The organism is Staphylococcus sp. McC-251-APC-3A2 (assembly GCF_009695665.1).
Classification (GTDB): Bacteria; Bacillota; Bacilli; order Staphylococcales; family Staphylococcaceae; genus Staphylococcus; species Staphylococcus cohnii.
Genome location: NZ_VUNO01000002.1, coordinates 115344 through 230686, shown reverse-complemented (window position 1 = coordinate 230686; position 115343 = coordinate 115344). Strand labels below are relative to the sequence as shown.

Sequence of the window (115343 nt, the reverse complement as noted above, 5' to 3'; positions counted from 1 at the left end):
CTGATTTTAAAGATATGAGTCAAAAACAAATGACAGCAGAAATTCAGCATCAAGCATTGCTAAGTGGATATCATGGTGCTTTTTGGTTTGCAGTCATCATATCTATTATCAGTTTAGTAAGTGTATTTATGTTGAAAAGCAAAAAACAACTTAAATTAGAGGAAGAAAATGCTAAATAATTAAAATTGAACATCATGTTAAGTCATGCGAAATTTTCTTGTAAAAGATATTAATATTATGATACTTTGATATCAATATAATAATAATGAATGGAGCGTATGTATTATAGAACACTCGATGCATTTAAATAACGAACCTTTTCAATTAATGAAAAACGAAGTAAAGACTATTGAAGTTAGATTGAATGATGAAAAAAGACAAGAAATTAAAAGTGGCGATTATATTGTATTCAAAAATATAAAGACTGAAGAAACATTAAAAGTGCAAGTTAAGGAAATTGTAGTGTTTTCATCGTTTCAGTCACTGATGAATCAATATACTAATGAAGAAATTGGCGCGAAAACAGACGATCAACTTTCTCAAAAATTAGCAGCTATATATCAAATTTATTCACAAACTGATGAACTTAATTACGGTGCATTAGCAATCAAAGTGGCACTAATATGTTGAAAATGAAATTAATTGATTTATAGTTAGGATAAAGTTGTAGCATTGATGAAAATTTAATTTGCATACGGTAAATATGACACTTTCGTTAAATTCATTTATTAATGAATTTTTCGGAAGTGTTTTTATATAAATATAAAAATAATGTTATAGTTCTAGTACATCAAAGATTTTCGTTGTAAGATAAGAGTTATGGTTGAATAATATTAGATATGATAAGTAATATTAGGAGTGTAAATATGAAAAAATTAATGATGATGGTGTTCATTTCTATAATCATTATAGCTGGGTGTAGTAGTGGGAAATATGCTGATGAGATTGACAAAGCAGTGAATCAACAGAAAAAACAACAAAAGCTCTTAGCTGATAAGCAAAAGGGTGATGTGGAATCTAATTTTGATAAAAAGAATGCGAATATCTATGTTTATGACAAAGGCAAATATGTGACTATTGCTTATAAACCATTAAAAGATGATGATGAAGTTCATTTTTATACATATAAAATAACTGATGATAAGGCACATTACTTAAAAAACTTTAATTCAAAATCATATTCACATGCCCATGATGCGGATTATAAAGAAGAAAATATGAACCTAGAAGAATAAAACAAGATAAGAAGGTGTGTTTTTAACAAATGAAGAAACGTTGGATAAGTTTGTTATTAATGGCAGTATTAATTTTTGTTTCCGCTTGTTCGAATGACAATCAAAATGTACATCAAGATGACAAATATGGAAAAGATGGCAAGATTAAAATTATTGAATACGGTGATTTTAAGTGCCCATATTGTAAAAAAGTAGAAGAAAATATTATGCCTAAATTAAAAAAAGAATATATTGATACGAAAAAAGTAGATTATCAGTTTGTTAATATGGCATTTTTAGGAAAGGATTCGATTATAGGTTCAAGGGCAGGTCATGCAGTAAAACAATATGCCCCTAAACAATATTTAAATTTCCAAAAATTAATGTTTAAGCAACAGCCGAAATCAGAGGAAAATTGGATCACCGAACAACTCGTTGATCAACAAATAAACCAATTGGAAATTTCAAATGATAAAAAAGAAAAGATAAAAACAAGCTATAAAACTAAAGAAAGTAAATCGTGGAAAGCAGCCGAACAAGATCATAAACAATATAAAGAAAACCATATTGAAACAGCGCCCACAGTTTTTATAGCAGGAAAAAAAGTAGAAGATCCATATAAATATAAGAATTATAAAAAAATACTTGAAGAAAGTTAACTTTCAAGGCATAGAGACAAAGTATAATATCATAAGCTCGTCACTGAATTTCTGAAAAAAACAGTGACGGGCTTTTTTAGTTAATAAAAAAAGGATATCTTAACTCCTTAAATCGAAATAATTACGAAAAAACTGAAATAAGTATTGCGTATTTCAAAAAGTACGGTTATAATTTTAAATCGTAATCATTACTATTTAAGGAGGAGTAAGAATGAAAAAATCAATATACATACTGTCATTTGTCATTGTATTAGCGTTAATCGTTATTGGTTGTAGTGCTACAAAGTCAAACGAATCAAAAGGTAACGACAAGATAAAAATTAATACGACTGTATTTCCATTAAAATCGTTTGCCAATCAAATAGGCGGAAAGTATGTTTCAGTTAAATCTATTTATCCTAGTGGTGCAGATTTACATACATATGAACCAACACAAAAAGATATAATGAATGCGAGTAAAGCAGATATGTTCCTGTATACAGGTGACGATTTAGATCCTATTGCTAAAAAAGTGGCAGCAACAATTAAAAAGGATAATAAAAAGGTATCATTAGGAGATGAAATTGATAAAAGCGAATTATTAACTGATCAGCACGACGAAGAACATGAGGAACATGAACATCATCATGGACATCATCACGGAGGTTATGACCCTCATGTATGGTTAGACCCTAAATTTAACCAAGTATTTGCAAAAGAGATTAAAGATAAATTAATAAAGCAAGATCCTAAACACAAATCTTATTATGAAAAGAATTATAAAAAATTGAAAGAAGATTTGATGTCAATAGATCAAAAAATGAAAAACATTACTGAAGATAAGCAAGGCAATACCGTATATATATCACATGAATCTATTGGTTATCTTTCAGAAAGATATGGATTTGTCCAAAAAGGTATACAAAATATGAATGCTGAAGATCCGTCCCAAAAAGCATTAGCAAAAATTGTGAAAGAAATTAATGATTCAGGGGCCAAATTCATTTTGTATGAAGCAAATGTTTCTAATAAAGTCACTGATACGATTCGTAAAGAAACAAAAGCAAAACCGTTGAAGTTTAATAATATGGAGTCGTTATCAAAAGAACAAGCACAAGATAAAACATTGACATATCAATCCCTAATGGAAAAAAATATAAAACATCTTGATATGGCATTAAATGACAATATTAAAACAGATGATGAAAAAACGCATAACAAGCATGAAAAGGCAATCGCTGATGGCTATTTTAAAGATAATCAAGTGAAAGATAGAAAATTAACTGATTATCAAGGACATTGGCAATCAGTTTATCCATTTTTAAAAGATGGTACTTTAGATGACGTCATGAAACACAAAGCAAACGAAGATAATCAAATGACTGAAAAAGAATATAAAGATTATTATCAAAAAGGATATCAGACAAATATTAGTAATATTAATATTACACAGGATACGATTACTTTTAAAAAGGATGACAAAACATTAAAAGGTCAATACAAATACGATGGTAAAGATATCTTGAAATATGAAAAAGGTAATAGAGGCGTCAGATATTCATTTAAATTAGTAGGTGGAAATAAAGAGTTACCAAAATATGTACAATTTAGCGATCATAATATAGCGCCTAAAAAAGCAGAACATTTCCATATATTTATGGGAGATAATAAACAAAAAGTATTGAAAGAATTAGATCATTGGCCAACATATTATCCAAAAGATTTAACTAAAGAACAAATAAAAAAAGAAATGTTGGCACATTAAAAGTTGAATCCATGTATTGTTTTAAATGATATAAATATTTTACATCGAAATGAGTAAAATTTTGTTTTACGGGAATATTTTTCATAGAAACACAAATATGAGCTTTTTCATTGATATATAAAATATACCTGATATAATAAATGTATCAATAGAAAGTTACAAATTTGGAGGTATGAATTTTTATGACAAAGTTTAATTTTGATCCAGCACATTCAGTAGTAGAATTTTCAGTTAAACACCTAGTGATTTCAAATATAAGAGGTAGATTTAATGACTTCGAAGCATCACTTGAAGGTGATTTAAATGATTTAAGCACAATTAAAGGTGGATTAACAATCAAAGCAGATTCAATTGACACTCGAGTTGGTGATCGTGATAACCACTTAAGAAGTGCTGATTTCTTAGATGTTGAAAACTATCCTGAAATTAAATTTGATGTAACAAAAGTAGATGGAAAATCAGTTACTGGTAATTTAACAATTAAAGATGTAACAGAAGAAGAAACTTTTGAATTATCATATGAAGGTCAAAGTAAGAACCCATTAAATGGTGCTACAACAGCAGGTTTCATTGCTAATGGTACAATTAACCGTGAAAAATATGGTGTTACGTTTAACCAACCACTTGAAACTGGTGGCGTAATGATTGGTAAGGATATAAACTTCCAAGTAAGCCTTGAATTTGCGTTAGAAGATTAATAATAAAAGCTATAAAAAAGGTCCAAGACATATAATTGTCTTGGGCCTTTTTCTAGTTATATAAAATTTAAAATATTTTTATGTGGGTATATAGTATTAAAAAGGGGGATTACAGTGGCAACAATGTTACCCAAAATAGGTCGTCCAGCAACGAATGCATTAGCATCGATTGGCATAAATTCTTTAGAACAATTATCAAAATATGAACGAACTACGATACTAGATACTCATGGCGTAGGACCTAAAGCGATAGGTATATTAGAGAATGCGTTGACAGAAGCAGGTCTATCATTTAAAAATGAAACAGCTTCAGAATTTCCATTTGAAATGGTTGGAGATTTAGGGTGTGATAATGCGCCCAAACGACGAATCATGTTAGATTTTCTAATAGGATCTGCATTAGCTGATAAAAACAAGTTATCACAAACAGTTGTGTCAAATTTTAAATGGCAAGTGCCCGGTGCTTTTGAATTGAACAGTTTAGATGAATTTTATAATGAAATTGAAGCACATAAAGTAGACATTAAAAGAATAGAAGTGACGCATAATTTAACACATGGAAAGTTTGGTGCAATGCATGGCACTCAGTTAAATAGTGATGGCACAGAAGTTTACTTCGCGGATTTTATTGAGTTTGAAAGCAATCGTAAAAATGCCAAAATTAAAACAGTTACATCTTATGTAATTATAAATGATGAATAAAAAGGAGCGTTTTAAGTGAGTATAGAAGTGAATGAAAACAAAATTATATTTAAAAGAGATTTTGAAGCAACTGTAGAAGAAATATTTAAAGCATATACTGAACAATCTTTATTTGAAAAATGGTTCCACCCTCAAGGCGCAACAACTGAAGTGTTCGAATTTAATATTGTGACTGGAGGTCAAGCGTTTTTTGCAATATATACTGACCAAGGTACGAGTTATACATTAACAAAGTATAATGAAGTAAAAGCACCTTATTTGATTGATTATAACGATTACTTTACTGATAAAGAAGGTAATATTGATAAAAATATGGCAAGTATGCGTAATGTGATTCAATTAGAACAAATAGATGAAGCCTCAACGCGTATTATTTCTACTGCGGAACTGCCAGATCCTAAATCAGCACAACAACTACTTGATATGGGTGTAGAAGCGGGTATGAATAGCACATTTGATAATTTAGAAACGCTTTTAAAGAACAAAAAGTCATAGATATGTAATAATTGAAACACTTGCACACTTTAGCTTTTAGTTATAATAAAAGTGAAGAGAGGTGAGTGTATTGAATAAACGCTATATTAAAGTATTAAGTTTATATACGATAAGTACGCTTGTACCAGCTATGATCTTAAATGAAAAATGTTTGAGTAGCAGTATATTTAAATGGTTATTACGTACTTTAACGGGCTATGGTATTTTTGCATATGGCCTACACATTTTAACAAAATTCAAAAAACAACAGTGAGCAGTGCGCTTAAGCTATCAGAATCGATGTTCAAATAAAAGCGTTAATCCACTATGAACTGCGCCTAAATATTTGGAGTAAAATAAAGACACTTTCGTTGAATTCATTTTAAAAAGAATTTATACGAAAGTGTTTTTTTATGTAAAATAGACGTATAACCTATTAAATTTGAATAAAAAACAATATAATTAATCTATAATTTTGTGATCCAAACATTTTAAAGGGAAGGGTGTCGATGTTGATAGAGAATAATAAAGCCATAAAAGATACATATATGTCAGATGAAACAATTAAAAACATTAATAATCAAGTTCAAATGAAGGATGTCATGTTTAACCAAACACCCGGACGTTATGCATTAAAATCAATCATGTCTGGATTTTTATTAGCCATTGTGACTGTTTTTATGCTTGCAATAAAAACACAATTTGTTGGTGCAAATGAAGGACTAATTAACTTATTAGGTGCCATTTCATTCAGTTTGGCCTTGGTATTGATCGTATTGACACATTCAGAATTATTAACGAGTAATTTTATGTATTTGACAGTTGGATGGTACTATAAGCTAATTGGCATGAATAAGGCTTTGATCATCATGTTAGTATGTTTCTTTTTTAATATTATTGGAGGATTTATTTTATTTGGTTTAATGAAATTTACTCCTATAATGACAACGGAAATGGTGACCAGTTTAACAACGCTTGTAAATGGTAAGACCATAGATTCGACATGGTATGCAGTATTAGTAAAAGCCATTTTCTGTAATTTTTTTATAAACATTGGTATTTACGTATCAATTCAATTTAAAGATGGTTTATCTAAAGCTTTTTTCATTGCATGTGGTGTTATTGTCTTTGTATTTATGGGCTATGAACACGTAGTATTTAATGCAGGTTTATATGCTGGTATGGTCTTTTATAATTTTGATGCTGTCGTGTGGGTGCATGTATTAAAAAATATTGTCTTTGCTTTTATAGGTAACTATATTGGTGGAGGTATATTTGTAGGATTAGTTTATGCTTATTTAAACGGCAAACGTGATAGTTTGCGAAACTAATATTAAGATAAAGTAAAAGACAATTCGGTTTCTACTATGAAATCAAATTGTCTTTTATTTTTATATATAAAACAAAAAAATTGACTCATTTATCAAGAAACCATATTGTATTACTGTAAATTAATCTTTTAAATTTAATCAAATAATGCTATAAAAGATACGCTGAGGAGTGACAAAATGTCTGATTATAATATTAGAATCGCTGAAATAGATGATGCTGAAGCATTGCAAAAATTAATGTATGAAGCCTTTACACCTTTAAGAGAATTAGGTATTGATTGGCCATCCGTCAACGCTAGTGTTGAAATGGTCGAAAAGAATTTACAAACTGGTACGACTTTTGTCTTGGAAAATAACGCAGAAATCATTTCGACAATAACTGTACGTTATCCATGGGAGACGCAACGACGCATTTCTATTTACCCATTTGTATGGTGGTTTGCTACGAAACCATCATATGATGGACAAGGATTGGGTGGCAAGTTATTAAAATATGTTGAAGAAACATATCTTAGAGACACACTTAAGGTACCTGCCGTTACGCTAGGTACATCTGCGCGTAAGCATCCATGGCTATTAGATATATACAAAAGAAGAGGTTATGAAGTATACGCAGAACATGAAAGTAACGATGGTGATTTAGGTGTTATTATGAGAAAAGTATTAATTCCAGAACGTTTTGATGAAGAAGTATTAGGACAACCACCATTTTAATTGATTATATATAAAATAGGGAATTCCTTTAGGTTATATCTAAGGGAATTCCCTATTTTTATACTTTTATGTGAAAATATTCACAAAAACTAATGGAAATATATTACAATGCAAGGGTAAAGGGAGGGCGTCATTATGGGAGAAAATGTTCTCGTTGTACATGGTATGAGACGAGGTGTTCAGAATAAAGCTTTGAAATATTTTATATCTCAACTTTTTAAAAATAGTAATATCAACTATCAAATCGCATTTTTAGAAAGTGATACGAACGATTTCTATAACGTGATTTCGACTTTAGTAAAGCAAGGTAAATTTGAATTTAATATTGTACCGTTATTATTATTTTCAGCAAAACATTATTTAAAAGATATCCCAGAAATCTTACAGCATATTAAAGAAATGTTTCCACATATGAGATACCGTATTACACCACCACTAAGTACGCATCCTCATTTAATTAACATTATTGACGAAAAAATTAATGCGGCAATGTTCAATAGACCATCAATAAATAAAGTGATTTTTATTGCACATGGTAGTGAAAACTATGAACAACCTATTGTTCAACTTAAGCAACTAATTCAGCAATGTAATATTGTAAATAAATCAATTGATATGTTGACGCTATATGGTGAATATAATTATCAAAAAATATTGCCTAAGATATTAGAAGAAACACAGAACATATTGATTGTTCCTATCTTTTTATATGATGGTTATTTAGTTAATAAAATGAAAAGTAAAATTTCAAAAATGCGTATGGCGAATCATATTGAATATACTGAATCATTAAATTTTCATCCAATATTAGAAATGATAATCAAGGATCAAATTACACAATTGGAGGTGTATCGCAATGTATCCAGTCCAACTTAATTTAGCGAATAAACATCTTGTAATTATAGGTGGAGGTAAGGTTGCCTATCGAAAATTCCAACAGTTAAAGACTGAATCAATAGCTTCATTAACTATCGTAAGTCAGACATTTTTCCAGAGTTTTTTCAAGCCAAACAATCAAATTTGAAATTAATAACAAAATGTTATGACCGAAATGATATTGAAAAGGCAGATATTATTATTATTGCTACGAATGACCCACATGTTAATAACCAAATAAAAAAGGATTCACGACCAACACAGCTTGTTAATCACACAGGAGATAAAACACAATCAGATTTTTATAATATGCCTGAAATTCAATATAAAAATATAAATATTTTATTCAGGTCAGATGGCAATGATTATAACAAAGTTAAAAAAATATCTCATGCAGTGGAAAATTTTTTGATAGAGGTATATAAGGAGGATTATCATGTCTAAAAAAAGGTTAGTTATGATTGGAAATGGAATGGCAGGTCTACGAACGATAGAAGAAATATTAGAAAGAGATACTGAACGTTATGAATTTACGATTATCGGTAAGGAACCTTATCCTAATTACAATAGAATTATGCTTTCGAATATTTTACAGAAAAAAATGACTGTTGATGAAACGATTATGAATAGTTATGAATGGTATGAGTCATATGGTATTAAGCTTATTGTAAATGATCCTGTCGTATCAGTGAATCGTGAGAACAATGAAATTGTAACAGAAAAAGGAAAGCATCTTAACTATGATATTTGTATTTTTGCAACAGGTTCAAGTGCATTTGTGTTACCAATACCGGGAGCTCAATTTAATAGTGTAATAGGTTGGAGAACAATAGAAGATACTGAACGCATGATTGAGATTGCACAGACTAAAAAACATGCCATCGTTATAGGTGGTGGATTATTAGGTTTAGAATGTGCACGTGGACTGATGGATCAAGGTATGGACGTAACTGTAATTCACCTTGCAAAATGGTTGATGGAAATGCAGTTAGATAAAAAAGCTGGTGAATTGCTTAAAGCAGATTTAGAAAAACAAGGTATGCACTTTAGGATGCAAGCACGTACTGAAGAAATCTTAGGTGAACAAGATGTAACAGGCATCAAATTGTCAGACGGTTCGATTTTAAAAGCAGACTTAGTGGTTATGGCTGTAGGTATTCGTCCATACACGCAAGTGGCACAAGCATCTGGACTTGAAGTCAATAAGGGGATCGTTGTAAATGATTTTATGCAGACAAGTGATAAGCATGTTTATGCAGTAGGAGAATGTGCTGAACATAAAGGGAAAACTTATGGGTTAGTAGCACCATTGTATGAACAAGGCAAAGTACTTGCAGATTATTTAACTGATAATCCTACTGAAGGATACCAAGGTTCTACTACATTTACGTCATTAAAAGTTTCGGGATGCGATTTATATAGTGCTGGTCTGATACATGAGAGTGATGAAGTAAAAGGTGTCGCAATCTTTGATAGCATGCATAAACATTATAAAAAAGTATTTCTTAAAGAAGGTCATATCGTTGGTGCGGTGTTATATGGGGATATAGAAGAAGGTTCTAGATTTTTTAATATGATGAAGAAAAAAGAAACCATACAAGACTACACGATCGCATCATTGCTGCACAAAGGTGGAGAATCAAGTGGTTTTGATGTCGCAGAAATGGCTGATGACGAAACTATTTGTGGCTGTAATGGTGTAAATAAAGGCACTATTGTTGAAGCGATAAAGCAAAATGGTTTAACGCGTATTGACGAAGTGACACAACTAACAAAAGCTGGTAATTCTTGTGGGAAATGTAAGGGACAAATAGGGCAAATCCTTGAACATACACTGGGTGATGATTTTATTGCAGCTAAACCTACAGGCATATGTGCATGTACAGATTTAACACGAGATCAAATTGTAACGCAAATTAGAGCGAAATCACTTAAAACTTCTAAAGAAGTTCGTCATGTTCTAAACTTTAAGGATAAAAATGGTTGTCCTAAATGTCGTCCTGCCATTAATTATTATCTTAATATGATTTATCCGTTCGAACATATTGATGAAATTGAATCAAGATTTGCGAATGAACGTTATCATGCTAATATCCAAAATGATGGCACCTTCTCTGTCATTCCTCAAATGAGAGGTGGCGTAACTGATGCAGAGCAACTTATAAAACTAGGTGAAGTAGCTAAAAAATATAACGTACCCCTAGTCAAAGTGACTGGTTCACAACGTATTGGACTTTATGGCATTGAGAAAGAATTATTGCCACAAATCTGGTCAGAATTGGGTATGCGTTCAGCATCAGCATATGGTAAAAAGACTCGATCCGTGAAGAGTTGTGTTGGTAAAGCTTTTTGTAGATTTGGAACACAAAATACGACAAGATTAGGAATCCGTTTAGAAGAAACATTTGAATATATTGATACACCACACAAGTTTAAGATGGGAGTTTCAGGATGTCCTAGAAGCTGTGTCGAATCAGGTGTTAAAGATTTTGGTGTTATTGGAGTAGAAAATGGATATCAAATTTATATTGGTGGTAACGGCGGTACAGAAGTTACAATTGGACAATATTTAACAACTGTAGAAACTGAAGCGGAAGTATTAAAACTTTGTGGCGCATTGATGCAATATTATAGAGAAACAGGTAACTATGCAGAACGTACTGCACCATGGTTAAATCGATTAGGATTTGAACATGTGAGTAGTATTTTGTTAGATAAAGCAAAACAAGATGTACTTTATGCACGAATTTTAGAAGCTAAATGCGCAGTGGAAAAAGAGCCATGGTCTGAGATTGTAAATAGTAAAAAAGAACAAAAAATATTTGAAGTGGAGAAGGTGTAAAATATGAGCGCTAAAAATAGGATTAAAGTAACGTCAATAGACACACTTACACCATTAGTCGGTAAAAAAATTAAATTACACAATAAAGAAATTGGTATTTTTTTAACGGAAGAAGGTAGTATTCATGCCATTCAAAATCGATGTCCTCACAAAGATGGTCCACTTTCAGAAGGGACAATGAGTGGTGATTATGTTTTTTGTCCATTACATGATCAAAAAATAGACTTGAATAGTGGTTTAGTACAAGCGCCAGATGAAGGTTGCGTTGAGGTGTTCAGAACAGAGGTACAGGATGGGGATGTGTATGTATGGGTTTGAATAAGGTTGGAAAAGTATACCTTATCGGTGCGGGTCCCGGCAATCCGGAATTATTAACGAGAAAAGCTGAACGTTTAATTCGAAAAGCAGATGTTATATTATATGATCGCCTTGTGAATCCATTTATCATTCAGATGGTTAGTCCAGGTGTAGAAATAATTGATGTTGGAAAAAAACCTTACCATAAACATATTCAACAAGAGGAAATCAATAAATTGCTTGTTGATGCAGCTTATTCACATCACTGCGTTGTACGGTTGAAGGGCGGAGATCCAGCTATTTTTGGAAGAACACATGAAGAAGTCTCAGCGCTAAATAAACAGAACATTGAGTGCGAAATCGTACCAGGTATTACTTCTGCTAGTGCAGCTGTTGCAAGCATGAAACAAGGGCTTACCGCTCGTCAGATTGCGACACATGTTACTTATACGACAGGACATTTTTGTAAAATGCATACTGATAAAGTAGAATTGGACAAATTATTATCAGGAGGCACATTAGCCATTTATATGGGTATTAGAAATTTAAAAACGATTATGCATGAAATATATCAACAAACCAAGAAAGATTATCCAGTTGTAGTGATATATAATGTATCTACTTATAAAGAGAAATTAATCCAAGGTACAGTAACTACGATTGACCAATTGATTGAAACGCAAAGTTGTTCGTTTATGCCAGGTGTCGTTTTGGTAGGAGATTTAATGGCTGAATTACCTTGTGTAACTAGTTTAAGTCAGGCTCAAACTAAAAGCTATTTGATTACTGGTGAACATCAATCAGCTTTAGAAAAGGCATTATCGCTCTATAGTGAAGGTCATTTTTGTTTGATTGATGTTATAGATACATCTATGTATCATAAAACACAGATTGAATTTATGAACGATATTAAAGGACAATATTTATTTGATGAACATATTAAATTAATGTAATAATTTAATTTGCTGTACTAGAAAGTTTTTTCTTAATATGATTCAGAATCATTGATATCTTGACTATATAATGAGACTCGAACCATGATTTTAAGCAGCACGCCAATACCTTTAAAATTTTAATATTTTTATAAATAAAAGAACTAATCCGTTAAATATTTTTAATGGATTAGTTCTTTTTTGTATTAACAAAGATCTACCATAAACTGTGGGATATTACATATTTAAAATGAATTTTAGAAATAATTAGGGCTTTTTGATATTCAATTAGGTAAATCCCTAATATATAGAAAGTTTTAATAAACGTACAATTTAAGTAAGAAATGAAAAGTAATTACGACAAAGATGTTCATAGAATATATTTCTTATTTGTAATGATGTTGAGAGGATGTATAAAATGAAGAAATTTGGTATGAAATTTTTTAAACCAACTGAAAAATTCAATGGTAATTGGTCAGTGCTTGAAAGTAAAAGTAGAGAATGGGAAAAGATGTATCGCGAACGTTGGAGTCATGACAAAGTAGTGAGAACAACACATGGTGTTAACTGTACAGGGTCTTGTTCATGGAAAGTGTTTGTTAAAAATGGAGTGATTACTTGGGAAAATCAACAAATTGATTATCCAAGTTGTGGCCCAGATATGCCTGAATTTGAGCCGAGAGGTTGTCCGCGTGGTGCGTCATTTTCTTGGTATGAATACAGTCCCTTGAGAATTCGATATCCATATATTCGTGGTAAGTTATGGGAACTATGGATAGATGCATTAGAAAAACATGATGACAATACTGTTGCAGCATGGGCATCTATAGTAGAAGACGAAGAAAAAGCTAAGATATACAAACAGGCTCGAGGAAAGGGTGGGCTTGTAAGAACGAACTGGAAAGATGTTTCCAAACTAATTTCGGCTCAAATTATATATACGATTAAAAAATTTGGTCCCGATAGAATAGCAGGATTCACACCAATTCCTGCTATGTCTATGCTGAGTTATGCTTCTGGTGCCCGTTTCATTAGCTTATTGGGAGGAGAAATGCTCAGTTTCTATGATTGGTACGCAGATTTACCACCAGCATCTCCGCAGATTTGGGGAGAACAAACAGACGTACCAGAATCAAGTGATTGGTATAATGCTTCATACATTATGATGTGGGGATCTAACGTGCCATTAACTAGAACACCAGATGCTCATTTTATGACAGAAGTACGTTATAAAGGTACGAAAGTCATTTCTGTTGCGCCTGATTATGCAGAAAATGTAAAGTTTGCAGATCATTGGTTGGCACCACATCCTGGGACAGATGCAGCAGTTGCGCAAGCAATGACACATGTGATTTTGCAAGAATATTATGTGAATCAGCCTAACGCTTATTTTATCAACTATTCTAAACAATATACAGATATGCCATTCATCATTATGTTAGATGAGGATGCTAATGGTTTGAAAGCAGGTCGCTTTTTAAGAGCAGAAGATTTAGGGGTAGATACACCAAATGGTGACTGGAAACCTGTTATTTTCGATAAAATACAACAACATTTAACCGTCCCTAATGGGACAATGGGTCAACGCTGGGAAGAAGGTAAACAATGGAATCTTAAACTAGAAGATGAACAAGGATTTAAAGTTGATCCAGCGCTAAGCCTTGCAGAAGATGAATATGAAATCAAACAAATTCAATTTCCTTATTTCAATAATGAAGGGAATGGCGTTTTTGAAAGACCTATTGCTGCTAAGAAAATTGAATTAGCTAACGGTGAACAAAAATATGTTGCGACTGTGTATGATTTGATGACGAGTCAATATGGTATACGACGTTTTGAACATAAATTAGAAGCACAAGGATACAACGATGCGTCCTCGTATTATACACCTGCTTGGCAAGAAAAAGTGACAAGTGTGAATGCCAATGTGGTGGTACAAGTTGCCAGAGAATTTGCACAGAATGCTATCGATACACAAGGTAAATCAATGATTATTATGGGTGCAGGCATAAATCATTGGTTTAATTCAGATACGATATATCGCGCTATTTTGAATCTTGTATTACTCTGCGGATGCCAAGGTGTTAATGGTGGTGGTTGGGCGCACTACGTAGGTCAAGAGAAATGTAGACCAATTGAAGGATGGAATACCATAGCTTTTGCTAAAGATTGGCAAGGACCACCACGCTTACAAAATGGTACAAGCTGGTTTTATTTTGCTACGGATCAATGGAAATATGAAGAATCAAACGTAGATAGTATTAAGTCACCTTTAGCAGAAAATATCAAGCATCAACATCCTGCAGATTATAACGTATTAGCAGCCAAATTAGGTTGGCTACCATCTTATCCACAATTTGATAAAAATAGTTTGTTATTTGGAGAAGAAGCTAAAGATGATGGCGCATTTAATAACGATGAAATTCTAAAACGAGCAATAGCATCTGTAAAATCAAGAGAAACTAAATTTGCAATTGAAGACCCAGACGCTAAGGAGAATCATCCAAAAACTTTGTTTTTATGGCGCTCTAATTTAATTTCAAGCTCAGCAAAAGGGCAAGAATATTTTATGAAACATTTACTAGGTGCTAAATCTGGTTTGATGGCCGAAGCAAATGAAGATACAAAACCAGAAGAAATCAAATGGAGAGATGATACAGAAGGCAAACTAGATTTACTCGTATCATTGGATTTCAGAATGACTTCTACTCCGTTATATTCGGATATTATCTTGCCTGCAGCAACTTGGTATGAAAAACACGATTTATCTTCGACAGATATGCATCCTTTTGTACATCCGTTTAATCCAGCCATTGATCCTTTATGGGAGTCTCGTTCAGATTGGGATATCTTTAAAACGTTAAGTAAAACCTTATCCGAAACTGCTAAAACACATTTAAACGGCCTCTATAAAGATATTGTAACCACACCGCTAGCACATGATACTTCACAAGAAATCTCTAATGTGAATGGTCAAGTGAAAGATTGGACTAAAAATGAAATAGAGGCAATTCCCGGAAAGACTATGCCAGGATTTGCTGTGGTTGATAGGGATTATACAAAAATCTACGACAAGTTTGTTACGGTAGGACCTTTATTAGAAAAAGCTAAGATAGGTGCACATGGTGTGAGCTATACTGTGGCAGAGCAATATGAAGAACTTAAAAGCATGGTAGGTACGTGGCATGATGAAGATGAACATTCAATTAGAAATGAGCTTCCTAGAATAGATACCGCAAGACGTGCTGCAGATGTCGTATTAAGTCTATCTTCAGCTACAAATGGTAAATTATCACAAAAATCTTATGCAGATTTGGAACGACAAACAGGAATGAAACTTAAAGATATTTCTAGTGAACGTGCATCTGAAAAAATAACATTTTTAAATATTATCGCACAACCGAGGGAAGTTATTCCAACAGCAGTTTTTCCTGGTTCTAATAAAAATGGTCAAAGGTATTCTCCGTTTACTACGAATATAGAACGTTTAGTGCCTTTTAGAACACTAACTGGGAGACAAAGTTATTATATTGATCATGAAATTTTTCAGCAATTTGGTGAAAATCTACCAGTTTATAAGCCGACTTTACCGCCGATGGTTTTTGGTTCACGTGATAAGAAAGTGCAGTTAGACGAAAGTACGCTTGTCTTACGGTACTTAACGCCACACGGTAAATGGAATATCCACTCTACTTATCAAGATAATCAACATATGTTGACATTATTCAGAGGTGGTCCGACGGTATGGATTTCATCTGAGGATGCAGCAGCACATGATATTCAAGATAATGAATGGCTAGAAGTTTATAACCGTAATGGTGTAGTTACAGCTAGAGCTGTAGTATCACATCGTATGCCTAGGGGAACGATGTTTATGTATCATGCTCAGGATAAGCACATTGAGACACCTGGATCTCAACTGACAGACACACGTGGTGGTTCTCATAATGCACCTACACGCATTCATTTGAAACCAACACAACTTGTTGGAGGTTATGCTCAGATCAGTTATCACTTTAATTATTATGGACCAATAGGAAATCAAAGAGATGTTTATGTCGCAGTGAGAAAACTGAAGGAGGTTGACTGGCTTGAAGATTAAAGCACAAGTTGCAATGGTATTGAATTTAGATAAATGTATAGGATGTCATACGTGTAGTGTGACTTGTAAAAGTACCTGGACAAACCGTCCAGGTGCAGAATATATGTGGTTTAATAATGTTGAAACAAAACCAGGCATTGGTTATCCAAAAAGATGGGAGGACCAAGAACATTACAAAGGTGGCTGGTTTTTAAACAAAAAAGGTAAATTAGAACTAAAGTCTGGTAGTAAATGGTCAAAAATTGCTCTTGGTAAAATTTTCTATAATCCAGATATGCCTGTAATTAAAGATTATTATGAACCATGGACGTATAATTATGAACACTTAACTCAGGCTAAAGCAGGAAATCATTTACCAGTAGCAAAAGCACATTCCATTATTTCTGGTGATAAATTAGATTTAAAGTGGGGGCCAAATTGGGAAGATGATTTGGCAGGTGGTCATGTTACAGGGCCTGAAGACCCAAATATTCAACGTATTGAAGAGGACATTAAGTTTAAATTCGATCAAACTTTTATGATGTATTTACCAAGATTATGTGAGCATTGTTTGAATCCAAGCTGTGTTGCTTCGTGTCCCTCTGGAGCGATGTATAAACGAGACGAAGATGGCATTGTGTTAGTTGACCAAGAAGCGTGCAGAGGTTGGAGGTACTGCATGACAGGTTGTCCATACAAAAAAGTATATTTTAATTGGAAGACAAATAAAGCAGAGAAATGTACTTTTTGTTTCCCAAGAATTGAAGCGGGATTACCGACAGTATGTTCAGAAACATGTACTGGACGTATGAGATATTTGGGTGTTCTGTTATATGACGCGGATAGAGTTGAAGAAGCTGCTACAGCTGAAAACGAACAAGATTTATATGAAAAACAGTTAGATTTATTTTTAAATCCATATGATGAAAGTGTCATTGAACAAGCACAAAAAGATGGTGTTTCTATGGAATGGATAGAAGCAGCTCAAAATTCACCTATATATAAATTAGCCATTGAATATAAACTTGCATTTCCGTTACATCCAGAATATCGTACAATGCCTATGGTATGGTATTGCCCACCTCTGAGTCCAATCATGAGTTATTTCGAAGGTAAAACCGCTATAGATGCTAATAGAAATCCAGATATGATATTCCCTGCAATAGAAGAAATGCGTTTGCCAATACAGTATTTAGCTAGCTTATTTACTGCTGGAAAGACAGAACCGGTCAAAGCAGCATTGCAAAAAATGGCTATGATGCGAAGTTATATGAGGGCTCAAGTGACAAATAAACCTTTTGATGAAGATAAATTAGCGAGATTGGGTCTGACTGAACGTCAAACAAAAGATATGTATCGTTTATTAGCAATTGCAAAACATGAAGACAGATTTGTTATTCCAACTTCGCATAAGGAAGCGTATATGGATACGTATCGTGCACAAGGTAGTCAAGGCTACGGTGGAGAGTATTTTGGTGCAAATTGTGAAGGATGTGGAGTTCCAGTAGGAACGACCTCTGAAAAGTCAGGGCAAGCAATATACAATGATAATTTCTATGGAGGGATATTCCGTGATTAACATAGAACAGTTTAAATCATTTCAAGAAACACTGGGATATTTTGCGCAACAATTGGAATTCCCAAAAAAGATGACTTTGCATCCTAATACTTTTGAAAGCATCATTCATAATCAACACCCAGCTTATAAGGATCTTATGACATATCGTCAGCAGGTACATGAGTATACATTTTTAGAATTTCAACAATTATATTCTAATACATTTGATTTTAATAAAAATGCCCCCTTGTATATGACTTATAACAAATTTGATACACAAAAAGAACGAGGACAATTATTAGCGAAATTGAAAGTTTTATATGAAATGTTTGGACTTAAAATGGCAGACAATGAACTATCTGATTTTTTACCATTGATGCTAGAGTTTTTATATGTTGCACAATGGCAAAATGATCCAAGAGCAAAAGGAAACATTGAATTTGTCATCATGATTATTGAAGACGGTACTTATGCTATGGCAAATCATTTAGCAGAACGAAATAGTCCTTATTATTATTTAATTAAAGCGTTAAGAGAAACATTAAAAGTATGTATTGAGCCAACAAATGAGGTGAAAGCGAATGTTTAACCAATTTTTATGGGTCATATTCCCTTATTTATGTGTTGTTATATTTTTCCTAGGACATATTGCGAGATTTAAATTTGATAAATTTTCATGGACTGCAAAATCAAGTGAATTCATAGAGAAAAAAAGATTACAATGGGGAAGTTTAATGTTTCACCTGGGAATTATTCCAGTAGCAATGGGACATTTTGTTGGTTTAGTCATACCTGCTTCTTGGTTACGAACGTTTGGTGTTAATGACCACTTATATCACATTGGTGCAGTGTATATTGGTAGCATATTTGGTATAATAACATTGATAGGTATGCTGTTGTTAACCACACGACGCATTACACAGAAAAACATTAGAAAACTAAGCTCAGCCTCAGATATTATTGTTAATTTTTTATTGTTAATCATTGTTTGCATGGGGTGTTATGCGACTTTAGTGACCAATGCAGTAACACCAGATTTTGATTATCGGACATCAATATCTATTTGGTTTAGAGATTTATTTGTCTTTTCACCTGATGCAACATTAATGGCTAATGTACCTATAACATTTAAAATTCACGTGTTGTTAGGCTTTACCATTATGGCATTGTGGCCATTTACGCGACTGGTTCACGTGTGGAGCGTACCGTTAACATATGTGAGTAGAAGTTATATCATTTATCGTAAACATAAGGTGTGAAAGGAGGTCATGCATTGGGTTCATTGCCTTTAAATAAAAAAATTGATTATCAAGCAGCTTTAAATTTAATACGTACAAGAGAAGGTTTTGACTTTGCAGGTTTAGCATTTTATGAGCAAGAAAATCAAGTATCACCGATTAAATGGCATTATGTTTCTGGCAATTTAAATAATAGATATAAGTTAATAGTCTTAAGAAAAGGTAAAGGACTCGCGGGCAATGTTATGAAAACGGGTAAACGCATGATCATTGAAGATGTAAATCAAATTTTATTACCCTCAGAAAAACATAAATATCCTATTGTTTTAACTGAATTACTAACTGCCATGGTGGCTATACCTTTGTGGTATAACAGACAAGTTTACGGTGTTTTGTTATTAGGTCAGAGGGATGGAAATCCATTACCTTTAGCACATGGTGACATTTCGATAGCTGATGTTTTAGGAATTTTTAAAGAAGAAGATTAGGTGATGATCGTGCAAGTAAATCAAATGGAAGATATGACTGAATTATTATTGCAGTATTTCAATAATACAAGAGAAAAAATAGTGTTTGTTGATAATAAGGGGAAAGTTATTGCTAAGAATCAAGCTGCAAAAGATATCATTTCCAATGATGAGGACTATCGAGATATGACTAATGTGATTTGTAATCGATGTGATGGATATACTAATGAGTTTGATTTACAATCTTGCAAAAATTGTTTTCTTGAAGCAGAAGAAGTTGGTAATACAAGCTTTCAAGTATTTATGAAAACCAATAGAGGTACGATTGAACCATTTACTGCAACGTATCAAACGATTGATTCGGTAAATGATATCAAAGTATTTACATTGCAAAATGTATCTCCACAAATTGAACGTCATGATAAGATGTATCAACGTAAAATGATGCAAAAAACAATTTCTGCTCAAGAAAATGAAAGGAAACGTATTTCAAGAGAGCTACATGATAGCGTTGTTCAAGAAATGCTGAATATTGATGTTGAGTTAAGGTTGTTAAAGTATCAGCAAGAAATACAAGATTTAGTTGCTGATTCGAAACACATAGAAGGACTTATGTCCAAACTCATTGATGATATACGTAACCTTTCTGTTGAATTGAGGCCTTCATCTTTGGATGATTTAGGATTAGATGCAGCGTTCAAAACATATTTCAAACAAGTTGAATCTAATTACGGCATGGAGATTATTTATCATTCAAGTCTAGATGCACAACGGTTTGACAATGAAATAGAAACGGTTGTTTATCGAGTAGTACAAGAAGCATTATTTAATGCAATTAAGTATGCCAATGTGGACAAAGTTGAAATTGACTTACATTATAATCGTAATAGGTTAATAGCTGAAGTCGTTGATAGAGGTACAGGATTTATTAAAACTGATCAGCCACAAGGTACTGGATTAGGTATTTATGGTATGTATGAACGCGCAGAATTAGTAAATGCTGAAGTAAATGTCGATAGTCAAATTGGAAGAGGTACGATAGTGACTTTAGAAGTTCCAATTTAAGGGAGTAAGGAGAATAAATTTTGAGAATAGTTATTGCGGATGATCATGCTGTTGTCAGAACAGGATTTTCTATGATTCTAAATTACCAAGATGATATGGAAGTTGTCGGTACAGCTGCTAATGGCTTAGAAGCTTATCAAAAAGTAATGGAACATAAACCTGATGTATTAATTATGGATTTGAGTATGCCTCCAGGAGAGTCAGGACTGATTGCTACTAGTAAAATAGCAGAAAGTTTTCCTGAAACAAAAATCTTAATATTAACAATGTACGATGACGAAGAGTACTTATTTCATGTATTAAAAAATGGCGCAAAAGGTTATATCTTGAAAAACGCGCCAGATGAACAACTCATTTTAGCAATAAGAACTGTATATCAGGGTGAAACATATGTAGATATGAAATTAACGACTTCTTTAGTGAATGAATTTATTAGTAATAGTTCCAAAGACGAAACGGCTACATCAGACCCTTTTAAAATTTTATCTAAAAGAGAAATAGAAATATTGCCTTTAATTGCAAAAGGTTATGGTAATAAAGAGATAGCAGAAAAATTATTTGTATCTGTAAAAACAGTAGAAGCACATAAAACACATATTATGCAAAAATTAGACTTAAAATCAAAACCGGAATTAGTAGAATATGCGATGAAGAAAAAACTTGTGGACTTTTAATCGAGTTACTTCTGACAACAAATAATATGGTAATGTCATAATCTATTAATAAGTCTATGCAAATTTTTACGATATAATGTATTGTTAAATAACAGATAACTGAGGATAAGATATAAATTTCATGCTCAAGATAAAGGACTAATCCATTTGCATATGGATTAGTCCTTTTTATATTAAAATGTAGTGAATTTGAGCGTGTATACTTGTTTGGGATATGAGTTACATTGTCTGAGCTTGTAGCCCATCTATCATATTATTCCCAAGGCATCCACACGTTATTAAATCGTTGCAAATCATGTGTTCAGTATAAAAGAATAATTGATATAGAACAGTATTTTAATGATGAAGTAAAAGTTACTTTGCTCCTCATTTGCATGCCATCTTAGGCATGAATCAAGATGATTGAAAATTCATTTCCGCTTTAAGCTCCTCACATAGTCTCTATATTTTACACAAATTAAAATTTAAATTGAATTTATTATTGAAAAAAGAATAGGGGAAATTTTAGAGAACTTAAGGGATAATCCTTATGTTTATTATTTCACAAAGATTTTACAATAACTATATAGCCAGTATTCTACAAATATTAATATTCCAAAAATTCGTATATTACACCGGTTTTACCTTTCATAATTTAGTCCTTAATACTTCATAATAAATAATATTATTGTAGGCGCTTGTAGAATACTAGGCTTAATTATAAAAAATTAAATGTAGGTGAATGTAATGAACAAAGCTAGAGGTGGATTTCAATTAACTTTACAATCTTTAAGTTTAGTTGTGGGTTTTATGGCGTGGAGCATTATTGCACCGCTAATCCCTTTTATATCTCAAGATATTAATATAACAGGAAATCAGCTTTCAATTATATTAGCCATACCTGTAATATTAGGTTCTGTTTTAAGAGTGCCTTTTGGCTATTTAACGAACATAATAGGCGCTAAATGGGTGTTTTTCTGTAGTTTTATCATTTTATTATTTCCAATTTATTTTTTGAGTCAGGCTCAAGGGACAGGGATGCTCATGGCATCAGGATTCTTTTTAGGCGTTGGAGGTGCTGTGTTTTCTGTTGGTGTAACATCAATCCCTAAATATTTTCCTAAAGAACGCGTTGGTTTAGCAAATGGTATTTATGGCATGGGTAATATCGGAACTGCAATTTCTTCTTTTTTAGCGCCCCCAATCGCATCAATTATTGGATGGCAAACGACGGTCAGAAGTTATTTAGTAGTGATTGCTTTATTTGCTATTTTTATGTTCTTTTTTGGTGATCCGAAAGAGAAAAAAGTAAAAGTGCCTTTAGTTGAACAATCTAAGCGTTTATTTAAAGATTTGAAATTATATTATTTATCACTTTGGTATTTCATTACTTTTGGTGCATTTGTAGCATTTGGTTTGTTTTTGCCGAATTATTTAGTGCAACAATTTGGTATTAGTGAAGTAGATGCAGGTATACGTTCAGGTGTATTCATTGCACTTGCAACATTTTTGAGACCTCTAGGTGGTATATTAGGCGATAAATTTAATGCGGTGATGTTATTAATGATAGATTTTACATTGATGATTGTTGGCGCAATTATTTTAGGATGTTCAAATCATATTTTACTATTTACGATAGGTTGTTTATTAATTAGTGTTTGCGCTGGTTTGGGGAATGGACTTATTTTTAAACTTGTGCCTTTCTATTTTAGTAAAGAGGCAGGGACTGCAAATGGTATTGTTTCTATGATGGGCGGATTGGGTGGATTCTTTCCACCGATTGTTATTTCATATGTCACAATGTTATCAGGTAGCAGTCACTTAGCATTTTTATTATTAGCGTTATTTGGGATCATAGCATTAGTAACAATGGGGCAAATGTTAAAAAAAAGTAAGTTAAAACTATAAATTTCACAAAAAAATTAAGTGTTACTTCAGACTGTCGACAAAATCTCCGACTTTGTTGGCAGCTTTTTATACACGCTTTCCGCGGGCACTGCCTTAGCCTGTAGTCTTCGGCTAGTGCTATTCCCGCAGGAGTCGGCATAAATCACTGCCAATATTATAATATATGTAAATTAAGCAGTGGTCGTGATTATTCTGATGAATAAATCAATTGATAAAAGAGATCAATATGAAATGATTTCTATCTCTGAATTAGTCCTTAATAATCATTGATTACGTAAAGTCGATGCGATATTAGATTTAAATTTTGTATATGAACTTGTCGAAGACAAATATTTGAAAAAACTATATAAATAAAAAATAGATAAACCCTTCGCAAATTAATGCGAAAGGTTTATCTACTTTCTGAAGCAACATTTCAAAAATGAAGTGTTGTTTTTCAAATTGATTGTTAATCAATTTGAATGTTAGAAGAGGAAGACTCTTTTTTCTCTTTTTTAGGCAAAGTGACATTTAACATGCCATTTTCATAAGCTGCTTTAATGCCGTTTTCATCGACATTATCAAATTGATATTGACGTTTTACATCACTAAAGCTACGTTCTTGATGGATAATGCGTCCATTTTCATCTTCTTTATTATTTTCAAATGATTGTTTACCTTCTATTGTTAAAATATTATCTTCAAACTGCAGATTAATATTTTCTTTTTCCATGCCTGGTAACTCTGCTTCCACAATGTAAGCATCTTCTAATTCTTTAACATCTGTTTTAATACTATTAGCACCTGGAAATTGATCAAAAAATTGACGTCCGAAATCTTTAAATAAATTACTAGGATTTACATCGAAAAATGAATTATCGAATGGTTTCATATTGAATGCCATAAAGCATCTCTCCTTATATTATGATTTGTTTTGTTACGATTTAATCAATATTAATTTGTTTTTTTGTATGATGAATAGGTAAAGTAACATTTAATATACCATGGTTCAGCGTAGCTTTAATATTTGATTCGTCTACGTTTTTGAATATAAATTGTCTATTTTGATTGTTAGAATTGCGCTCTTTAATCAAGTAATTATCTTGGTTTTGAGTTATTGTAGAAGTATTTTTAACACTGATCGTCAATGTCTTTTCATCAAATTGAATGTCTATATCGTCTTTACTGTAACCTGGTAGTTCAGCAATGACTTGATATGCATCACTTGATTCATATACATCTACTTTAAAATCATGATGCTCAGTTAATAAATTTTCTAGTATATCTGTAGAAAGATTTTGTGTATTTTGCATCATTTTTCACCTCTCCTTTAACCTTATATTTATATTATAATATATTAGTCAAAGAAAGTCAAAGTCAAACTATAGTATTTAACACTTTATGTGTACAGTTCTACCAAAAGCTGATGATAAAAGGATAATTATTACTTTTATCACAATTACTATAAATAAAATAAAAAAATAGAGGCAAGTTTAAGTTTAAATTAGCATAAATAAATTACACACTTTAAACGTAGCTTTACCTCTTAATATATTAAATTTCTTTAGTGAAATGTTTATTTACAAAATTTTGTAGTGTTTCTTTTAAGTGAATGGCTTCATCGATATCCATATCAAATTCACTAAATACTTTTTTGGACACATGGGATAATGAATCCTGAACTTTTGCACCTTGTTCTGTAAGCGCAATTTGTAAATTACGTTCATCATCAATTTCACGTGTTCTACTAACATAACCTTTTTTTTCTAATTTTTTAAGTAAAGGTGTTAGTGTCCCGGAATCAAGATAAACACGTTGTCCAAGTGTTTTAATGTTTATCTTTTCATTTTTTTTAATGGCGAGCATAACGATATAACCAGTGTATGTTAGGTCATGCTCTTTTAAATATGAAGTATATTTTTTTATAATTTCTTTTGAAGAAACGTAAAATAGAAAGCACAGTTGTTCTTCTAAGTAACTTACTTTGTCCTCCATTTAATCACCCCTTTTGAAATTTAACCTTATTATGAACAAAGTACATTGTCAAGGAACTGTTGTGTCCATATTCATAATATTTTTATAATATATATCATTGTGAATAAGTGGAAATTTAAGAACATTTTGTTACAAAAGGTATTAATACTTTATAATTTATTTGTTATCGTTCATAATACTAATATTATGAATTTTAATAAGTAGTCTAGAAATTTAAGAGTATGAGGATTAACAATAGAGTATTTATTATGATTGTTTTTACTTAAAAGGAGATAAATAATGAAGACGTTTTTGAAAATACTGGGACTATTAATCATTTCGTTAATTTTGGCCGTAGCTTTTTTCTTTGGTTTAAGAACATATCAAGGTCACAAAAATTTAGAATTAGTTGATAATTACATGGATGAAAACCATTTAACTGAGAAAATTAAAACAGAGAAAACATTATATAGTGCTAAAAAAGGGTTATATTATAAAGAAATTAAGTTTAAAGATGATTCGGAACATACTTATGTTGTGCAACCAATTAGTACATATAAAGGTATATTAGTGCAAGGTTTTGATCCAGAAACTAAGAAAAATGTAAAAGATGCAAAACATAACGCTTTTAAAGAGAAATATAAACCTAAAGATTAAATAACTCATTATTTAGTGATGTTATCATTTTATAAACTAAAGCAAATCAATATCATGTTGGCTGATTCCGTATATACATATGGCATCAGCCATTTTTGTATTAAATATATTTTAATGTATGTGCTTTTAACATATGCTTTACTATATTAAAACTCAAAAACAATAGCATAGTGTCTTACTTATTATCACATCTGAATTAATGACAGTGTAATATAATAATTCATACACAATTGAAGTAAAATGAATATAAAAATTAATAGCGATTGTTGATGTTACTCAAATATAAAATTAGTTAAAAGAGTAGTGATTTTATATCCTATTACAACATTATATCAGGCTTGTAGTAAGGTTTAATAACGCCATATCATAGTCTTTAACTGCAATTTTGTGTATTTGTCAAAATAATTATGTTACTTATATATATATATAATGAGTAAAAATAAAAATTAAGTGTAATAACAACTCTTTTTGCTGAAAAAATTTATATCTATATAAAAATTATTTTGATATAATTAAGCAATGTCAGAAGAAGGGGAGAAACATCATGGCAATTATAAGAAGAATCAGTTTACCAATGCAAGTTATTATCGCGTTGGTATTAGGTGTTATCGTAGGTCTATTACTTTATGGACACGACGAAATTGCAAATTACATTAAGCCTTTTGGCGATGTCTTCTTGAATTTAATAAAAATGATTGTAATTCCAGTTGTTTTTTGTTCACTAGCATTATCTATATCAAATGTAGGTGAATCTAAAACAGTGGGGCGTTACGGTTTTAAAACAATTTTATATTTTGAAATTATAACAACAATAGCTATAGGACTAGGCATACTTTTTGCAAATATATTTAAACCAGGGAAAGGTTTAGATCCAGATAAATTACCCAAAGGTGATATTTCAACATATGAATCATCAGCAAAAGCTGCTGAATCATCTACATATGGAAATCACTTTATCGATACAATTGTAAACATAGTGCCTCAAAATCTTTTTGAGGCATTGACTTCAGGTGAATTACTACCAATCATATTCTTTGCAGTATTCTTTGGTGTTGCTTTATCAGCAATTGGCAAAAAAGCAGAACCTGTGAAAGCTGTTTTAAGTGGTTCATTAGAAGCTGTATTTTGGATGATTAATAAAATATTGAAATTAGCACCTATTGGTGTATTCGCATTTATTTGTACGACAATTATGACTTTTGGTGCTTCAGCATTAATACCGTTATTAAAATTACTATTAGTAGTTATCGGCGCAATGATATTCTTTATTATCGTGGTATTAGGTATTGTAGCAAGATTATGTGGAATTAGTATTTTTTCTATTATTAAAATATTGAAAAATGAACTCGTATTAGCATTTTCAACGTCAAGTTCAGAATCCGTGCTACCAATAATAATGAAAAAAATGGAAAACTTTGGTTCTCCAAAGGACATTACATCATTTGTAGTACCTATTGGATATACATTTAACCTCGATGGATCTGCATTATATCAATCAATAGCTGCTTTATTCGTTGCACAGATGTATGGCATCGATATGTCAATTGGGCAACAAATTATGTTAATGGTTACTTTAATGGTTGCTTCAAAAGGTATGGCAGGTGTACCAGGGGTATCAATTGTAGTACTTATTACAACATTGACAACAATGGGATTACCGGCTGAAGGTTTAGCACTGATTATCGGTGTGGATAGACTATTAGACATGGTACGAACTTGTGTGAATGTATTAGGTAACGCATTATCTACCATTGTTATCGCAAAATGGGAAAATGCGTATGACAAAGAGAAAGGTCAAGCATACCTGAAATCTATATAAACTAAATTGAAATTCTGACATTTTTGCACTGAATAGAAAATAAATCTATTCAGTGCTTTTTTATAAATAATGTTAGATTAGGGTAATAATATAAGACGAAAAAAAGCCCCACAAGCATTTCCTATAAAAGCTTGTGGGACTGAATTTTTATTCGAAGTTACTTATTTTACATACCTTTCATGTCCATATCATGAATCTTCATCATTAGACCATGAGGAATGTCATCGTGATCAACGACTTCCATTTTACTATAAGTGTCTTCACCTTCAGATTTAATTAGTTTTACAAAATCACCCTTTTTAGGGTTGAAACCTGATTTAGAAGGTATTTTGACATTTTCTTCTACTTTATGGTCTTTTTCACTGACTACTTTTTCAGCAGTTGTACTATTCTTCATGTAGCCGAAGTATGTCTCTTTTTGGCCGCCTGAAACCATCATAATAACTAAGATAATAGCTACGATAACCATTACGGCACTAATAACAATTGCAAACATTTTATTTTTCAAAATTAGATTCTCCTTTATATACCCTTTTATTCAGTTATATCTGAAATTTTAGCATAATGCAATTGAAGTATAAGCGATGACAAAACTTTTAAATTAAATTGTGCTAATATGTACTTATTTTTTAAATAACGTGGATGAGCTACATGATTATTTACATGCGGGTGATAAACGAATGTATTTTACTTCATCACGGTCAATATCAAATTCTATAGGTGTGTGAGGATAGGTAGTATGTCGTAATTCTGACTTTGGCATATTTGATCGTTCAATATTTTTTAAAAGCGTTTGTTCAATAAAAATATTATTAAATATAGGTGGTAATGCATAATCTATAAAACCATGTTCTCTATTTAACGTGCGTATAAATAAAATTAATTTTGAAGTAATTGTTTGTTGTTTTAATGTAAACTTTCGCTTGTTTGACATTGTATGTGTATTGGAATTGAATAAAAGTAAATGTGTGCATTGTTTTTCTTTTGCAATTAAATAATTGGGTTGTATTAGTATTGTTTTTCCATAAAATGGCTTTAAGAATTGGAATATATAAACAATGGGTTCATATATTCCATGTTGGTTCATTAACGCAACATCGGATATACTTTTGTCCATTAGTTCATAGCCAACAGCAGAACCATTTTTAATCAATTGTATTGTATGTTGCAAAATTTCTGTTATTCCTAAAGGTGCTTTTTGATTATATTGAGTGAAGTGATTTTTAGTAAGTTTTGAATATACACATTTATTGGGTTGTAGCTTAGAGAGTGTGATGAATTTATTATAATAATCACTATAACTTGATACGTTATTGAATTGATGGCTATGCTTTAACAACATTGCGCGTAATTCATTACGTTCTACATCAATAAAATTAAAGTCGAAATTAAATCTATGTAAAAGCGTAAAAGTGTGTTTAAGACTTTGAGTTTGGGTTAATACCCCCTCAACGTTGATTGCTAATTTGATATTTATATTTAAACTTCTAGCTTTGATGTATAAGCGGTTAATATCATTTAACTTTAAGTATTCTGAATCAAAGAGAATCATAAAGTTATACATATTATCATGAGTATAATATTTAGGTTTGAATATTATAAATTGAGAAATAACCTGTTCTATTTGTTCATATTCTTGCTTGGATTTAATTCTAATAACCACACCCATACAGTTTGAAAAAATTGCGTCGATAAAATTGACAATACCATTTAAATTAAGTGAAGTTGATGCTAGATTACTCACATTATTTATAAGTAAATAGCAGTTTGTAAGATCACTAAAATTAAGTTTTTGGTTTAAATTTGTTTGAATAATATCCATAAGGTTATCAATATGAATAAAGATGGTAGGTTGTTTTGCCAAGTCATTGTACTCTAAGTGATCTAAATTGATAATTTCATTATCAATCGTTTGAGTATGGTTGTTTAAGTGAGTTTTGAAATAGTGTGAGTATCCAGTTATATCAGTAGTTAATAACGTAATTGGCTTGTTCTGCATTATATTAAGTTTCTTTCTATACGCAAGCGGTGTTAAACAGAGATATGACTTAAATTGATGCGTATAATTAGCATAATGATTGAAACCCATATTTTCAGAAATAAGATAAATTGTGTTGTTACTATTAATAAGTTCATCAAGTGAAAGCGCAATTTTTAAACTTGTAATATAATGTTTAAAACTAATACCTAAATATTTTTTAAATAAAATTGATATGTATGAACTAGATATATAAAAAATTGAAGAAATTTCTTTGGACATGATATGTTGTGTAATGTGAGTTTGGATATATTCTGATATTTTATTTAAAAGTTCATTTTCACAATGAATTGTTGGTATATATACATGTTCAGATATTTTTTTAGCTTCATGCTCTAAGGTAGAAATAAGCTCAGTTAATTGAGGTAATTCTGTTGAATTTATGGTGTTTAACTTTTCAATCATGCTTAAAATTATTTGCTTTAAATACGCCTGAGCGTTCAATGCTTTTGCATCATAGTAACAATTAAAAAATAATTGGTTAAGCGGGATGATTTGTTGTATTGGTATTTTTAGTTCAACAAGTTGTTCTGCGTGAGTGATACAAAATAGATCACTGTGATTGATGATAGCGATATTGTTTTCAATCGAAGTTTGTTTACCATTGATATTGATATTCAATTTACTATTTAAAGAAAATAATAGTATGACTTGGTTGATACAACGTTGAGTATCTGTAGTTAAAAAATCGTGGATACATAATGTGGCATGTTCCATTCTATCTAGCAACTCCTGATAACGTATTGTTATATTGACTAAATTACATTATATAATAAATAGTTGTGAATATTAATATATTAAATATAACTATTTTCTTATTTTAAGCCCTAATTCAACTAAGAAAATTAAATTGTGCACATCATTAAATTTAAAGCAGATAAATTAAACGAACTTCTGACACAAAAATTTAAGTATTAAAGAAGGGAATTTATGAAACATATATACTCTAATTATTACAAAATAGACGATAAAATCACTGAACTAAAAAAGGATATTTTAGGTGTCGTTCTACACGATGATGCCGAAAATTATACAGCCCAAAATTATATTACATGGTTAAATAATCGAATTAAAAAAAATGAATTAGAAAAAGGATGGGCGAGCGTCTACATTGATCAAGACACTTGCTACTGGTTTCACCCGACACAATATACTGAATGGCACTGTGGAAATACATTCGCCAATACGCATTATATTGGTATCGAAAGATGTCAGTCTAAAATAAATGGCGTCTTAACGGATAGTGCATTTATGAAGGTGGAAGAAGTTAGTTTCTGGTTAGCTGCTGCAATTTTAAAGAAATATCAATTACCTGTTAATAGAGAAACAGTGAGAATTCATAAAGAATTTTATGATACTGAGTGTCCAGCTAGATCATGGTTAATTCATTTGCAACAAGCCTCAAACACTTTGTCAAACGTAAATAGGTTAAAAGATTATTTTATCTATAAAATAAAATATTATTATGATGATATTACTAAAGAAGATATGAAGTCTATAGGTTAGTGTCATTAGCAAATTAAAGTAAGTTAGTATTCATTTTTAGATGTCGTTAAAACAATTTGAAAAAACAAAGGACGCTACCATATCAAATGGTAGCCTCCTTTGTTTTAAGCATAATGATCATGCATTCTCATTTTTAATATATGGTGACTTGCGTGTATGTGTACGTCTTATTTCAAAACTTTTGCTTTCTCCATAGAAATGCGCCCACAAATGAAACGATAACTAATGAAATACCGATTACAATAACCCAAGAGATATAACTATGTTCATCAATAGGTAGTGGTACATTCATACCAAAAAAACTGAATACTAAAGTTGGCAATGTTAAAAAGACGGTAAATAGCGTCAATGTTTTCATTGTATTATTCATTTCATTTGAAAGTAGTGATGCATAAGAAGTAGTAATACTTTCTAATATGTCAGTATATAATCTTGTGGTTTCTAGTGCTTGATTATTTTCTATGACTAAGTCTTCCAGTAAATCTTCATCCTCTTCAAAACGTTTGATTGCAGGCAATCTAAAGAGTTTTTTTACTATCGTTTCATTACCTTTTAAAGCAGCTAAGAAATAAACTAAGCTCTTTTCAACTTCCATTAAATTATATAGTTGCTTGTTTGTCACATTATTTTTTAAATCACGTTCTATACGTAACCTCGTCTTATTTAATAACCTAAGGTTTCTATTATAATGATTTGCAATCGTTAATAATATATTAAGCGCAAATCGGCTATGAAAATGTAAATTTAGATTTTGATGGCTAAATTTTTCAAGAAACTCATTTTCAACATTACATACAGTAAATATTTTCTTATTACCAATTATTATACCTAAAGGAATTGTTATAAATGAGAGTACATTAAGATTTGTATCATTAACAACTGGCAGGTCAAGGATTATAAGGGAATAGCCCGTTTCTTCATCGTATTCAACACGAGAACTTTCCTCAGTATCTAGAGGGTCTCTAATAAAATCTTCAGGTAAATGGTATAAATCTATTAAATGTTCTATTTCTTCCCAATTTGGGTCTACAACATTGATCCATGAAGCATCATCATCTAATGTTGATGCTATTATTTCATGTGTTTGAGTATGTTTATAAGCAGTGATCACAATACAAATCTTCCCTTCATTAAATTCTTAATTATATTAGCGAAGATTAGAGCGGTTGACAAGTATCTTTCTGCATTAATTTTAATATATGCTAAAGGTAGAAATTTGTGTAATTTATAAATAGCATATTTTAAATCAGCGTAGATATAGGATTTGGAAAGGTTTGCATATTTCAGTGAAATATGATTACAGAAATGTTGAGAAAATCCTTTGCAATTTTAATGATAAATTAACATTAACTTAACAAAAATCAGTTATAATTCACATAGTTTACAAATATTTTAAAGAGGTGTAACGATGGATTCTTCTGTAATGGAGATAATTTTTACCTTTATCGGTGGATTAGGTATTTTTCTATATGGTATTAAACAAATGGGTGACGGTTTGCAAGCCGCAGCTGGTGATAGATTAAGAAGCATTTTAAATACTTTTACAAGTAACCCTTTAATGGGTGTCTTGGCTGGTATGATTGTAACGATATTAATTCAAAGTAGCTCAGGCACAACAGTAATTACTATAGGACTTGTTAGTGCAGGGTTTATGACTATGCGCCAAGCAATTGGAGTAGTTATGGGAGCGAATATTGGTACTACAGTTACTGCATTTATTATAGGTATTGATATCGGTGAATATTCGCTACCAATTTTAGCAATTGGTGCATTTTTAATTTTCTTTATTCAAAAACGTAAAGTGAAAAATGTTGGTATGATTTTATTTGGTTTTGGTGCATTGTTCTATGGTTTAGAATTAATGAGTGGTGCGGTTAAACCTTTAGCAAACTTAGATTCGTTCAAGCAAATTATGTTAGATATGTCTTCTAACCCAATATATGGTGTGTTAGCAGGAACATTATTAACAGTTATTATACAAAGTTCAAGTGCTACAATTGGTATTTTACAAGGATTCTTTGCTAATGATTTAATTAGTTTACATGGTGCACTTCCTGTACTTTTAGGTGATAATATTGGTACGACAATCACTGCGGTGCTGGCCAGTCTAGCAGGTTCATTGGCTGCCAAACGTGTTGCAGCTGTCCATGTACTATTCAATGTGATAGGTGCTATTATTTTCTTAATAATTATGCCGCTCTATCAACTAGTTATTGAATGGATGCAAGGGGTTATGAATTTAAAACCTGAAATGGTTATTGCATTTGCCCATGGTACGTTTAATGTGACGAACACAATCATACAATTACCGTTTATTTTCGTCTTAGCATGGATTGTGACGAAGTTAGTACCAGGTGAAGATTTGAATGAAAAATATAAACCAAGAATGTTAGATAAAAATTTAATAAACAGAGCACCTAATATTGCGTTACAAGAAGCACAAGATGAAATCCAAAATATAGGGCGTATGACATTTGATATGTTCAGACATGCTAAGCATTATGACGATAAAACAGAAAAAGATATACTTCAAAAATATGCAGCTGTCGAAAGTATGTATGACAATGTAAGGCAATATTTAACAAAAATCTCAGAGAAGAAGATATCCAAACAAGATGCAGAAAGAATGTCTGTGTTATTCGATGTTAATCGAACTTTTATTAAAGTAGCAAGTTTAACAGAAGCGTATTTATTAGATTTAAAGAAAAAAGAAACAGAATCAATTCAGATATCTGCAAAAGCAGAACAAAGTATTGAAAGGCTATATAACCATGTCGATGCGTCACTTGAAAAAACAATTGACATGTTTAACGTATATGACAGAGTTAAAAAAGATGAAATCGTTCGCTTGAGTAATGATTCGTATGCATTAGAACATGATTTAAGAAAAAAACACATCAAGCGTTTAAGTTCGGGAGAATGTTCTTTAGAAGGCGGCTTACTTTATTTAGATATGATTGCTATCTTAGAACGTATTGGTTACCATTCTAGAAATATTTCAGAATCTATGATTGATATAGACAATATTGAAAATGAAGATGATGAAGTGGAACATACTTTAGGTTGGTCGTATTAAAATATGATTGTAACCACAATTTATGCAAAAATTAATATTATTTAATTAGGCATGTCATAACAAGAATCACTTTTATGACGAGTCTTTCAAATTAGAGCAGGATAATATCACTTTACTAAAGAGTGATATTATCCTGCTCTTTTTTATTAAATAAGAGGTATTTAGATAGCACTTTTCAGTACGATTGATAAATGATTTGTCAAAAGTTTGGAATACAATGGCATATCAAAATGAACACATTTTTAATCCTTAGTAAATCGATAAGGATACTTGACAAAATGATAGAGTGAGCCTAAGATTGTAACTAATATAATTTTCAGAAATCGATTGGGGGATTGTTTATGACATCTATTAGCATACTTGATCAAAGTCCAATAGATCACAATGAAACAGTTAGTGAAGGGATAAATAGAACTGTTGAACTAGCGCAATTAGCAGAAGGCCTGAATTATACAAGATATTTTGTTGCAGAGCATCATAATATACAAGAGGTCGTTGGTACGAGCCCTGAAATATTAGTTACACATTTATTAAACCAAACAAGTCGAATAAATGTTGGTTCTGGTGGGGTTATGTTACAGCATTATAGTCCATTCAAAGTGATTGAACAGTTTCATTTTATGAGCCAAATTGCTCCGGGAAGAGTAGATTTAGGTATAGGCAAAGCACCTGGTGGTTTTCCTTTAGCGACACAAGCTTTGCAAGAAGATATTAAAAATGCACCTATGTCTTTCAATGATAAATTTCATCTTTTAAATCAATTTAATAATGAAAACTTTCCTGAAGAAAATCCGTATTCAAATTTAAAAACAACGATTCGTAATAAAGAGATTGAGAAACCGCATGTTTTTCTTTTGGGAGGAAGTGAACGGTCAGCACGCTTTGCAGCAGAAGAAAAAGTCGGTTTTATTTATGCATATTTTTTGAATTCTAATAATGATCTTTTACACAAAGCAATTCGTACATATAAAGCATTTTATCCTGAAGGGAAAATAATTATAGCCTTAGCTGCTGTTGTATCGAATAGTGAAGCAGAAAGCGCGTTAATTGAAGAGGGACGCACAAATTATGTTTTGCACTTTGATGACGGTCAAAAATTAACGGTGTCAAGCGAACATCAAATAGATGATTTTAAAAAGCAAAGTTCAAGAACCTTTGAAATTGAAGAACAACAAATAGAAGTATTTAATGGTACAGCTGAGTCCATAAAACAACAAATTCATGAATTAGATATAGATGATCAAGTTGATGAATTTATGTTTCATATGCCAGTACAAAACCACTCATTAAGATTAAAAACAGTAGAGCAACTAGCACGTGTATATGAGAAAACGAATTTGAAAGCAGGGGTAAAATGACAAATAAAAAAATAGATTTTGGAATTATGTTGAATGGTCCTGGTAGCCATATGCATGCCTGGAAATCAAATGACGTCCCAAGTGATGCAAGTACAAATTTTGATTTTCAACTTGATATTGCTCGTAAAGCAGAAAAAGCTGGCTTTAGTTTCGTTTTTGTAGCAGACGGATTATATATCAATGAAAAATCAATACCACATTTTTTAGATAGACATGAACCATTAACATTTTTAGCAGCACTTGCGCCAATAACACGTCAAATTGGATTAGTAGGTACGATTTCAACTTCATATAGTGAGCCGTTCACAGTGGCCAGACAACTTTCAACCATTGATAAAATCAGTAAAGGCCGTGCAGGTTGGAATGTAGTAACTTCACCTTTAGCTGGAAGTGCTGACAATTATAGCAAAGGAGACCATCCAGAACATGATATTCGATATGATATTGCTGAAGAACATATCCAGGTAGTACAAGGCTTATGGGATTCATATGAAGATGATGCATTTACATTTGATGTTGAGTCAGGCGAATATGTGGATAAAAGTAAGATGCATACATTAGATTACAAAGGTCAATATTTCCAAGTCAAAGGTCCTTTGAATGCAAGTCGTTCTGAACAAGGTCAACCTGTTATATTTCAAGCTGGAGCTTCTCCTAAGGGACAAGCTTATGCAGCTAAATATGCTGATGCTGTCTTTACACTAGGTGAGTCACTTGAGATTGCGAAAAGTAATTATGACAGTATTAAAAACCAAGCCCAAGCATTTGAGCGTGACCCTGATCATGTTAAAGTTTACCCAATGTTAGCACCAGTCATTGGCAAAGATAAAGACGAAGTAGAAAGACGACTAAATGAGCTTAAATCACTAGCGACAATTGAGGAAGCTTTAGATTACTTAGGAAGATATTATGATCATCATGACTTTAGTCAATATGAGTTAGATGCACCATTTCCAGAATTAGGTGATGTAGGGAAAAATAGTTTTCGTGCTACGACTGATGCGATTGCTGAGCGAGCAAAATCACAAAATTTAACGTTAAGAGAAGTTGCTCTAGAAGAAACAGTAAGACAGTCACCATTTACAGGTACTTATGAAGAAGTAGCAGCATTGATAATTGAATGGTTTGAACAAGGTGCAGCAGATGGCTTTATCTTTGGTCCACATGTTTATGGTGAAATATATGATGAATTTTTAAATGAAGTGTTACCAATATTAGAGTCAAAAGGTTATTATTCAAAATCTTATGAAGGTAGTACATTACGTGATCATCTTGGTATTCCTTTTAAAGAAAATAGATATAGTCGAACAAAAGTAGAGCATAACTAATTTAATTGAATTTTAAGGAGTGAAATAGAATGTCTGAATATAGTGCAACTTCACATCATTCGCAAGTAGATGTTGAACAAGAGCAAATAAAAGAAAAAAGAAAATTCCAATTACCACACGTGTTATTAATGATGTTGATGATGATGATGTTTGCATGTTTATTGACATATATCATTCCGGCTGGCGAATTTGATACTACAAAAAGTGGTGAGATTGTACAAGGAACTTATCATGCTATTTCACAAAATCCAGTTAATCCGTTTTATGCGATTACCTTAATATTAAATGGCGGTATACAATCTGCTCAAACTGTAACTTTACTGTTGTTTGTTGGTGGGGCAATTGGTGGTATGTTGCAATTGGACTCAGTGACGAAGTTAACAAATTATATGATATATAGATTTGAACATGCAGGTGCTTTACCTCTTATTATTGGATTATTTTCTTTAATGGCATTTATAGGATTTTTTGTAGGTGGCGATCAGATGATTGTCTTTGTCACGCTCGGTGTAATTTTAGCGAATAGGTTAAAATTAGATCCAATTATTGCCCTTGGTATGACCTTCCTACCTTTGTATATGGCCTTTTCAGTTTCTCCTTCAGGTATGGCTAAAATTGGTCAAATCGTTTATCCGGAGGTCACTTTATATTCTGGATACGGCGGTAGAGCAATTATGTACATAGTGTTTTTATTGGTCACTTTATTATATGTTATCTGGTATGCGAGAAGGGTTATTAAATCACCCAATAAAAGTTTAATGAACACAACATCTTGGCAACAAAATGATACACAAACAACAACTGCAGAAATTGATTTAAAAGATAGAACAATTAATTGGAGAGATTTGGTTGTAGTAGGATTAGTGATTTTTACACCCATAGTATTAGCGATAGGCAATGGTATGTTAAGTTGGACTGAGAAATATGGCAATGGTGTATTTATAACTGTTTTTGGTATTAGTTTTGTGCTTGCTTATCTAGTCAAAAGTAAACGATCTAGTGAAATGGTGGATGGATTTTTAGCAGGAGCAAAACCAATGTTAGTTGTAGCTTTTGCCATTATCATGGCAAATACTATCAGTGTCATACTTGAAAAGGGTAAAATTTTAAGTACGATTGTCAATGGATTGACGACACAACTTGATGGCTCTTCATCAGGTGTCGTTTCAATATTAATATTTTTAGTAGCAACAGTATTTAACTTTTTAGTACCATCGGGTTCAGGTTTAATGAGTGTGATGATTCCAATTTTACAACCTGTTACACATACGCTTGGTGTGAATGATCAAATACTGTTAACTTCACTATCTTTTGGTGGGGGATTAGGCAATTTAATCACACCAACTTTAGGTGCGACAGTTGGTGCGATTGCTATTGCAAAAGCTAATTTTAGTTCTTGGTTTAAGTTTATGGCGCCATTATTTTTAATCTGGATTATCGTAGGTTCAATTGTGTTGTATATCTTCACTACTGTTGGATGGACAGGTGGTATATAAAATGATTGGATAAGTATTTTAAGTAAAAAATAAGCTGTACCAATTAGGTGAGTAATGTTTTTCCTAATTGGTACAGCTTTTTATTTTGTGAAATTTTGCTATTAAACAACAGTTAATTTAAATGGTGCGTGTTGTAACCATTTTTTATTGGGTGCTTCATCTGTTATAACTTCAGAAATGTCAGTGATTTTAGCGAATGATAAAGTAGATGAGATATCAAACTTACTGTGATCTATCAAAGCAATTACTTTTTCACTTTCTTGAACCATCTGCTTTTTGAGTTGAACTTCAGGTAATGAAAAATCAGTTAAACCATTTTCTAAGGTAAAACCATTTGCAGATAAAAAGAAATAATCAATATGGTACATTTCTAAAATTTGTGAATCAATGTTTCCGGTAATTGCGTTTGAATCTTGAGAAACAAACCCTCCAACTACGAGCACTGTTAAGTTAGGATTTTCTTTTAAAAGTACTGCATTTTCCAACCCATTTGTAATAATAGTAAGTTCCATGGTAGTTTCAGATATTAATTTTGCAAGTTCATACGTTGTTGAACTTGCGTCTATGAGTATGCATTGTTGTGGTTCTATTTTATTTAGTGCAAACTCACTTATCTTATGTTTTTCACGATGTTTTTGTGTTAAGCGGTAAGAAAAGTTTAACTTTGAAGTCATCGTATCATTTACTTTTGCACCGCCATGTGTGCGTGTAACCTTATTTTCACTTTCTAAAAGTCTTAAATCACTTCGAACTGTTGCTTCTGTCACGCTTAAGTAATCTGAAAGCTGTTTTACAGTAGCTCTTTTATGTGACTTTATATAAGTATATATGTGCTCTCGTCGTTCATCTGCATACATTTTCATATGATTCGCAACCTCCTTATGCTCATGATTTAGTTTAACACATTTTTTTATAAAAATAACAAAACAAAAGAAAAACGAAAATAAACGAAAAAATATTTGAAAGAAATGAAAATATATATTAGAATTGTATTTATAAATGAAAGCGTTTTCTAATAAAAGAAGGGGTTGTTGAAAATGACAAATAAAAATTATCCAGACAAAATGAATGCCGTTGTAGCATATGCGCCAGGGGATTATAAATATGAAACAGTAGATACACCGATAATTGAGAATTCAAAAGAAATTATTGTAAAAGTTGAAGCATGTGGCATTTGTGCAGGAGATATTAAAGCATATGGTGGCGCACCAAGTTTTTGGGGCGATGAAACACAACCTTCTTATATTAAAGCACCGATGATACCTGGACATGAGTTTATTGCACGTATTGTTGAAAAAGGCGAAGATGTGACTGATTTTGAAATAGGTGATCGTGTTATTTCCGAACAGATTGTACCTTGTTGGGAATGTAGATTTTGTAAGCGTGGCGAGTATTGGATGTGTGAAAAACACGACTTATATGGTTTCCAAAATAATGTAAATGGCGGTATGGCTGAATACATGAAATTCACTAAGGAAGCAATAAATTATAAAGTTCCTGAAGACTTACCGATAGAAAAAGCAATTCTTATTGAACCATATGCTTGTAGTTTACATGCAGTACAACGTGCAAACATCAAATTAGGGGATTTCGTTGTATTATCAGGTGCTGGAACATTGGGTCTAGGTATGATAGGAGCAGCTAAAAAATCAGGAGCTGAAACTCTGGTTGTACTAGATATGAAAGATGACCGTTTAGAATTAGCGAAACAATTTGGTGCAGACATTGTGATGAATCCAGCTAAAGTTGATGTGGTAAAAGAAATCAAAGATATGACGGAAGGTTATGGTTGTGATACTTATATTGAAGCGACAGGTCATCCTAAATCTGTTGAACAAGGTTTAAGTGCCATTAGGAAGTTAGGTAGATTTGTAGAGTTTTCTGTATTTGGCGATCCAGTAACTGTTGACTGGAGCATCATTTCTGATCGTAAAGAACTAGATTTAATGGGAAGTCACTTAGGACCTTATTGTTATCCTCTTGTGATAAATGGTATACAGAATGGCGACTACCCTACTGATGGTGTAGTGACCCATCAATTACCACTTCAAGAATTTGAAGAAGGATTCGAATTAATGAAAAAAGGCGATAAATCACTGAAAATTGTACTTGTACCTTAAAACAGCGAAATGATAGATAAGCATAGACAGTTAAAAGGAGAGACTATAAATGAAAAAGATGATTAATAATCCTGATAATGTCATAGATGAACTAATGGCTGGATATTTAATTGCTTATCCCGAATATATTAAACGTTCAAACTTACATCAAAGAGCACTAATTGGTAAAAAACGCCACCCCAATCGTAAAGTGAGTGTCTTAATTGGTGGAGGGTCAGGACATGAGCCGGCTTTTATCGGCTATGTTGGCCAAGGTATGGCTGATGGTGTGGCAATAGGTAATATATTTGCTTCACCTTCACCAATTCCTATACAAGCTGTTACCAGAGAAATTCATGATAGTCATGGCGTGTTATATATTTATGGAAACTACGCAGGAGATTTAATGAATTTTGAGATGGCCAGCGAAATGACAGAAGTTGAAGATGATATTGAAACTGCAGTTGTTATAGGAAACGATGATGTCGCTTCAGCGAAGGAAATTGAAGAGAGACGTGGTATAGCAGGTGAATTACTGGTTTATAAAGCAGCTGGAGCTGCTGCAGATTTTGGATATGATTTAGAGGAAGTCCGTCGTATTGCGCAACTGGCTAATGATCACACACGCTCTATGGGTATTGGATTAAGCCCTTGTTATTTACCTCAAACAGGCAAACCAAGTTTTGATCTTGAAGATAATGAGATGGAAATTGGATTAGGACATCATGGTGAACCAGGTATAGAAAAAACAACGATACGTACAGCACAAGAAACCGTCCAAGTGATTATGAAAAATATTTTGAAAGAGGGACTTTATCAACCAGACGACGAAGTAGTTGTCCTAGTAAATGGTTTAGGTGCGACTTCACAAATGGAGTTATATATTATCAATAAAGAAGTTGATGCTATATTAAGTGAAAACAATATTAAGACATATAAATCATATGTGGGTAATTTTATTACATCAATGGAAATGGGTGGTTTCTCAGTGACGTTGATGAAATTGGACGAGACATTAAAGTCATGCATAGATCATCCTGTCGATTGTCCAAACTTTAAGGAAGTCTAGGGGGAATTTATTATGACATTAACAAGTGAAACATATAAATCATTCATCCTAGCGTTAGCTGAGTTGTTTGAAGAACAAAAGGATAACCTATGTGAATTAGATAGAAAAATTGGTGATGGCGATCATGGTGTGACGATGAATATTGGTTATCAAGCTGTAAAAGATACAATTCACAACGAATTACAGGCACAAAATGATATTGCAAAAATTAGTGTTGCTGTGGGTAAAAGTTTTTTAGATGCTGTAGGTTCATCTGTTGGCCCTTTATATGCTTCAGGTTATTTAAAGGCAGCAGTTGCAGTAAAAAATAAAACTGAACTGAATGATACAGACTTATACCAATTTTGGATTGCATTCAGTAAAGGAATTAAGGCTAGAGGTAAAGCTGAAATAGGTGATAAAACGATGATTGATACACTTGAACCATTTTATCTATCATTAGAATCATCTAAATCTCAAAATATTAATTTCAAGGAAGCATTTGCGCTTGCACTTCTAGAAGCTAAGAAAGGTATGGAAAGCACAAAGGATATTGTTTCTAATAAGGGTCGTTCCAAAAGGCTAGGCTATCGTTCGCAAGGCCATGTAGATCCTGGTGCGATGTCAGCGTATCTGATGTTAAATACATTTAAATCATATGTATAAGCTAAGTGATAAATATATAAGGAGGAGTGAGTTAGCATGAAAATAGCAATAGGTGCAGATCATAATGGTTACAATTTAAAAGAGGTAGTGAAAGCTCATATAGAAAAACTCGGTCATGAAGTAGAAGATTTTGGTTGTCATCATTGTGCAGAAACGGATTATCCAGATGTTGCTGCTGAAGTTGGTAAAAGTATTCAACAAGGGGATAATGAACGTGGCGTTCTTATTTGTGGAACTGGCATCGGCGTGGCAATAACTGCCAACAAATTAAAAGGAATTCGTGCTGCTTTGGCGCATGACTATTATTCTGCAGAGCGTGCCCAGTTAAGTAACAATGCACAAATACTTACAATGGGTGCACAAATAATCGGTATAGAAGTTGCTAAAAAGAATGTTGAAGCTTACTTGAATGTAAGTTGGGAAGGCGGCTCTCAACGAAAAGTAGATAAAATTGTACAAGTTGAGCAAGATGAATTTCAATGAGTTATACTCTAGTGTAATTCATTGGTTTCTTGGTAAGAATATGAGATTTAAAGCCCGTTCATAAAACAAAGGACTAGTCCGTATCAGACAGACGGATTAGTCCTTTGTTATTTTAATAACGATACATTATAAATATTTTTAATAATGGAATATAAACTAATATTTTGTTTTTAATTAATTAAAACAATAATATTTAAATTGCAATTATTTGTCCAAAAAATGACAAAATCAAATTTATATTGTGAATGTATATTTCATTTAATATTATTGATAATATAAACTTTTTGAAAAGGGGGATGAAAGTGCAATTAACATTTAAAATCCATAAGTTTTCTTATGTTATATTTATAATTTCGTTGATAATTGGGGTTGTTATCTTTTCTCAGCAAGTATCAGCACATGCAACTTTAGAAAAAGTCACACCAACGCAAAACAGTGTAGTTGATAACGCACCAAATGAAATAACATTACAATTTAATGAACCAGTCCATGCAAAATATTCAAGTATACAAATCTATGATGATAATGGTTCTGAAATTACAGAAGTAAAGCCAAGTACAACAGGGTCTTCACAAACATTGACGTTTCCAATTGAAAATTTAAATAAAGGAACACATAGCATTCATTGGCATACAATGTCTGCAGATGGCCATGAAATCAATGATAGTTTTGAATTTTCAGTTGGAAATCAAACAGCAAATGGCATCGACACAGCACCACCGTTTTATGAAAAAGCAGACTTTTGGTTTGGAGTTACGCGCTTTATATTAGAAGGACTATTGATTACACTTACAGGCTTATATTTAGTTAACGCCTTAGCTAAAAGACAAAGATTACCTCATTTAAATTTAAAAACGTATACACTGCCAACCGTTTTAATATTGGTTATGACTTCCATTATCACAGTATTAATTTATATGATGACTTTATCTTCTGATATTGTGTCAGATGTGTTAAGTCTGCAAAAAACCACCTTATTGCAAACGCCATTCATATTAACGGTGGTTGCAGTAATCATATTACTATTACTTTTCACTTTGAAAAATATGGCAACAAGTTGGTACATATTTATCCCTAGTCTAATATTAATTACACTTAGTATGTCAGGACATGCTTGGTCTCAGTCTATACCAATATGGTCGATTTTCATCAGAGTAATACACATTGTAGGTATATCATTTTGGTTAGGTGCACTGATTTATTTGACCATTATGGTATTGGGTAAAAAACAATTTGAAGTAAATCAAATGAGACCTTTTTTATTAAAAGTAAATATTAGCGCTGTCATGTTAATTGTCATATCAGGTGTCCTGATGTCAATAGATCAAACGAATGTCTTGTCACTATGGCAAAACATTCAGACATGGAGCGTATTATTACTTGTTAAGGTTCTGCTAACAATTGTGATGATGGCGCTAGGATTTTATCAAACAACTAGAGCGCTTGGTAAGCATCGTCAGACAAATAGATATGCATTAATCATAGAACTAAGTATAGGTGTCTTACTTATATTAGCAGGTGTAATGATGAGTCAATTAAATATTCCAGGATAGGAGCTTAAAAGATGAAAAAACAATTTATTTTAGCCCTCGTAGTTTGTTTTACTGTTTTAGTATTTTCAAAAAGTGCAGATGCCCATGTGACAATGAACCCTGATACGAGTGAACCAGGTTCTTATGAAAAATACGATGTAAGAGTTCCAGTAGAAAAAGAAGCAAATACAACAAAAATAGGGTTAAAGGTACCCTAGGGTGTAAACGTTGTAGGTGTAGCACCTCAGGAAACATTTGACCATAAATTAACTAAAGATGATGATGGTAATATTACAAAAATAACTTGGATAGCTAAAGAAAAAGGTATTGGACCTAATGAATTCGTTGATTTGCCTATACAAGTAGCAAATCCAGATAAAGAAGGCGAATTTAAGTGGGATGCTTATCAAACTTATGATGATGGAGAAACCGTTAAATGGGATGGAAATGAGGACGCGGAAAAACCTTCACCAGTAACTAAAGTATCAAAAAAAGCTGATGTTGATTCTGAAAACAGTCAATCTGGTAATGATTCTATCGCTTTATGGGTTGTGTCTATCGTAGCTATTATTTTAGCGCTAATAGCAATTTTTAAAAAATCTCGTAAAGAAAGATAAAGTATAAGTGATTGAGCTAGTAATCAGATTTTGATTACTAGCTTTTTTGAAGTTTGATGAATTGTCACTGTAATTTAAGAAGATTTATTTTATAATGTTTTTAAGGAGGATTTTGAATGCGCAGAATATTATACGCTTTTTTAATTTATACAATCTTAGGATTGCTTAGTGGTTTTTATTATCGTGAATTAACACTTGCCTATGACTTTACAGGTGATACACAATTGGTTGTAGTACATACGCATACGTTAATATTAGGAATGTTTATGCATCTCATTTTATTACCGGTAACGAAGGTATTTAATTTGAGTAGTTACTATTTATTTAATTGGTTCTTTATTGTGTATAATATAGGTGTATTATTGACGATTGGCATGATGTTTACAAAAGGGACATACCAAGTTATTGGACTTAAAGTTCCAGAATCATTTGCCGGCTATGCTGGTATTGGACATACAGTAATTACAGCTGGTTTTATTTTATTATTCTTCTTGCTTAAAAACGCCATTGTCAAAAAAACAGAAAAATAATTTGTATAAATAAATTTTTCTAAATAAATATAATTATATATAGCAGACGATCGTTATGAATTTGATCGTCTTTTTTTATATCATTTTACATATAAAGTAATTATTTATTAAAAAGTTTCCTTTTTAATTGATAAGCATTATCAATAATAGGATAATAGGTATTAAGAAGTAGTACATGTAGGAGGATTATTATGGATGATGTAATCATTATCGGTGGTGGACCAGCCGGTTTGTTCGCGAGCTTTTATTCTGGATTAAGAGGAATGAATGTAAGAATTATTGATATTCAAGATAAGCTAGGAGGTAAAATGCACGTTTATCCCGAAAAGATTATTTGGGATATCGGGGGATTGGCACCGAAGCCTTGTTATGAAATTATTCAAGATACTGTTAGTCAAGGTTTACATTTTAATCCTAAAGTAAATTTAGAGGAACGCGTTATAGATATTAGAAAAATGGCTGAACGCCATTTTGAAGTAGAGACCAATAAAGGAAATGTATATGAATCAAAATCTGTCATCATCGCCATTGGTGGTGGTATCATTAATCCAAAACAACTTGATATCAAGGGAGCAGAAAGATATCAATTAACAAATTTACATTATGTAGTTCAGTCCTTAAAACATTTTAAAGACAAAGATGTGTTGATTTCAGGTGCAGGTAATTCTGCGCTAGACTGGGCGAATGATTTAAGTGGTCATGCTAATAGTGTGACATTAATTTATCGAAAAGCGGATATCAAAGGTTATGAAGCAATGAAAGATATATTAAATAAACTTGCAGTGGAAAAGTTAGCCAATACACATATTTATCAATTAATAGGTGACGAAACCCAGTCACGTATAGAACAAGTAATATTGGAAAACATTGAAACAGGAGAACAAGAGGTACGATCTTTCGACGAAGTTATTGTCAGTCATGGATTTGATAGAGAAAATACATTATTAGAACAGTCTACAACTCAAGTTGATATGCATAGTGAATATAATATTAAAGGATTTGGTAACACGGCAACGAGTATTGAAGGTTTATATGCTTGTGGTGATATTATTTATCATGAAGCAAAAGCACATTTAATCGCGAGTGCTTTTAGTGATGCAGCAAACGCAGCTAATCTAGCTAAACTTTATGTTGAACCTGAAGCGGATCCTGAAGGTTATGTATCTAGTCATAATGATGCATTTAAAGAGTCTAATAAAGTAGTGATGAAAAAATATTTATAAACACATTTATATGATCATGCTATAATTGATTGCTTTGTAGTTTGGGGGATGACACAACATGGTTAAAGTAAAATATGAGGCACCAACGGTACAAGATTATAGAAATATGAGGAAAAAAGCTGGATTGAGTGAAAAATCACAAAGGGCAGCAGAAAAAGGGATATCAAATGCATGCTTTGACGTCACAATATATGATGACGACTTATTAATAGCGATGGGAAGAGTAATTGGTGATGGAGGTACTGCTTTTCAAATTATTGACATAGCAGTAGAACCACGTTATCAAGGTCAGGGTTATGGTAAACAGGTAATGACAGATATTATGAAATATATCTCATCTGTTGCAGAAGATGGTACTTATGTGAGTTTAATGGCAGATTATCCGGCAGATAAATTGTATGAACAATTCGGATTTACGACTACGGAACCTCATTCTTGTGGTATGTATATCAAATACTAAATATTTTAAAAATATTAAGATGCAAAGAAGTGGCATGGAGATAGAAATTTCTGAAAGCACACGTCAATTTCTATATCATCATCACAGTAACTGACGTGTTTTTATTTTATATTAAATGTTTTCATTTTTTAGCGATAATCATACGCGTTAGCACTCAGAGGAATGACACGAGTAGAACCATATCCCAAGGAAGCATGCATGGTTAATTTGCAAGATACAAAAAGCGCTAATCCAAGATGGATTAGCACAGAACGTAGACAAACCCTTCGTATTAATTTGCGAAGGGTTTGTCTATTGTTTATTTGTATAGCTTTTTTCTTGTGTTAAACTTTATTTTTTTGTTTCAATGCCCAATGCTTCTTGGGAGTGAAAAGTATCTACTTTTCACAATTGATTTGATTGTTTGTCACATTGACTTGAGACAAAATAGTCTCTGAATTAATAATATTTTTAGTGTGATATTGGCAGTTATTTGGGTCGAATCCTGCGGGAAGCGCACTAGCCAAAGACTACAGGCTAAGGCAGTGCCCACGGAAAGCGTGCACAAAAAACTGCCAACAAAGTCGGAGACTTTGTCGACAGTCTGAGCTAATCCAAGATGGATTAGCACTCTTATTTTGAGAATGAGTTTTTAATATCTAAAAGCCTCATTTTAGTTGTGATTTAGAAATATAGTGTTTATTTTGACTCTTTAACATTGACATCTGTTGCATTTGTTCTAGAACGCAAATCAGCTTCAATTTCTTCTAAACTGCGTCCACGTGTTTCTGGTAAGTATTTAATGACAAAGATTAAAGCGAAGACACCAACAGCTGCGAAGATCAAGAATACTTGTTCTACTGATAAAACATCAGTCAAAATAGGGAATAATTGCGCAACTAGTAAACTACCAATCGATAGTACTAAAGCAGCGATTCCTGTTGCAGCACCACGTGCACGCATTGGGAATAATTCTGGTAACATAACCCAAAGTACTGGTCCCCAAGTGAATCCAAAGAATATGATGAAAAGTGTTAGACAAGCGACCATAATCCAAGCAGAAGATTGAATACCGATTGTCCAAACTAATATTGCCATGATTAATAGTGATGCCACCATACCAATATTACCAATTACTAATAATCGCTTACGATCTATTTTATCAATAATCATAATCGCTACAATCGTAATAAGGACGTTTACAGTACCAATACCAACCGTACCTAATATAGAAGTTGCATCACCAAGACCAGCTTTACTAAATATCGTTGGTGCATAATAAATAATAGCGTTAATACCTATAATTTGTTGTAATAAAGCAAATACACTACCAATGATAAGTGTTGGTCGTAACCAAGGTGATTTTAAAACATTCCAAGTGCTTTCAGAAATAGCATTTATTTCTTTCATATCGGCAATTTCTTTATCGATTTCGCTTTCTTTAAACGTTAATTTCATAACATCACGAGCAGCTTTTTCACTTTTATGTTCAAGTAGCCATCTAGGGCTTTCAGGCATAAATGCCACACCGATTAAAAGAATGAGTGAAGGTAATACTGCTAGACCGAGCATCCATCTCCATCCTTCGATTGGTGTAAAAGCATAGTTAATTAAATATGAAGATAAAATACCAATTGTAATCATTAATTGGTTTAATGAACTTAACGAACCACGTTGTTCGGTAGGTGCCATTTCAGATAAATATACTGGTACGATTGCTGTTGAACCACCGACAGCTAATCCGATAACAAGTCTACCGATTACTAATACTGGCATTGATGGTGCCAAGGCTAAAATTAATGCACCGACAATATAAATAATAGCAATAATAAATACAACGCGTCTACGACCTAACCTATCAGACATAGGTCCACTCGCACCGGAGCCAAATATAGCGCCGACTAACATAGACGCAACGACAAGACCTTCAGTAAAACTATTTAACGGTATATCATCTTTTATAAATAATAGTGCACCTGATATAACTCCCATGTCATAACCATAGAGTAATCCTCCCAATGCACCAAGGAAAAAGATGAGCTTTTTATTCACTTTGATTCCCATATAAACCCTCCTGATAATATTCAATAATAATAAGTATACGCTTTCATATTTTAATTGTAAATGTTAAAGTATAATAAATTTATCTATTGATATATAGTTATATGAATTATAATATTTTTGTAGTTTAAATAAAAATGTATAGTTATATAAGTTGATATCAAATAAAACTCCGCACATCCATTTTTGCTTGATGTGCGGAGTTTATAGAATCATCTTATGAGTCAAATTCGATAACAATTCTACCAGAATTATTATGTTGAATCACTTCATTTATGCTTTTTTTAATATCTTTAAATTTTATATTATGTTTTATATCATGTAATTGGTATGGTTTTAAATCTTTAGATAGACGACGCCAAATGTGTTTTCGTTGTCTCATTTCTGTATATACCGAGTCAATACCTATAACGTTTACGCCTCTTAATATGAAAGGAAAGACTGAACTGTCGAATGTAGCGCCTCCTGTCATGCCGATGAGTGCAACACTACCATTATAATTAAGTTGTTTAATAACTTGTGAAAAACTGTCGCCACCAACTGGATCGATAACAGCTTGCCATGTGCGTTTACCTAGAGGTTTATTATCTTCTTTGGTAATTCTAGATATAACATCTTTTGCACCTATCGTTTTGAGTGCTTCAGTAGCTTCGGTTTTACCTGTACTAGCGATTACATCGTATCCAATTCCATTTAACATCATTATCGCTAATGTTCCTACACCACCTGTTGCACCTCTCACAAGTACTTGATCTTTTTCTACTGATAGCCCATTATGTTCTAATCTTTCAATTGCTAAACCAGCTGTGTAACCTGCTGTCCCATATATCATAGCTTCTTCAAGTGTGAGATCTTTAGGTAAAGGTACAATCCATTCTTCTTTTACGCGCACATATTCACTAAAACCTCCGAAATGGTCTGTCCCTAAACCGTAACCAGTAACGATGACCTCATCTCCTGGCTCAAAAGCATGTGTGTCAGAGTGAGCCACAACACCTGCCAAATCTATGCCAGGCACCATCGGATAACTGCTAACAATTTTTGAATTGTCCAATGTAGCTAGTGCATCTTTATAATTAATTCCAGAATATTTTGTTTTAATCAATACTTCACCTTCTGGAAGCTCATCTATTGTCATATCTTTAAATTCGCTTGTTACTTTGCCGTCTTGTTCATTGACCACAAAAGCTTTAAATGTTTTAGCCATTGCCTTATGGCACTCCCTTATGTATATATTTATGAACAATTAAAAAACTAGAACTACTTTATCATGTTATTGTTAATTTCACAATAAGCGTAAAAGTACTGATTTAAAAGTAAGCGTTTTAATTTTAGGGGACTTGAATTTTATGTCATAACGCTATACTTTAAGTTGTCAAATAAATATATTAAGTCGTATAGTAACATATTTAACATTTTAGTATACTAATTGACAAGATGATAAAAAGGGGCGATGAAGTATGACTGATAATATTGAATTAGTAAAAGAATCGGAAGTACACCAATTAAGAGAAATTAGTATTGCGACATTCAAACATACATTTAGAGATGGTGGATATACAGAGGAAGATTTTGAAACCTATTTTAAACAGGCATATAATGTGGAAACGTTACAAGAAGAGTTGCGTAATAAACATTCATTCACATATTTTTATCTCAGTAATAATGAAATTGTAGGTTATTTTAAATTAAATATAGATGAAGCACAAACTGAAGCAATGGGGGAAGACTACTTAGAAATACAAAGAATATACTTTTTACCTCAATCGCAAGGTGGAGGTAAAGGGAAAAAAGTTTTTGATTTTGCAATTAAGAAAGCACGCGAGTTGTACAAGACAAAAATTTGGTTAGGCGTATGGGAATATAATGAAAAAGCATTAAATTTCTATAAAAATCAAGGATTGCGTATAACAGGTTCTCATGAATTTTATACTGGTAACGTGGTAGATACAGATTTAATTATGGAAAAAAACATATAGTAGCTTTTGAAAAAGTCATTTTTTCTTTAATCTAATCAATTATTTTGAATCGCTGTTTGTCTATTATAAAAGCTAATTATTTAATTAAAGTTCTAAAGTTTTAAGTTTTTGTAAAAATTATATTTATTTCAAAAAAAGTTTTGATAAAAGGTGTTTATTTTAATAATAATAGTGAATAACATAATAATTCTCATTCATCCTAATTGCTAAATACATTACATAACTTTTAATTAGGCAATGAGAAAGACACAACTAAGGAGGCTTATTATATGAAAAAGTTATTAGCAGGTTTTCTTACACTTACATTAGCGCTTGCTGCTTGTTCTAATGGTAGTGATGACAATGGTGGTAATAAAGATGATAGCTCGAAAGACAAACAGTCTTCCGATGACAAATCAAAAGACTCAAAAGATTCTAAGAGTGATGACAAAAAAGACAATGATAGTTCCGATGAAAATTCGGATAGCAAATCAGACAGCAACTCAGATAGTGATGCTGATAAAAATGGTTCTGACTCTAGTTCTAGCTCTGACTCTAATTCTGACTCTAGTTCTAGCTCTGATGACAGTAGCAATTCTGGAAATAGTGACAATGCCAATGATAGTTCGACTAATGGTTCCAATGAAAGTGCTAACAATAGCGGTACTTCAAATAATGGTGATAATTCAAGCAATACGAGTAACAATGATAGTACAGCAAGTAATGCAAATAGTAATGCAGACCAAGCTTCTAATAGTGCAAGCAGTTCGAATGAGGGTAACACAAATAACAGTGGAACTTCTCAATATGTGGCACCTTATCAAGGTCAAAATGCAGTACCTGTTGCACAAAACATTACTTCAGGTAGTACTGACCCACAAACAGCTTTACAGTCATTGCCTAATTTCCAAAATTCATTAGATAATGCAACTGCAGAAGTTAATGCGTTAAATGGCCAATCTAATCCTTATAATGATTACGCTATTGAAGGTAGTGAAGGCAATTATAGCTATATTTTTAGTTTCCAAAATCAAGCACAACCGGGTAGTTATTCAATTGTAACAGTTGACCAACAAGGTACTGTTAGAGTAGTTGACCCAGCATATCAACAATAAAGAATCATAAAATAGTGCAAGTTTTATACTTAATATGATAAAGAGGCAAGTAGATGAAATGAATTTGAAAAAAATTGATTTCTAACTTTCTTCTTTTTATTTTTGCTTAACTTTGCAGTATATACTCATGTTACTATTGTTATCACTTAAAACACATTTTATATTTAAAAAAACTCCAAAGTTAACATTGGAATATGAAAACTTTGAAGTTTAAAGTCGGCAACAAATCGTTGATTGTATTTTTGATTATTAAGTTTATGTGTTGGAATTAATAGACTTTTGAATAATATGGGAAATCGTTTCAAAAGCATGATTGTCTTTGTTTATAAATGGATTATCGTGTATATCTTTCATTTGATGACTGATTAAATCATTTAAAAGTGCTTTTGAATCACTATATCGAACTGTAGAAAGAGAATGCATAACATCTTCATAAACACCACGTTCGCAAACATATTTTTCGTGATCAGGCGTATATTGGCAGACAGTTTTATCAATCGTGAGTGCATCAAAAATAATTGAAGAATAGTCTGTCAATACTGTATCTGATACTAACAACAAATCTTGAATTTCTATATGTGAAGGTGCAATGATAGCATTTTCAGGCATATAGTTAGATTGATCGTTGACATGTCCTTTAAAGATAACGTTATATTTATTTAATAAACCATCACTAATTGGTAATAAATCGGTTGTTTCATTTGCTGCTTTCCATGTAGGAACGTAAAGTAATGTTTGTTTTTGAGGGTCTAGCTTTAATTCTTTCTTAATGAATGAGATATAAGGTTGATCAGATTGTTTATCTAATAAATATCTAATTCTTGGATAACCACAATTTAATAAATGAGTATGTTGTTGTGGAAATGCAGATTTAAAATGTTCCATAATGGCTCCGGAATCACTGATGAAATAGTCTTGTTGTAACCATTTATTATATTTGCGTGCGCGATAATTATAAATATTGAGATTTTCATTTGGTTCATGACTATCTAAAAATAGTTTTTTTATAGGTGTGCCATGCCACAGTTGTATAATTGTACCATTTGGTTTGATATCGTCGGGGATATCGTTTTCTAAAATGACCACACTTGCTGTTTCGATAAGACTTTTTGCTTTCGCATCATTTGGATCAATAAAATTAGGTCCATTTACATCATTAGTTATAAAAAATATAGGTAATTTAGAAAAATATTTTGCAAAATGATTAAATAAATAGCGAGAATTACCTCGGAACCCATAATCAAAACCTAAAAAGACAATATGATTTTTAACTTTCGATTTATCTTTTTTGTAAATATAACTGATTTCATCATGTTTTTTTTCGTAATGATGTTGAATTAAATTATAAAGCCAATGTGGAAGTTTGAATTTAGTATTTTTAAGCACTTTATCTGTAAATCGAATATCATCATTATTAGGTGCTAATGTTTCACTATTTTTAAATGGTAACGTGTGTTTATGTTCAAAGGCTAATTTGTTTAAATTAAATTTAGTAGTGTTTAATGGCGTGAACGCTTGAATGCAATTCCAAACAGCATCACTAGTTGTATACGTATGTTTGAAATTAAAAACAACATGGCTATCTGTAGCAACATCATCTTGTAAAAGTGATAATAATGCTAAATCAAATATATTATTAACTGTATATTTGTTTATTATTTTTTGAGCAGTTTCTATATGAAAAATAATATTTGGAAAATGATTTAGATTATCCATCCAATCATTAAAAGTGATTTCTGATTTACCGAAATATCGGCAATCATTTAAATATTGCTGATTGATTGTATAATCTGCAACGATAGTGACGGGTCTTAGTGTAACTGCCTCTAACATTGATTGATAAATCTCACTATTTTGATCTATATATACAAAATGAGAATATCCTTCCGCTGTAGCTTTCTCAAGATGCTGAGCTAAAAGGTCCCACGTTGAAAATTCTATTTGCTTTATCATTTATAATCCCTCTATTTAAATATTATTATCCCTATTTTATCATTTAATATGTCATAGATAAAAGAAACATTGATATTCATATCATTACTGACGTACAGCGCCTGAATTGATATATATTCAATTGGAGTTTATTAGAAAATTAAAAAACTTTAATTTTGGGCTATTAATTTTTTGAAAATTATTGTATTATACTTAAAGTAGATGTTATAATTTATGTGAAATAATTCACAAATAAAAGGATGATTAATTATTTTAAGTATAGGAAGTGAGTATATATGTTTGTAGAAAGTATTAACCCCTTTAACAATGTATTATTATCCAGTATTGTGGCTGCTATCCCTATCATTTTATTTTTATTATGTTTAACCATTTTTAAAATGAAAGGGATATACGCTTCAATTACGACATTAGTCGTTACGTTGATACTTGCCATAACGATATTCAAATTGCCTATGAATATCGCTACAGGTGCATCAATTGAAGGATTTTTCCAAGGTGTAATTCCAATTGGTTATATTGTAATTATGGCAGTTTTGTTATATAAAGTTACAAATGAAACTGGGCAATTTGATAAGATTCAAGATAGTATTGCGAGTGTATCTCAAGACCATCGTATCCAATTATTGCTCATAGGTTTTGCATTTAATGGATTTTTAGAAGGTGCAGCAGGTTTTGGTGTACCGATTGCGATATGTGCTTTATTATTAACTCAGTTGGGCTTTAAGCCTTTAGAAGCTGCAATGTTATGTTTAATTGCCAACGCTTCAGCTGGTGCTTTTGGAGCTATTGGTTTACCTGTCACTGTAATTGATACACTTGGTTTGCCAGGTGATGTTACAGGTTTTGCGGTTTCTCAAATGTCGGCTTTAACTTTATCGGTTATGAATATGTTTATACCATTTTTATTAGTATGGATTATTGATGGTTTTAAAGGTATTAAAGAAACATTACCAGCAATCCTTATTGTTGGTGGGACTTTTACCATACTACAAGCTTTGATCACGGTGTTTATTGGACCAGAACTAGCTGATATTATCCCACCGTTAGTATCAATGTTAGCTTTAGCAGTATATTCTAAAAAACATCAACCAAAAAATATATTTAGATTGAAAGATAGCGGAGAACCTAAGACTATTGTAAAACATAATTTTAAAACTTTAATATATGCGTGGAGTCCATTTGTGATTTTAACAGTATTGGTTATGGTTTGGAGCGCACCACAATTTAAAGGACTGTTCACATCTAATGGTGCATTGAGTGCATTAGTATTTAATATTCAACTTCCAGGTACGTATAGCGCTATTGCTGATAAAGCAATTACATTGCCACTCAATATCATTGGACAAACTGGTACAGCAATTTTATTAGTAATTTTAATAACTATATTGATGTCAAAACAAGTGAATATGCTTGATGCAACACGTTTGTTAAAATTAACTTTTAAAGAATTATGGTTGCCTATTATTACAATTTGTATTATTTTAATTATTTCTAAATTAATGACTTATGCAGGTTTAAGTAATGCTTTAGGTGAAGGTATTGCTAAGGCAGGATCAGTCTTCCCTCTATTATCACCTGTTTTAGGTTGGATCGGCGTATTTTTAACTGGTTCTGTGACAAATAATAATACGTTATTTGCTCCGATACAGGCAGCAGTAGCTAATAATATTGGTACAAGTGGTGCATTACTTGTATCAGCCAATACTGCTGGTGGTGTAGCAGCTAAATTGATTTCACCTCAGTCCATTGCTATTGCAACTGCATCTGTACAACAGGTAGGTAAGGAATCGGAATTATTAAAAATGACATTGCGTTATAGTTTTGCATTTATTATCTTTGTATGTTTATGGACATTTATGTTGAGCTTTATCATTCATTAAAACAACAGCATTGATATGTTTGCTAGTCAGTTATCTGTAAATACGCAGAATTAAGGCTGCTTTGATTTGGTATTATATCGAAACACGAAGTTAAATATAAAGATAGAAAAAAAGAAGCCATATGGCTTCATTCAGGCTGTCGACAAAGTTTCCGACTTTGTTGACAGTTTTTTTGTGCCCACTATCCGTGGGCACTGCCTTAGCTTGTAGTCTTCGGCTAGTGATATTCCCACAGGAGACGGACAAATCACTACCAATATTTAATATATAATAATTAACAGTGGCGTTGTTTGTTATGGTGAATAAATCAATTGATAAATGGAATCATAGTGAAATAATGTACTAAAGCTGGCATATGGAAAAAACTAAAAGTTTCTTTTTTATTTCGACGCTATCATCATTTGAAAGTAATGGTAGACAGAATCTGATGAAAATGATTGAACAGTTTGGTATCCATTTTCTATGATTGCTTGTTTATTAAATTCTTGGTTTATAAGTCGTAGTAGTTTATTAGAAAGATCTTCTACATTTCCATGTGCTACTAAATATCCATTGATGTTATTTTGTATCAGTGCATCTGGGCCAGCGTTACCATTAAAGCTAACCACAACATTACTTTGATTCATTGCTTCTAAAATCACCATTCCGAAACCTTCATTACGAGAGGGGATGACTGTAATATCACTTTTAGCTAATTTTTCGTTTAATTGTTGAGTTGAACCATAAAGCTTTATGATATCTGCTAGTTGATGCTCTATGATTAATTGTTGTAAGAGTTCGTGTTCTTTTCCATCGCCATAGATGTGTATTTGATATTTAAAACGTCTGACCTCTTGTTGAATAGGGATGATGCTTTGAATTAATAGATCGAATCCTTTCTCGTATTCTAATCGTCCTGCAGCAGTGATGATTTTATCTTTTGATACTGAGAGGCGAGGTTCATTTAAAATATTGGGTATGACATAAACAGGGGTTTGAATGAAAGCTTCATATTTACTTTTATCACTTTCTGTTAGTGTGGTTACTTTGTCTAAATATTGATAAGCATCTGCAATTTCTCTTTGTAAAGCAATGTTGTGTGCTTCAAAATTCATATGCTCCATACCAATCTTCTCTACATTTTGTGAACCATAGTGAGCAATTAATATATTGAAACTCGCGCGTGTACCTATGAGTATATCAGTAGAAACATTACGTATTGCTTTAATCATTTTGTTTTCAATATAATGTGAAAACTGATATAGTCCTGGTTCATATTGAGAAATTAATTTTGGTTTAGAAAAAGAGGTATATTTGTGGATTCTATTGAAAAAAATATCCTTAATATTAAAAAATTGTAATTGATAGTCTGTTAAAGCACGCACTTTAATAGATTTATGTAGCTTGAAATAAGGTTCAGAAGCCCCTTTGAAAACGGAAATGATTTCAACTTGATGGCCTTTTTCAGCTAAAACATTAGCTAATTGAGAAATAGATTTAACGGTACCACCCATAGCATATAAGTTATGCGTAAAAAAAGTGATAGATTTCATTGGAATACCTCCAAAAGTATAAGAATTAAATTAGAATTTATTATAGCATGAAATTTAGGTGATTGATAAAGTAATGAAGGTTATATGAGACACAATGTAATTTGCTCAATATATTTAAATTTAAAATAGTAATTTAAGTCGTATCATAGCAATGATAGTTAACAGGTATTAACATAATTTAAGTAGAATTACTGAAAGCCCTTTTTTCATAGGGCAATAACGTATATAATTAGAAGTGTACCAAAAGATTCTGCTATTTTTTAAGTACTTCGTATAATTATAGTAGATTAAGATTTAAATCATTTACTATAGAAAACGCTTTATCATGGTTGAGATTTTCCTAGATAAAGATAACGTGTCTATAAACATATATAAAAGGGGGACTGTGTTTGTTATGAGTAAACAACATAGCAAAACAGATGTCATATTAATTGGCGGCGGTATCATGAGCGCAACACTAGGAACTTTATTAAAAGAACTTGCACCTGAGAAAGACATTAAAATGTTTGAAAGATTATCTACACCAGCAGAAGAAAGTTCGAATGCATGGAATAATGCAGGAACAGGGCATTCTGCATTATGCGAACTAAATTATACAAACGAAAACAAAGATGGATCAATTGATATTACTAAAGCTGTTAAAATTAATGAACAGTTTCAAATTACAAAACAATTTTGGAATTACCTTGTTAAGCAAGGTCAATTATCAAAACCAGAAGCTTTTATTAAACCTGTGCCACATATGAGCTTTGTACAGGGCGTACGTAATGTAGATTTTTTAAGAAGACGTGTTGAAAGATTAAATAAAAATATTTTGTTTAGTAATATGGAAATTACGGATGACAAAGATCAAATTTCAGAATGGGCACCGTTGATTATGGAAGGGCGCACATCAAATATACCAATGGCTATTACATATGACAAAACGGGGACTGATGTAAATTTTAGCGCGCTAACAAAAAAACTATTCTCTAATTTAGAAGATAAAAACGTAGAACTTAATTACGAACATGAAGTAGAAAATCTGAGTCAACGTAAAGATGGAACTTGGGAAGTTAAAGTGAAAGATTTGAAAACGGATGAAGTTACAATAGTAGATAGCGACTTTGTATTTATAGGTGCCGGTGGAGCGAGTTTACCTTTATTACAAAAAACAGGCATTAAGGAGTCTAAACATATTGGTGGATTCCCAGTAAGTGGTCTGTTCTTAGTTTGTAGAGACGAGGCTATTACTTCAAAACATCTTGCGAAAGTTTATGGAAAAGCAGCTGTTGGTGCGCCACCGATGTCAGTACCACATTTAGACACACGTTATATTGATGGCAAGCGTACCTTATTGTTTGGACCATTTGCTGGCTTTTCACCAAAATTCCTAAAGACAGGTTCAAATATGGATTTAATAAAATCAGTGAAACCAAACAACCTTATAACAATGTTATCGGCAGGAATTAAAGAAATGAACTTAACTAAATATTTAATTTCTCAACTAACACTGTCAAACGAGGAGAGAATGGAAGATTTACGTCAATTTGTGCCAAATGCTAAAAGTGAAAATTGGGAAATTGTAGTTGCAGGACAACGTGTACAAGTCATTAAAGATACTGATAAAGGAAAAGGTACTTTACAATTTGGTACTGAGGTTATTACTTCTGAAGATGGTTCTTTAGCAGCACTTTTAGGCGCTTCTCCAGGCGCTTCGACTGCAGTTGACATCATGTTTGATGTACTTCAACGTTGTTACAAAGATGAATTTAACAATTGGGAAGAAAAAATTAAAGAAATAGTGCCTTCATTTGGTATGAAATTATCAGAAAATGAAGCTTTATACACTCAAATTAATAAAGAAATAACTAAAAACTTAAAAATTAATTAATAAGTATGATGTACTCATTTTATTAAATGAAGTTCTTGCGAGATAAATTTCCATACTTAAAATAGAAGCGCTAATCCATTACGGGTTAGCGCTTCTTTATATTTAAATCTTGAAATTTTGATCGTGCATGTATACCACAAGTATGTTGTATGATGGTTCGAGCATCGAACCCGTGGCCTCTGAAACATATGGTTTTCTAGGCGTTTACACGCTTGTTATTTATTGATATTAACAGTGAAAGTAGTACCTTCATATTTCTTACTTGATACTTCAATTGTGCCATTGTGTAATTCAAAAATAGCTTTAGCAATTGCTAAGCCTAAGCCATTACTATTATCATGATTGCTTGCTTTATAAAAACGTTCAAATAGACGAGATTGAGTTTCTGGTGTCATACCTTGACCATCATCAGTTATATTAAAACGAATGTGATCAGTATCATGTGTGAGTGTAATGTCAATTGTACCACCTTGTTCTGAATATTTAATCGCATTAGTTATTAAATTTTGAAATGCTTGATTTAATAGTCGCTCATTTCCTATTAATGATATATTAGCTAAATCAGACATAATAATTAACTCTTTTTCGTTCGTCGCAAATTGTTCATGACGTATAATCTGTTTAATGAGCTTATTGAGTTCGATATGATCAGTTAATTCTAGATGCTCCCCATTATCAATTTCTGATAACAATAAAAGTTCTTTTGTTAATTCACTTAGTTGCGTTGTAATTTGGTATATTTCGTCTATATACTGTTCTCGTTCTGTGGCACTTTTTGTAAATTTTAATTGATCAAGTAAATGATGAATATGCGTTAAGGGTGTTTTAATCTCATGTGAAACATTTTGAACAAAGTGTTGTCTCATGTCATCTACTTGTTTTAAAGAAAGTCTCATTTTATCAAAACGGTATTGCAACGTGCCGAATTCATCATTACGCTTAATATCTATTGGCACATCAAAATTGCCTTCCATTAATCTTTCAGTCGCTTGTTTTAACTGTTGTATTGGTTTAATAATCATGTAAGTTGAAGAAATAACCCAAATGATTGAGATGACTAATAATAGTGTAATTAATATGACTAAGAAAATTCTGAATTCACTAAATGTTTTTCCAATGTCTGGTCTCATAAATACTGCATAGTTATGACCATTGGATTGAAATTGCACACCAACAGTATTTTGAGTAGTATTTTCAAAGAATCCAGTGATGAAAGGATTGTATGGTAAATTGCTTATCCCGTGATAGTCATTTCCCTTTAAGACAGATTTAATATTTTTCGAGTCAACATTGTCTTTTCTAAATGCAGTACCATAATAAGCTTTTTTACCATTTTCTGATACGGTCATAACTTGATAATTCATCTGTCCAAGGTGTTCGAAAAAGGGTTTTGGCAATTGTATTTTAGATTGCTTTTCATAAGAAATTGCATCTTTTAATGTTCTCATGATTTTAGCATCATTATTCTCTTTTAAATGATTATGATAAATGACGTTAGTTAATAGGAAACTAAGCACAGCGCTTGATAGTAAGATGACGATTGTATATATAGCAATACGTGAATATAGTGATTTAAACATTGTCATCAACCTTGTAACCTAAGCCACGCACTGTATGAATTGTAATAGTAGCTCCTAGTTTCGATAAACGTTTTCTCAAACGTTTAATGTGTACGTCAACTGTTCGTTCATCACCTTCATAATCAAACCCCCAAATTTTTTCAATCAAATCATCACGGTTAAATACTTGTTTTGGATGCGAGGCAAGTAAGAATAAGAGTTGAAACTCTTTATTTGGCAAGTTCATTGATTTAGTAGAAGATTGAAGCTCTAAATAAGCTTGATTAAGCGTAAGATTTCCAACTTTCAACTCATTATTAGCATTTATATTATAGCGTTTTAATACGGCCTTTATTCTAAAGATAAGTTCTTTCACTTCAAATGGCTTGGTAACATAATCGTCTGTGCCAGTTAAATAAGCTTGTTCTTTATCACTAAGTGCGTCTCTAGCTGTTAACATAATAACTGGCATTTCAAAATCTTCTTTTAAAATTTTACATAATTCAAAACCACTCATGCCAGACATCATTACATCTACGATAGCAATATCAACTTGATGTGTATCTAAATATGACAATGCGTTTTCAGCACTTGATTGTGTTACTACATCTAATCCATCTCGTGAAATATAATTTGAAACATATTCTAAAATTTTACTGTCATCATCGACAATTAAACAAGTTGTCATGCTCAAAATCTCCTTAATCATTTTACAGACATTATATATGGAAAAATTTAACTTAACAAATAGGAAATATTTCAAAAAGTTAATCATAGTTCATATTGAGTTCATATACAGAGACTAAACTTTAAATATAAGTTCTTGAAAGGGAGTGAATCACTATGAAATTAGCATGGCAAGAAATAAAATATTATAAATTTCGTTATATATTAATCATGTTAATTATATTATTATTAGGCGTTATGGTTCTATTTATTAGTGGGTTGGCACAAGGTTTAGCAAGAGAAAATATTTCTATGTTAGACAATATGAAAGCTGAAAAATATGTGATGCAAAATAACAAAACACCACAAATTGAAAAATCAATTATTAAACCAGAACAGCAAGAGAAGATTGAAGATATTAGCGGGCAGTCACCTTTAAAAATAGCATCTCAAACTTTGAAAATTGATAAAGATGAAGAAGATGTTGTTATGACGAATACAGTGAAAAATGAAAAACCCAAATTGTCAGAAGGGCATTATCCTAAAAAAGACAATGAAATTGCAATTAATAGTAAATTAACTGCAAGTGGGGTAGATGTTGGAGACAACATTAAAATTAAAGACGGTAAAACGTTAAAAGTTTCAGGTGTTTTGGATGACACAATGTATTCTCATAGTTCAGTGGTTATGATGAATAATAATGGATTTGATGAATTGAATAAAAATGTGAGTACTGTTTATCCAATTAAAGATATGTCACAAAAACAGATGAATAAATTAGAAGATATTAATGGTATAGATGTATTTACAGAAGATGATATCACAAGTGAAATACCAAGTTATCAAGCAGAACAAGCACCACTTAATATGATGATAGTTAGCTTGTTTGTTATTTCTGCTATAGTCCTTAGTGCATTCTTCTATGTTATGACGATACAAAAAATTCCTGAAATCGGTATTTTAAAAGCAATTGGAATTAAGACAAGACATTTATTAAGTGCATTAATCATTCAAATATTAATAACTACAATGATTGCAGTTATTATTTCTGTGGCGTTAATCAGTGGATTGTCATTAGTAATGCCAATTTCTATGCCTTTCCATGTAACTGTTACAAATATATTATTAGTCGTGGGTATTTTCATAGTTGTTGCAATTGTCGGTGCAGCACTATCATTTATTAAATTATTTAAAGTAGACCCTATTGAAGCTATAGGAGGTGGAGAATAATGAGTTTACAAGTTAAAGATATTAAAAAATCTTTTGGTAAAGGCTCTTCCGAAACTAAAGTACTAAAAGGGATCAATTTTGAAGTGAATGAAGGAGAATTTATAATTTTAAATGGAGCCTCAGGTTCTGGTAAAACGACGCTTTTAACTATTTTAGGTGGATTATTGTCACAAAGTAGTGGAGAAATATTATATAATGGTGAACATTTATACGATAGTGATAAAAAAGCTTCTGAACTAAGATTAAATGAAATTGGATTTATATTTCAATCTTCACACTTAGTACCGTATTTAAAAGTTAAAGATCAGTTAATAACTATAGGTAAAGAAGCGGGAATGGCTAAAAAAGAAGCCACTGATAGAGCAGAAAAATTATTAACACAAATCGGTTTAGCAGACCAGTTAAACGTATTTCCACACACACTTTCAGGTGGACAAAAGCAACGTGTTGCCATCATGAGATCATTAATGAATAATCCTAAAATAATATTAGCTGACGAGCCAACTGCAAGCTTAGATGCCGAACGTGCTACAGAAGTGATAGATATGATTAAAAATCAAATTCAAAGTAAAAATATGATAGGTATTATGATTACACATGATAAAAGACTATTTGATTATGCTGACAGAGTAATCGAATTAGATGATGGTGTCATTGTTAATCGATAGTATATTTAAAAGAGACATGATAAAAGTCGTGTTTTCAAATTAAATGGGAGTAGGATAGAAATCTTTTTAATAAAATTAGATTTCTGTCCCACTCCCTTTTTTATGAATAGCATTGCACATTCAATCGAATGTAGTATCCACATATTATTTCGTAGTTAATGACTTTAAATGGTTGGTATATGCCACAGTGCCATTATACATGCCCAAAATAACACTGCAAAAAAACAAGTTAGTAAAAGCTTATATTGATACATGATGGCTAAAAAGTCCCTGATTAATGCAATTTCAAAAAAATGATAAGGTGTATGACTGCCGACACCTTTTAAATTGAGATTTAATTTTTGTCCAAACCTTAAAGCGCGCATAATATGAAATTGACTAGTGACACATATGATATTTGGTTCATATTTAAATAATTGCTGAATGAGCACTTTCGTATATTTAAGGTTCTCATAAGTGCTCGTCGATTGGTCTTCAAGTATGATTGCTGAAGGATTAATATTTCTTTGCACTAAATATCGATACATAGCCAAGGCTTCTGAAATTGGTTCGTCAGGTCCTTGCCCACCACTAACAATGATATGTGCGCCTGGATGTAAATGGTATAACGTTATAGCTTTGTCCAATCTTTTAGCAAGCATAGGTGTTACTTGTTCTGTAAAAATACCTGCGCCCAACACCAATATGACGTCAAAATCTTGTTTATACGTAACATTTGAAAAGGCAGAGGCACAAAGTGCATAACAAATGAAGGTGAAACATGCACTAAAGGCAATAGCGGCTAACCAATAAAAAATCACATTGATGCCCACAGGAATTAGACTAATATAAGCACAAGCAATCATGAACAGTAATACCTTATATGCTATAGCGTATAAACGGCGCAAAAAAAGTGTGCTTACACTATGTTTAAATAGATGATGATGTTTGATGTGTAAAAGCAATACACCAACAAACATCGTTATGATTAGAGGGATCGGCAAAGATGACTTACCTACATGTAAGATGATAACAATGTAGCCTAAAATGATTTGAATTACAAAAAAAGTTAAATTAGTAGTAAATTTTAAATTCTTATACATAGCAATAAAACCACATAAAATAAATAAACTTATAATTAAAGACAACGTATACATGGTTCACCCCGAAAATTTATAATATTTTAAATGTAGAGCAATTCTTAAAATTAATCAAATTTTATAGGTATTGTTGATTGTAATTTAGCTAGGTTTAAAAATTAAAAACGCAGCGGTTAGAAATTTCTGCTTTTATACCGTCTCGAATATTGATATTATTAACATAATATAAAAAAAATAACGTTTACTTATGTGAGCTAGAATAGTAGAGGTGCGAGAAGTTATGGTTAAAAATTTAAGTAGTCATATTGATTTTATGGGTGAGTTTATAAATGATGTGAATACTTTATTAGCTAAATTGTTAAAAGAACTAAGAGAAGACTATAACGTATCAAAAGAGCAAGCCAATGTTATATTAATGTTAGAAAACGAAAAAGCAATGACATTAACAGAAATAACTGAAAGACAAGGTGTAAATAAAGCTGCCGTTAGCCGGAGAATAAAAAAATTAATACAAGCAGAAGTAGTGCAATGGGAGAAAGCTGAAGAAAATGCAGATCAAAGGTTAAAATATATTAAATTAACAGCAAAAGGTAAACAATTTAATAAACAAAGTAAGGAAATTATCAATACAATTGTCAGTGATATATTACACGACTTATCGGATGAACAAATCGAACAAGCAAGATATGTTTTAGAGATTATTGATCAAAGATTAAAAAATTTCAATTTGAAACACAGTGTTTAATAGTAAAAACAATGATAATATTTTTAAGTAAAGCAAAATGCGTTTAATTAAAACATATTTCAATAACTAGAATGATGTGTCCATGTAAAAATGATTTATTTGAAGTGCCTCATTAAAAGAACAACTATATAAGATTGAAGAAAAAATTAAAGGAATTGTAAAAAGACATTGGACTAATGATGTATATCTTTTACTTATTCATGTACATATAATAGAAATAAAGTAGTGTAAAAATGAATTTTACTTAATTAAAAAACTACAAAAAATTGGTGAAAACGGCTTGATAAAGCCGTATAGTTTATGAATATATTATGTTAAAATAACGGGATAATGTAAAAAATAAGGACTAAGCGTGGTGATAAAATGCAAAAGTGCCCTAAATGTGGGGGAAACATAAGGATAGGACAACGAAGATGTAGTCATTGTGGCTATCGTTTAGAGTCGACTAGTAACGAAAAAATGACTCGAACTTCAAAAGAAAATAAAAAAACTGTTAATAGCAAAGCAAGGAAAATTATTCCCTGGGGTATTGCAGCTTTTATCATTATCCTGCTGGTTATTATATTTATCTTATTGAAAAATTTTAATTCGCCGGAAGCACAATCGGAAATATTAATTAACGCAGTAGACAATAATGATACTCAAAAATTATCAACCTTATTAAGCACGCAAAATAATAGTGTAGATGAAAATGAGGCAAAAGCTTATATTAAATATATAAAAAAAGAAGTTGGCATGAAAGAATATACGAAAGATATTAAGCAAAAAATAAAATCATTAAATAAAAATGAGACTAGTGAAGAAGACTTTGTAACAGCAAAAAATGGTGAAAAAGTTTTGCGTATCAGCAAAAATGGGCGACGTTACTTGATATTTGATAATATGAGTTTTACAGCGCCTACAAAAGAAGCGATTGTAAAGCCTAAGTACGATACAACTTACAAATTCAAAGCAAATGATAAACAAAGAACAGTACATGCACAGAAGAATAAGACGACAGTACTCGGTGAATTTATACCAGGTGATTACGTCATAGAGTCTAAAAAAGAGATGGCTAACGGACAGTTTAGCGGTGAACTCAAATTTAATTTTAATAATAGTAATCATGAGACAGTTGATGTATCAGAAGATTTTAATGAAGCTTATATCGTCTTAGATTTGAAAGGTGCATCTGAAATAGATAAAGATACTGTTAAAGTGAAAGTGAATGATAAAACATATGACTATGCTGATAATAAAGAAATAGGACCATATCCAAAAACACAAGAGTTAACAGTTTCTGCTGAAGGAGAAGCGAAGAAAAAGACATTTAAATCAGCTGAAACGACTGTTAAAACGGATAACTTGAAGGATAAAACATATGTAACATTGAACTTTGATGGTGATGAAATTCAAGACTATGTAGATAAAAAAGAAAAAGAAGAAAATAGCTTCAGAAATAAGGTGGCTCGTTTTTTCGGTAATTATACTGCTGCAATGAATAATGCACATAGTCAAAGTAACTTTAAATTAGTTTCATCTTATTTGAAAAAAAATACTGATAACTATAAATCTATAAAAAATAATGTGAAAGAAAATGCTGTATTTTATTTACCTCAGCCACAAATCACTGAAATTGTGAGACAAGGTGAAACATTTTATATTACAGCTCAAACCGTCAAAGAAAATGGTCAATATGGCGAAGTGGATTACCAACTTGAAGGCGATGATGATGCCAGTAACCTTAAAGTTGTGAAATATTCGGAAGAGTAATATAAAGATATGCTTGCTGATAATAATATAATATATGGAGTAGTGGATAAGCAGAGGAATCTGGAAACAAGCCAACACTGACTCATGAATAAGTGTCAATTTCTATAATAGTTAATAGAAATTGACACTTTCTTTGTTTTTAAGCTAAAGCTATAATAGTAATAATGCTTATTAATTAATAATTTGTAATAAGTTAGTTAACAATACATAAACAAGTGTAAATATCGTCGAATTGGATATTTCAAGTAATTTTTGAAGGAGTTATAAAATGGTAGATAATCAACAACAAAAGCAATCATTCATTTTTATTTTAATTCTAGGTGCGTTAACTGCGATTGGTGCCTTATCGATTGATATGTTTTTACCTGGTTTACCTCAAATTCAGTCTGATTTTAATACGACAACTTCAACTTCACAATTAACTTTATCTTTATTTATGATTGGTTTAGCCGTTGGGAATTTATTCACGGGTCCTTTTTCTGATTCAATCGGGCGTAAGCAACCACTTATGATTGCGATGTTGTTATTTACATTAGCAAGTTTAGGTATTATTTTTGTAAACAATATATGGTGGATGATTATTTTAAGGTTTGTACAAGGTTTTTGTGGAGGCGCAGGCGCAGTTATTTCTAGGGCGATTTCTAGCGATTTGTACAGTGGCAAACAATTAACAAAATTTTTAGCTTTACTTATGTTAGTCAATGGTGTGGCACCTGTGTTAGCACCTGCTTTAGGTGGCGTGATCTTATCATTTTCCACTTGGCATATGGTTTTTGTCATACTAACTTTATTTGGGATACTTATGTTTTTGGGGACTATGTTTAAAGTACCAGAATCATTATCTATCGAACATAGAGACAGTCCTCATATAGCAATTATATTTAAGAATTTTAAACAATTATTAGTAACGCCACGTTTTGTATTACCAATGTTGATTCAAGGTGTTACATTTATCATCTTGTTTAGTTATATTTCAGCTTCTCCATTTATCACGCAACATATATATGGTATGTCTCCACAGCAATTTAGTATTATGTTTGCAATTATTGGTATTAGTCTCATTATTTCAAGTCAATTGACTGGTAAGTTCGTTGATTATATAAATCGACAAACATTGTTACGGATTTTGACGTTGATTCAATTAGTAGGAATTTTAAGTGTAACGATTACTTTATTAAACCATTTTTCAATATGGATTTTATTCTTAGGTTTTATCATTCTTGTTGCACCAGTTACTGGTGTAGCAACGCTTGGTTTTTCTATTGCGATGGATGAACGTACTGGAGGTAATGGGAGTGCATCAAGTTTACTTGGACTTGTGCAATACTTATTAGGAGGGGTGGTTTCACCGCTCGTAGGTTTAATGGGAGAAGGGAATTATGTGCCTTATGTCACAATTATCATAATCGCGGGTCTGTTATTAATATTACTGCAAGTGATGAGTTACTTTGTGTTTAGAACAAGGAAAAGAGCATAAGTGCATATGTGTAAAATCTTGGTGTTACATTGGCAGTAACTGATGCATGAGCTTCAGCTCAAATACTTAAAGTTAATTCAACTTTAATCCTCAGTGCAGATGGTGTGACAATGACATCCGTTTAAATAAATTAAATTGCTGTCTTACGCTGATTTATTTTACATGAGTGATTGAGGTTGGTGAAAATCTATTTGCTTTTGGTATACCATGTTGATCTACAGATACTAGATTATGTCGCACTATTATAGTATCAATTTTTATATATATGTGTTCGAATTAGTTAATATAATGAGACTATTAAATTTCTATTATTTTGTAGAAATTTAGTAGTCTTTATAATTAGATAATTTATTAACGATTCAACTTAATTGTGTTAGCTAATAAAATTTGAGCTAAATCTTTAACCGACTGATTACATCCTTCTTTAATCCAAGTATAAACAAGGCCCATTTGACCACCTAGTGCGTAAATTACAAATTGTTTTTTGTTTAATACATCGGTATAGTCGTCCAAAATTTTAATATAAGTGTCCCGCGTTGCATGCATATACTCAAAAAATAAATTACGATTAGGATATGTGACTAAAATAGCATGGAAATAGCCATAATGACGTTTGATATAACGCAAAATGATTTTGAAAAAATTGATATAGTTTAGAGTGATTATCTGCAATTTCTTCTGAACTTTTATATAGATTTTCTAATAGTGTTTTATATTTTTGAATATGGTGTGATTGTATTGTAGCTAAAAGGTCATATTTATCTACGAAGTAATCATAAAATGTAGTCCTATTTATACCACTATATGCGCATAACATTTTGATAGTTATATTTTCAAATGGATGTAACTCGAGTAATGCAATCATATTACGGATGATTTTTCGTTTTGCATTTTGTTTCATAATAACTCCTTCATAGAACATAAATAATGTACCCAACACATTTTATTTAAGTGTCGGTATACTTTTAAATTTCATCTCTTTATAATATACAAGGTGAATTTTAAATGCAAATAGGAGGAAAGTATCATGAAGAAAATGGTATTAATCAATGTCATTACCATTATTGTGCTTGTAATTATTGGTGTCGTAGGATTCCATTTTTATAATCAAGCAACATCTTTTGTAAGTACAGATAATGCTAAAGTGGATGGAGAACAAATTAAGGTGTCAGCTCCAGCTTCTGGCGAAATCAAGTCACTTGATGTTAAAAATAATGAAAAATTAAGCAAAGGTGATAAAGTTGCAGAGGTTGCTGCTAAAGGTGAAGGTGGTCAATCTCAAGATATGAGTATTAAAATGCCTAAAGATGGCACAATTGTAAAAGTTGATGGCATGGAAGGCTCAATGGCTCAAGCTGGCACACCAATCGCTTACGCTTATAATTTAGATGATTCTTATATAACTGCTAATGTGGATGAAAAAGATATTGCAGACGTTGAAGAAGGTAAAGATGTAAATATTAAATTAGATGGTGAAGACGCTGAATTAAAAGGTAAAGTAGAAGAAGTAGGTAAAGCAACTGCTTCAAGCTTTTCAATGATGCCTTCATCAAATAGTGATGGCAACTATACAAAAGTGTCACAAGTGGTACCAGTGAAAATTTCACTAGATTCAAAACCATCTAAAAATGTTGTTCCAGGAATGAACGCTGAAGTAAAAATTCATAAAAATTAAGGAGGTCTTAAAATGACAATGACCTTCATTATTGTTTACGTAGTCATAGCGCTCATTCTTGTCGGTGGACTTAATCTCTTTATCGTGAAAAGAAATAAGCAAAAATCTACCCGAAAAATGGAACAATCTAAGTATGAAAGCATTGCTTCTAACGAAAGTTATCAATCTAAATTTAAAGTTAAAGACGATAAAACAACAACAGAAAACCAAGAGCAAAACAAAGGTGAAACTACAGAAGAAAAGGCAGAGAATGCAAGTCACGCTAATAGTGACACTTCTGAATCATCAACACAACATGATTCGGATCATGAACAAATCAATCCGAATTCTGAAGAAGCACAAGTAAATGAAAAGCTGAAAGCTAAACATAGTTCATTTATGTTTGGAAAAGGCACTTCTCAAGGCAAAGTTTTAATAGCGATGATTTTCGGTATGTTTATAGCTATTTTGAATCAAACGTTATTAAATGTTGCATTGCCTAAAATAAATACTGATTTTAATATTTCAGCAAATACAGGTCAATGGCTTATGACAGGATTTATGCTTGTGAATGGTATTCTGATACCAATCAGTGCTTATTTATTTAATAAATATTCGTATCGTAAATTATTCTTAATAGCGATGGCATTGTTCACAATAGGTTCCTTAGTATGTGGTATGTCAGGTTCATTTACAATAATGATGGTAGGCCGTGTACTGCAAGCAATTGGTGCAGGTATCTTAATGCCACTTGGTACAAATGTATTTATGACTATATTTCCACCTGAAAAACGTGGCGCAGCAATGGGAACACTTGGTATAGCAATGATTTTAGCACCCGCTATAGGTCCGACATTGTCAGGTTATATTGTAGAAAATTATCATTGGAACGTGATGTTCTATGGTATGTTCATCATAGGACTTATTTCATTAGCTATCGCATATATATGGTTCAGAGTTTATCAAGTTACTACAAATCCTAAAGCAGATATTCCAGGTATCATATTTAGTACAATAGGTTTTGGTGCGCTATTATATGGCTTCAGTGAAGCAGGAAATAATAGTTGGAGTTCTCCAATTGTTGTAGTATCTCTTATCCTTGGTGTCATTTTTATTACTGCTTTTGTAATTAGAGAGCTTACAATGCGTGTGCCAATGCTAAGTATGGAAGTTTTAAAATATTCAGGTTTTACATTAACAACCGTTATTAACATGATTGTAACGATGAGTTTATTTGGTGGCATGATTTTATTACCACTTTATTTACAAGACTTAAGAGGCTTTACACCAGTACAATCAGGTTTATTATTATTACCAGGTGCTTTAATAATGGGTGTCATGGGTCCAATCGCAGGAAAATTATTAGATACGATTGGTATTAAACCACTAGCTTTAGTAGGGACAGCAATTATGACCTATGCTACGTGGGAATTAACAAAATTAAACATGAATACAACGTATGGTCACTTAATGGTTATTTATATCATTCGATCATTTGGTATGAGTTTTATCATGATGCCAATAATGACTGCTGGTATGAACGCGTTGCCACAACGACTCATAGCACATGGCAATGCTTTATCTAATACATTGAGACAATTGGCAGGTTCAATTGGTACGGCTTTACTAGTTACAGTAATGTCTACACAAACAACACAACATATCGCCTCATATACACAAGATTTAGATAAAACAAATCCATTTATTAAAGACCGTTTACAAGAAATGGCTCAAGCAATGGGTGGAGAACAAATGGCAACTTCTCAAGTTTTAGAATTTGTGCAAAAGCTTGCTTCTATTAATGGTGTAAATAGTGCTTTCTTAATAGCCACTTTATTAAGTGCTTTGGCATTTATTTTGAGTTTGTTCTTAAAAGGCAAGTCACATTATATTTCAAATGAAGAATAAGTGAAAAAACAGTGATGTAACATCACTGATTAATGAATAAGCGTCAATTTCTATAATAGTTACGTAGAAATTGACGCTTATTTTGTTATTAATACAGTCTGAGTTAATATTTTCATATAGTTAAAGCGATTGGGATAAAAACTTGTGCTAAGTTGATTTTATGTACATTATAAGTGAAAGCTAAATCGTTTTTATAAATTCGCAAGTTAATTAGATAATATATATGATATTGATTATAGTCTTGAAAAATTGCTTGTTTTAAAATCCTTTTACCGATTGGTGTATCGATTAAGTGGAGAAAAAAAGCCCGCAAATGAATTTTTTTCAGTCATTCATTTACGGGTGTAATCTATGATAGTATATGTATCGGCTTTTTGGTAAAGTTTAAATGAAGTTATATTCTAGGTTTTCGATTTCTAAAAAATAAACTAATTAATAGTAAAGCGATACTACAACTTAATAAAATAAAAGCGTTATGGATTGCATTTGACTCTGTTAATATTTGAGCTGAATCAACAGTGATATAATACTGATTCATTGAATCGGCAATTCTTGTTGCAATATTTTTAATCAATGCAGAAAAACCGAAAGTAATTGCAAGCATGATCGCTATGATAAACATGTTAACTATTTTCAATATAGTTTTGTTAAAAAACAACGTAAAAAAGGTTAAGATTAAACTTAATATACAAGCGATAAAAAATACATAAAATACAAGTATCAAGCGATCAATGCTTGTTTGTAAGTTATCGATACTTTCAACGTTGATATTTAAATTCGTTAAGTTATTGATAGTTTCTTGAAAATTTGTTAATTCTTTAAAATTAACTGTTTTATCTACAAAAACTAAATTGAATATAGGTTCCTTAAACATACTATAACCTGAAATAGCAACTAGGATTAAAACGATAACTTGTATAATAAGGCTAACCCAAGATTTTTTCTTTTTTCCATAACGAGCGCCTCGTTGCATTGTTTCACTCGTTAAAGTATGTTCAAAATCTTTAAATTGCTGATTATTTGCGGTCATAACTTACTCCTTTCATTACATTAGATGGGGATCTAGTTATTTTATGACTTTTATTTTGTTATAATATGTAATAACTGTTACATTTTAACCAATGAAGTTGAATAATTTAATTTTTAGTATGAATGGTCATATTTTTTAACTTCAATATCTATTATAACTTCGTTTTTATGTCATTATTTTTATTTTATCATATAATTTATTTTAAATACTGAATTGAAACAAAAATTCTATAATTCTAAAATTTGTTACAAAAAAGATAGGGATGATTATGAATGAAATCAAGACTAACAACAAAATTTGTTAATAAATATTTATTACCACATCGTTCAATTATATTTGATGACCAACAAAGCTTTGAAAAATTTTTACAAAAAAGATTAACGATGAATGAAAAAAAGCACAAGCAACCTGAAACTTTAAATGTAAAATCAGACTTAGAAAAACAAATGATGGATGATATGCAGGTGTTCAGATTTCGCTTTAGACACAGTCAACAAAAGAAAATATTATATATTCACGGTGGATATAATATTTTACAACCTTCTGCATTTCACTGGAGATTTATGGATAAACTTGCGTTAAGTACTTTAAATGAAGTTATTTTGCCAATTTATCCAAAAGCACCCAAATATCATGTTGAGGATACTTATGCTGCGATTCATAAAGTGTACCAACAATTATTAACAGAATGTAGTAATGAAGATATTATTGTGATGGGAGATGGAACTGGAGGCGCATTGGCGTTGAGTTTTGTGCAACAGTTAAAATCAAATAATCAACCTTTACCAGCTAAATTGTATTTGTTTTCACCGATGCTAGATGCTCAATTGGATAATGAAAATATTACAGATGATTTAATCGATAAAGATGTCATCATAAATATAGAAGGTTTACAAAAAATTATGAAAGTATGGTCTGGAAATCTTCCATTAAACGATAGTAGGTTATCACCAATTAATGGAGAATTATTTGGTTTACCACCCATATATATATTTGGTGGCGGAAGAGAGATTTACTTACCAGATATGAAAAAATTGGCTTATATGTTAGAAGATATGCGTCAGCCAGTTCAACTGTATACTTTTAAAAAAATGGTGAATGCATTCGCATTATTACCTATTAGAGAATCGCATAAAGTTGTTAAAGAAATCGTCAATACAATTCACGATAAACGTTAATGTGGAAGCATACACTCGATTTTTAAAATGATGATAAGGCTACGAAAAATTAAAAACAGAGGCGGGGCAGACACCAAATATAATTTTGTTGATATCGCCTTGCTTCTGTTTTTATATGCTCAAACATTTCGGTCAATTAATGGTGTTCATTCATTGTTGTATCAAGGACAGTTAATATAGATTGTGTCCCTTTTAGCTTATAGTATTGCGCTATAAAGTCGTTAAAATCTTGCGTTGGTATATCCATATTGTTGAATTTCGAGAGATATTTTTCATATAGTTGTGTTTCTTCTTGAACAAAAGTTGTGTAACGCTGTATAAAAGCTGCTTCTACATCAATTTGTTCCACTAATGAAGTAATAGTATCTATAGCTTGTTTTTGACCTTGGTAGTAACTAATATCAAAACCGCGTTTAATCAATTGACTATCAGGTCCATTAATGACTAGCTGTTTGTTTTGATTGAGTTCACTAAGTGCAGCTTTCATATCATCATTTAAATCATAAAGTTGCACTTTGATTGTGTCGATTAATCCTTGTGACATATTTATCACTCCTTATCTTGAGATACCGATTTTATGACCTAATTGTTTTGGCCATTCGATTAATTGTTGGTTATCATAATAATTGCTAATTTGGTCAGCAAATGATTGAGGGAATGGCGCTGTTTTGTTGATTGTGCGATCAATCCCTAACATCATTGCTTCATTTGTTGCTATATTGCTGCCGTCTTGGTTCGTCATAACGGAAAAGAAATGTAAGCTTTTTTCATTATAATCATAGATGTAAATTGTAATGGTAAATGTGTCATCTTCAGTTAGTTCAGATAAATAAGCTGTTTGTTCTTCAACAGTGAATAGTGTGTAATTTAACTTGGTACGTTCTTCTAAAGATAAACCATGTGTATAATTAAATTGATTGATAGCTTCGCTGAAGACCATATTATAATTCGCATCATGTACATGACCGTTATGGTCAATCATATCGGGTGTCACATTGTTGGAAATTGTGAAAGGATTTTTCATTGTTACATCTCCTTTAAAACTTTAATTGTTAAAATAGACATATTTATATTATTTAAGCTAACCTAAGTTTACTAAAAATTGTATATAACATACACAAATAGTATTTCATGATAAAATAAAGAAAATGATTATAGGGGTGACCTATGGCTATAACAATTAGATACTTATCTTCTGGAAATACATTAGCAAGCGTTAATTGTTTAGAAGACATTCCTGAAACAGCGCAGTTTATATGGTGTGATTTTAACCAACCAACCGAGGCTGAAAATACATTTTTAAAAACACGTTTTAACTTTAATAAACTTGAAATTGATGATACAGTGAACGGGACACCGAGAGCTAAATATAAAGCATATGACACATATCAGTATATAGTTGTTCATGATGTGGATACCGAGAATTTTAATGCAAAAGCATTAAATATTTTTATAAAAGATCGTTTACTTATTACATACCATCATCAACCATTTGATATTTTAAAGAAGATAGAAACTACTTTCAAAACGCAAACAATACGTAATATTCTCCCAACATATATATTTATCTTGGTGTTAGATTGTTTAGTAGATCGTTATTTTGAATTCGTTTATGCCATCGAAGATAAGGTATATGACTTCGAAGACAGTGAAAATATGAATGGTTCTATGAAATTTGCGATGGATAATGTATTTAAAATACGTTCTGAGCTAATTAAATTAAAGCGTGTGATTTATCCAATGACAGAATTAGTTAATCAATTAAAAGAAAGTAACCTATTATTATTAGATGACAAGGATAAACTTTATCTTCAACATATTGATGATCATATGATTAAACAACAAAATATTTTGAAAATATGCCAAGAAATGACAAATGAAATAAAAGATAATTTGACATCATATGCTTCATATAAAATGAATCGGATTATGCAGGTCCTTACCTTGGTGTCAGTTGTTTTTTTACCATTGACATTAATTACAGGTATTTATGGTATGAATTTTATAAATATGCCAGAATTAAAATGGCAATATGGTTATTATTTTGTTTTAGCACTTATGCTATGTATTAGTATAGGTTGTGTGATTTATTTTAAAAAAGAAAAATGGTTTTAATATCATAGTATTATATTAATGATGCAGTTTTAAACTGACTTGAGTAAAATAACTATTGAGGATTGGAGTAAACAATGAGCGATTTAAAAAGAGAACAAAGAAAAAATGAACACGTTGAGATTGCAATGGCACAAACGGATGCTACAATCTCAGATTTTGATGAAATTAGATTTGTACATGATTCTATTCCGAGTATAGATGTAAGTGATGTTAATCTTGAGCATTCGCTAAAAGATTTTACACTTAGTCAACCACTTTATATTAATGCGATGACTGGTGGCAGTGAATGGACGAAACAAATTAATGAAAAATTGGCAATTGTGGCTCGGGAAAGCGGTATTGCAATGGCAGTTGGTTCTACACATGCAGCGTTACGTAATAGTGATATGGCATCATCTTTTACAGTCGTGCGTGACACAAACCCAGAGGGGATTATATTTAGTAACGTAGGTGCCGATGTACCTGTTGATAAAGCTGTCGAATCAGTAAAATTGCTAGATGCTCAAGCATTACAAGTACATGTCAATGCACCACAAGAATTAGTCATGCCTGAAGGTAATAGAACCTTTTCTACATGGATGGACAATCTTGCGCAAATTGTAGAACGGGTAAATGTCCCAGTAATTGTCAAAGAAGTAGGGTTTGGCATGAGTAAAGAAACAATCAAAAACTTATATGAAATTGGCATTAGATATGTAGATGTGAGTGGACGTGGTGGTACGAACTTTGTAGATATTGAAAATGAAAGACGTGCATACAAGGACATGGACTATTTAAGTATGTGGGGACAAACGACTGTGGAATCATTATTAGAAAGTACTTCTTATCAAAAAGATATGGATATACTTGCTAGTGGTGGCGTGCGCTCTCCTTTAGATGCTGTGAAATGTTTAGCGCTTGGAGCGAGTGCGGTTGGTATGTCGCGACCATTTTTAAATCAAGTTGAACAATATGGTATTACAGAAACACTAAACTATACAGAACAATTTACTGAACATATGAAAAAAATTATGACGATGTTAAATGCGCCTACAATAAATGATTTAAAAGGTTCGAAAATGATCTTTGGTCCTAAATTACAATCTTGGATAGATCAGCGAAATATTGATATTTCTAATTAATATCTCATAAAGAAATCATTTTTGTAGGTTAGGTCATTAACTACTGTGTTGATTTTCGTATATGAAATTATTATAGAAAAAACCTGAGACATTATGTCTCAGGTTTTCTTATGTTAAAAATCAAATTATATCATTAGAATAGATTGATAAATGTAGTAACGATTGGGACACCAAGCAAATCAATTAAAAATGCGCCCACAATTGGTACGACAAGATATGATTTTGGTGAAGCTCCGAATTTCTTGGTAATTACATCTAGGTTTGCCATAGCATTTGGGGTTGCACCAAGACCATGACCAATAAAGCCACCAATCATTACAGCAGCATCGTAATTTTTTCCTAAACCGCGGAACACGATAAATATAGAGAATAGCACGATAAACACGACTTGTATTAAAACGATAATAATTAAAGGTAAAGCCAATTGATATATTTCTGTAAGTTGTATACTCATCAAAGCGATAGATAAGAATAGGCTTAGTGATATGTCACTAATTTTATCCACGAATTTCATATCAATAAGATTTAAATTATTATATTCAGAAATATTTCGAATAATTACCGCAACAAACATTGCACCAACATATATAGGAATGTTAATACCTGTTAAATCAGAGAATGTATTTCCTAAATATGAACCAATAGCCATACAAATGGTTACAATCGTAAATTGTAAGAAAAAGATGGTAGTAGGGTTCATGCGATTATGTAAGTATTCATTAGATTTTACGTTACCATAGTCTGTCGTAGTTTCTTCTGCATGTTCAGATTTTAAATTATATTTAGTGATTAAAAATTTCACTACTGGACCACCTACTAAACCACCAGCTACAAGACCTAATGTTGCTGCTGCTAAAGCTGCGGTTAATGCAGAATCAAAGCCCATGTCGCGTATGGTTTGACCATAGGCGGCAGCATTACCATGACCACCTTCCATAGACATAGAACCTGCTGTCAAGCCTAATAATGGTGGTATGTTTAATACTTTTGCTAATGAAATACTAATAAGGTTTTGGAAGACTGCAAGAAAACCACAAAATATAAAATATAAAATAAGTACTTTTCCACCCAAGCGTAATAACTTTAAAGAAGCGCCTAATCCAATTGTTGTAAAGAACGCAAGCATAAAGAAGTTTTGTATAAATTCAGAATCCAGTTTGATTGTTATGATATTAGTAGATTGTAATATTGCAACTAAAATCGAGAAGATTAAACCACCGATAACAGGTGCAGGAATACAAAGCCTTCTTAATATTGAAATATGATTAACAATATATATACCTAAAAGGTATAACAAACTTGCGATTGCTAAAGTAGTAATTGCATCTAGCTCTAGCATTTTCAATCCCCCTTAAATTTCAAATGAAACTCTCCTGTGTGTCTGGTTATATAGATGGAGTCATGTGCAAAATGACAATAAAGAAAGTGCTTACAAAACTCCATGCTATCTATTATACATATTTAAATAGTATAAATCTAGTTTGGAATTAAATATTAAATAGAATAAATAGAGATTGTTTTATTTGTAATTTTCAGATAATCATTCTCTTGTCTAATACGCAAAAATAGATGTTAGAAGAATGAATACACTACTTATCTATAACACAGTACCTTGCAATGTATAGTAGTCTGTGTTATATTCTTTTCGACAGCTACTGTGTAATGTATAGTACTGGATTTACATAGGAGGTAACATATGAATAGCCAATTTAAAAAGGGCGCGCTAGAGCTTATAGTGCTACTTATTATCAAAAGAGATGATCAGTACGGTTACTCGCTCGTTCAAAATATTTCGAGACATATGAGTATTGCAGAAGGAACAGTGTACCCATTGCTACGAAGATTAGTGAAAAATGGAGAACTCACGACATATTACCAACCTTCTTCAGAGGGTCCAGCAAGGAAATATTACAAAGTGACTGACCAAGGTAATGACAGATTAGTTGACTTATTACATGAATGGCGATCGTTTTCGAATATTGTAGAAGTATTTATAAAGGAGAGTGAATGGAATGACTAAAAATGAATTTTTAAAACAGTTGCATAAACATTTGAAACATGATTCTGATGCAGAACGACAAGATATTTTAAATGAGTACGAAACACATTTTTATAGCGGATTAAAAGAAGGTAAAACAGAAGCACAAATTTCAAAAGAACTAGGTGATCCTAGAACTTTAGCTAAAGAAATGAATGCGACAGCTGCTGTAGAAAAAGCTGCTGACAGTAAAAAATTTGGCGACGTTGGGAACGCCATTTTTGCAGTGATGGGTTTAAGTATATTAAATTTCTTTGTAATTTTAGTACCGTTTATTTTCGTTTTAAGTATCGTTGTTTCATTAATTGTAACGACAATTTCATTCGTTTTAAGTCCAATATTATTATTGGTAAAAGGATTTTTAAGTGGATTTGAAAATGTATTACTTTTTGATGTATATGCAGTAGGTGCACTGTTTGGAATGGGATTAATGTTATTTGTGATTACGTATTTAATTTCTAAAGCATTTTATTTAATTTGTGTGAAGTATCTCAAGTGGAATATAAGTGTTGTGAAAAGGAGTGGGATTTCATGAAGAAAACATTGATTAGTCTTTTTGTAATTGGATTAATTGTAACGATTGTTTGTGGCATTGGTGTAGTAAACCAATTTCAAGTAGAAAGTAAAAAGTCGAAAGAAGTCACAGAGAATTATCATAAAGAATATGATGAAAATAAAGTAAAAAATCTCAATATAGATTTGAACAATAGTAATTTAAAACTTAAAAAAGGTGATCAACTTAAAGTTGAATCACGAGGTTCTAACGACAAAATAAATATGGATACTACTATAAAAAACGGTACGTTATATGTGAAAGATAAATCATTAGATAGCAATGTCGATATTACATTTATGGACTTTAAAAATAATGATGTCATTATCACATTACCTAAATCATTGAGCCATTTAAATGTTAATACTGAATCTGGTTCGATTATGATTGATCAAATAAAAGCGGATTATGCTAAGTTATACGCAGATGTTGGAAAATTAAATATCACGCATGCTAAATTTGATCGTTTAATTGCTGAAGTTGATGTTGCAGATATGTATATGGCAACGACTCAATTTAATTCAGGTGAGTTCGAAGCTGATACTGGATCAATCAATATCAAAGACACGCCTATTGATATACCAATTAAAGTGAAAACGGATGTAGGCAACATAGCAATGGCATATACGAATAATCAGCCTGAAAACACACGCATAGAATTTGATAGCGACGTAGGAGAACTGGACATTAATAATCACTTGTTTAAAAACAAACAAGTAGGTAATGGCTCTAACCTCATTCATATTGAAACGGACACAGGTAATGCAGAAATCAACTAAAATTGAAAATATGAGTAAATAACATCGTATGCATTAAGCTACATTGTGTGAGTATAAGCATATCAAAGTCAATTCACTAAAACGATTTTGACTTATGCTCATATTTTAGTTTTCGTATTAAAATTATAGTGATATTGAAAATAATTTATAATTATTTTGTTATTAGCCTGAGAATTGATGAAATTTTAAATTTCTGTGTTTGCTTCTTTTTTGATATACTATAAGCCATATAAAATTACTAGGTTTATAAGGAGGAGTGTTATGCAGGAATTGAATAGAAGTGATAAGCAATATGGTGTTTTAGCACTTCTACCATTAATCATATTTTTAGGGTTATATATTGGTGTAGGACTCACTTTTACCATAATGGGTAAAGAAGACGCGTTTGATCAATTACCAAGACATGTTGCTATTTTTATCGGCATCGTTATCGCTTGGACATGCTATGATAGAAAAACGAAGTTTTCTAAAAAAGTAGAAATATTTACAGCGCATGCAGGCAATTCAGGTATTGTTAATCTAGGCTTGATACTGTTATTAGCAGGCGCTTTTTCTACCGTTACCTCGGAAATGGGTGGTAAGACAGCAATGGTGAATATGGGGCTTACTGTCATCCCACCAAGTCTACTCATACCTGGTATTTTCATTATGAGTGGTTTTGCTGCGCTAACGTTAGGTACTTCTACGGGGGCGCAAGCTGCTTTTATTCCAGTAGGTGTTGCTGTAGCTCAAGCTGCTGATTTAAGTGTCGCAGCAGCAGGTGCCGCTGTTATTGCAGGTGCATATTTTGGTGATAACTTATCCATTATTTCAGATACGACGATTGCAGCTACAAATGGCGTCGGTGCTAAGATGAAAGATAAATTTAAGATGAATGTGTTGATTGCGCTACCTGCTGCACTTATTACTGCAGTTATATATGCAGTTGTGGGTGGAACAGGTAAAGTGGAAGGTGACTTAAGTTTTAATTTTATAAATATACTGCCATATCTATTTGTACTTATAGCAGCAATCGCAGGTTTGGATGTGATTTTAGTGTTGATTATCGGTATCATAATGGCAGGTGTCATTGGTTTGCTTCAAGGCAATTTGGGCATATTCCAGTTTACAAAAGCTATTGGTGAAGGTATGGAAAGCATGTTCCTTATTTTTCTTGTGGCGTTTTTAGTTTCTGGACTTGTGGCATTAATTCGCTATTATGGCGGTGTTGATTGGATTATTAAAACAATGAAAGAAAAAGCAAAAGGCCGAAAAAGTGCAGAATATGTGATTAGTTTAATGTCCGGTGTACTTTCTGCTGCTTTATCACACAATACGTTAGCAATTTTAATTTCTGCGCCTATCGCTAAAGAAATTGGAGATGAATATAAGGTACCTCCTAAACGTATGGCAAGCTTATTAGATATATTCGCATGTTGTGCCTTAATGGTACTGCCGCATGATAGTGGTATGTTAATGGTTGAACAATATGGAGATGTTTCTTATATAGAAGTTTTACAATACACATTTTATCCTGTGATATTTGTCATTTGTACGGTTATTACGATACAATTTGGTTTACTTGATAAAGAAAAAAACCTTTCTAAATAATTTCTATTTTAATTAAGCTAATTATTAGAAAGTGAAAATGATATATCACAGACTAGCCATTCAAAGTGAGCGTTTATAATTCAAATAATTTAATAATATTATAGGGAAGCAGAGATTATATTAAATTTTAATCTCTGTTTCCCTTTTATTAACGCCATGTATCTTGTGGTGGTATGGTAGTACGTTTTGAAATTCTTGAAACGTAGGGATTGCCTTTAACAATAAAGCGAAGCGGTTTTTGCGTCCATTCACCTTTATTAGGAATACCAATTCTCGGTGTTTCCTCAATATGTTTAGGATGTTTACGGTTTTTAGTATCTATTTTTAGATTGCCTTCATTTAATCGTGAACCATCCAAATGTCTCGGTATATTAAATGCTTTAGTCCATTTTCCTGGGCCATTTGTTAATTCAAAGCCATCTTTGTTTCTATTTGAACGCATAGCTTCAATATTCTCTTCTGGTTCAACAGCACGTATCAGGACACCTTCAGGTACACCTTCTAATTGTGTTACAAAGTTGATGAGTAAATGCGTATGCATCACATGGGCATAAATAGTGCCACCAAGTTTATATAATGATTCTACTTTGGGTGTGCGTTTGCCATTAAATCCGTGAGCGGCTTGATCCTTTTCACCAACATAGGCTTCAGTTTCAACGATGTATCCAGTAAATGTATGTAAATCATCTTCGAAAATGACACGCACACCTAATAAATCTTTGGCGATAGTGACTGTATCACGTTGTAAAAAATCCATTTATTAATCCTCCATATAATAGTTTTTGAAATTAAATGTTTTTAAAAATTTTTTATTAAATTGTAAAATTGTGTTACAAGCATGTGAGAATTTTGGTAGAATAACCTTATAAGTTTACTAAAAATTAAAAACTCATAAGTTAAAGTATCAATGACTATATTAAAGTTAAATGAACATTATATCAAATGTACTTGAAACGGGGGGAGCAATTTGGAAAGAAAAATTGGATTTGGAGAAGCATTAAAACTATTTTGGAAAAATTATTTTAACTTCAAAGGCCGTGCACGCAGAAGTGAATATTGGTATATGGTTTTATGGCATATGATTTTTCTAGTACCAGCGTTTGTTGTATATTTCATTGGTTTGATTGCATTAATTAGCGCCGCTGCTTCTCAATCTGAAACGGTCATTATGATAAGCGTAATCTTTCTTATTATCAGTGTGATATATATAGCTGTGTACGGATTAGCTACTTTAATACCTAATTGGGCGATATTTATTAGAAGATTTCATGATACAGGTAGATCGATGTTACTACCACTTATTTATTTAGGTATTTCAGTATTTTCATATATCATATTTACAGTAATAGCTTTACTAGATTCAGATTTCAATCATATGGCAAGTGTGATTTTCATCGTATTGATATACGCATTCTATATAGGTTTTGGTATTTATGCGCTAGTCGTTAGTTGCTTGGATAGTGAACGAAAAACAAATAAATATGGTCCAAGCCATAAATATGCAAACCAATATACTAAAATTGATGACATGTATAGAGAGCAATAGTTAAAATAAACCCAATTATGACAAGTCAAACTGTTAGACTGTTTTTTGTCATAATTGGGTTTTTATAAAGTTTAATTATTAATATATGATAAATTTGGATAATGTTTTCCTAATACGTCATGCAAAGCTTTGTAGCGTTGAAAAAGTACTTCATATTGTTTTACCTTTTTTGGATCAGGCTGTAAAGGGTAATAAACAGGTTGTTTCATATGATGTACTGTTTCTTCAAGTGTTTGATAAGCACCACCTACATTTGCACCTAACATTGCTGCACCTAATGCTGTAGCATTGGAAGAATCCATAACGACGACTTCTTTATTTAAGACATTAGTATATATATCTACGAGTAATTCGCTTTTAATTGGTATACCACCAGCAGCATAAACAGTATTAACCGGTATTTGGTTATCTTCAAATTGTTGCATAATTAACTTAGTCCCAAAAGCCGTTGCTTCAATATAAGCACGATGAATCATTTCGAATGGTGTTTGTAACGTTAAGCCAAAGATACTACCAGTAAGGTTACTGTTGCTTAATATACTACGATTACCATTATGCCAATCTAAAACGGTTACGTGCTGTTGATGAATTGGTATCTCAGAAGCTAAATTTTCTAAGTGTTCTAATATAGTAATACCTTCTTTTTCAGCTTGTTTTACTATGGACGCTGGGGCCTGACTAGCTGAATAACTAAATAAATCACCAACTGCAGCTTGACCAGCTTCATAAGCATATAAACCTGGGATAATTGCATCTTTGACTGATCCTGTAATCGCAGGAATTGCAACTTGCTTAGCGTCGAGCATGAGATGACAAGTGCTAGTACCTATAACAGGTGTAAATTCACCCTGTTCGATTGCACCAACGCCGAGTACTCCTGAATGAGCATCTATAATATAAGGAGAAATTTGAACTTTATCTGATAGCCCCCATAATTTTTGATAATAAGTAGTTAAAGCCCCTGCACTTTCGCCAATATTTATCACTGGTGCCTCACATTTATTTTTTACAATTGAAGGTAAGTCTTTATCTACCGCTTCAAAAAACGAATAATTAAAGCCATCTTTTTCGTTGTAAAAACCTTTGAACCCTATGCCACAATTTGAACGAATATTGCGATTGGTTAATAAACTAACAATATAATCTCCAGCCTCCATAATATATGCACTCTGCGCTAAAATTTCTGGCGCTTTGTGTTTAACCTCTAATATTTTTGGAATCATCCATTCACTATTAACACTATGACCATAAAAGTCTAACCAATTTGCGTTATATGTGTCATTTATTTTTTTCATAAATGTCGCTTCTTCATGAGCACCATGGTGTTTCCAAAGCTTAACATAAGCATGTGGTTCATCTTTTAATGATTCATGTGTATGTAATGGTTTGAAATGTTCATCTAAAAAGACAATCGTACAACTTGTGAAATCGATTCCCATACCAATTACATTTGATGGATCAATTTTACTTTCTGATAAAACGTGTTGAACACCTTTTTCTAATATATTTGTGTAATCTTCAGCGTTTTGTAAAAAATAATTATGCGGTAAATCATGGCCGTTCAATGAACCTGAAATTGTACCATGAGGATATGCTTCTATGTAGCTAGAAATAATCTCACCATTGGAGGTATCTACGAGAAATACACGACCAGATGCTGTACCAAAATCCATCCCAATACTGTAACTCATGCGGCATTGCCTCCCAATAATCATTTTAATAAGTTCTGATTACTTATTTAATCTAATAATAGTGCTTGCAAAAAACATTGTAAAGATAACAACGTTTTTAGATAATAATGGAAGGTAAGAGTTGATATGAATCATCATACAAATAGGTTAAAAAGCTAAAATACAATTTGAAATGTATATTTAAGGTGCGAAATGTTATTATCAATATATATTCATTCGACTTTAAGGGAGGGAAATCTTATCATGTCCTTAAAAATAGCAAATGTTACAAAAAAATATAAGGATTTTACAGCAGTTAATGACATATCGATAATTTTAGAATCAGGAAAGATGCTAGGATTTTTAGGACGTAATGGTGCAGGAAAGACGACAACTTTTAGAATGATACTTGGTTTGACGCCGATTACAGAAGGACAAATTTTATATAAAGATAAAGCGATTGACCAATCAATATATGATAAAATAGGATATTTGCCTGAAGAACGAGGGTTACATCCGAAAATGAAAGTAGAAGATGAATTGAGATATCTAGCTACATTAAAAGGGATGAAATCAAAAGAGATAAGCAAATCTATTGATTATTGGTTAAATCGTTTTGATATTGAAGAAAATAGAGAAAAGAAAATAGAAGCGTTATCTAAAGGAAATCAGCAAAAAATTCAACTCTTAGCAAGTATGTTACATAATCCAGAATTATTAATCTTGGATGAACCTTTTAGTGGTTTAGATCCAGTTAATGTTGAATTATTAAAATCAGCCGTAAAAGATTTAAATGATGCAGGAACGACGATTATATATAGTTCTCATAGAATGGAACATGTAGAAGAACTATGTGATGATGTTTGCATTTTGAATAAAGGTGAACTTGTTGTTTCTGGGCCAATTGATGAGGTGAAAGCAAATCATGGCAATAAAAGCGTTATAATTGAAACAAATCATGCGATGTCAGAAATAGATGATATTACTGGTGTTATCCAGGTTGAACGTAATAAAAGGGAAATAAGAGCGTTGATAGAAGACGAAGTGATTGCTGAAGAAATATATAATATTGTAGTTCAGTATGGTTTTGTCAAAAGGTTTCAAGTTATAGAACCAACGTTAAATGAGATTTTTATAGATAAAGTAGGTGATGCAAATGGATAAATTTTGGGCTACTTTTTCACTTACGTATAAAAGTAAAGTAAAAACAAAATCATTTATGATTTTCACTGCGATTGTAGTTGTATTAATGTTGGCAGCCGCTAATATTAATAAAATCGTCGATCTATTTGATAATGGCCCTGATAAGATTGGTATTGTAGTTAATCAGGACCAAGTATATAAAGTGATTAAAGCACAAAGTAATCACCTTGATAGTGATGCGAAATTTAAAAAAGTGACTAAATCACAAGCACATCAACAAGTAAAAAATGAAAAGTTAGATAAAGCGTATGTCATTGATTTGCATGATAATCACAAACTGACTGGTAAAATTTTAAGTAAAGATACCGTGTCAAAAACAGATGAACAAAAATTACAAACTACTTTGTCAGCCATTCAAACCAAACTTGTGGCATCTAGTTTAAATCTATCTGAAGATGAGCTAAAACAATTGCAATCTCAAAGTGAAGTAAGCTCACAAGTGCTTTCAGATAGTGCGAACGAGACAAATTTAAGTGAGTCACAAAAAACATTTAATACGATTATCGTTTATGCAGGCATTATGCTCATGTTTTTCATAATCATAAATTATGCCAATCAAGTGGCAATGGAAATTGCAACTGAGAAGACCTCACGTGTCATTGAAATGATTATCACAAGCATATCTCCAGTAACACACATACTTGCAAAATTGTGTGGCGTCATCGCTGTGGCATTAACACAAATTAGTATTTTCATTATTGTAGGCATCATAAGTGTGTTGCTATTTGATATTGGAGATATGCTTAAAGGATTTGATGTTGAGCCTAATGATCTAACAGTACAATTAATTATCGTAGGTATACTTTCTCTTATTTTAGGTATACTTTCTTATATTATATTGGCCGCTATATTGGGTTCGATTACTGCACGAATCGAAGATATTAACCAATCACTTATGCCGATGACTTTGATTAGTATCATTGCATTATATATGGCAATGTTTGGTGTTATAAATCCTGACACGACACTCATAAAAGTTGCAAGTTTTATTCCTTTATTATCTCCCTTTATCATGTTTTTACGTGCATCAACACCTGACGTAGCTACTTGGGAAATTGTAGTAAGTATGAGTTTATCAATATTAACAATATTTATCTTACTTTATATTGCAGTAAGAAGTTATAAAGATACAATATTAAGTTTTGATAAAGGCTTGTTAAAGTCTATGAAACGTGTCTTCAGTAAAAATTAAAGTGTGTTAACAATCATTAAGATAAGTTATAGATAAACCAATAACTTTTTGAAGTGTATTTAAATATATGAGTAGGGGAGTGAAACTAAAACAACATAATGGTTTCATCCCTACTTTTTTATAAAAAATACTTGGAAGCGTGATTTGCAAGTGCATTAAATATGCTAAATAAATCATATCTATAAAAAAACTAGAAAAAACATCACAATTTTAAATAATATTTGATAGAATTAATAATTAGTATAGATAATGATTTGGTTAAGTTGTTACACTATAGGAAAGTAAGATAACTACCTAGGGAAGTAGTAAACTGTTTTAAAATTTTAAATATTAGTGAATGAGGTATTTTGCTCAGTAAATGGGGGCATATTGAGCGCATAATTATCTAAGCTAATTTAAAATGCTGTGCAATTCACTTTAAAAGTAATGCATTATTAAACTGATGAGAATATTGTATCTTGTTTAATAAAGCAAGAATGATGTTCGTGACAGTTGTGATTGAAGTTTTATTCAAGATAAAGCTGAAAGTTAAAGTGAATAATAATATGTTTGGTTCGAAAGGGAGTAATTGATGATGTTTGCAAAAGTAGAAAGACAAAGTAATGGTATTGACTTAATTAAAATAGACAATGAAGCAACTAAGATTGTTTTCACGAACTATGGCGCCCGTATCGTGTCATGGAAATATGATGATAACAATATTGTATTAGGTAATGTGGTAGAAGCGGATGAATTCTATCAACAAAACCCTTTTTATTTTGGTGCTACTGTAGGTCGTTATGGCGGACGTATAGCAAATGCTGAGTTTCATTTAGATGGTACAACGTACCGATTAGATACAAACGATGGTGAAAATAATATTCACGGTGGCTTTAAAGGTATAGATAAATGTTATTTCGATTATGAAATATTTGAGCAAGTAGGCCAAGTGAAAATTGTATTTTCTACCACAATTCAGCAGTCAGATGATCATTTCCCAGGAAATATCAATTTAGAGGTGATACATACTTATGATGTTGACCACAAATGGACAATTGAGTATAAAGCTGTAGCTACCGAAAAAACAATTTTTAATCCTATGAATCATGTATACTTTAATTTGAACAGAGACAATAACGTCATCGATAATCATAGCATCTCAAGTTCAGTATTAAAAATGCACTTATTAGACAATAATCATTTTGTAACAAAACAAGAACCATTAAATTTAGAAAGTGTGTTTGAGCGTAGTCAAATTCAATTTAAAGATATTTTTAATAGTGAACACCATGATATTCAAACACAAATGAAACGATATGGTGGTCTGGATCATCCGTTTCAGATTGGAGAGCAAGGTATGACAGTTGAAAATAAGCATTTTCAACTTTCTGTTGAGACAGATATGCCTAATGTCGTGATTTTTACTTTTAATGATACTACGGAATGGGAAAGTGACTTTAATATTTATAAAGCACATTCAGGATTTACATTAGAAACGCAATGCATCCCCAATGATATTAATTTGTATGGAGACAATGCGCCATCAATATTAGAAGCGAATCGACCTTTTTATTCTAAGACTTCATATAAAATTGCTGAAAAAACAAGTGGGGAAGCAGAATAATATTACTGTGGTTGAATCAAGTACATTGAAGTGATTTAAAGTAATGCAAAATAATCAAGTGATACTTGTGAATAAGCAACCGACGTTTTATAATACCGTACTATAGAAGATAGGTTGAAAAGAAATACTCAGGTTAGTGAATCTGTATGAATATCATATTTTGTCAGTTACTTAACCTGAGTTTAATAAATGTATAATATTTACAGATGCTTGTTGTACAGGTATCTGTTTTTTATTACGCATTGGAATATGGCATTTTAGTATATTGTGATGTTTATTTTTGTGCGCGTTTTAGATACTTTTCTAATTTGCGTCGTCTTTCTTCAGTTAAATAAGGATTTTTTAAGGCATAGGCTAAGCGCGCAACATTTTTATTATCATTGTAATAAATATCATTGAGTTCAAATACAGATAAAAGGGAATCTTGCTCTCCGTATTTTATGAGCTGAAGATGAGATGAGTCGCTAACAAAACCTTCTTTAACTACTCTAAGGTAACAACCAGTTTTACATGTACTGGACATACGTTTAATAAGGTTAGGAATTTTATACTTTTCTTGTATTTTCCAACAAGGTTCTCTAATCTCTGAAACTTCGATAATCGCTTCACCTAATTGAAATTGATCACCAAAATGTAAGTCTTTTTCATCCAAATCTTTGACAGTTAAATTTTCGCCAAACATTGCATACTCTGGTAAAACCGAGACATCATCTTTCCATAAATTATAATTTTTTTCACTATATAAACACACAGCTTTATTGGGACCGCCATGTCCTTTGTATTCTTGCTCATCTTCAGAAAAACCTGTTTTTGAAAGCCACATTCTACCGGTGAAAGGCTGTTTGTTAAGTGCTGAACGCATCGGTCTTTTAGAACTATAAGGTAAATCTTCTATTTTTCCTGTAGCAATCGCTTTTAAATCATAAATCATGACAATCCCCCTTGTTGGTTATGTATTATTATTGTAAAGCACATATTTGATTATGCAAGAAGATATATTAATTTAAAATTTATACATATTTTTTAGCTATGTATTTTTTTCAATCTCATGTACAATAAAGGTGAGAGTAAGTTATGTAAAGGGGACGCATTATGGATACGAAACAGTTGAAAATTAGTACATTTAATGACGCGTTAAGCCAAATCAGCGACGGTATGGTAGTTGGAATTGGTTCTGGTTCAACAATAGAGTTGCTTGTCCCAAAATTAGCTGAGAAATTGAACCATGAACAGATTGATATTACAGGTGTATGCACTTCTAATAAAACCGCTTATATCGCCAAAGAATTAGGTATTCGAGTAGTGGATGTCAATGATATTGAGAAAATAGACGTTGCAATTGATGGTGCAGACGAAGTGGACAACAATTTGAATTTAATTAAAGGTGGCGGTGGCGCATTATTTAGAGAAAAAGTGATTGACGCCATGGCGGAAAAATTTATTGTTTTAGTCGATGAATCTAAGTGTGTATCATATTTAGGTGAAACGTTTAATTTACCTGTAGAAGTAGATAAATTTAATTGGTTATTAGTTTCTAAAAAAATTGCAGCTTACGATAATTTGCAAGTGATACGTCGGATGGTGGATGATGTCCCATTTATAACTGATAATGGAAATTATATTCTTGATGTTACATTGAATTCATCTATCGATCCTTATGCTATGCATGAATTTTTAATTCATTTAGTAGGTGTCTTAGAAACTGGTTATTTTATCGATGTTACAGATCAAGTCATTATAGGTACACAAAAAGGTGTTAAAATTTTAAATAAATAATAATTTGGTATATTAAAATATAATAAAAGCAGGTTAACTACCGGTATAAATTAAGATAATCATGAGGTTTAGTCATTGTATCTGAATATACGGTAAGTGTAACCTGCTTTTTGTTAATTAGCGACGATGATCACGTTTGTTTTTTAGTTTAAAAGGTGAGCGTTGTCGTTTTTTATTTTGTTGTGTGATTGTCTCAGAAGTATTTTGATCATTATCATGTTCTGTTGATGTTGCTTCTGTTTGTGCTCTCTCAGTAGAATTTTCAACAGCACCGTTTACCTGTGTTTTAACATGGTTGTGTTCTCCTTGAACGTCGTTGTTCTCAGGTGTTTGTGGTGTGTTTTCATCTATAATATTGTTTCGACTGTCATCATGATTTGTTTGTTGGTGATTATTTTGAGTGTCAGTATCATCCATAAGTTCAGTTGATGTTTTTGAGTCAGCATCATCTGAATTTACATGTTTGTCTGTTGCCTCTTCAGTTTGAGAAGTAGTAGATTCACTGTGCTCGTCATCTTCTGTATGAACTTGTGCTTTTGTTGTTGCATCATCGGGTGTTTCACTGCTGTCTTCTTCTTGAGGTGCTTCTGAATATTCATTAACGTGGTCCAAATAATTATTATTATCGACTTCATCTAAACTGCGCTTTGTAAAGAAATAGAGTATCGCGCGAATAATAATACTTAATAAAATGTAAACGACTGCTACAGCTGATGTAGATAGTGCAATTACTTTCATTGCGAAAACACTGCCGAGCTCTTCATTGAATAAGAAAACAAGACCAAATGACATTGCTGCATGGAATATCGTTGCGATATAAATCGTGCGTCCTTTTGTAGCACGAATCAATTCACCTATAATCATAGAGAATGCAAATGTATATAATAAACCATATAAAGTATATTCAAGACTAAATACCATGTTTATATTCCAAATAGAATATAATATACCAACAATAATTGATGCAAAAAATGTATTCATTTTCGTTTCTATAATGTTTTGCAAGTAAGAACGGAAACCGAACTCTATTAAGAATGCCATCACTAGCTGTCCGAGTATAATTGCAGTTATAGAAACTGATAAATCTTCTGCTTGTAATAATACAAAACTATCTGCAAAGATGTTGAAGCTTACCATAGCAATCAAGAAAATGACTAAAGGTAATATAAATGCAAGTAGAATTCGTTCAATCACTTTTAAATCTATTGTTAGTTTTAAACCAGATAACTGCGCTTTGCGATTACTAAAAACAATAATACAAATAAGCGCAGCAATAAATGGTGCTATAGCACTTAAGTCAAAGACAAAAGTTTTAAGTGAAATAGTACTTTGTAAATCTTTTAGTATAATAGGAGCTGCATAAGCAATAATAAAGAAAATAAAAATCATTATTGCCCATTGAAAACCTGATATACGTTGTTTATTCATTATGTAACCTCCAATAGGGTTCAGAAAATCATTTATCACTAATTATACATATTTATTAATCAGAAATAAATTAAATTTAGATATTTATCATTGAAATGTAATAGTAATGCCAAAACTAACATCTAAATGAAATAATTAATTGTAATTTGAAAAATTAAGCAGCTGAATATTGGGTAAATAAAAGCATAAATTGAATTGAATTCAATGTAAGCGTATACTTTTATATGAGGATATTGTTTTAAAAGGAGGAGAATTATGTATAAATTAGCACAGCGCGATTTATGGACAGGTAGAGTCGATAGTGAAACAGATTCATCTCAATTTAGACATTTTCAAACTGTAAATTTTAGGAATATCAAAGATGACTATCGTGAGAAACGCCAAGGTGTGGGGGTATTAGGTTACGCAGTAGACAAGGGTGTTGAATTGAACAAAGGAAGATTAGGTGCAAAAGAAGGTCCCGACGCAATTAAGAAAGCATTTGCCAATCTACCTGTGTTGAGTGACTGCAAGATATATGATTATGGTAATGTAGAACATGATCACAATCACTTAGAAGATACCCAAAAAGAATTCGCACAATATGTTGCAACCTCAATCCAAAGACATAAACAGACGTTCTTATTGGGAGGCGGACATGATATCGCTTATGCCCAGTATTTAGGCATAAGAGAAGTTTATCCTGATGCTTCTTTAGGTATTATTAATATTGATGCGCATTTTGATACCAGAGCAGAAGCACAGTCCACTTCTGGAACGAGTTTTAGGCAGATTTTAGATCAAGATAATCAAGCAGACTATTTAGTATTAGGCATACAACAAGGTGGTAATACACAAGGCCTATTTGATTATGCAAACGAAAAAGATATCGGCTTTGTTTATGCCGAGGAATTATTACATCAAATATCTCCTCCTGTAAAAGATAAGGTAGAACGTTTTATACACAACCATGACGTTATTATGTTCACAATATGTATGGATGTTATCGATAGCGCATACGCACCAGGCGTAAGTGCTAATGCAGTATTAGGCCTATTTCCGCATATTGTACTTGAACTTGCCAAACGTATTATCCCAAATGAAAAAGTCTCAACGATTAGCATTGCTGAAACCAACCCTAAATATGATGTCGATAATCGTACAGCAAAGCTCTCAGCTAATTTTTTACATCATTTTATTCTTTAATATTCCAATAATAAAGACATAAATCTATAAAGGAAAGTACTCGTTCAGGGTGCTTTCTTTTTTTTAAGTAATTGATGTAAATCGTACGACTGAGTGTTGGCTTAATTTCAATTGCATCTAAATCTCGTGCATTAAAAGATTGGTAATAGACACGTGGTATGACTGCATAACCTAATCCTCGATGAACGAAATTAGTTGAAGCTTCAAAGCGGTCGGCTTCAATAATAATATTTGGATGAATATTTAGACGGTTAAAATAGTCATCTAAATGCTTGCGTACTTGTGAACCTTTTGTAGGTAAAATTAGTGGTAAAGATTTAATAGAAACTTTTTTGCTATTCGGGAATGTATTTTTAGGCGTTATGAGTACATAAGATTCTTTATATAGTGGGACAGAGTGTATATCGTCATGGACAATCTGCTCATTTGTTAGGCCTAGATGATTTTCAAAATTTAAAAGTCGCTCTAATATGGTGCTCTGATCATGTACTTCTGAAGCATGATATGTTTGGTCTGCATATTCCTTTTGATGCATAGCAACTACTTGTGAGATCCATTGATTTGAAGATTCAAGAATAGAAAATTTTATTTTAGGTGCATGCCCCATTTTTAAATCATACATTTTTTCCAGCGTTTGATGATAACTTTGCACGAGTTGAACGGCATAGTTATAAAAATGGATACCTTTTTCTGTAATTTTAATATCCTTTGTAGTTCTTAAAAATAAATCATAACCTAAATCTGCTTCTATTTTTTTAATTGTATTCGTTAAAGACGGTTGGCTTATATGTAAAAAATCTGCAGCCTTTGTAAAACTATTATATTTAACGACGGCAATAAAATATTCTAATTGAACAATTTTCAAATGAATGTCACTCCTAAATGATTCGTGTATTTATAGTTTAAAACTATTAATAATTAGTTTATTGATATTGGTAGTCTATATAATAACATATTATACTTTTAGATATAGAGGGAGTCGTACTTTCATGTTAGGGGCGTGAAGTACATGTGGAGATTTTTTATTTATAGCTTGATTGGCATTATATTTTTCTTTGTTCCTGTGACTATACATGGTCAATCAACAATTATGATTGATCATATTGTGCAATGGATCACACTAATCGTGAAACCTGTTTTACCATATTATGTATTGATTTTAATTATTATAGGTGCAATTCATCCATTTCTCAATCAACGGTGGAATGAATCGAAAACAAACATAATCTTTAGTTTATTTAAAGTGGTAGGGGTATTCATTGCTTTCATGGTTGTTTTCAATATAGGGCCTGCTTTTGTTTTAAAAGAAAGTATCGGACCATTTTTATACGAAAAGCTAGCAATACCATTAAGTGTTTTAATTCCTATAGGAGCGATATTTTTATCATTTTTAGTAGGTTTCGGCTTGTTAGAGTTTATCGGTGTGATTTGTCGTCCGATAATGCGACCAATATTTAAGACGCCAGGAAAATCAGCGGTCGATGCAGTAGCATCATTTGTTGGTAGTTATTCAATAGGCTTACTGATAACAAACAAAGTCTACAAGAGTGGTAGTTACACACATAAAGAAGCAGTAGTTGTAGCAACAGGATTTTCTACGGTTTCCGCTACGTTTATGATTATTGTAGCTAATACATTAGGAATTATTCAGCATTGGAATTTATATTTTTGGTTTACACTCGTAGTGACATTTATTGTTACTGCTATTACCGTACAACTCCCACCTATCAGATTTGAAAAGCATACGACATATAAAGACCAGCCATATAAAAAAGAGATTCGTAGAAATATGCCATTATTAAAAGAATCTTGGTTAGAAGCAAAATTAGCTGTGAAACAGTCAAAGTCATTAATGGAGCATGTATTTGAAAATTTAAGAGATGGTGTCGTAATGACTATAGATATTTTACCTTCTATCATGTCAATAGGTTTTCTAGGGTTAGTAATCGCAGAATTTACACCAGTTATCGAATATATTTCTTACATCTTTTATCCATTCATTAGCATTTTTCCAGTAGAAAATGTGGGGGTATTAGCACAGGCTTCAACGATTTCAATTGTTGAAATGTTATTACCAGCTGCAATTGCACAATCAGCAGATTTAGCAACAAGATTTACAGTAGCAGTAATGAGTGTTTCAGCGATTATCTTTTTTTCAAGCGTTGTTCCAGTCATATTATCTACAGAAATTAAAATTTCAGTAGGAAAACTTGTGCTTATTTGGTTTGAAAGAGTAGTACTAACACTACTGATTACAATTCCATTTGCATTATGGATATTTTAAATATCAAAACAAAGGTTGAATTAAAATCGATGAAGGAGAGATTTTTCATGAAAAAAATTAAAGCAAAAAAAGGTTTAGAGATTGAATGTAAAGGTTGGGAACAAGAAGCAGTATTACGAATGCTATATAATAATTTAGACCCTGAAGTTGCAGAAAGACCTGAAGATTTGGTTGTCTATGGTGGCATAGGTAAAGCAGCTCGGAACTGGGAGGCATTTGAAGCGATTGAATCCACATTGCGTTCATTAGAAGCTGATGAAACGATGTTAGTCCAATCAGGTAAACCAGTTGCTGTATTTAAAACACATGAAGAAGCACCACGTGTATTACTTTCTAATTCTGTATTAGTACCTGAATGGGCAAACTGGGATCACTTTAATGAATTAGATCAAAAAGGATTAATGATGTACGGACAAATGACTGCGGGTAGTTGGATTTATATAGGTTCACAAGGCATCGTTCAAGGTACATATGAGACGTTTGGTGAACTCGCTAATCAACATTTTAATGGCAAATTAAATGGGACGATTACACTAACTGCTGGTCTTGGCGGTATGGGCGGTGCACAACCATTAGCAGTTACAATGAATGGCGGTGTTGTCATTGGAGTTGAAGTAGATGAAACCCGCATTGATAAGCGTATTGATACACGTTATTGTGACGTGAAGACACGAGATTTAGATGAAGCATTAAGTTTAGCGGAAGACGCACGCAAACAGGGTAAACCATTATCTATTGGATTGGTTGGTAATGCGGTCGATGTACATCAAGCAATTTTAGATAAAGGATTTAGAATTGATATTATTACGGATCAAACGAGTGCACACGATCCTTTAAATGGATATGTGCCACAAGGGTATTCATTACAAGAAGCAAGTGCACTACGCAATAAAGACCCAAAACAATACGTAAAAGAATCTCAAGCATCAATGCATAAACATGTCTCGTTGATGTTAGAATTTCAAAAACAAGGTGCGGTCGCTTTTGATTATGGAAATAATATAAGACAAGTCGCATATAATGACGGCTTAAAAAATGCTTTTGATTTTCCTGGGTTTGTGCCAGCATATATCAGACCATTATTCTGTGAAGGTAAGGGACCATTTAGATTTGCAGCATTAAGCGGAGATCCTAAAGACATTGAGCGTGCAGATGAAGAAATGAGAAAGCTATTTCCTGAAAATGAAAAACTTATCCGTTGGCTAGATTTAGCACAAGAGAAAATTGCATTTCAAGGATTGCCTTCAAGAATTGCATGGTTAGGTTATGGAGAACGTGCAAAAATGGGATTGGCATTAAATAGACTTGTACGTGAAGGTGAAATTTCTGCACCAATTGTAATTGGTCGAGATCATTTAGATTCAGGTTCAGTAGCTAGTCCTAATCGTGAGACTGAAGGCATGAAGGATGGCTCAGATGCTGTAGGAGACTGGGCAATATTAAATGCGTTAATCAATACTGCAGCAGGCGGATCTTGGATTTCATTCCATCATGGTGGAGGTGTTGGTATGGGTTATTCATTACATGCCGGCATGGTAGTTGTTGCTGATGGTTCAGAAAGGGCAGACAAACGGTTAGGACGAGTACTAACTACAGATCCGGGTATGGGAGTAGTAAGACATGCAGATGCAGGTTATGAATCAGCGATTAATGTAGCAAATGAAAAAGGTATTCACATTCCAATGATTACGGGAAAAGGAGATAAAAAATGAACGACTTAATTATTCAAAACATTAAACAACTAATTTTACCAAAGGCTACCGATCGTCCTTTAAAAGGCAAAGAATTAGATGATTTAAACATTATTGAAAATGGAACAGTAGTTGTGCAAGATGGCAAGATTGTTTATGCTGGTGAACATTCTGAGGCCTATGAAGCAAATGAGACAATAGATGCCTCAGGAAAAGTCGTTTCACCTGCATTAGTAGAAGCACATACGCATCTTGTGCATGGTGGCTCACGTGAACATGAGATGTCACTCAAACGTCAAGGTGTCTCTTATTTAGAAATACTTGAACAAGGTGGCGGCATATTATCTACTGTAGAAGCTACACGTCAAGCGACAGAAGACGAACTTTTTGAAAAAGCGGAAAAAAACCTATTAACCATGTTACAACACGGTGTATTAGCAGTTGAAAGTAAGAGTGGTTATGGATTAGATAAAGAAAATGAACTTAAACAATTGCGCGTTTCGAATCGATTAGCAAAAAAATATAATTTAGACATGAAACATACATTCCTTGGGCCACATGCTGTACCAAAAGATGGGAAGTCTAACCAAGCTTTCTTACAAGAAATGATAGATTTATTGCCAGAAGTTAAACCGTACGCTGACTTTGCTGATATTTTCTGTGAAACAGGTGTGTTCACTGTAGAAGAATCTAAAGCTTATATGGAAGCGGCTAAAAAACAAGGCTTTGATGTTAAAATTCATGCGGATGAAATTGATCCATTAGGTGGTTTAGAACTTGCAATTGATGAAAATGCAATCTCTGCAGATCATTTAGTAGCATCTAGTGAAAAAGGCAAACAAAAATTGAAAGATAGTGATACGGTTGCGGTATTACTTCCAGGTACAACTTTTTACCTTGATAAGGAATCATATGCAGATGCGAGAGGTATGTTAGATAACGACGGCGCTATTGCCATAGCTACTGACTTCAATCCAGGTAGCTGTGTGACTAATAATTTACAATTAGTGATGTCTATTGCAGCATTAAAATTAAAATTATCCCCAAATGAAATTTGGAATGCAGTGACAGTGAATGCAGCTAAAGCGATTAATGTTGATGCAGGTACCATCAATAAGGGTGATAAAGCAAATATTGTAATTTGGGATGCACCGAACCATGAATATATTCCTTATCATTATGGTATTAATCACGCAGAAAGAGTGATTAAAGATGGCAAGGTACTATTTGATAATCGCGTAAAACTTTAAAAGTGAAACTGTAATTAAAATGAATCATTAAGACTTTTGACACTAGATAGAGTGAGGAATGAAATCAACAATATTGATTTGTTCCTTGCTCTATTCTTATTTTAGTTATTTTTGTAATATACATACTTTCTAAACGTAAAATCTAAAAGTACATAAAACGCAAGTTAATAAAATATTTTGACAATTATGATAGTATAGTAATTAAAGGGGTTGGGGGTGAAGTATAGTGTGAGTAACGCTGGATATATTGATCAATGGAAAGGCGACATAGTACAGAATATGCTTACAGGTATATTACTTGCACTTGCATTGTTGCCTGGAGCAATTGCTTTTTCATTTATAGCAGGCGTGACCCCAACAATCGGTATGTTAAGTACTGGTTTGATGATGCTCGTACTCAGCTTGACTGGAAATAGAACCTTGATGGTTTCAGCACCAAGTAGTGGTGTATCATTAGTCGTAGCACCTTTAGCAGCAAGTCACGGGATGCAAGCAGTCATTTTAGCTACATTATTTATGGGAATCATTCAAGTTATATTGGGATATTTTCAAATTAATAAATGGTTAGAATTGATACCAGTAGGTGTAGTAATTGGATTTATGAATGCTTTAGGAATACTATTATTCACATCTCAGCTAAAGAATATCTTGGGGATTTCTATGCCAACGTATATTGTTGCAATCGTATCATTTTTAATTATTTGGTTGGGCAATCGATATATCAAAATTATCCCTGCACCGTTAATATCAATCATAATATTGACTATATTTTCGTGGATATTAAAGCCTGATATTAAATATGTGCATGATTTATCTTCAATACATATTAAACTACCTTATCCAAGTATTCCTACTGAAATATTAAATGTTAATTTCTTCTTAACTGCGTTGTTATATGGATTGATGATGGCTATTGTTGCAATTGTTCAAACGACTTTAACAGCAAGTATGATGGATGAAGTAACCGCTACAACAAGTGATAAAAATCGTGAGTCGATAGGTCAAGGTATAGCCAATTTTGTAGTAGGGTTATTTGGTGGTTATGGTGGAAGTGCGCTTGTTGGGCAATCACGTTTTAATGTGACAATGGGTGCGAATTCTAGAATTTCGACGTTTGTTACCGGTAGTTTTTTACTGGTAAGTTTATTTGTTTTTGGTGAAATTATAGGACATATTCCAATGGCTGTTTTAGCTACTGTACTCATTACCATTTCACTGAACACATTTGATCGACGTACAATACCTTTTATACGCCAATCGCCATTAATAAATGCTTTCATTGTAATACTAACGATGGTGCTTATCCTAATTTCTAATAATTTAGCGCTCGGAGTAGTGGTTGTAACAATACTATATTATTTTTTAAAACGTTTTATAAATTTAGAAAGGACGTGACATGTAATGCCACAATATGAAGATTATGTAAAGTGGAGACGTACATTTCATCAGTTTCCTGAATTGTCGGATGATGAATATGAAACAACGAAACGATTAAGACGTATTTTAGAGAGTTATGAAATTAAAATTTTAGATATACCTTTGGAAACTGGATTGATTGCAGAAGTAGGACAAGGAGATTCATTTGTTGCTGTTAGATCGGATATTGATGCATTACCAATTAATGAAGAAGTTGTACATGAATTCACTTCAACTAATAAAGGCATTATGCATGCTTGTGGGCATGATATCCATATGGCAAGTATTTTAGCAGTAGCTACAAGATTAAAAGAAATTGAAGGGCAATTAAAAGGTAGGGTACGTTTTATTTTTCAACCTGCCGAAGAGCTAGGCTATGGTGCTGTTAAATTAGCTGAGTCAGGTGCCATTGATGGTACAAAAGCTGTGCTAGGTTATCATAATTATCCTACGATGGATATAGGATCATTAGCAGTGAAATCCGGTGCTGTGACATCTTCTGTAGATCGTTTTGAATTTAAAATTAAAGGTAAAGGTGCGCATGCAGCAAAACCTGAACAAGGTAATGATCCAGTCGTCGTGTTAGGTCAATTAATCAATAGCGTTCAATCCATCGTCAGCAGAAATTTATCTGCTTTTGATAATGCTGTGGTAACGATAGGAGAAGTCTCTTGTGGTAACACATGGAATGTTATTGCAGATCAAGCTTATGTACAAGGTACAGTGAGAAGTTTTGATGAACGTATTCGTACATTCATTGAAAAAAGGTTGAGAGAAATTGGTAATGGACTGGCAGAAGTATTTGATGTTGAAATTGAAACAGAATATATCCGTTTACCAGGTGCGGTTATCAATGACGAAAAATTAACGGATGATGCAATCAACATTGCTAAGCAAGTGGGTTATAATGTGAATATAATGGAACAGCCATTAACCATTGGTGAAGATTTTTCTGGTTTTGCTAATAAGTACCCAAGTGTATTTGTCTTTATTGGCTCGAATAGTGATTATGATTTACATCATCCAAAATACGATCCCGATGAACGTATTTTAGAAAAAGTACCAGATTACTTTGTAACATTTGTACAGAAATTATTAAATGAATCTTAAAGTAATAGCTTATGTTATGGACGATTTAATTTGGGTAAAAAATAATTATAATCATTATTTTTGAGGAGGTTTAAGCCATGGTGTCTCAAGATCCTAGAACGAAATTTTCAAATGCAGATTTTCCAAAACAAGAGCAAGCCGTTCCAGGTTTACAAAAAAATCTAAACCCTAAACCAGATTGTGGAGAAACTTCATATATTGGTTACGGTAGATTGAAAGGTTTAAAGATGTTGGTAACAGGTGGAGATTCAGCTATAGGTAGGGCTGCTGCGATAGCTTATGCTAAAGAAGGTGCTGATGTTGCGATTAATTACTTGCCATCAGAACAAGAGGATGCTGAAGAGGTAAAAGAAGTTATTGCATCGGCTGGACAAAAAGCTGTGCTAATACCGGGTGATTTACGCAATGAACAATTCAATTATGAGTTAGTAGAGCGAGCATATCATGCGTTAGGCGGATTAGATAATGTTACACTCGTAGCTGGTCATCAGCAATACAGAGATACGCTTAAAGACTTTGATACAGCATCATTTGCTGAAACTTTTGAAACGAATGTGTATCCAATATTTTGGACAGTACAAAAAGCAATCGATTATCTGGAACCAGGTGCTACAATTACGACAACATCATCTGTACAAGGTTATAATCCTAATCCTATTTTACATGATTATGCAGCGTCAAAAGCTGCAATCATATCGTTGACTAAAAGCTTGTCTGAAGAATTAGGTGCTAAAGGTATCCGTGTTAATTGTGTCGCGCCAGGACCATTTTGGTCACCACTTCAAATATCAGGTGGACAACCACAATCGAAAATTCCGGCATTTGGCCAAAAAGAAGTGCTTGGTAGAGCAGGTCAACCTGTAGAATTAGCTGGTGTGTATGTTCATTTAGCAGCTGATGAATCAAGTTACACAACTGGCCAAGTATATGGCGTTACGGGTGGTACACAATTAGATTAATTTGATAGATGGCTATTTCAAAGTGATTAGTGCTTAAATGAACGGTTTACGCACTGACATTTTGACATAGCCACTTTTTATTTATGAAAGGAAAGTGAATTTCAGTGAAGCATTTTAAAGCAAGTCAATTGTCTAAAAGGCAAAACTATAAATTATTGAGTGGCAGTATAATACCTAGACCTATAGCATTTGTTACGTCTCAAGATAAAAATGGCAAGTTAAATGCGGCGCCGTTCAGTTTCTTTAACGTAGTGAATAGTGCACCACCGATGATTATGATTTCTACAGGACGTTCGGAAGGCAAACGTAAAGACACTTCGCTTAATATTGAAGAGACTGAAAATTTTGTAGTGCATATTACTGATGAAACAAATGTTGAACAAATTAATCGCACAGCCGCACCATTGGAGCGTAGAGAAAATGAATTAGAACGCACAGAATTAACCCTTGTCGACTCGGAACTTATATCTGTACCTGGCATTGAGCAAGCGAAGATACGTATGGAATGTAAATTAGAGCGGATTATTCCTTTAGGAGATACTGAAGAGGGGTCAGATCTAATTATTGGTGAGGTATTGATGTTTCATATTAATGAAGATGTGTATTTTGAGGACAGTAAGATAAATGCGCAAGCACTAGAAGCCGTGTGCCGGTTAGCCGGAAATGATTATGCATCAATCGGTGATACATTTACAATTGTTAGGCCAACGGAATAATATTTGAGTTAAAGTATCATTTCATACTGCAAATATATAATTGACGAAGTCGCATGAATAGTGTACTGTTATAAAATAAATAAAATAGCTTATCTAGAGAAGTGGAGGGACTGGCCCATTGAAACTTCGGCAACATGGTGATGCGTGTGCCAATTCCAGTAGCATAAATTGTGCTAGAAGATAAGATTAAAGATGTAACGATTTACTCTTTTCTTCTACAAGAAAAGAGTTTTTTATTTTTTATGGTAAGTAAATAAAACGATTGATTATAAAAGTAATGATAAAGAAAGTTGGTTTTGTATGGCGGAAAATAAAAAAGGTAATGCATGGGCGCTTGTACCGCTTATCATATTTGTTGGTATATTTTTAGGTGTGGGCGTTATTACTGGTGACTTTTCAATAATGCCACTTAATGTTGCAATCATTATTGCATCTATCGTGGGTTTATTGATGAATAGAAAAGAAACATTTCATAAAAAAGTAGATGTGTTTACAAAAGGTGCAGGACATTCAAATATTATTTTGATGATGTTAATATTTCTACTTGCGGGTGCATTTTCTCAAACCACAGAAGATATGGGTGGAGTCAAGTCAACTGTTAATTTAGGACTATCTTTCATACCAGAGAACTTAATTATCGTCGGTTTATTTATCATTTGTATGTTTGTATCACTTTCAATGGGTACTTCAGTAGGTACAGTTGCAGCCATAGCACCGGTCGGCTTTGGTTTAAGTCAGGCGACGGATGTCTCTGCAGCGATTACAATGGCTACTGTAGTAGGTGGTGCAATGTTTGGTGATAATTTATCAATGATCTCTGATACGACAATTGCTGCAGTACGTACTCAAAAGACTAAAATGAGTGATAAGTTTAAAGTGAACATAAAAATTGTATTACCTGGTGCGATATTTACTGTTATAGCGCTCTGGTTTTTAACTCATGGTGCTCAGATAGATACGACAAAATCATATGATTATAATTTTATTAAAGTTATTCCATACTTATTGGTGTTAATTTTAGCGCTAGCAGGCATCAATGTAATTATAGTATTGATAGGTGGTACCGTATTATCTGCTATTATTGGACTAGTTGATGGGTCATTTAATTGGTCAGGATTGCTTAGTTCGATTTCAAAAGGAATTGTTGGTATGGAAGATATTGCAATTATTGCGCTATTAATTGGCGGACTTGTAGCATTGATACAACATAATGGTGGTATAACTTGGTTATTAAATTTTGTACGCAATAGGGTTAAATCAAAGCGTGGTGCAGAATTAGGTATAGCAGGACTTGTAAGTGCTGCTGATATCTCAACTGCCAATAATACAATTTCGATATTAATGGCAGGTCCCTTGGCTAAAGATATAGCGGACGAATACGATATTGATCCAAGAAAATCTGCAAGTATTTTAGATATGTTTGCAAGTTGTTTCCAAGGCTTATTACCTTATAGCCCGCAAGTTATAGCAGCGGCAGGTGTGGCGTCTATTTCGCCAGTTTCATTAATGCCGTATTCAATTTATCCTATAATTCTAGGTATTTGTGGATTAATTGCAATCTTCTTTAGATTACCAAAATTGAATAAAAAAAATTAATTATAAGGAGGGGCGTCGGTTTATACCAATTGAATATAGACTGACTCCCCTGTTTTTAATAAATAATACGATATTTAAAAATAAACATTTTAAATAAAAAAGGGTAAAATTTTGACGTTTACTGACTAATAACGATAAAATAAATAGGCTGTCACTTTTATAGTGAAAATAAAGGGAAGTTGGATTTCATAGTATTATTGTTTAGAAGTCTAGTATAATGAGTTAGAATAGTAATAAGAGTGAAAGTAGGTGAACAATCATGGCTAGATACAATGTGGAAAATGAAAATGTAGAAATTCAATTGGAACGACTTTTTAAAGTTGAACCTGAATTAGTATATCAAGCTTGGACCGAGCAACGATTTCTTAAACAATGGTTTATGACAACAGAACGAACGAATAAAGCAATAGAAATAGATGCTGTACAAAACGGTGGCTATGAAATTATTGATGTACGTAAGGGAAAAGAAAATATAGTAAAGGGTTCATATGTTACATTGAACCCAAATGAATATATTGTTATGACTATAGGTATGCCTGAATTAAGTGACTCTGAAGATACTATTGAAGTTGAGATGTTTGAAAGAGAACCAGGTATTACACAAATGATTTTTAGTTACACGGCTTATGTGCCTAGAGAACGTAGACTGACATCGTTAGAGTATAAGCAAAAGAAAAAGGAATATCATGATTCCACTGCGCATGGTTTTGAAATGCTATTTGATAAGCTTCAAACAACGCTAGAAGAATATGAAGAAGAACAATAAAATCATTATATCAATTCAACCGAACTCAATAAAAAAGTAGTTGGACTAAGAGGCTGAGACAATTAATTTGTCCAGCCTTCTTTTATTTTATAGATTAATTATTATGGGTAAATTGACCATATTGTTTACGCTCATTAAACTTACGCAGTACCGTTTCAAAAAATATATGATAACTGATAAAACTGGAATAATCGATGCCATTTGTTAAATAAAAAGTATTACTTGAAACGTAAATATTATAATTTGCTTTTTGAGCTAATGTGTTATCTTGGAGCGTAGTAATAGAAATAAAATATTTTTGACGCAGTTGCAATAAATTCGTTATGTCAGATAAATGATATGTCTCTCCGGATAAAGAAATAATAAAAAATAAATCATTATCAGAAGCTTTATTTAATACCATTTTAAATTCATGTACATCGTGTAGCACAATAATATTCTTATGTATGGTTAATAAAATTCTTTGAGCTTCTTGCGCAACGTTCATTTGTGCTAAACCTGTGCCATATAAGTATACCGTTTCAGCTTGATATATTTTGTCTGTAACTAGGTCGTAATCAATACGCTCTAAATAAGTGAAGGTATTTTCAATTTCTTGCTTAAAAGCATTCATAGAGTCAGAAGGCAATTGATGAACTTGTTCAGATTCGAATTTTAAATATGATTTAAAATCACTATAGCCATCAAATCCTAACTTACGAGTGAAACGATGGATACTTGCATTTGATGCATGTGTATAAGCCGCTAGATCTTGTATTTTCATTGTTTTACATTCTGATATATGTGTGTTTATAAAATGAGCGATTTGTAGGTCATTTTCATTTAATTTATTAAAATTATTGTTAATACGTTCATCTAAAAGCAATGGTCTCACCTCAAATTTTTGAAAATATTTTCACGTTTTGAAAATATAATCTTATTGTACAAAATTGTTCGTAATAGCGTCAAACTATTGTTTGTATGTAAGCGTTTACTATAAAATCGAAGATAAATTGATATTTAATCATTCGAATTGATAAGTACTTTATAATTATAAATGGATAATTTCAGAAATTTAGAAAGAAGGGGGAATTTTATATGAACGCAATAAAGAGATTTGGGAGTGCAATGATTGTACCTGTATTAATGTTTGCATTTTTTGGTATTGTACTCGGTTTAGCGACGCTATTTAAAAATCCTTCAATAATGGGGAGTATTGCAGATGAAGGTACGAATTGGTTCAAAATATGGTCAGTGATAGAGTCTGGTGGTTGGACAATATTTAATCACATGGAAGTGGTGTTTGTTGTTGGACTACCTTTATCCTTGGCCAAGAAAGCACCTGGACATGCAGCATTAGCAGCATTAATGGGATATTTAATGTTTAATACTTTTATCAATGCCATATTAACGCAATGGCCACATACATTCGGAGCAAATTTGGAAAAAGGTGTGGAAAATGTAACGGGGTTAAAAGCGATTGCTGGTATAGAAACATTAGACACTAATATTCTAGGCGGTATTATTATTTCAAGCATTGTGACATGGATACATAATCGATTTTATAGTAAAAAATTACCTGAAATGCTTGGTGTATTTCAAGGTTTGACATTTGTAGTAACGATTTCATTTTTTGTCATGTTACCGATTGCTTTAATTACTTGTATTGTATGGCCAACGGTACAAAACGGTATTTCTTCATTGCAAGGTTTTATTATTGGTTCTGGTTATATAGGTGTTTGGTTGTATCATTTCTTAGAAAGAGTATTAATACCAACAGGATTACACCACTTTATTTATGCACCAATAGAAGTAGGTCCTGTTGTTGTGAATCATGGGTTAAAAGCAGAATGGTTTGAACATGTAAATGAATTTGCTAAAAGTAAAGAGCCATTAAAAGAATTGTTCCCGTATGGTTTTATGTTACAAGGTAACGGGAAAGTCTTCGGTTCAATTGGTATTGCTTTAGCAATGTATGCAACAACACCGAAAGAAAATAGAAAGAAAATTGCAGCATTGTTAATTCCAGCAACATTGACAGCGATTGTTGTTGGCATTACTGAACCATTAGAGTTTACGTTTTTATTTATAGCACCTTATTTATTCGTTTTACATGCAATCTTAGCAGCAACAATGGATACGTTAATGTATGGTTTTGGCTTAGTAGGTAACTTTGGCGGAGGGTTATTAGATTTCTTTGCTACGAATTGGATACCTTTGGCACAGAATCATTGGTTAACTTATGTGATTCAAATTGCAATTGGTTTAGGTTTTACAGCAATTTATTTCTTTTTATTCAAGTTTTTAATTATAAAATTTAATATTCCTCTTCCTGGGCGTAAAAAAGACGACAAGGATATGAAATTATATAGTAAAGATGATTATAAAAACAAGGATGGTAAAGGAGCAGTTACTAAAAAAACTGGTTCAACAAATGAGTTTGAAGATAAAGCAATATATTATTTAGAAGGTCTGGGTGGAAAAGAAAATATTAAAGATGTTACAAATTGTACGACGCGTCTAAGATTAACAGTGAATGATGTCAATAAAGTTGAAGATAGTGATTACTTTACGCATAGACAAATGGCACATGGTTTAGTAAAAAGTGGGAAAAATGTGCAAGTCGTAGTAGGTATGTCTGTACCTCAAGTAAGAGAAGCATTTGAAAATTTAGTATTTGAAGAAAAAAATAATTAATAAAAAGGTTGCATATAAGATTATGCTCAAAAAAGGACTAATCCATATGAAAAAAATGGATTAGTCCTTTTTTATATGAATAAATTGCGATTTTGATCGTGCATGCTTGCCTGGGAATATGGCTCGAGCCTGTAGTCTCTCACTCATATCATTACCCTGGGTGTCAGCACGATGCAAAATCGTTTGAAATATTTCTCAAGATATAAAAGAAAAAGCTCAATTAAAACAATTCATTAACCCTGATAAATTGATGAAGTGCTTATTTTATAAAATTAATAACATGAATTACTTTGAAATAATAAGTAATAAAGAATTGTCCTTTTTTATATGAATAAATTGCGATTTTGATCGTGCATGCTTGCCTGGGAATATGGCTCGAGCCTGTAGTCTCTCGCTCATATCATTGCCCTGGGCGTCAGCACGATGCAAAATTGTTTGAAATATTTCTCAAGATACAAAAGAAAAGGTTCATTACAGAACACAAAAAAAGTCAATTTCTATATAATTACAATAAAAATTGACGTTTATGATTGAGTCTGAGATATTGATACTTTAGACTCATGTTTATTAATTCTCAGTGGAAAAGAAACAAATCGAGTTTGTTGTTTATATTAGTGATATCGTGCATGAGTGTGCTTTAAGAAATTCTAGTTTTATGCATTAAACGTGGTTGATAGGTCGCACTATAAATATCAATGTTGTGTGTTGCGATAGCGTGAATTAATTTAGAGAATACTGTAGGTGAACAAGAAACGTTGATGGTATTTCGATTGAAGGTATAAACAATAGTTTCAGTGTGATTGAGTAAATTCATAATATCGATAACTTTATCTTTAATAAAAGCATCGTGAAGGCCGTCAACAGCAATTTCGAAACGTTTAGATGATAATAGTAAATGATCTAAGTCTAATAGTTCATGTGCATGATTATTTTCTAAAATTTGATAGATTAAATAATTGTGGAAACTGAGAAAACTAATTAAATAAGGTAGTTGTTGCTTAGGTAAATTCACTTCTAAAGCATATAAATTATTATTTTTGAAAATAGTAAACTTGAAGGATTTACAAAAGTGTACTTGTTTCAAAAGTTTTAACAAATTTTTGCGGATATGACGTTTATTTAAACCACTGATGTTTAATACAAACGTTTCAGTTTTATCTAAAAACATATTATACCTCCATATCTATATAAAGTGACATACGTATATTAAAAATAATATTCTACTGCACTTAAAATTGTACATGTTTTAAATTCTATTAAATTGTACCACTCTTTTTAAAAGAAGACACTAGGTCTTTAGAACGAAGTATAAAATTTTTTAAAAGTTGCAAATTTTAAATTCATAATATTTAGAAAATTCTGTTGTTTCAAGGCTTAAAGTATGATACATTCTTCTTTATTAATACAGAGAGGGAAGTGTTTAGATGTTATCAAAAGTAAGTAAGTTTGCAACGAATACGTTCTTAGTATGGATGCTTATTGCAGCTATCATTGGTTTTATATTTCCAACGCAACTTGCTACTTTAAGTAGTTGGGTACCTTATTTACTAGGGATTGTTATGCTAGGTATGGGATTAACTATAGATCCTAAAGATTTTAAAATTATATTTCAAGCACCTAGATCAGTAATTGTCGGTGTGATATTGCAGTATACAATTATGCCTTTAAGTGCATTTTTAATTGTCAAACTGTTTCATTTGCCTCCAGAAATTGCTATTGGTGTGATTTTAGTTGGATGTTGTCCGGGTGGTACATCTAGTAATGTTATGAGTTACTTAGCAAATGCAAATGTTGCTTTGTCAGTAGCTATTACTAGTGTTTCAACATTGCTAGCTCCATTTTTAACACCAGCTTTAATATATTTATTTGCGCATGAATGGTTGCAAGTTTCATTTATTAGTATGTTTTGGTCAGTAGTTCAAGTCATTTTAATACCAATAATCATTGGTTTTGTACTTCAAAAAGTATTTAAGAAATTTGCTGATACGACTGCCACTGCATTGCCAATTGTTTCTGTTGTTGCTATTTCATTAATACTTGCGTCTGTAGTTGGTAGTAGTAAAGCACAAATTTTGGCCACTGGTTTACTTATTTTTGCGGTTGTCATTCTTCATAATTTGATTGGATATGTATTGGGTTATACATTTGCCAAAATCTTAAAATTAGATCGACCGGATAAAAAAGCAGTATCAATAGAAGTAGGTATGCAAAACTCAGGATTAGCAGTTTCTTTAGCCACAGTACATTTTAATCCATTGTCTGCAGTGCCAGGGGCGGTATTTAGCTTAATACATAATATTACAGGACCAATTCTTGCAAAATACTGGAACAAAAGGTAAATATAACTGATTTTAGGTTGAAATTAATAAGGAATTCATAACTAAGATGAAAACATTAATATTTTTGTGTTTTCATCTTAGTTTATTTTATCTGAGGCGATGGCAGGCTAGAGGGACGGAAAGTATGATACACTGACAATAATTTGATTTTATCTTGTTTATTTTAGAGGAGGGTACTGTATGTATCGTGCAGTGATATTTGATTTTGATGGAACAATTATTGATACAGAAAAACACTTGTTTGAAATAATAAATAAACATCTAAATCATTATGGTTTGGAGGAAGTTAGTTTAGATTTTTATCGACAATCCATCGGGGGATTGGCTTCAGATTTGCACCAGTACTTGGAGGCTCAACTCGGACAAGAACGCAAGGAAGCAATTTATCAAGAGCATAATGAAACAAGTATACATTTACCGATTGTTACGCATATGAAACAACTTATGGATTATTGTAAAGTGCGCCATATACCAATGGCTATTGCGACAAGTAGTTTTAGAAACGATATTCAACCCACATTCGAGCAATTGGGGTTAGATACGTATATCGATGTTGTTGTTGGAAGAGAAGATGTAGAAGAAATAAAGCCAAGTCCTGAACTATATTTAACAGCAGTTCAAAGATTAAATTATAACCCAGTTAATTGTTTAGCCATAGAAGACTCAGTCAATGGGGCAACCGCTGCGGTAAATGCTGGTTTAGATGTGATTGTAAACACGAATGATATGACGGAAAAACAAGATTTTAGTAACATATCCTATGTAGGTAAAGATTTATCAGGTACAGCTATCATTGAAAAATATTTTGAAAAAAGTAGAGGCTAGTGTATGAATGGATATTTAATTCTATTTTTTTTAGGCGGTCCAATTGTTTTAGCAATAGGAAATTTAGTTTTAGGTCCAATCTTTAATAAAAAAGTTCCGTTAAAGATACAATTTCGCTCATTTATGGTTGGAAGTCTTGTTTACTTATTGGGAGCTTTGGTTTTATATTTTCTTGTTTTACAAAATCAATTTTAATTTAAAACCCCTTATTTTGACATTGAAAAAATGTGTCGATAAGGGGTTTTTGTAATATAAGATGAAAATGATAGCCTATTTTAAAAATTGAAGTATTAGTGTCACAATAACTAACACGAGTAAAATAGAATCAATACCTACCATAATTGCAAAACGTGGATTTTTTTCTCCAGTAGCTTTAGATTTTTTTACAGCTTTTAAATTAGGAATTAAACTTACGCTTAATAAAATGATAACAATAATACCAATGACAATGCTCACGATTTATCACCACCGTTTTTATGATTATCTATAAATTCCCATAGATAACCTGCTATTATACCAATGATTAGGCCGGTTATAATACCGATTTTCAGAGCAGAAAACATAGCACTGATAATGATTGCAATTAGTAGAGAAATAGGTAAAGTAATACCAAATTTATATTTTCGTTCTGGTGAATTTACAATAGTAAAAATTAAGTAATATAGTATCCCGAATACAACAATCGTAAGTAAACTTTTTAGCACTAAATTTCCGGCAGAAACATCACTATCACTAAAATAATTGATCAGGAAAAATAATATGCCAAATATAATTGAAACTGTGATTGTTCGTTTCAATAGATGTTTATTCATATTGAACTCCTTTATAATAAAATCTATTGAGCATTATATCATATAAAATTAGGAACTATAACTTCATAAATACTAGACTTCAACTTTTAATTACAATAACTCAAGCTGCAGTTAATGAATTTTGTTGTTTTGATATTGCTTATGATCATTTAAATAAGCATAGAACAAGCCTATAACTAAGCCACCACCGATATAATTACCAATACCTGCACCAAGCAAATTGATTAAAGCTGGTATGACTGAAAGGACATCACTTTGATATACGAGGCCGCCTGCGAATAATACAGTATTATAAACAACATGCTCATAACCCATAAATGCAAAAATTGATACACCAAACATCATGACGAACATTTTTGCTAGAACATCGTCTATTTGCATAGCTATTACAAGGGAGATGTTTATAAAGAAATTAGCAAAAATACCTTTTATTAGAATGGCGACAAAACCTGCAGTTAGTGTTTTATGGGCGATTGTAGCTTCTAATTGTTGCATCATCTCAGGAGTCATTATATCTGAGGAACGTATCAATAAAAAGAATATTAATCCACCTAGAGCATTACCAATAAAACAAAGTGTAAAAATTTTAAAAACGCGGAATGGTGAAATGACTCGATAATAAAGTCCTACTGTAAAATACATGAAGTTACTTGTTAATAATTCGGAATTTGTAAAAAGTATTAATACTAAAGCAAAACTGAATGCAATCGCACCGACTAAATTTGTAACACCCATTGGAACATCAGATGCTAATGAACCTTTAATGAGTAAGACAAAAACTGTTATCACGCCTAAGATAAATACAGCCATAATGGCACGTAGCAGATAGCGTTTTAAATAAAAACTTTGCAATATATCTTTGGCTCGAATTGTTTCTACGACATGATGGACCCAAGCTTTACCATAAAAAACTTTATCCCATTTTATGTTTTTTTCGTTCAAAACTTTATCCTCACTTTCTATTAATTAAAAATATTATACTATGTAACTGCATTTTTGTGAAATAATTCACAAAATAATCATAATTAAAAACTGCTGATCAATTAACTAATATGAATATTTAATTGTCCGCTATAATATCAAAAATAAAATTTACATTGCGTTTTCTCACAAAATAATCTAAAATAAAAACATATGTAAGGGCTTACATAAATGAAAAATAATTGTTTTAATTTTTAGAATTTATAGTATAATAGCGTCATAATAAGTGAATTATTATCACTTATATTTGAATGAGATGGGGTTTGAATGATGAATGAGAATAACGAATTACAAAGGGGACTAGGTGCACGTCAAATGCGGATGATAGCACTTGGTGGAACAATTGGTGTCGGACTCTTCATGGGGGCGACAAGTACAATCAAGTGGACAGGACCTTCAGTAATATTTGCATATTTAATAGCAGGTCTGTTTTTATTTTTAGTGATGAGAGCTATGGGGGAAATGGTATATTTACATCCGACCTCAGGTTCATTTGCAAACTTTGCAAGTGATTACATAAATCCAGTTGCTGGTTATCTGACAGCATGGAGCAATATTTTCCAATGGGTTGTTGTAGGTATGAGTGAAGTTATCGCCGTTGGAGAATATATGAATTATTGGTTCCCTGATTTACCACAGTGGATACCAGGTATTATTGTAGTATTATTGTTGGCAGGTGCTAACTTAGTATCAGTTAAAGCATTTGGTGAATTTGAATTTTGGTTTGCAATGATCAAAGTAGTAACAATTATTTTAATGATTATCGCAGGATTCGGTTTGATATTCTTTGGCCTTGGTAATGGAGGAGAAGCTATTGGACTCTCTAATTTATGGTCACATGGTGGCTTTATGCCTAATGGTTGGATAGGATTCTTCTTTGCACTTTCTATTGTAATTGGTTCTTATCAAGGTGTTGAATTAATTGGTATCACTGCTGGTGAAACTAAAGACCCGCAAAAAAATATTAAAAGTGCGGTTAATGGTGTTATATGGCGTATATTAATATTCTATATCGGAGCTATCTTCGTTATTGTAACTGTTTATCCTTGGGATGAATTAGGAAATATCGGCAGTCCATTCGTTGCAACATTTGCAAAAGTAGGTATTACATTTGCAGCAGGACTCATTAACTTTGTAGTTTTAACGGCAGCGATGTCTGGATGTAATTCTGGTATATTTAGTGCTAGTCGAATGACGTTGAACTTATCTCAAAAAGGAATGTTACCTAAGTTTTTCCGTAAAGTTATGAAAAATGGTGTTCCTATTTGGACAGTAACTGCAATAGCAATTGGTATTTTAATTGGCGCATTATTGAACGTTATTTTGCCTTTATTCATTAAAGGCGCGGACAGCATTTTTGTTTATGTATACAGTGCCTCAATTTTACCAGGTATGGTACCGTGGTTTATGATATTAATTAGTCATTTAAGATTCAGAAAAAATCACAGTGAAGAAATCAAGAATCATCCGTTTAAAATGCCAGG

At 32.0% G+C, this 115343-nt stretch carries 106 protein-coding genes, 3 pseudogenes and 1 riboswitch (2 of these 110 cut by a window edge); of the genes and pseudogenes, 80 read left to right on the top strand and 29 right to left on the bottom strand.

All coding sequences use genetic code 11. From position 1 onward, the window contains the following. The 26 genes and pseudogenes from FYJ81_RS06030 to FYJ81_RS13325 all read left to right on the top strand — a co-directional run. Nucleotides 1–179: the 3' portion of an MDR family MFS transporter gene (locus tag FYJ81_RS06030; protein ID WP_107384364.1), read on the top strand. The gene continues 1270 nt to the left of window position 1, outside the view; the window shows 179 of its 1449 coding nt (coding positions 1271–1449); the start codon falls outside the window, past its left edge; it ends in the stop codon at nucleotides 177–179. A gap of 118 nt (nucleotides 180–297) precedes the next feature. Beyond that, entirely contained in the window at nucleotides 298–630 is a 333-nt protein-coding gene (locus tag FYJ81_RS06025; protein ID WP_154409453.1) for an ASCH domain-containing protein, read from the top strand. A gap of 236 nt (nucleotides 631–866) precedes the next feature. Beyond that, nucleotides 867–1235, top strand: a complete 369-nt coding sequence (locus tag FYJ81_RS06020) for a cystatin-like fold lipoprotein (protein ID WP_154409452.1) — start codon at nucleotides 867–869, stop codon at nucleotides 1233–1235. Nucleotides 1236–1264: 29 nt separating this feature from the next. Then, entirely contained in the window at nucleotides 1265–1873 is a 609-nt protein-coding gene (locus FYJ81_RS06015; protein ID WP_107384361.1) for a DsbA family protein, read from the top strand. A 211-nt stretch (nucleotides 1874–2084) separates the two neighbouring features. Next, the gene (gene adcA, locus FYJ81_RS06010; protein ID WP_107505377.1) at nucleotides 2085–3617 is read left to right on the top strand and encodes a zinc ABC transporter substrate-binding lipoprotein AdcA; all 1533 of its coding nucleotides are present in this window, start codon (nucleotides 2085–2087) and stop codon (nucleotides 3615–3617) included. Nucleotides 3618–3799: 182 nt separating this feature from the next. Further along, the gene (locus FYJ81_RS06005) at nucleotides 3800–4315 is read left to right on the top strand and encodes a YceI family protein (RefSeq protein ID WP_107384359.1); all 516 of its coding nucleotides are present in this window, start codon (nucleotides 3800–3802) and stop codon (nucleotides 4313–4315) included. 123 nt (nucleotides 4316–4438) lie between these two features. Next, nucleotides 4439–5017, top strand: coding sequence for a DNA-binding protein (locus FYJ81_RS06000; RefSeq protein ID WP_154409521.1), 579 nt, complete (start codon nucleotides 4439–4441; stop codon nucleotides 5015–5017). A 15-nt stretch (nucleotides 5018–5032) separates the two neighbouring features. Then, on the top strand, nucleotides 5033–5512 hold the full coding sequence (locus tag FYJ81_RS05995) for an SRPBCC family protein (RefSeq protein ID WP_119535776.1): 480 nt from the start codon (nucleotides 5033–5035) through the stop codon (nucleotides 5510–5512). A gap of 70 nt (nucleotides 5513–5582) precedes the next feature. Further along, nucleotides 5583–5765 (top strand): hypothetical protein, encoded by a 183-nt coding sequence (locus tag FYJ81_RS05990; protein ID WP_107384356.1) that lies wholly within the window; start codon nucleotides 5583–5585, stop codon nucleotides 5763–5765. A 235-nt stretch (nucleotides 5766–6000) separates the two neighbouring features. Continuing rightward, nucleotides 6001–6822, top strand: a complete 822-nt coding sequence (locus FYJ81_RS05985; protein ID WP_394859582.1) for a formate/nitrite transporter family protein — start codon at nucleotides 6001–6003, stop codon at nucleotides 6820–6822. A 177-nt stretch (nucleotides 6823–6999) separates the two neighbouring features. Next, nucleotides 7000–7536, top strand: a complete 537-nt coding sequence (locus FYJ81_RS05980) for a GNAT family N-acetyltransferase (RefSeq protein WP_107384355.1) — start codon at nucleotides 7000–7002, stop codon at nucleotides 7534–7536. Nucleotides 7537–7671: 135 nt separating this feature from the next. Next, nucleotides 7672–8412 carry a sirohydrochlorin chelatase gene (locus FYJ81_RS05975; protein ID WP_107386395.1) on the top strand — a complete coding sequence of 247 codons (741 nt, stop codon included), beginning with the start codon at nucleotides 7672–7674 and terminating at the stop codon, nucleotides 8410–8412. Further along, entirely contained in the window at nucleotides 8393–8560 is a 168-nt protein-coding gene (locus tag FYJ81_RS13100; protein WP_229767950.1) for an NAD(P)-dependent oxidoreductase, read from the top strand. Before FYJ81_RS05975 ends, FYJ81_RS13100 begins: the two co-directional genes overlap by 20 nt. Then, a complete protein-coding gene (locus tag FYJ81_RS13095) occupies nucleotides 8557–8856 on the top strand; it encodes an NAD(P)-dependent oxidoreductase (protein WP_229767949.1) in 300 nt (99 codons plus the stop codon). The genes FYJ81_RS13100 and FYJ81_RS13095 overlap by 4 nt, the downstream gene beginning before the upstream one ends. After that, nucleotides 8849–11254, top strand: a complete 2406-nt coding sequence (gene nirB, locus FYJ81_RS05965; RefSeq protein WP_119517675.1) for a nitrite reductase large subunit NirB — start codon at nucleotides 8849–8851, stop codon at nucleotides 11252–11254. The genes FYJ81_RS13095 and nirB overlap by 8 nt, the downstream gene beginning before the upstream one ends. 3 nt (nucleotides 11255–11257) lie before the next feature. Next, nucleotides 11258–11572 carry a nitrite reductase small subunit NirD gene (nirD, locus tag FYJ81_RS05960; RefSeq protein WP_107384351.1) on the top strand — a complete coding sequence of 105 codons (315 nt, stop codon included), beginning with the start codon at nucleotides 11258–11260 and terminating at the stop codon, nucleotides 11570–11572. Then, the gene (cobA, locus tag FYJ81_RS05955) at nucleotides 11563–12504 is read left to right on the top strand and encodes a uroporphyrinogen-III C-methyltransferase (protein WP_154409451.1); all 942 of its coding nucleotides are present in this window, start codon (nucleotides 11563–11565) and stop codon (nucleotides 12502–12504) included. The genes nirD and cobA overlap by 10 nt, the downstream gene beginning before the upstream one ends. 397 nt (nucleotides 12505–12901) lie before the next feature. Then, nucleotides 12902–16585 (top strand): nitrate reductase subunit alpha, encoded by a 3684-nt coding sequence (locus FYJ81_RS05950; protein ID WP_154409450.1) that lies wholly within the window; start codon nucleotides 12902–12904, stop codon nucleotides 16583–16585. After that, on the top strand, nucleotides 16575–18143 hold the full coding sequence (gene narH / locus FYJ81_RS05945) for a nitrate reductase subunit beta (RefSeq protein WP_119535770.1): 1569 nt from the start codon (nucleotides 16575–16577) through the stop codon (nucleotides 18141–18143). Before FYJ81_RS05950 ends, narH begins: the two co-directional genes overlap by 11 nt. Then, nucleotides 18136–18711, top strand: a complete 576-nt coding sequence (gene narJ / locus FYJ81_RS05940) for a nitrate reductase molybdenum cofactor assembly chaperone (RefSeq protein WP_107505065.1) — start codon at nucleotides 18136–18138, stop codon at nucleotides 18709–18711. Before narH ends, narJ begins: the two co-directional genes overlap by 8 nt. Further along, nucleotides 18704–19381 (top strand): respiratory nitrate reductase subunit gamma, encoded by a 678-nt coding sequence (narI, locus tag FYJ81_RS05935; RefSeq protein ID WP_154409448.1) that lies wholly within the window; start codon nucleotides 18704–18706, stop codon nucleotides 19379–19381. The genes narJ and narI overlap by 8 nt, the downstream gene beginning before the upstream one ends. A gap of 14 nt (nucleotides 19382–19395) precedes the next feature. Continuing rightward, nucleotides 19396–19848, top strand: a complete 453-nt coding sequence (gene nreA, locus FYJ81_RS05930; protein ID WP_107384345.1) for a nitrate respiration regulation accessory nitrate sensor NreA — start codon at nucleotides 19396–19398, stop codon at nucleotides 19846–19848. 3 nt (nucleotides 19849–19851) lie between these two features. Next, on the top strand, nucleotides 19852–20892 hold the full coding sequence (locus FYJ81_RS05925; RefSeq protein ID WP_154409447.1) for a sensor histidine kinase: 1041 nt from the start codon (nucleotides 19852–19854) through the stop codon (nucleotides 20890–20892). Between the two features lie 20 nt (nucleotides 20893–20912). Further along, nucleotides 20913–21566 (top strand): nitrate respiration regulation response regulator NreC, encoded by a 654-nt coding sequence (gene nreC / locus FYJ81_RS05920; protein WP_154409446.1) that lies wholly within the window; start codon nucleotides 20913–20915, stop codon nucleotides 21564–21566. A 726-nt stretch (nucleotides 21567–22292) separates the two neighbouring features. Continuing rightward, nucleotides 22293–23453, top strand: a complete 1161-nt coding sequence (locus FYJ81_RS05915) for a nitrate/nitrite transporter (protein WP_154409445.1) — start codon at nucleotides 22293–22295, stop codon at nucleotides 23451–23453. A gap of 192 nt (nucleotides 23454–23645) precedes the next feature. Beyond that, a pseudogene (locus FYJ81_RS13325) lies at nucleotides 23646–23786 on the top strand (IS5/IS1182 family transposase); the annotation flags it as partial. 115 nt (nucleotides 23787–23901) lie between these two features. On the opposite strand, the gene FYJ81_RS05910 reads toward FYJ81_RS13325, so the two are convergent. The 3 genes from FYJ81_RS05910 to FYJ81_RS05900 form a co-directional block, all read right to left on the bottom strand. Next, entirely contained in the window at nucleotides 23902–24336 is a 435-nt protein-coding gene (locus FYJ81_RS05910) for an Hsp20/alpha crystallin family protein (RefSeq protein ID WP_107505423.1), read from the bottom strand. Between the two features lie 40 nt (nucleotides 24337–24376). Next, nucleotides 24377–24748, bottom strand: a complete 372-nt coding sequence (locus FYJ81_RS05905) for an Hsp20 family protein (protein ID WP_119535766.1) — start codon at nucleotides 24746–24748, stop codon at nucleotides 24377–24379. Nucleotides 24749–24986: 238 nt separating this feature from the next. Next, on the bottom strand, nucleotides 24987–25427 hold the full coding sequence (locus FYJ81_RS05900) for a MarR family winged helix-turn-helix transcriptional regulator (protein ID WP_107385347.1): 441 nt from the start codon (nucleotides 25425–25427) through the stop codon (nucleotides 24987–24989). 279 nt (nucleotides 25428–25706) lie between these two features. Here FYJ81_RS05900 and FYJ81_RS05895 point away from each other — a divergent pair, with 279 nt between their 5' ends. Together FYJ81_RS05895 and FYJ81_RS05890 are read left to right on the top strand one after the other, a co-directional pair. Beyond that, nucleotides 25707–26063 carry a DUF3139 domain-containing protein gene (locus FYJ81_RS05895; RefSeq protein WP_107385348.1) on the top strand — a complete coding sequence of 119 codons (357 nt, stop codon included), beginning with the start codon at nucleotides 25707–25709 and terminating at the stop codon, nucleotides 26061–26063. A 544-nt stretch (nucleotides 26064–26607) separates the two neighbouring features. Then, entirely contained in the window at nucleotides 26608–27882 is a 1275-nt protein-coding gene (locus tag FYJ81_RS05890) for a cation:dicarboxylate symporter family transporter (RefSeq protein ID WP_019468836.1), read from the top strand. Nucleotides 27883–28048: 166 nt separating this feature from the next. On the opposite strand, the gene FYJ81_RS05885 is transcribed toward FYJ81_RS05890, so the two are convergent. Further along, entirely contained in the window at nucleotides 28049–28390 is a 342-nt protein-coding gene (locus FYJ81_RS05885) for a DUF4889 domain-containing protein (protein ID WP_107384834.1), read from the bottom strand. A gap of 147 nt (nucleotides 28391–28537) precedes the next feature. Then, entirely contained in the window at nucleotides 28538–30637 is a 2100-nt protein-coding gene (gene rsp / locus FYJ81_RS05880; RefSeq protein WP_154409444.1) for an AraC family transcriptional regulator Rsp, read from the bottom strand. 213 nt (nucleotides 30638–30850) lie between these two features. Between rsp and FYJ81_RS05875 the strand changes: the two genes are divergently transcribed. Beyond that, nucleotides 30851–31426, top strand: coding sequence for a peptidoglycan recognition protein family protein (locus FYJ81_RS05875; protein WP_107504857.1), 576 nt, complete (start codon nucleotides 30851–30853; stop codon nucleotides 31424–31426). 172 nt (nucleotides 31427–31598) lie between these two features. On the opposite strand, the gene FYJ81_RS05870 is transcribed toward FYJ81_RS05875, so the two are convergent. Beyond that, entirely contained in the window at nucleotides 31599–32537 is a 939-nt protein-coding gene (locus tag FYJ81_RS05870) for a magnesium transporter CorA family protein (protein WP_192942971.1), read from the bottom strand. Between the two features lie 297 nt (nucleotides 32538–32834). Between FYJ81_RS05870 and FYJ81_RS05865 the strand changes: the two genes are divergently transcribed. From FYJ81_RS05865 to FYJ81_RS05850, 4 genes are all read left to right on the top strand, one after another. Continuing rightward, nucleotides 32835–34502 (top strand): Na/Pi cotransporter family protein, encoded by a 1668-nt coding sequence (locus tag FYJ81_RS05865; protein ID WP_107504855.1) that lies wholly within the window; start codon nucleotides 32835–32837, stop codon nucleotides 34500–34502. A 341-nt stretch (nucleotides 34503–34843) separates the two neighbouring features. Continuing rightward, a complete protein-coding gene (locus FYJ81_RS05860; RefSeq protein ID WP_107384830.1) occupies nucleotides 34844–35860 on the top strand; it encodes an MsnO8 family LLM class oxidoreductase in 1017 nt (338 codons plus the stop codon). Then, a complete protein-coding gene (locus FYJ81_RS05855) occupies nucleotides 35857–37188 on the top strand; it encodes an LLM class flavin-dependent oxidoreductase (protein WP_107384829.1) in 1332 nt (443 codons plus the stop codon). Before FYJ81_RS05860 ends, FYJ81_RS05855 begins: the two co-directional genes overlap by 4 nt. Before the next feature lie 29 nt (nucleotides 37189–37217). Beyond that, nucleotides 37218–38684, top strand: a complete 1467-nt coding sequence (locus tag FYJ81_RS05850) for a Na+/H+ antiporter NhaC family protein (protein ID WP_107384828.1) — start codon at nucleotides 37218–37220, stop codon at nucleotides 38682–38684. Nucleotides 38685–38785: 101 nt separating this feature from the next. Here the strand turns inward: FYJ81_RS05850 and FYJ81_RS05845 are convergent, their stop codons facing one another. Then, nucleotides 38786–39547 carry a DeoR/GlpR family DNA-binding transcription regulator gene (locus FYJ81_RS05845; protein WP_154409443.1) on the bottom strand — a complete coding sequence of 254 codons (762 nt, stop codon included), beginning with the start codon at nucleotides 39545–39547 and terminating at the stop codon, nucleotides 38786–38788. A gap of 174 nt (nucleotides 39548–39721) precedes the next feature. Here FYJ81_RS05845 and FYJ81_RS05840 point away from each other — a divergent pair, with 174 nt between their 5' ends. The 9 genes and pseudogenes from FYJ81_RS05840 (at nucleotide 39722) to FYJ81_RS05800 (ending at nucleotide 47342) form a co-directional block, all read left to right on the top strand. Continuing rightward, entirely contained in the window at nucleotides 39722–40804 is a 1083-nt protein-coding gene (locus FYJ81_RS05840) for an MDR/zinc-dependent alcohol dehydrogenase-like family protein (protein ID WP_107385701.1), read from the top strand. Between the two features lie 49 nt (nucleotides 40805–40853). Next, a complete protein-coding gene (locus tag FYJ81_RS05835; protein ID WP_107521349.1) occupies nucleotides 40854–41852 on the top strand; it encodes a dihydroxyacetone kinase subunit DhaK in 999 nt (332 codons plus the stop codon). A gap of 12 nt (nucleotides 41853–41864) precedes the next feature. After that, complete coding sequence (dhaL, locus tag FYJ81_RS05830; protein ID WP_107384824.1) at nucleotides 41865–42497, top strand: dihydroxyacetone kinase subunit DhaL; 633 nt, start codon at nucleotides 41865–41867, stop codon at nucleotides 42495–42497. A gap of 36 nt (nucleotides 42498–42533) precedes the next feature. Further along, nucleotides 42534–42980 (top strand): ribose 5-phosphate isomerase B, encoded by a 447-nt coding sequence (gene rpiB / locus FYJ81_RS05825; protein WP_154409442.1) that lies wholly within the window; start codon nucleotides 42534–42536, stop codon nucleotides 42978–42980. A gap of 302 nt (nucleotides 42981–43282) precedes the next feature. Beyond that, the gene (locus tag FYJ81_RS05820) at nucleotides 43283–44533 is read left to right on the top strand and encodes a copper resistance CopC/CopD family protein (RefSeq protein ID WP_192942967.1); all 1251 of its coding nucleotides are present in this window, start codon (nucleotides 43283–43285) and stop codon (nucleotides 44531–44533) included. Nucleotides 44534–44544: 11 nt separating this feature from the next. Continuing rightward, a pseudogene (locus tag FYJ81_RS05815) lies at nucleotides 44545–45129 on the top strand (DUF1775 domain-containing protein). Nucleotides 45130–45245: 116 nt separating this feature from the next. Next, nucleotides 45246–45659, top strand: a complete 414-nt coding sequence (locus FYJ81_RS05810) for a DUF2871 domain-containing protein (RefSeq protein WP_107384989.1) — start codon at nucleotides 45246–45248, stop codon at nucleotides 45657–45659. 191 nt (nucleotides 45660–45850) lie between these two features. Next, a complete protein-coding gene (locus FYJ81_RS05805) occupies nucleotides 45851–46882 on the top strand; it encodes an NAD(P)/FAD-dependent oxidoreductase (RefSeq protein ID WP_154409440.1) in 1032 nt (343 codons plus the stop codon). 58 nt (nucleotides 46883–46940) lie between these two features. Further along, the gene (locus FYJ81_RS05800) at nucleotides 46941–47342 is read left to right on the top strand and encodes a GNAT family N-acetyltransferase (RefSeq protein WP_119536024.1); all 402 of its coding nucleotides are present in this window, start codon (nucleotides 46941–46943) and stop codon (nucleotides 47340–47342) included. 678 nt (nucleotides 47343–48020) lie between these two features. Here FYJ81_RS05800 and FYJ81_RS05795 read toward each other — a convergent pair. Together FYJ81_RS05795 and FYJ81_RS05790 are read right to left on the bottom strand one after the other, a co-directional pair. Continuing rightward, the gene (locus FYJ81_RS05795) at nucleotides 48021–49385 is read right to left on the bottom strand and encodes a sugar porter family MFS transporter (protein ID WP_154409439.1); all 1365 of its coding nucleotides are present in this window, start codon (nucleotides 49383–49385) and stop codon (nucleotides 48021–48023) included. Nucleotides 49386–49599: 214 nt separating this feature from the next. Next, a complete protein-coding gene (locus tag FYJ81_RS05790; RefSeq protein WP_154409438.1) occupies nucleotides 49600–50589 on the bottom strand; it encodes an acrylyl-CoA reductase family protein in 990 nt (329 codons plus the stop codon). Nucleotides 50590–50842: 253 nt separating this feature from the next. On the opposite strand from FYJ81_RS05790, the gene FYJ81_RS05785 reads away from it, so the two are divergent. Beyond that, entirely contained in the window at nucleotides 50843–51361 is a 519-nt protein-coding gene (locus FYJ81_RS05785; RefSeq protein WP_154409437.1) for a GNAT family N-acetyltransferase, read from the top strand. Nucleotides 51362–51630: 269 nt separating this feature from the next. Then, nucleotides 51631–52455 carry a hypothetical protein gene (locus FYJ81_RS05780; RefSeq protein ID WP_107384984.1) on the top strand — a complete coding sequence of 275 codons (825 nt, stop codon included), beginning with the start codon at nucleotides 51631–51633 and terminating at the stop codon, nucleotides 52453–52455. A gap of 255 nt (nucleotides 52456–52710) precedes the next feature. Here the strand turns inward: FYJ81_RS05780 and FYJ81_RS05775 are convergent, their stop codons facing one another. Further along, nucleotides 52711–54408: a CDP-glycerol glycerophosphotransferase family protein gene (locus FYJ81_RS05775; RefSeq protein ID WP_107384983.1), complete on the bottom strand. Its 1698-nt coding sequence runs from the start codon at nucleotides 54406–54408 to the stop codon at nucleotides 52711–52713. Nucleotides 54409–54683: 275 nt separating this feature from the next. Between FYJ81_RS05775 and FYJ81_RS05770 the strand changes: the two genes are divergently transcribed. Beyond that, complete coding sequence (locus FYJ81_RS05770) at nucleotides 54684–56288, top strand: L-lactate permease (protein ID WP_107385698.1); 1605 nt, start codon at nucleotides 54684–54686, stop codon at nucleotides 56286–56288. A 380-nt stretch (nucleotides 56289–56668) separates the two neighbouring features. Here the strand turns inward: FYJ81_RS05770 and FYJ81_RS05765 are convergent, their stop codons facing one another. Continuing rightward, complete coding sequence (locus FYJ81_RS05765; protein WP_154409436.1) at nucleotides 56669–57820, bottom strand: glycosyltransferase family 4 protein; 1152 nt, start codon at nucleotides 57818–57820, stop codon at nucleotides 56669–56671. Between the two features lie 394 nt (nucleotides 57821–58214). Here FYJ81_RS05765 and mqo point away from each other — a divergent pair, with 394 nt between their 5' ends. Then, nucleotides 58215–59693 (top strand): malate dehydrogenase (quinone), encoded by a 1479-nt coding sequence (gene mqo, locus FYJ81_RS05760; protein ID WP_107505120.1) that lies wholly within the window; start codon nucleotides 58215–58217, stop codon nucleotides 59691–59693. A 215-nt stretch (nucleotides 59694–59908) separates the two neighbouring features. Here mqo and FYJ81_RS05755 read toward each other — a convergent pair whose 3' ends face one another. Next, nucleotides 59909–61273 carry a sensor histidine kinase gene (locus FYJ81_RS05755; RefSeq protein ID WP_107385137.1) on the bottom strand — a complete coding sequence of 455 codons (1365 nt, stop codon included), beginning with the start codon at nucleotides 61271–61273 and terminating at the stop codon, nucleotides 59909–59911. After that, nucleotides 61266–61940 carry a response regulator transcription factor gene (locus FYJ81_RS05750; RefSeq protein ID WP_154409435.1) on the bottom strand — a complete coding sequence of 225 codons (675 nt, stop codon included), beginning with the start codon at nucleotides 61938–61940 and terminating at the stop codon, nucleotides 61266–61268. The genes FYJ81_RS05755 and FYJ81_RS05750 overlap by 8 nt, the downstream gene beginning before the upstream one ends. A 155-nt stretch (nucleotides 61941–62095) precedes the next feature. Here FYJ81_RS05750 and FYJ81_RS05745 point away from each other — a divergent pair, with 155 nt between their 5' ends. Next, nucleotides 62096–63148 carry an ABC transporter permease gene (locus FYJ81_RS05745; protein WP_107385695.1) on the top strand — a complete coding sequence of 351 codons (1053 nt, stop codon included), beginning with the start codon at nucleotides 62096–62098 and terminating at the stop codon, nucleotides 63146–63148. Further along, nucleotides 63148–63816 (top strand): ABC transporter ATP-binding protein, encoded by a 669-nt coding sequence (locus FYJ81_RS05740; RefSeq protein ID WP_107385134.1) that lies wholly within the window; start codon nucleotides 63148–63150, stop codon nucleotides 63814–63816. The genes FYJ81_RS05745 and FYJ81_RS05740 overlap by 1 nt, the downstream gene beginning before the upstream one ends. A gap of 164 nt (nucleotides 63817–63980) precedes the next feature. On the opposite strand, the gene FYJ81_RS05735 is transcribed toward FYJ81_RS05740, so the two are convergent. Continuing rightward, a complete protein-coding gene (locus FYJ81_RS05735) occupies nucleotides 63981–64952 on the bottom strand; it encodes a YdcF family protein (RefSeq protein ID WP_107385133.1) in 972 nt (323 codons plus the stop codon). A 223-nt stretch (nucleotides 64953–65175) separates the two neighbouring features. On the opposite strand from FYJ81_RS05735, the gene FYJ81_RS05730 reads away from it, so the two are divergent. The 3 genes from FYJ81_RS05730 to FYJ81_RS05720 all read left to right on the top strand — a co-directional run bounded on the left by FYJ81_RS05730 (nucleotide 65176) and on the right by FYJ81_RS05720 (nucleotide 68869). Then, nucleotides 65176–65640 (top strand): MarR family winged helix-turn-helix transcriptional regulator, encoded by a 465-nt coding sequence (locus FYJ81_RS05730; RefSeq protein ID WP_107385132.1) that lies wholly within the window; start codon nucleotides 65176–65178, stop codon nucleotides 65638–65640. Between the two features lie 363 nt (nucleotides 65641–66003). Further along, complete coding sequence (locus FYJ81_RS05725; protein WP_107385107.1) at nucleotides 66004–67392, top strand: zinc ribbon domain-containing protein; 1389 nt, start codon at nucleotides 66004–66006, stop codon at nucleotides 67390–67392. 268 nt (nucleotides 67393–67660) lie between these two features. Beyond that, nucleotides 67661–68869 (top strand): multidrug effflux MFS transporter, encoded by a 1209-nt coding sequence (locus tag FYJ81_RS05720; protein WP_154409434.1) that lies wholly within the window; start codon nucleotides 67661–67663, stop codon nucleotides 68867–68869. Nucleotides 68870–69220: 351 nt separating this feature from the next. Here the strand turns inward: FYJ81_RS05720 and FYJ81_RS05715 are convergent. Continuing rightward, nucleotides 69221–69770, bottom strand: a pseudogene (locus FYJ81_RS05715) (TetR/AcrR family transcriptional regulator). Nucleotides 69771–69896: 126 nt separating this feature from the next. Between FYJ81_RS05715 and FYJ81_RS05710 the strand changes: the two are divergent. Continuing rightward, nucleotides 69897–70544 (top strand): HlyD family secretion protein, encoded by a 648-nt coding sequence (locus FYJ81_RS05710; protein ID WP_154409433.1) that lies wholly within the window; start codon nucleotides 69897–69899, stop codon nucleotides 70542–70544. A 12-nt stretch (nucleotides 70545–70556) separates the two neighbouring features. Further along, nucleotides 70557–72431, top strand: a complete 1875-nt coding sequence (locus FYJ81_RS05705) for a DHA2 family efflux MFS transporter permease subunit (RefSeq protein ID WP_107385692.1) — start codon at nucleotides 70557–70559, stop codon at nucleotides 72429–72431. Nucleotides 72432–72825: 394 nt separating this feature from the next. Here the strand turns inward: FYJ81_RS05705 and FYJ81_RS05700 are convergent, their stop codons facing one another. After that, entirely contained in the window at nucleotides 72826–73461 is a 636-nt protein-coding gene (locus FYJ81_RS05700) for a hypothetical protein (RefSeq protein ID WP_107505326.1), read from the bottom strand. 272 nt (nucleotides 73462–73733) lie between these two features. On the opposite strand from FYJ81_RS05700, the gene FYJ81_RS05695 reads away from it, so the two are divergent. Beyond that, entirely contained in the window at nucleotides 73734–74639 is a 906-nt protein-coding gene (locus FYJ81_RS05695) for an alpha/beta hydrolase fold domain-containing protein (protein ID WP_107524484.1), read from the top strand. Between the two features lie 136 nt (nucleotides 74640–74775). On the opposite strand, the gene FYJ81_RS05690 is transcribed toward FYJ81_RS05695, so the two are convergent. After that, nucleotides 74776–75183 (bottom strand): hypothetical protein, encoded by a 408-nt coding sequence (locus FYJ81_RS05690; protein WP_119535630.1) that lies wholly within the window; start codon nucleotides 75181–75183, stop codon nucleotides 74776–74778. Between the two features lie 12 nt (nucleotides 75184–75195). Further along, on the bottom strand, nucleotides 75196–75663 hold the full coding sequence (locus FYJ81_RS05685; RefSeq protein WP_107384613.1) for a thioesterase family protein: 468 nt from the start codon (nucleotides 75661–75663) through the stop codon (nucleotides 75196–75198). A 143-nt stretch (nucleotides 75664–75806) separates the two neighbouring features. On the opposite strand from FYJ81_RS05685, the gene corA reads away from it, so the two are divergent. Together corA and fni are read left to right on the top strand one after the other, a co-directional pair. After that, entirely contained in the window at nucleotides 75807–76754 is a 948-nt protein-coding gene (corA, locus tag FYJ81_RS05680; protein WP_107384614.1) for a magnesium/cobalt transporter CorA, read from the top strand. Nucleotides 76755–76828: 74 nt separating this feature from the next. Continuing rightward, nucleotides 76829–77875: a type 2 isopentenyl-diphosphate Delta-isomerase gene (fni, locus tag FYJ81_RS05675; RefSeq protein WP_107384615.1), complete on the top strand. Its 1047-nt coding sequence runs from the start codon at nucleotides 76829–76831 to the stop codon at nucleotides 77873–77875. A gap of 133 nt (nucleotides 77876–78008) precedes the next feature. Here the strand turns inward: fni and gltS are convergent, their stop codons facing one another. Further along, nucleotides 78009–79214, bottom strand: coding sequence for a sodium/glutamate symporter (gene gltS, locus FYJ81_RS05670; RefSeq protein WP_107384616.1), 1206 nt, complete (start codon nucleotides 79212–79214; stop codon nucleotides 78009–78011). A gap of 357 nt (nucleotides 79215–79571) precedes the next feature. Between gltS and FYJ81_RS05665 the strand changes: the two genes are divergently transcribed. The 4 genes from FYJ81_RS05665 to FYJ81_RS05650 all read left to right on the top strand — a co-directional run bounded on the left by FYJ81_RS05665 (nucleotide 79572) and on the right by FYJ81_RS05650 (nucleotide 82835). Beyond that, on the top strand, nucleotides 79572–79895 hold the full coding sequence (locus FYJ81_RS05665; RefSeq protein WP_107384617.1) for a PadR family transcriptional regulator: 324 nt from the start codon (nucleotides 79572–79574) through the stop codon (nucleotides 79893–79895). After that, nucleotides 79888–80448, top strand: a complete 561-nt coding sequence (locus FYJ81_RS05660; protein WP_107384618.1) for an HAAS signaling domain-containing protein — start codon at nucleotides 79888–79890, stop codon at nucleotides 80446–80448. Before FYJ81_RS05665 ends, FYJ81_RS05660 begins: the two co-directional genes overlap by 8 nt. Beyond that, the gene (locus FYJ81_RS05655) at nucleotides 80445–81245 is read left to right on the top strand and encodes a DUF4097 family beta strand repeat-containing protein (RefSeq protein ID WP_107384619.1); all 801 of its coding nucleotides are present in this window, start codon (nucleotides 80445–80447) and stop codon (nucleotides 81243–81245) included. The genes FYJ81_RS05660 and FYJ81_RS05655 overlap by 4 nt, the downstream gene beginning before the upstream one ends. Nucleotides 81246–81506: 261 nt before the next feature. Next, entirely contained in the window at nucleotides 81507–82835 is a 1329-nt protein-coding gene (locus tag FYJ81_RS05650; protein WP_107386389.1) for a Na+/H+ antiporter NhaC family protein, read from the top strand. A gap of 148 nt (nucleotides 82836–82983) precedes the next feature. Here FYJ81_RS05650 and FYJ81_RS05645 read toward each other — a convergent pair whose 3' ends face one another. Then, the gene (locus tag FYJ81_RS05645) at nucleotides 82984–83592 is read right to left on the bottom strand and encodes a DNA-3-methyladenine glycosylase (RefSeq protein ID WP_107505086.1); all 609 of its coding nucleotides are present in this window, start codon (nucleotides 83590–83592) and stop codon (nucleotides 82984–82986) included. 210 nt (nucleotides 83593–83802) lie between these two features. Between FYJ81_RS05645 and FYJ81_RS05640 the strand changes: the two genes are divergently transcribed. Further along, nucleotides 83803–84381: a DUF805 domain-containing protein gene (locus FYJ81_RS05640; protein ID WP_107505085.1), complete on the top strand. Its 579-nt coding sequence runs from the start codon at nucleotides 83803–83805 to the stop codon at nucleotides 84379–84381. A 71-nt stretch (nucleotides 84382–84452) separates the two neighbouring features. Here FYJ81_RS05640 and FYJ81_RS05635 read toward each other — a convergent pair whose 3' ends face one another. Beyond that, nucleotides 84453–86072: a ribulokinase gene (locus FYJ81_RS05635; protein ID WP_154409432.1), complete on the bottom strand. Its 1620-nt coding sequence runs from the start codon at nucleotides 86070–86072 to the stop codon at nucleotides 84453–84455. 243 nt (nucleotides 86073–86315) lie between these two features. On the opposite strand from FYJ81_RS05635, the gene FYJ81_RS05630 reads away from it, so the two are divergent. From FYJ81_RS05630 to FYJ81_RS05620, 3 genes are all read left to right on the top strand, one after another. Then, nucleotides 86316–87215, top strand: coding sequence for an ABC transporter ATP-binding protein (locus tag FYJ81_RS05630; RefSeq protein ID WP_107384623.1), 900 nt, complete (start codon nucleotides 86316–86318; stop codon nucleotides 87213–87215). Beyond that, nucleotides 87208–88446: an ABC transporter permease gene (locus tag FYJ81_RS05625; protein ID WP_107384624.1), complete on the top strand. Its 1239-nt coding sequence runs from the start codon at nucleotides 87208–87210 to the stop codon at nucleotides 88444–88446. Before FYJ81_RS05630 ends, FYJ81_RS05625 begins: the two co-directional genes overlap by 8 nt. 574 nt (nucleotides 88447–89020) lie before the next feature. Beyond that, a complete protein-coding gene (locus FYJ81_RS05620) occupies nucleotides 89021–90049 on the top strand; it encodes an aldose epimerase family protein (RefSeq protein WP_182467342.1) in 1029 nt (342 codons plus the stop codon). Nucleotides 90050–90323: 274 nt separating this feature from the next. Here the strand turns inward: FYJ81_RS05620 and FYJ81_RS05615 are convergent, their stop codons facing one another. Beyond that, complete coding sequence (locus FYJ81_RS05615; RefSeq protein WP_119535639.1) at nucleotides 90324–90980, bottom strand: MOSC domain-containing protein; 657 nt, start codon at nucleotides 90978–90980, stop codon at nucleotides 90324–90326. Nucleotides 90981–91138: 158 nt separating this feature from the next. Here FYJ81_RS05615 and FYJ81_RS05610 point away from each other — a divergent pair, with 158 nt between their 5' ends. Continuing rightward, the gene (locus tag FYJ81_RS05610) at nucleotides 91139–91825 is read left to right on the top strand and encodes a ribose 5-phosphate isomerase A (RefSeq protein WP_181187394.1); all 687 of its coding nucleotides are present in this window, start codon (nucleotides 91139–91141) and stop codon (nucleotides 91823–91825) included. Nucleotides 91826–91942: 117 nt separating this feature from the next. On the opposite strand, the gene FYJ81_RS05605 is transcribed toward FYJ81_RS05610, so the two are convergent. Further along, the gene (locus FYJ81_RS05605) at nucleotides 91943–93253 is read right to left on the bottom strand and encodes a CPBP family glutamic-type intramembrane protease (protein WP_107504899.1); all 1311 of its coding nucleotides are present in this window, start codon (nucleotides 93251–93253) and stop codon (nucleotides 91943–91945) included. A gap of 255 nt (nucleotides 93254–93508) precedes the next feature. Here FYJ81_RS05605 and hutG point away from each other — a divergent pair, with 255 nt between their 5' ends. Next, a complete protein-coding gene (gene hutG, locus FYJ81_RS05600) occupies nucleotides 93509–94438 on the top strand; it encodes a formimidoylglutamase (RefSeq protein WP_154409431.1) in 930 nt (309 codons plus the stop codon). Here hutG and FYJ81_RS05595 read toward each other — a convergent pair. Further along, nucleotides 94428–95303 (bottom strand): LysR family transcriptional regulator, encoded by an 876-nt coding sequence (locus FYJ81_RS05595; RefSeq protein WP_107384915.1) that lies wholly within the window; start codon nucleotides 95301–95303, stop codon nucleotides 94428–94430. The genes hutG and FYJ81_RS05595 overlap by 11 nt on opposite strands. Before the next feature lie 144 nt (nucleotides 95304–95447). Here FYJ81_RS05595 and FYJ81_RS05590 point away from each other — a divergent pair, with 144 nt between their 5' ends. The 9 genes from FYJ81_RS05590 to FYJ81_RS05550 all read left to right on the top strand — a co-directional run bounded on the left by FYJ81_RS05590 (nucleotide 95448) and on the right by FYJ81_RS05550 (nucleotide 106226). Then, nucleotides 95448–96722: a YjiH family protein gene (locus FYJ81_RS05590; RefSeq protein WP_154409430.1), complete on the top strand. Its 1275-nt coding sequence runs from the start codon at nucleotides 95448–95450 to the stop codon at nucleotides 96720–96722. Nucleotides 96723–96769: 47 nt separating this feature from the next. After that, nucleotides 96770–98434, top strand: a complete 1665-nt coding sequence (hutU, locus tag FYJ81_RS05585; RefSeq protein WP_119535642.1) for a urocanate hydratase — start codon at nucleotides 96770–96772, stop codon at nucleotides 98432–98434. Beyond that, a complete protein-coding gene (hutI, locus tag FYJ81_RS05580) occupies nucleotides 98431–99663 on the top strand; it encodes an imidazolonepropionase (protein WP_154409429.1) in 1233 nt (410 codons plus the stop codon). Before hutU ends, hutI begins: the two co-directional genes overlap by 4 nt. A gap of 228 nt (nucleotides 99664–99891) precedes the next feature. Continuing rightward, nucleotides 99892–101058 (top strand): SulP family inorganic anion transporter, encoded by a 1167-nt coding sequence (locus FYJ81_RS05575; RefSeq protein WP_233422648.1) that lies wholly within the window; start codon nucleotides 99892–99894, stop codon nucleotides 101056–101058. Between the two features lie 6 nt (nucleotides 101059–101064). After that, nucleotides 101065–102189, top strand: a complete 1125-nt coding sequence (locus tag FYJ81_RS05570; RefSeq protein ID WP_107384919.1) for an amidohydrolase — start codon at nucleotides 101065–101067, stop codon at nucleotides 102187–102189. Nucleotides 102190–102266: 77 nt separating this feature from the next. Beyond that, nucleotides 102267–103148 carry an SDR family oxidoreductase gene (locus FYJ81_RS05565; RefSeq protein ID WP_107384920.1) on the top strand — a complete coding sequence of 294 codons (882 nt, stop codon included), beginning with the start codon at nucleotides 102267–102269 and terminating at the stop codon, nucleotides 103146–103148. Between the two features lie 104 nt (nucleotides 103149–103252). Next, complete coding sequence (locus FYJ81_RS05560) at nucleotides 103253–103864, top strand: flavin reductase family protein (RefSeq protein ID WP_107384921.1); 612 nt, start codon at nucleotides 103253–103255, stop codon at nucleotides 103862–103864. Nucleotides 103865–103950: 86 nt separating this feature from the next. Continuing rightward, a riboswitch (SAM riboswitch) is annotated at nucleotides 103951–104051 on the top strand. Between the two features lie 113 nt (nucleotides 104052–104164). Next, complete coding sequence (locus FYJ81_RS05555) at nucleotides 104165–105460, top strand: Na+/H+ antiporter NhaC family protein (RefSeq protein WP_107384922.1); 1296 nt, start codon at nucleotides 104165–104167, stop codon at nucleotides 105458–105460. A gap of 259 nt (nucleotides 105461–105719) precedes the next feature. After that, entirely contained in the window at nucleotides 105720–106226 is a 507-nt protein-coding gene (locus FYJ81_RS05550; protein WP_107384923.1) for an SRPBCC family protein, read from the top strand. Between the two features lie 94 nt (nucleotides 106227–106320). Here FYJ81_RS05550 and FYJ81_RS05545 read toward each other — a convergent pair whose 3' ends face one another. After that, entirely contained in the window at nucleotides 106321–107091 is a 771-nt protein-coding gene (locus tag FYJ81_RS05545) for a MurR/RpiR family transcriptional regulator (RefSeq protein ID WP_107384924.1), read from the bottom strand. A 212-nt stretch (nucleotides 107092–107303) separates the two neighbouring features. On the opposite strand from FYJ81_RS05545, the gene FYJ81_RS05540 reads away from it, so the two are divergent. Beyond that, the gene (locus FYJ81_RS05540) at nucleotides 107304–108902 is read left to right on the top strand and encodes an alpha-glucoside-specific PTS transporter subunit IIBC (protein ID WP_107386222.1); all 1599 of its coding nucleotides are present in this window, start codon (nucleotides 107304–107306) and stop codon (nucleotides 108900–108902) included. A gap of 637 nt (nucleotides 108903–109539) precedes the next feature. On the opposite strand, the gene FYJ81_RS05535 is transcribed toward FYJ81_RS05540, so the two are convergent. Further along, a complete protein-coding gene (locus FYJ81_RS05535) occupies nucleotides 109540–110070 on the bottom strand; it encodes a hypothetical protein (protein ID WP_154409428.1) in 531 nt (176 codons plus the stop codon). A 256-nt stretch (nucleotides 110071–110326) separates the two neighbouring features. On the opposite strand from FYJ81_RS05535, the gene FYJ81_RS05530 reads away from it, so the two are divergent. The 3 genes from FYJ81_RS05530 to FYJ81_RS05520 all read left to right on the top strand — a co-directional run bounded on the left by FYJ81_RS05530 (nucleotide 110327) and on the right by FYJ81_RS05520 (nucleotide 112261). Further along, the gene (locus FYJ81_RS05530; protein WP_107385270.1) at nucleotides 110327–111241 is read left to right on the top strand and encodes a bile acid:sodium symporter family protein; all 915 of its coding nucleotides are present in this window, start codon (nucleotides 110327–110329) and stop codon (nucleotides 111239–111241) included. Between the two features lie 180 nt (nucleotides 111242–111421). After that, nucleotides 111422–112066 carry an HAD family hydrolase gene (locus FYJ81_RS05525; protein WP_154409427.1) on the top strand — a complete coding sequence of 215 codons (645 nt, stop codon included), beginning with the start codon at nucleotides 111422–111424 and terminating at the stop codon, nucleotides 112064–112066. A 3-nt stretch (nucleotides 112067–112069) separates the two neighbouring features. Continuing rightward, on the top strand, nucleotides 112070–112261 hold the full coding sequence (locus FYJ81_RS05520) for a hypothetical protein (RefSeq protein WP_107385268.1): 192 nt from the start codon (nucleotides 112070–112072) through the stop codon (nucleotides 112259–112261). A 75-nt stretch (nucleotides 112262–112336) separates the two neighbouring features. Here FYJ81_RS05520 and FYJ81_RS05515 read toward each other — a convergent pair whose 3' ends face one another. The 3 genes from FYJ81_RS05515 to FYJ81_RS05505 all read right to left on the bottom strand — a co-directional run bounded on the left by FYJ81_RS05515 (nucleotide 112337) and on the right by FYJ81_RS05505 (nucleotide 113820). Next, a complete protein-coding gene (locus tag FYJ81_RS05515; protein ID WP_107385267.1) occupies nucleotides 112337–112522 on the bottom strand; it encodes a hypothetical protein in 186 nt (61 codons plus the stop codon). Then, nucleotides 112519–112878, bottom strand: coding sequence for a hypothetical protein (locus tag FYJ81_RS05510; RefSeq protein ID WP_107385266.1), 360 nt, complete (start codon nucleotides 112876–112878; stop codon nucleotides 112519–112521). The genes FYJ81_RS05515 and FYJ81_RS05510 overlap by 4 nt, the downstream gene beginning before the upstream one ends. A 111-nt stretch (nucleotides 112879–112989) precedes the next feature. Next, the gene (locus tag FYJ81_RS05505; RefSeq protein WP_154409426.1) at nucleotides 112990–113820 is read right to left on the bottom strand and encodes a formate/nitrite transporter family protein; all 831 of its coding nucleotides are present in this window, start codon (nucleotides 113818–113820) and stop codon (nucleotides 112990–112992) included. A gap of 309 nt (nucleotides 113821–114129) precedes the next feature. Between FYJ81_RS05505 and FYJ81_RS05500 the strand changes: the two genes are divergently transcribed. Then, nucleotides 114130–115343: the 5' portion of an amino acid permease gene (locus tag FYJ81_RS05500; protein WP_107385091.1), read on the top strand. Its footprint extends 175 nt past the window's final position; the window shows 1214 of its 1389 coding nt (coding positions 1–1214); the start codon lies at nucleotides 114130–114132; its stop codon lies off the right edge, out of view.

Excerpts from the sequence above, each read along its gene's own strand:
- FYJ81_RS06025 (WP_154409453.1), top strand. The coding sequence starts at position 298 with ATGCATTTAAATAACGAACCTTTTCAATTAATGAAAAACGAAGTAAAG.
- FYJ81_RS06020 (WP_154409452.1), top strand. The coding sequence starts at position 867 with ATGAAAAAATTAATGATGATGGTGTTCATTTCTATAATCATTATAGCT.
- FYJ81_RS06015 (WP_107384361.1), top strand. The coding sequence starts at position 1,265 with ATGAAGAAACGTTGGATAAGTTTGTTATTAATGGCAGTATTAATTTTT.
- adcA (WP_107505377.1), top strand. The coding sequence starts at position 2,085 with ATGAAAAAATCAATATACATACTGTCATTTGTCATTGTATTAGCGTTA.
- FYJ81_RS06005 (WP_107384359.1), top strand. The coding sequence starts at position 3,800 with ATGACAAAGTTTAATTTTGATCCAGCACATTCAGTAGTAGAATTTTCA.
- FYJ81_RS06000 (WP_154409521.1), top strand. The coding sequence starts at position 4,439 with ATGTTACCCAAAATAGGTCGTCCAGCAACGAATGCATTAGCATCGATT.
- FYJ81_RS05985 (WP_394859582.1), top strand. The coding sequence starts at position 6,001 with ATGTTGATAGAGAATAATAAAGCCATAAAAGATACATATATGTCAGAT.
- FYJ81_RS05980 (WP_107384355.1), top strand. The coding sequence starts at position 7,000 with ATGTCTGATTATAATATTAGAATCGCTGAAATAGATGATGCTGAAGCA.
- FYJ81_RS05975 (WP_107386395.1), top strand. The coding sequence starts at position 7,672 with ATGGGAGAAAATGTTCTCGTTGTACATGGTATGAGACGAGGTGTTCAG.
- FYJ81_RS13100 (WP_229767950.1), top strand. The coding sequence starts at position 8,393 with ATGTATCCAGTCCAACTTAATTTAGCGAATAAACATCTTGTAATTATA.
- nirB (WP_119517675.1), top strand. The coding sequence starts at position 8,849 with ATGTCTAAAAAAAGGTTAGTTATGATTGGAAATGGAATGGCAGGTCTA.
- nirD (WP_107384351.1), top strand. The coding sequence starts at position 11,258 with ATGAGCGCTAAAAATAGGATTAAAGTAACGTCAATAGACACACTTACA.
- cobA (WP_154409451.1), top strand. The coding sequence starts at position 11,563 with ATGGGTTTGAATAAGGTTGGAAAAGTATACCTTATCGGTGCGGGTCCC.
- FYJ81_RS05950 (WP_154409450.1), top strand. The coding sequence starts at position 12,902 with ATGAAGAAATTTGGTATGAAATTTTTTAAACCAACTGAAAAATTCAAT.
- narI (WP_154409448.1), top strand. The coding sequence starts at position 18,704 with ATGTTTAACCAATTTTTATGGGTCATATTCCCTTATTTATGTGTTGTT.
- FYJ81_RS05925 (WP_154409447.1), top strand. The coding sequence starts at position 19,852 with ATGATCGTGCAAGTAAATCAAATGGAAGATATGACTGAATTATTATTG.
- FYJ81_RS05915 (WP_154409445.1), top strand. The coding sequence starts at position 22,293 with ATGAACAAAGCTAGAGGTGGATTTCAATTAACTTTACAATCTTTAAGT.
- FYJ81_RS05910 (WP_107505423.1), bottom strand. The coding sequence starts at position 24,336 with ATGGCATTCAATATGAAACCATTCGATAATTCATTTTTCGATGTAAAT.
- FYJ81_RS05905 (WP_119535766.1), bottom strand. The coding sequence starts at position 24,748 with ATGATGCAAAATACACAAAATCTTTCTACAGATATACTAGAAAATTTA.
- FYJ81_RS05900 (WP_107385347.1), bottom strand. The coding sequence starts at position 25,427 with ATGGAGGACAAAGTAAGTTACTTAGAAGAACAACTGTGCTTTCTATTT.
- FYJ81_RS05895 (WP_107385348.1), top strand. The coding sequence starts at position 25,707 with ATGAAGACGTTTTTGAAAATACTGGGACTATTAATCATTTCGTTAATT.
- FYJ81_RS05890 (WP_019468836.1), top strand. The coding sequence starts at position 26,608 with ATGGCAATTATAAGAAGAATCAGTTTACCAATGCAAGTTATTATCGCG.
- rsp (WP_154409444.1), bottom strand. The coding sequence starts at position 30,637 with ATGGAACATGCCACATTATGTATCCACGATTTTTTAACTACAGATACT.
- FYJ81_RS05875 (WP_107504857.1), top strand. The coding sequence starts at position 30,851 with ATGAAACATATATACTCTAATTATTACAAAATAGACGATAAAATCACT.
- FYJ81_RS05865 (WP_107504855.1), top strand. The coding sequence starts at position 32,835 with ATGGATTCTTCTGTAATGGAGATAATTTTTACCTTTATCGGTGGATTA.
- FYJ81_RS05860 (WP_107384830.1), top strand. The coding sequence starts at position 34,844 with ATGACATCTATTAGCATACTTGATCAAAGTCCAATAGATCACAATGAA.
- FYJ81_RS05855 (WP_107384829.1), top strand. The coding sequence starts at position 35,857 with ATGACAAATAAAAAAATAGATTTTGGAATTATGTTGAATGGTCCTGGT.
- FYJ81_RS05850 (WP_107384828.1), top strand. The coding sequence starts at position 37,218 with ATGTCTGAATATAGTGCAACTTCACATCATTCGCAAGTAGATGTTGAA.
- FYJ81_RS05845 (WP_154409443.1), bottom strand. The coding sequence starts at position 39,547 with ATGAAAATGTATGCAGATGAACGACGAGAGCACATATATACTTATATA.
- FYJ81_RS05840 (WP_107385701.1), top strand. The coding sequence starts at position 39,722 with ATGACAAATAAAAATTATCCAGACAAAATGAATGCCGTTGTAGCATAT.
- FYJ81_RS05835 (WP_107521349.1), top strand. The coding sequence starts at position 40,854 with ATGAAAAAGATGATTAATAATCCTGATAATGTCATAGATGAACTAATG.
- dhaL (WP_107384824.1), top strand. The coding sequence starts at position 41,865 with ATGACATTAACAAGTGAAACATATAAATCATTCATCCTAGCGTTAGCT.
- rpiB (WP_154409442.1), top strand. The coding sequence starts at position 42,534 with ATGAAAATAGCAATAGGTGCAGATCATAATGGTTACAATTTAAAAGAG.
- FYJ81_RS05810 (WP_107384989.1), top strand. The coding sequence starts at position 45,246 with ATGCGCAGAATATTATACGCTTTTTTAATTTATACAATCTTAGGATTG.
- FYJ81_RS05805 (WP_154409440.1), top strand. The coding sequence starts at position 45,851 with ATGGATGATGTAATCATTATCGGTGGTGGACCAGCCGGTTTGTTCGCG.
- FYJ81_RS05800 (WP_119536024.1), top strand. The coding sequence starts at position 46,941 with ATGGTTAAAGTAAAATATGAGGCACCAACGGTACAAGATTATAGAAAT.
- FYJ81_RS05795 (WP_154409439.1), bottom strand. The coding sequence starts at position 49,385 with ATGGGAATCAAAGTGAATAAAAAGCTCATCTTTTTCCTTGGTGCATTG.
- FYJ81_RS05790 (WP_154409438.1), bottom strand. The coding sequence starts at position 50,589 with ATGGCTAAAACATTTAAAGCTTTTGTGGTCAATGAACAAGACGGCAAA.
- FYJ81_RS05785 (WP_154409437.1), top strand. The coding sequence starts at position 50,843 with ATGACTGATAATATTGAATTAGTAAAAGAATCGGAAGTACACCAATTA.
- FYJ81_RS05780 (WP_107384984.1), top strand. The coding sequence starts at position 51,631 with ATGAAAAAGTTATTAGCAGGTTTTCTTACACTTACATTAGCGCTTGCT.
- FYJ81_RS05775 (WP_107384983.1), bottom strand. The coding sequence starts at position 54,408 with ATGATAAAGCAAATAGAATTTTCAACGTGGGACCTTTTAGCTCAGCAT.
- FYJ81_RS05770 (WP_107385698.1), top strand. The coding sequence starts at position 54,684 with ATGTTTGTAGAAAGTATTAACCCCTTTAACAATGTATTATTATCCAGT.
- FYJ81_RS05765 (WP_154409436.1), bottom strand. The coding sequence starts at position 57,820 with ATGAAATCTATCACTTTTTTTACGCATAACTTATATGCTATGGGTGGT.
- mqo (WP_107505120.1), top strand. The coding sequence starts at position 58,215 with ATGAGTAAACAACATAGCAAAACAGATGTCATATTAATTGGCGGCGGT.
- FYJ81_RS05755 (WP_107385137.1), bottom strand. The coding sequence starts at position 61,273 with ATGTTTAAATCACTATATTCACGTATTGCTATATATACAATCGTCATC.
- FYJ81_RS05750 (WP_154409435.1), bottom strand. The coding sequence starts at position 61,940 with ATGACAACTTGTTTAATTGTCGATGATGACAGTAAAATTTTAGAATAT.
- FYJ81_RS05745 (WP_107385695.1), top strand. The coding sequence starts at position 62,096 with ATGAAATTAGCATGGCAAGAAATAAAATATTATAAATTTCGTTATATA.
- FYJ81_RS05740 (WP_107385134.1), top strand. The coding sequence starts at position 63,148 with ATGAGTTTACAAGTTAAAGATATTAAAAAATCTTTTGGTAAAGGCTCT.
- FYJ81_RS05735 (WP_107385133.1), bottom strand. The coding sequence starts at position 64,952 with ATGTATACGTTGTCTTTAATTATAAGTTTATTTATTTTATGTGGTTTT.
- FYJ81_RS05730 (WP_107385132.1), top strand. The coding sequence starts at position 65,176 with ATGGTTAAAAATTTAAGTAGTCATATTGATTTTATGGGTGAGTTTATA.
- FYJ81_RS05725 (WP_107385107.1), top strand. The coding sequence starts at position 66,004 with ATGCAAAAGTGCCCTAAATGTGGGGGAAACATAAGGATAGGACAACGA.
- FYJ81_RS05720 (WP_154409434.1), top strand. The coding sequence starts at position 67,661 with ATGGTAGATAATCAACAACAAAAGCAATCATTCATTTTTATTTTAATT.
- FYJ81_RS05710 (WP_154409433.1), top strand. The coding sequence starts at position 69,897 with ATGAAGAAAATGGTATTAATCAATGTCATTACCATTATTGTGCTTGTA.
- FYJ81_RS05705 (WP_107385692.1), top strand. The coding sequence starts at position 70,557 with ATGACAATGACCTTCATTATTGTTTACGTAGTCATAGCGCTCATTCTT.
- FYJ81_RS05700 (WP_107505326.1), bottom strand. The coding sequence starts at position 73,461 with ATGACCGCAAATAATCAGCAATTTAAAGATTTTGAACATACTTTAACG.
- FYJ81_RS05695 (WP_107524484.1), top strand. The coding sequence starts at position 73,734 with ATGAAATCAAGACTAACAACAAAATTTGTTAATAAATATTTATTACCA.
- FYJ81_RS05690 (WP_119535630.1), bottom strand. The coding sequence starts at position 75,183 with ATGTCACAAGGATTAATCGACACAATCAAAGTGCAACTTTATGATTTA.
- FYJ81_RS05685 (WP_107384613.1), bottom strand. The coding sequence starts at position 75,663 with ATGAAAAATCCTTTCACAATTTCCAACAATGTGACACCCGATATGATT.
- corA (WP_107384614.1), top strand. The coding sequence starts at position 75,807 with ATGGCTATAACAATTAGATACTTATCTTCTGGAAATACATTAGCAAGC.
- fni (WP_107384615.1), top strand. The coding sequence starts at position 76,829 with ATGAGCGATTTAAAAAGAGAACAAAGAAAAAATGAACACGTTGAGATT.
- gltS (WP_107384616.1), bottom strand. The coding sequence starts at position 79,214 with ATGCTAGAGCTAGATGCAATTACTACTTTAGCAATCGCAAGTTTGTTA.
- FYJ81_RS05665 (WP_107384617.1), top strand. The coding sequence starts at position 79,572 with ATGAATAGCCAATTTAAAAAGGGCGCGCTAGAGCTTATAGTGCTACTT.
- FYJ81_RS05660 (WP_107384618.1), top strand. The coding sequence starts at position 79,888 with ATGACTAAAAATGAATTTTTAAAACAGTTGCATAAACATTTGAAACAT.
- FYJ81_RS05655 (WP_107384619.1), top strand. The coding sequence starts at position 80,445 with ATGAAGAAAACATTGATTAGTCTTTTTGTAATTGGATTAATTGTAACG.
- FYJ81_RS05650 (WP_107386389.1), top strand. The coding sequence starts at position 81,507 with ATGCAGGAATTGAATAGAAGTGATAAGCAATATGGTGTTTTAGCACTT.
- FYJ81_RS05645 (WP_107505086.1), bottom strand. The coding sequence starts at position 83,592 with ATGGATTTTTTACAACGTGATACAGTCACTATCGCCAAAGATTTATTA.
- FYJ81_RS05635 (WP_154409432.1), bottom strand. The coding sequence starts at position 86,072 with ATGAGTTACAGTATTGGGATGGATTTTGGTACAGCATCTGGTCGTGTA.
- FYJ81_RS05630 (WP_107384623.1), top strand. The coding sequence starts at position 86,316 with ATGTCCTTAAAAATAGCAAATGTTACAAAAAAATATAAGGATTTTACA.
- FYJ81_RS05625 (WP_107384624.1), top strand. The coding sequence starts at position 87,208 with ATGGATAAATTTTGGGCTACTTTTTCACTTACGTATAAAAGTAAAGTA.
- FYJ81_RS05620 (WP_182467342.1), top strand. The coding sequence starts at position 89,021 with ATGTTTGCAAAAGTAGAAAGACAAAGTAATGGTATTGACTTAATTAAA.
- FYJ81_RS05615 (WP_119535639.1), bottom strand. The coding sequence starts at position 90,980 with ATGATTTATGATTTAAAAGCGATTGCTACAGGAAAAATAGAAGATTTA.
- FYJ81_RS05605 (WP_107504899.1), bottom strand. The coding sequence starts at position 93,253 with ATGAATAAACAACGTATATCAGGTTTTCAATGGGCAATAATGATTTTT.
- hutG (WP_154409431.1), top strand. The coding sequence starts at position 93,509 with ATGTATAAATTAGCACAGCGCGATTTATGGACAGGTAGAGTCGATAGT.
- FYJ81_RS05590 (WP_154409430.1), top strand. The coding sequence starts at position 95,448 with ATGTGGAGATTTTTTATTTATAGCTTGATTGGCATTATATTTTTCTTT.
- hutU (WP_119535642.1), top strand. The coding sequence starts at position 96,770 with ATGAAAAAAATTAAAGCAAAAAAAGGTTTAGAGATTGAATGTAAAGGT.
- hutI (WP_154409429.1), top strand. The coding sequence starts at position 98,431 with ATGAACGACTTAATTATTCAAAACATTAAACAACTAATTTTACCAAAG.
- FYJ81_RS05570 (WP_107384919.1), top strand. The coding sequence starts at position 101,065 with ATGCCACAATATGAAGATTATGTAAAGTGGAGACGTACATTTCATCAG.
- FYJ81_RS05565 (WP_107384920.1), top strand. The coding sequence starts at position 102,267 with ATGGTGTCTCAAGATCCTAGAACGAAATTTTCAAATGCAGATTTTCCA.
- FYJ81_RS05555 (WP_107384922.1), top strand. The coding sequence starts at position 104,165 with ATGGCGGAAAATAAAAAAGGTAATGCATGGGCGCTTGTACCGCTTATC.
- FYJ81_RS05550 (WP_107384923.1), top strand. The coding sequence starts at position 105,720 with ATGGCTAGATACAATGTGGAAAATGAAAATGTAGAAATTCAATTGGAA.
- FYJ81_RS05540 (WP_107386222.1), top strand. The coding sequence starts at position 107,304 with ATGAACGCAATAAAGAGATTTGGGAGTGCAATGATTGTACCTGTATTA.
- FYJ81_RS05535 (WP_154409428.1), bottom strand. The coding sequence starts at position 110,070 with ATGTTTTTAGATAAAACTGAAACGTTTGTATTAAACATCAGTGGTTTA.
- FYJ81_RS05530 (WP_107385270.1), top strand. The coding sequence starts at position 110,327 with ATGTTATCAAAAGTAAGTAAGTTTGCAACGAATACGTTCTTAGTATGG.
- FYJ81_RS05525 (WP_154409427.1), top strand. The coding sequence starts at position 111,422 with ATGTATCGTGCAGTGATATTTGATTTTGATGGAACAATTATTGATACA.
- FYJ81_RS05520 (WP_107385268.1), top strand. The coding sequence starts at position 112,070 with ATGAATGGATATTTAATTCTATTTTTTTTAGGCGGTCCAATTGTTTTA.
- FYJ81_RS05510 (WP_107385266.1), bottom strand. The coding sequence starts at position 112,878 with ATGAATAAACATCTATTGAAACGAACAATCACAGTTTCAATTATATTT.